Origin of the sequence: Sphingomonas zeicaulis, assembly GCF_050433225.1 — a bacterium.
Lineage (GTDB): Bacteria > Pseudomonadota > Alphaproteobacteria > Sphingomonadales > Sphingomonadaceae > Sphingomonas_D > Sphingomonas_D zeicaulis.
This window is the reverse complement of record NZ_JBNPXQ010000001.1, coordinates 1427938-1539849: the sequence shown is the minus strand read 5'-3', so window position 1 is coordinate 1539849 and position 111912 is coordinate 1427938. Positions and strand designations below refer to the sequence as shown.

110 protein-coding genes, 2 tRNA genes and 1 pseudogene (2 of these 113 cut by a window edge) are annotated in these 111912 nt (G+C 66.8%); 60 read left to right on the top strand and 53 right to left on the bottom strand.

Annotation, left to right across the window (positions count from 1 at the left end):
- Positions 1–231, top strand: partial view of a molybdopterin converting factor subunit 1 gene (gene moaD / locus FHS96_RS07275; RefSeq protein WP_429588804.1) — the 3' portion only. The gene continues 27 nt to the left of window position 1, outside the view; only the last 231 of its 258 coding nucleotides appear in the window; its start codon lies beyond the left edge, outside the window; the stop codon is at positions 229–231.
- Positions 228–677, top strand: a complete 450-nt coding sequence (locus FHS96_RS07270; protein ID WP_429588803.1) for a molybdenum cofactor biosynthesis protein MoaE — start codon at positions 228–230, stop codon at positions 675–677. Before moaD ends, FHS96_RS07270 begins: the two co-directional genes overlap by 4 nt.
- A gap of 36 nt (positions 678–713) precedes the next feature.
- On the opposite strand, the gene FHS96_RS07265 is transcribed toward FHS96_RS07270, so the two are convergent.
- The 4 genes from FHS96_RS07265 to FHS96_RS07250 form a co-directional block, all read right to left on the bottom strand.
- Positions 714–1367: a fasciclin domain-containing protein gene (locus FHS96_RS07265; RefSeq protein ID WP_429588802.1), complete on the bottom strand. Its 654-nt coding sequence runs from the start codon at positions 1365–1367 to the stop codon at positions 714–716.
- A gap of 95 nt (positions 1368–1462) precedes the next feature.
- The gene (locus FHS96_RS07260; RefSeq protein ID WP_429588801.1) at positions 1463–2365 is read right to left on the bottom strand and encodes a hydrogen peroxide-inducible genes activator; all 903 of its coding nucleotides are present in this window, start codon (positions 2363–2365) and stop codon (positions 1463–1465) included.
- A 75-nt stretch (positions 2366–2440) separates the two neighbouring features.
- A complete protein-coding gene (locus FHS96_RS07255) occupies positions 2441–2980 on the bottom strand; it encodes a phytanoyl-CoA dioxygenase family protein (protein ID WP_429588800.1) in 540 nt (179 codons plus the stop codon).
- Positions 2981–3114: 134 nt separating this feature from the next.
- Positions 3115–3903, bottom strand: a complete 789-nt coding sequence (locus FHS96_RS07250; RefSeq protein WP_429588799.1) for a sulfite exporter TauE/SafE family protein — start codon at positions 3901–3903, stop codon at positions 3115–3117.
- A gap of 172 nt (positions 3904–4075) precedes the next feature.
- Between FHS96_RS07250 and epsC the strand changes: the two genes are divergently transcribed.
- Positions 4076–4774 (top strand): serine O-acetyltransferase EpsC, encoded by a 699-nt coding sequence (gene epsC / locus FHS96_RS07245; protein WP_429588798.1) that lies wholly within the window; start codon positions 4076–4078, stop codon positions 4772–4774.
- Positions 4774–5121: a DUF2794 domain-containing protein gene (locus tag FHS96_RS07240; protein ID WP_429588797.1), complete on the top strand. Its 348-nt coding sequence runs from the start codon at positions 4774–4776 to the stop codon at positions 5119–5121. Before epsC ends, FHS96_RS07240 begins: the two co-directional genes overlap by 1 nt.
- Before the next feature lie 3 nt (positions 5122–5124).
- On the opposite strand, the gene FHS96_RS07235 is transcribed toward FHS96_RS07240, so the two are convergent.
- From FHS96_RS07235 to FHS96_RS07190, 10 genes are all read right to left on the bottom strand, one after another.
- The gene (locus FHS96_RS07235) at positions 5125–6033 is read right to left on the bottom strand and encodes an SDR family NAD(P)-dependent oxidoreductase (protein ID WP_429588796.1); all 909 of its coding nucleotides are present in this window, start codon (positions 6031–6033) and stop codon (positions 5125–5127) included.
- A 108-nt stretch (positions 6034–6141) separates the two neighbouring features.
- On the bottom strand, positions 6142–6840 hold the full coding sequence (phoB, locus tag FHS96_RS07230; RefSeq protein ID WP_429588795.1) for a phosphate regulon transcriptional regulator PhoB: 699 nt from the start codon (positions 6838–6840) through the stop codon (positions 6142–6144).
- 3 nt (positions 6841–6843) lie between these two features.
- Positions 6844–7551, bottom strand: coding sequence for a phosphate signaling complex protein PhoU (gene phoU, locus FHS96_RS07225; RefSeq protein WP_429588794.1), 708 nt, complete (start codon positions 7549–7551; stop codon positions 6844–6846).
- 13 nt (positions 7552–7564) lie between these two features.
- Positions 7565–8362: a phosphate ABC transporter ATP-binding protein PstB gene (pstB, locus tag FHS96_RS07220; RefSeq protein WP_429588793.1), complete on the bottom strand. Its 798-nt coding sequence runs from the start codon at positions 8360–8362 to the stop codon at positions 7565–7567.
- A 26-nt stretch (positions 8363–8388) separates the two neighbouring features.
- Positions 8389–9606: a phosphate ABC transporter permease PstA gene (gene pstA, locus FHS96_RS07215; RefSeq protein ID WP_429588792.1), complete on the bottom strand. Its 1218-nt coding sequence runs from the start codon at positions 9604–9606 to the stop codon at positions 8389–8391.
- Positions 9599–10975 carry a phosphate ABC transporter permease subunit PstC gene (pstC, locus tag FHS96_RS07210; protein ID WP_429588791.1) on the bottom strand — a complete coding sequence of 459 codons (1377 nt, stop codon included), beginning with the start codon at positions 10973–10975 and terminating at the stop codon, positions 9599–9601. Before pstC ends, pstA begins: the two co-directional genes overlap by 8 nt.
- Positions 10972–12000, bottom strand: coding sequence for a PstS family phosphate ABC transporter substrate-binding protein (locus FHS96_RS07205; RefSeq protein WP_429588790.1), 1029 nt, complete (start codon positions 11998–12000; stop codon positions 10972–10974). Before FHS96_RS07205 ends, pstC begins: the two co-directional genes overlap by 4 nt.
- Before the next feature lie 93 nt (positions 12001–12093).
- On the bottom strand, positions 12094–13362 hold the full coding sequence (locus tag FHS96_RS07200; protein WP_429588789.1) for an ATP-binding protein: 1269 nt from the start codon (positions 13360–13362) through the stop codon (positions 12094–12096).
- A gap of 73 nt (positions 13363–13435) precedes the next feature.
- Positions 13436–14215: an SDR family oxidoreductase gene (locus FHS96_RS07195; protein WP_429588788.1), complete on the bottom strand. Its 780-nt coding sequence runs from the start codon at positions 14213–14215 to the stop codon at positions 13436–13438.
- Between the two features lie 16 nt (positions 14216–14231).
- Positions 14232–14909, bottom strand: coding sequence for an HAD-IA family hydrolase (locus FHS96_RS07190; RefSeq protein ID WP_429588787.1), 678 nt, complete (start codon positions 14907–14909; stop codon positions 14232–14234).
- Positions 14910–14970: 61 nt separating this feature from the next.
- Here FHS96_RS07190 and glmU point away from each other — a divergent pair, with 61 nt between their 5' ends.
- The 3 genes from glmU (at position 14971) to FHS96_RS07175 (ending at position 18810) form a co-directional block, all read left to right on the top strand.
- A complete protein-coding gene (glmU, locus tag FHS96_RS07185) occupies positions 14971–16326 on the top strand; it encodes a bifunctional UDP-N-acetylglucosamine diphosphorylase/glucosamine-1-phosphate N-acetyltransferase GlmU (protein ID WP_429588786.1) in 1356 nt (451 codons plus the stop codon).
- Between the two features lie 50 nt (positions 16327–16376).
- Positions 16377–18200 (top strand): glutamine--fructose-6-phosphate transaminase (isomerizing), encoded by a 1824-nt coding sequence (glmS, locus tag FHS96_RS07180; protein ID WP_429588785.1) that lies wholly within the window; start codon positions 16377–16379, stop codon positions 18198–18200.
- A 184-nt stretch (positions 18201–18384) separates the two neighbouring features.
- Positions 18385–18810: a VOC family protein gene (locus FHS96_RS07175; RefSeq protein WP_429588784.1), complete on the top strand. Its 426-nt coding sequence runs from the start codon at positions 18385–18387 to the stop codon at positions 18808–18810.
- On the opposite strand, the gene truA is transcribed toward FHS96_RS07175, so the two are convergent.
- Genes truA through FHS96_RS07145 form a run of 6 tightly spaced genes read right to left on the bottom strand, consistent with a single transcriptional unit; the run spans position 18798 to position 24657 of the window.
- The gene (gene truA, locus FHS96_RS07170) at positions 18798–19559 is read right to left on the bottom strand and encodes a tRNA pseudouridine(38-40) synthase TruA (RefSeq protein WP_429588783.1); all 762 of its coding nucleotides are present in this window, start codon (positions 19557–19559) and stop codon (positions 18798–18800) included. The genes FHS96_RS07175 and truA overlap by 13 nt on opposite strands.
- Positions 19556–20476 carry a methionyl-tRNA formyltransferase gene (gene fmt, locus FHS96_RS07165; protein ID WP_429588782.1) on the bottom strand — a complete coding sequence of 307 codons (921 nt, stop codon included), beginning with the start codon at positions 20474–20476 and terminating at the stop codon, positions 19556–19558. The genes truA and fmt overlap by 4 nt, the downstream gene beginning before the upstream one ends.
- A 10-nt stretch (positions 20477–20486) precedes the next feature.
- Positions 20487–21893 (bottom strand): sensor histidine kinase, encoded by a 1407-nt coding sequence (locus tag FHS96_RS07160; RefSeq protein WP_429588781.1) that lies wholly within the window; start codon positions 21891–21893, stop codon positions 20487–20489.
- Positions 21890–22570, bottom strand: a complete 681-nt coding sequence (locus FHS96_RS07155; RefSeq protein ID WP_429588780.1) for a winged helix-turn-helix domain-containing protein — start codon at positions 22568–22570, stop codon at positions 21890–21892. The genes FHS96_RS07160 and FHS96_RS07155 overlap by 4 nt, the downstream gene beginning before the upstream one ends.
- Before the next feature lie 12 nt (positions 22571–22582).
- Positions 22583–23092: a PepSY domain-containing protein gene (locus FHS96_RS07150; RefSeq protein WP_429588779.1), complete on the bottom strand. Its 510-nt coding sequence runs from the start codon at positions 23090–23092 to the stop codon at positions 22583–22585.
- A gap of 38 nt (positions 23093–23130) precedes the next feature.
- Positions 23131–24657 (bottom strand): glycosyltransferase family 39 protein, encoded by a 1527-nt coding sequence (locus FHS96_RS07145; RefSeq protein ID WP_429588778.1) that lies wholly within the window; start codon positions 24655–24657, stop codon positions 23131–23133.
- A gap of 137 nt (positions 24658–24794) precedes the next feature.
- Between FHS96_RS07145 and FHS96_RS07140 the strand changes: the two genes are divergently transcribed.
- The 5 genes and pseudogenes from FHS96_RS07140 (at position 24795) to FHS96_RS07120 (ending at position 28691) form a co-directional block, all read left to right on the top strand.
- Positions 24795–26018, top strand: coding sequence for a glycosyltransferase (locus FHS96_RS07140; RefSeq protein WP_429588777.1), 1224 nt, complete (start codon positions 24795–24797; stop codon positions 26016–26018).
- A 48-nt stretch (positions 26019–26066) separates the two neighbouring features.
- Positions 26067–26663: a recombination mediator RecR gene (gene recR, locus FHS96_RS07135; RefSeq protein ID WP_429589675.1), complete on the top strand. Its 597-nt coding sequence runs from the start codon at positions 26067–26069 to the stop codon at positions 26661–26663.
- Positions 26664–26694: 31 nt separating this feature from the next.
- Complete coding sequence (gene def / locus FHS96_RS07130; protein WP_429588776.1) at positions 26695–27219, top strand: peptide deformylase; 525 nt, start codon at positions 26695–26697, stop codon at positions 27217–27219.
- Positions 27220–27314: 95 nt separating this feature from the next.
- A pseudogene (locus FHS96_RS07125) lies at positions 27315–27725 on the top strand (deoxyribodipyrimidine photo-lyase); the annotation flags it as partial.
- A gap of 6 nt (positions 27726–27731) precedes the next feature.
- The gene (locus FHS96_RS07120) at positions 27732–28691 is read left to right on the top strand and encodes a cryptochrome/photolyase family protein (RefSeq protein WP_429589672.1); all 960 of its coding nucleotides are present in this window, start codon (positions 27732–27734) and stop codon (positions 28689–28691) included.
- Here the strand turns inward: FHS96_RS07120 and FHS96_RS07115 are convergent.
- Positions 28688–29368 (bottom strand): hypothetical protein, encoded by a 681-nt coding sequence (locus FHS96_RS07115; RefSeq protein ID WP_429588775.1) that lies wholly within the window; start codon positions 29366–29368, stop codon positions 28688–28690. The genes FHS96_RS07120 and FHS96_RS07115 overlap by 4 nt on opposite strands.
- Before the next feature lie 47 nt (positions 29369–29415).
- Between FHS96_RS07115 and FHS96_RS07110 the strand changes: the two genes are divergently transcribed.
- The 3 genes from FHS96_RS07110 (at position 29416) to FHS96_RS07100 (ending at position 32324) form a co-directional block, all read left to right on the top strand.
- Entirely contained in the window at positions 29416–30087 is a 672-nt protein-coding gene (locus FHS96_RS07110; RefSeq protein WP_429588774.1) for a hypothetical protein, read from the top strand.
- Between the two features lie 120 nt (positions 30088–30207).
- Complete coding sequence (locus FHS96_RS07105; RefSeq protein WP_429588773.1) at positions 30208–31482, top strand: class I SAM-dependent methyltransferase; 1275 nt, start codon at positions 30208–30210, stop codon at positions 31480–31482.
- Positions 31479–32324, top strand: a complete 846-nt coding sequence (locus FHS96_RS07100; protein ID WP_429588772.1) for an NUDIX hydrolase — start codon at positions 31479–31481, stop codon at positions 32322–32324. The genes FHS96_RS07105 and FHS96_RS07100 overlap by 4 nt, the downstream gene beginning before the upstream one ends.
- Here the strand turns inward: FHS96_RS07100 and FHS96_RS07095 are convergent, their stop codons facing one another.
- Both FHS96_RS07095 and purF read right to left on the bottom strand, forming a co-directional pair.
- Complete coding sequence (locus tag FHS96_RS07095) at positions 32325–33035, bottom strand: SDR family NAD(P)-dependent oxidoreductase (protein ID WP_429588771.1); 711 nt, start codon at positions 33033–33035, stop codon at positions 32325–32327. It abuts the gene before it with no gap.
- A gap of 22 nt (positions 33036–33057) precedes the next feature.
- Positions 33058–34515: an amidophosphoribosyltransferase gene (purF, locus tag FHS96_RS07090; RefSeq protein ID WP_429588770.1), complete on the bottom strand. Its 1458-nt coding sequence runs from the start codon at positions 34513–34515 to the stop codon at positions 33058–33060.
- A 139-nt stretch (positions 34516–34654) separates the two neighbouring features.
- On the opposite strand from purF, the gene hisI reads away from it, so the two are divergent.
- The 4 genes from hisI (at position 34655) to FHS96_RS07070 (ending at position 37483) form a co-directional block, all read left to right on the top strand.
- Positions 34655–35014, top strand: coding sequence for a phosphoribosyl-AMP cyclohydrolase (gene hisI / locus FHS96_RS07085; RefSeq protein WP_429588769.1), 360 nt, complete (start codon positions 34655–34657; stop codon positions 35012–35014).
- Positions 35015–35055: 41 nt separating this feature from the next.
- Entirely contained in the window at positions 35056–35484 is a 429-nt protein-coding gene (locus FHS96_RS07080; RefSeq protein WP_429588768.1) for a MerR family transcriptional regulator, read from the top strand.
- 71 nt (positions 35485–35555) lie between these two features.
- Positions 35556–36017 (top strand): PH domain-containing protein, encoded by a 462-nt coding sequence (locus tag FHS96_RS07075; RefSeq protein ID WP_429588767.1) that lies wholly within the window; start codon positions 35556–35558, stop codon positions 36015–36017.
- Positions 36014–37483 (top strand): PH domain-containing protein, encoded by a 1470-nt coding sequence (locus FHS96_RS07070; protein ID WP_429588766.1) that lies wholly within the window; start codon positions 36014–36016, stop codon positions 37481–37483. The genes FHS96_RS07075 and FHS96_RS07070 overlap by 4 nt, the downstream gene beginning before the upstream one ends.
- Here the strand turns inward: FHS96_RS07070 and FHS96_RS07065 are convergent, their stop codons facing one another.
- The 6 genes from FHS96_RS07065 to FHS96_RS07040 all read right to left on the bottom strand — a co-directional run bounded on the left by FHS96_RS07065 (position 37484) and on the right by FHS96_RS07040 (position 45789).
- Positions 37484–38758, bottom strand: coding sequence for a cell wall hydrolase (locus FHS96_RS07065; RefSeq protein ID WP_429588765.1), 1275 nt, complete (start codon positions 38756–38758; stop codon positions 37484–37486).
- Positions 38759–38781: 23 nt separating this feature from the next.
- Complete coding sequence (gene cysK, locus FHS96_RS07060) at positions 38782–39702, bottom strand: cysteine synthase A (protein ID WP_429588764.1); 921 nt, start codon at positions 39700–39702, stop codon at positions 38782–38784.
- A complete protein-coding gene (locus FHS96_RS07055) occupies positions 39699–40982 on the bottom strand; it encodes an MFS transporter (protein WP_429589669.1) in 1284 nt (427 codons plus the stop codon). The genes cysK and FHS96_RS07055 overlap by 4 nt, the downstream gene beginning before the upstream one ends.
- 103 nt (positions 40983–41085) lie before the next feature.
- Positions 41086–41916, bottom strand: a complete 831-nt coding sequence (locus FHS96_RS07050) for an alpha/beta fold hydrolase (RefSeq protein ID WP_429588763.1) — start codon at positions 41914–41916, stop codon at positions 41086–41088.
- Between the two features lie 376 nt (positions 41917–42292).
- Positions 42293–44248: an acetate--CoA ligase gene (gene acs, locus FHS96_RS07045; RefSeq protein ID WP_429588762.1), complete on the bottom strand. Its 1956-nt coding sequence runs from the start codon at positions 44246–44248 to the stop codon at positions 42293–42295.
- 179 nt (positions 44249–44427) lie between these two features.
- Positions 44428–45789, bottom strand: coding sequence for a helix-turn-helix domain-containing protein (locus FHS96_RS07040; protein WP_429588761.1), 1362 nt, complete (start codon positions 45787–45789; stop codon positions 44428–44430).
- A 168-nt stretch (positions 45790–45957) separates the two neighbouring features.
- Here FHS96_RS07040 and FHS96_RS07035 point away from each other — a divergent pair, with 168 nt between their 5' ends.
- The 10 genes from FHS96_RS07035 to FHS96_RS06990 all read left to right on the top strand — a co-directional run bounded on the left by FHS96_RS07035 (position 45958) and on the right by FHS96_RS06990 (position 59279).
- Positions 45958–47490 (top strand): acyl-CoA carboxylase subunit beta, encoded by a 1533-nt coding sequence (locus FHS96_RS07035; protein WP_429588760.1) that lies wholly within the window; start codon positions 45958–45960, stop codon positions 47488–47490.
- 349 nt (positions 47491–47839) lie between these two features.
- Positions 47840–48280 (top strand): methylmalonyl-CoA epimerase, encoded by a 441-nt coding sequence (mce, locus tag FHS96_RS07030; RefSeq protein WP_429588759.1) that lies wholly within the window; start codon positions 47840–47842, stop codon positions 48278–48280.
- Positions 48277–49053 carry an enoyl-CoA hydratase-related protein gene (locus tag FHS96_RS07025; RefSeq protein ID WP_429588758.1) on the top strand — a complete coding sequence of 259 codons (777 nt, stop codon included), beginning with the start codon at positions 48277–48279 and terminating at the stop codon, positions 49051–49053. The genes mce and FHS96_RS07025 overlap by 4 nt, the downstream gene beginning before the upstream one ends.
- Before the next feature lie 23 nt (positions 49054–49076).
- On the top strand, positions 49077–51233 hold the full coding sequence (gene scpA, locus FHS96_RS07020; protein WP_429588757.1) for a methylmalonyl-CoA mutase: 2157 nt from the start codon (positions 49077–49079) through the stop codon (positions 51231–51233).
- The gene (gene bioB, locus FHS96_RS07015) at positions 51230–52279 is read left to right on the top strand and encodes a biotin synthase BioB (protein WP_429588756.1); all 1050 of its coding nucleotides are present in this window, start codon (positions 51230–51232) and stop codon (positions 52277–52279) included. Before scpA ends, bioB begins: the two co-directional genes overlap by 4 nt.
- Before the next feature lie 11 nt (positions 52280–52290).
- Positions 52291–54288, top strand: a complete 1998-nt coding sequence (locus tag FHS96_RS07010) for an acetyl-CoA carboxylase biotin carboxylase subunit (protein WP_429588755.1) — start codon at positions 52291–52293, stop codon at positions 54286–54288.
- Between the two features lie 246 nt (positions 54289–54534).
- Entirely contained in the window at positions 54535–55950 is a 1416-nt protein-coding gene (locus FHS96_RS07005; RefSeq protein WP_429588754.1) for an efflux transporter outer membrane subunit, read from the top strand.
- Positions 55947–57362, top strand: coding sequence for an efflux RND transporter periplasmic adaptor subunit (locus FHS96_RS07000; protein WP_429588753.1), 1416 nt, complete (start codon positions 55947–55949; stop codon positions 57360–57362). Before FHS96_RS07005 ends, FHS96_RS07000 begins: the two co-directional genes overlap by 4 nt.
- 4 nt (positions 57363–57366) lie before the next feature.
- On the top strand, positions 57367–58071 hold the full coding sequence (locus tag FHS96_RS06995; RefSeq protein WP_429588752.1) for an ABC transporter ATP-binding protein: 705 nt from the start codon (positions 57367–57369) through the stop codon (positions 58069–58071).
- A complete protein-coding gene (locus FHS96_RS06990; RefSeq protein WP_429588751.1) occupies positions 58071–59279 on the top strand; it encodes an ABC transporter permease in 1209 nt (402 codons plus the stop codon). The genes FHS96_RS06995 and FHS96_RS06990 overlap by 1 nt, the downstream gene beginning before the upstream one ends.
- Before the next feature lie 67 nt (positions 59280–59346).
- Here the strand turns inward: FHS96_RS06990 and FHS96_RS06985 are convergent, their stop codons facing one another.
- Genes FHS96_RS06985 through FHS96_RS06975 form a run of 3 tightly spaced genes read right to left on the bottom strand, consistent with a single transcriptional unit; the run spans position 59347 to position 63282 of the window.
- Complete coding sequence (locus FHS96_RS06985; protein WP_429588750.1) at positions 59347–59718, bottom strand: hypothetical protein; 372 nt, start codon at positions 59716–59718, stop codon at positions 59347–59349.
- A 10-nt stretch (positions 59719–59728) separates the two neighbouring features.
- A complete protein-coding gene (locus FHS96_RS06980) occupies positions 59729–61000 on the bottom strand; it encodes an NAD(P)/FAD-dependent oxidoreductase (RefSeq protein WP_429588749.1) in 1272 nt (423 codons plus the stop codon).
- Between the two features lie 41 nt (positions 61001–61041).
- The gene (locus tag FHS96_RS06975) at positions 61042–63282 is read right to left on the bottom strand and encodes a TonB-dependent receptor (RefSeq protein WP_429588748.1); all 2241 of its coding nucleotides are present in this window, start codon (positions 63280–63282) and stop codon (positions 61042–61044) included.
- A 185-nt stretch (positions 63283–63467) separates the two neighbouring features.
- Between FHS96_RS06975 and FHS96_RS06970 the strand changes: the two genes are divergently transcribed.
- The 5 genes from FHS96_RS06970 to FHS96_RS06950 are packed head-to-tail and all read left to right on the top strand — an operon-like array spanning position 63468 to position 70301.
- On the top strand, positions 63468–65522 hold the full coding sequence (locus tag FHS96_RS06970; RefSeq protein ID WP_429588747.1) for a hydantoinase/oxoprolinase family protein: 2055 nt from the start codon (positions 63468–63470) through the stop codon (positions 65520–65522).
- Positions 65519–67162, top strand: coding sequence for a hydantoinase B/oxoprolinase family protein (locus tag FHS96_RS06965; protein WP_429588746.1), 1644 nt, complete (start codon positions 65519–65521; stop codon positions 67160–67162). Before FHS96_RS06970 ends, FHS96_RS06965 begins: the two co-directional genes overlap by 4 nt.
- Before the next feature lie 3 nt (positions 67163–67165).
- Entirely contained in the window at positions 67166–68356 is a 1191-nt protein-coding gene (locus FHS96_RS06960; protein WP_429588745.1) for an MFS transporter, read from the top strand.
- 25 nt (positions 68357–68381) lie between these two features.
- Positions 68382–69608, top strand: a complete 1227-nt coding sequence (locus FHS96_RS06955) for a metal-dependent hydrolase family protein (protein ID WP_429588744.1) — start codon at positions 68382–68384, stop codon at positions 69606–69608.
- Between the two features lie 33 nt (positions 69609–69641).
- Positions 69642–70301 carry a GntR family transcriptional regulator gene (locus tag FHS96_RS06950; protein ID WP_429588743.1) on the top strand — a complete coding sequence of 220 codons (660 nt, stop codon included), beginning with the start codon at positions 69642–69644 and terminating at the stop codon, positions 70299–70301.
- Positions 70302–70350: 49 nt separating this feature from the next.
- Here the strand turns inward: FHS96_RS06950 and pyrF are convergent, their stop codons facing one another.
- From pyrF to FHS96_RS06930, 4 genes are all read right to left on the bottom strand, one after another.
- Positions 70351–71025, bottom strand: a complete 675-nt coding sequence (pyrF, locus tag FHS96_RS06945; protein WP_429588742.1) for an orotidine-5'-phosphate decarboxylase — start codon at positions 71023–71025, stop codon at positions 70351–70353.
- Positions 71022–71357, bottom strand: coding sequence for a lipopolysaccharide assembly protein LapA domain-containing protein (locus tag FHS96_RS06940; RefSeq protein ID WP_429588741.1), 336 nt, complete (start codon positions 71355–71357; stop codon positions 71022–71024). Before FHS96_RS06940 ends, pyrF begins: the two co-directional genes overlap by 4 nt.
- Before the next feature lie 75 nt (positions 71358–71432).
- Positions 71433–73760 (bottom strand): patatin-like protein, encoded by a 2328-nt coding sequence (locus FHS96_RS06935; RefSeq protein ID WP_429588740.1) that lies wholly within the window; start codon positions 73758–73760, stop codon positions 71433–71435.
- Positions 73761–73813: 53 nt separating this feature from the next.
- Positions 73814–74509 carry an endonuclease/exonuclease/phosphatase family protein gene (locus tag FHS96_RS06930; RefSeq protein ID WP_429588739.1) on the bottom strand — a complete coding sequence of 232 codons (696 nt, stop codon included), beginning with the start codon at positions 74507–74509 and terminating at the stop codon, positions 73814–73816.
- Positions 74510–74603: 94 nt separating this feature from the next.
- Here FHS96_RS06930 and radA point away from each other — a divergent pair, with 94 nt between their 5' ends.
- Genes radA through FHS96_RS06905 form a run of 5 tightly spaced genes read left to right on the top strand, consistent with a single transcriptional unit; the run spans position 74604 to position 79113 of the window.
- Positions 74604–75977: a DNA repair protein RadA gene (gene radA, locus FHS96_RS06925; RefSeq protein ID WP_429588738.1), complete on the top strand. Its 1374-nt coding sequence runs from the start codon at positions 74604–74606 to the stop codon at positions 75975–75977.
- A 52-nt stretch (positions 75978–76029) separates the two neighbouring features.
- Positions 76030–76563, top strand: a complete 534-nt coding sequence (locus FHS96_RS06920) for a CvpA family protein (RefSeq protein WP_429589666.1) — start codon at positions 76030–76032, stop codon at positions 76561–76563.
- The gene (locus tag FHS96_RS06915; RefSeq protein WP_429588737.1) at positions 76560–77000 is read left to right on the top strand and encodes an iron-sulfur cluster assembly scaffold protein; all 441 of its coding nucleotides are present in this window, start codon (positions 76560–76562) and stop codon (positions 76998–77000) included. The genes FHS96_RS06920 and FHS96_RS06915 overlap by 4 nt, the downstream gene beginning before the upstream one ends.
- Positions 77000–78769, top strand: coding sequence for a cation:proton antiporter domain-containing protein (locus FHS96_RS06910; protein ID WP_429588736.1), 1770 nt, complete (start codon positions 77000–77002; stop codon positions 78767–78769). The genes FHS96_RS06915 and FHS96_RS06910 overlap by 1 nt, the downstream gene beginning before the upstream one ends.
- Positions 78766–79113: a DUF423 domain-containing protein gene (locus FHS96_RS06905; protein WP_429588735.1), complete on the top strand. Its 348-nt coding sequence runs from the start codon at positions 78766–78768 to the stop codon at positions 79111–79113. The genes FHS96_RS06910 and FHS96_RS06905 overlap by 4 nt, the downstream gene beginning before the upstream one ends.
- Before the next feature lie 15 nt (positions 79114–79128).
- Here the strand turns inward: FHS96_RS06905 and aroB are convergent, their stop codons facing one another.
- Both aroB and FHS96_RS06895 read right to left on the bottom strand, forming a co-directional pair.
- On the bottom strand, positions 79129–80232 hold the full coding sequence (gene aroB / locus FHS96_RS06900; protein WP_429588734.1) for a 3-dehydroquinate synthase: 1104 nt from the start codon (positions 80230–80232) through the stop codon (positions 79129–79131).
- A complete protein-coding gene (locus FHS96_RS06895; protein WP_429588733.1) occupies positions 80229–80780 on the bottom strand; it encodes a shikimate kinase in 552 nt (183 codons plus the stop codon). Before FHS96_RS06895 ends, aroB begins: the two co-directional genes overlap by 4 nt.
- A gap of 92 nt (positions 80781–80872) precedes the next feature.
- Here FHS96_RS06895 and FHS96_RS06890 point away from each other — a divergent pair, with 92 nt between their 5' ends.
- The 6 genes from FHS96_RS06890 (at position 80873) to FHS96_RS06865 (ending at position 86673) form a co-directional block, all read left to right on the top strand.
- Entirely contained in the window at positions 80873–81010 is a 138-nt protein-coding gene (locus FHS96_RS06890; protein WP_429588732.1) for a hypothetical protein, read from the top strand.
- Positions 81000–82820 (top strand): hypothetical protein, encoded by a 1821-nt coding sequence (locus FHS96_RS06885; protein ID WP_429588731.1) that lies wholly within the window; start codon positions 81000–81002, stop codon positions 82818–82820. Before FHS96_RS06890 ends, FHS96_RS06885 begins: the two co-directional genes overlap by 11 nt.
- A complete protein-coding gene (locus FHS96_RS06880; RefSeq protein ID WP_429588730.1) occupies positions 82817–83758 on the top strand; it encodes a tyrosine recombinase in 942 nt (313 codons plus the stop codon). Before FHS96_RS06885 ends, FHS96_RS06880 begins: the two co-directional genes overlap by 4 nt.
- A gap of 11 nt (positions 83759–83769) precedes the next feature.
- The gene (locus FHS96_RS06875) at positions 83770–84717 is read left to right on the top strand and encodes an acetyl-CoA carboxylase carboxyltransferase subunit alpha (protein ID WP_429588729.1); all 948 of its coding nucleotides are present in this window, start codon (positions 83770–83772) and stop codon (positions 84715–84717) included.
- 79 nt (positions 84718–84796) lie between these two features.
- Positions 84797–86266, top strand: a complete 1470-nt coding sequence (locus FHS96_RS06870) for a M48 family metalloprotease (RefSeq protein WP_429588728.1) — start codon at positions 84797–84799, stop codon at positions 86264–86266.
- Positions 86263–86673 (top strand): (deoxy)nucleoside triphosphate pyrophosphohydrolase, encoded by a 411-nt coding sequence (locus FHS96_RS06865; RefSeq protein WP_429588727.1) that lies wholly within the window; start codon positions 86263–86265, stop codon positions 86671–86673. The genes FHS96_RS06870 and FHS96_RS06865 overlap by 4 nt, the downstream gene beginning before the upstream one ends.
- Here FHS96_RS06865 and FHS96_RS06860 read toward each other — a convergent pair.
- Complete coding sequence (locus FHS96_RS06860) at positions 86665–87570, bottom strand: class I SAM-dependent methyltransferase (protein WP_429589664.1); 906 nt, start codon at positions 87568–87570, stop codon at positions 86665–86667. The two genes, FHS96_RS06865 and FHS96_RS06860, sit on opposite strands and share 9 nt — an antisense overlap.
- On the opposite strand from FHS96_RS06860, the gene FHS96_RS06855 reads away from it, so the two are divergent.
- The 4 genes from FHS96_RS06855 to FHS96_RS06840 are packed head-to-tail and all read left to right on the top strand — an operon-like array spanning position 87566 to position 89939.
- Positions 87566–88318 carry a double zinc ribbon domain-containing protein gene (locus FHS96_RS06855; RefSeq protein WP_429588726.1) on the top strand — a complete coding sequence of 251 codons (753 nt, stop codon included), beginning with the start codon at positions 87566–87568 and terminating at the stop codon, positions 88316–88318. The genes FHS96_RS06860 and FHS96_RS06855 overlap by 5 nt on opposite strands.
- A 51-nt stretch (positions 88319–88369) precedes the next feature.
- Positions 88370–88627 (top strand): glutaredoxin 3, encoded by a 258-nt coding sequence (gene grxC / locus FHS96_RS06850; protein ID WP_429588725.1) that lies wholly within the window; start codon positions 88370–88372, stop codon positions 88625–88627.
- Between the two features lie 8 nt (positions 88628–88635).
- Positions 88636–89466 carry a carbon-nitrogen hydrolase family protein gene (locus tag FHS96_RS06845; protein ID WP_429588724.1) on the top strand — a complete coding sequence of 277 codons (831 nt, stop codon included), beginning with the start codon at positions 88636–88638 and terminating at the stop codon, positions 89464–89466.
- Positions 89463–89939, top strand: coding sequence for a DUF1178 family protein (locus tag FHS96_RS06840; protein WP_429588723.1), 477 nt, complete (start codon positions 89463–89465; stop codon positions 89937–89939). Before FHS96_RS06845 ends, FHS96_RS06840 begins: the two co-directional genes overlap by 4 nt.
- A gap of 58 nt (positions 89940–89997) precedes the next feature.
- Here the strand turns inward: FHS96_RS06840 and FHS96_RS06835 are convergent, their stop codons facing one another.
- Positions 89998–90303, bottom strand: a complete 306-nt coding sequence (locus FHS96_RS06835; protein WP_429588722.1) for a DUF1330 domain-containing protein — start codon at positions 90301–90303, stop codon at positions 89998–90000.
- A gap of 54 nt (positions 90304–90357) precedes the next feature.
- Positions 90358–90684 (bottom strand): hypothetical protein, encoded by a 327-nt coding sequence (locus FHS96_RS06830; protein WP_429588721.1) that lies wholly within the window; start codon positions 90682–90684, stop codon positions 90358–90360.
- A gap of 117 nt (positions 90685–90801) precedes the next feature.
- On the opposite strand from FHS96_RS06830, the gene FHS96_RS06825 reads away from it, so the two are divergent.
- Positions 90802–90993, top strand: a complete 192-nt coding sequence (locus tag FHS96_RS06825; protein ID WP_429588720.1) for a sigma factor-like helix-turn-helix DNA-binding protein — start codon at positions 90802–90804, stop codon at positions 90991–90993.
- A gap of 460 nt (positions 90994–91453) precedes the next feature.
- On the top strand, positions 91454–92149 hold the full coding sequence (locus FHS96_RS06820) for a Crp/Fnr family transcriptional regulator (protein ID WP_429588719.1): 696 nt from the start codon (positions 91454–91456) through the stop codon (positions 92147–92149).
- On the opposite strand, the gene FHS96_RS06815 is transcribed toward FHS96_RS06820, so the two are convergent.
- Positions 92100–92366 carry a DUF6894 family protein gene (locus FHS96_RS06815; protein ID WP_429588718.1) on the bottom strand — a complete coding sequence of 89 codons (267 nt, stop codon included), beginning with the start codon at positions 92364–92366 and terminating at the stop codon, positions 92100–92102. The genes FHS96_RS06820 and FHS96_RS06815 overlap by 50 nt on opposite strands.
- A 164-nt stretch (positions 92367–92530) precedes the next feature.
- Here FHS96_RS06815 and FHS96_RS06810 point away from each other — a divergent pair, with 164 nt between their 5' ends.
- From FHS96_RS06810 to FHS96_RS06800, 3 genes are all read left to right on the top strand, one after another.
- On the top strand, positions 92531–92665 hold the full coding sequence (locus FHS96_RS06810) for a terminase gpP N-terminus-related DNA-binding protein (protein WP_429588717.1): 135 nt from the start codon (positions 92531–92533) through the stop codon (positions 92663–92665).
- A 72-nt stretch (positions 92666–92737) separates the two neighbouring features.
- Positions 92738–93094, top strand: a complete 357-nt coding sequence (locus tag FHS96_RS06805) for a hypothetical protein (RefSeq protein WP_429588716.1) — start codon at positions 92738–92740, stop codon at positions 93092–93094.
- A 230-nt stretch (positions 93095–93324) separates the two neighbouring features.
- A complete protein-coding gene (locus tag FHS96_RS06800) occupies positions 93325–93507 on the top strand; it encodes a hypothetical protein (RefSeq protein WP_429588715.1) in 183 nt (60 codons plus the stop codon).
- Between the two features lie 167 nt (positions 93508–93674).
- On the opposite strand, the gene FHS96_RS06795 is transcribed toward FHS96_RS06800, so the two are convergent.
- From FHS96_RS06795 to FHS96_RS06765, 7 genes are all read right to left on the bottom strand, one after another.
- Positions 93675–93751 (bottom strand) — tRNA-Arg (locus FHS96_RS06795).
- A gap of 79 nt (positions 93752–93830) precedes the next feature.
- Positions 93831–94694 carry an RDD family protein gene (locus tag FHS96_RS06790; RefSeq protein WP_429588714.1) on the bottom strand — a complete coding sequence of 288 codons (864 nt, stop codon included), beginning with the start codon at positions 94692–94694 and terminating at the stop codon, positions 93831–93833.
- On the bottom strand, positions 94687–95700 hold the full coding sequence (locus FHS96_RS06785; RefSeq protein WP_429588713.1) for a stage II sporulation protein M: 1014 nt from the start codon (positions 95698–95700) through the stop codon (positions 94687–94689). The genes FHS96_RS06790 and FHS96_RS06785 overlap by 8 nt, the downstream gene beginning before the upstream one ends.
- A complete protein-coding gene (locus tag FHS96_RS06780) occupies positions 95697–97010 on the bottom strand; it encodes a DUF58 domain-containing protein (RefSeq protein ID WP_429588712.1) in 1314 nt (437 codons plus the stop codon). The genes FHS96_RS06785 and FHS96_RS06780 overlap by 4 nt, the downstream gene beginning before the upstream one ends.
- Positions 97007–97963 (bottom strand): AAA family ATPase, encoded by a 957-nt coding sequence (locus tag FHS96_RS06775; protein ID WP_429588711.1) that lies wholly within the window; start codon positions 97961–97963, stop codon positions 97007–97009. The genes FHS96_RS06780 and FHS96_RS06775 overlap by 4 nt, the downstream gene beginning before the upstream one ends.
- Complete coding sequence (locus FHS96_RS06770) at positions 97950–99179, bottom strand: hypothetical protein (protein WP_429588710.1); 1230 nt, start codon at positions 99177–99179, stop codon at positions 97950–97952. The genes FHS96_RS06775 and FHS96_RS06770 overlap by 14 nt, the downstream gene beginning before the upstream one ends.
- On the bottom strand, positions 99176–99847 hold the full coding sequence (locus tag FHS96_RS06765) for a DUF4129 domain-containing protein (protein WP_429588709.1): 672 nt from the start codon (positions 99845–99847) through the stop codon (positions 99176–99178). Before FHS96_RS06765 ends, FHS96_RS06770 begins: the two co-directional genes overlap by 4 nt.
- A 154-nt stretch (positions 99848–100001) precedes the next feature.
- On the opposite strand from FHS96_RS06765, the gene FHS96_RS06760 reads away from it, so the two are divergent.
- The 6 genes from FHS96_RS06760 to FHS96_RS06735 all read left to right on the top strand — a co-directional run bounded on the left by FHS96_RS06760 (position 100002) and on the right by FHS96_RS06735 (position 108943).
- Positions 100002–102458: a protein kinase domain-containing protein gene (locus FHS96_RS06760; protein ID WP_429588708.1), complete on the top strand. Its 2457-nt coding sequence runs from the start codon at positions 100002–100004 to the stop codon at positions 102456–102458.
- A 26-nt stretch (positions 102459–102484) separates the two neighbouring features.
- Entirely contained in the window at positions 102485–103813 is a 1329-nt protein-coding gene (gene deoA / locus FHS96_RS06755) for a thymidine phosphorylase (protein ID WP_429588707.1), read from the top strand.
- Positions 103814–103818: 5 nt separating this feature from the next.
- On the top strand, positions 103819–105054 hold the full coding sequence (locus tag FHS96_RS06750; RefSeq protein WP_429589661.1) for a NupC/NupG family nucleoside CNT transporter: 1236 nt from the start codon (positions 103819–103821) through the stop codon (positions 105052–105054).
- Positions 105051–105896, top strand: a complete 846-nt coding sequence (deoC, locus tag FHS96_RS06745; RefSeq protein WP_429588706.1) for a deoxyribose-phosphate aldolase — start codon at positions 105051–105053, stop codon at positions 105894–105896. The genes FHS96_RS06750 and deoC overlap by 4 nt, the downstream gene beginning before the upstream one ends.
- A gap of 261 nt (positions 105897–106157) precedes the next feature.
- Positions 106158–107309: an N-acetylmuramoyl-L-alanine amidase gene (locus FHS96_RS06740; RefSeq protein ID WP_429588705.1), complete on the top strand. Its 1152-nt coding sequence runs from the start codon at positions 106158–106160 to the stop codon at positions 107307–107309.
- 170 nt (positions 107310–107479) lie between these two features.
- Positions 107480–108943 (top strand): catalase, encoded by a 1464-nt coding sequence (locus FHS96_RS06735; protein WP_429588704.1) that lies wholly within the window; start codon positions 107480–107482, stop codon positions 108941–108943.
- Between the two features lie 105 nt (positions 108944–109048).
- Here FHS96_RS06735 and FHS96_RS06730 read toward each other — a convergent pair.
- The 4 genes from FHS96_RS06730 to wecB form a co-directional block, all read right to left on the bottom strand.
- Positions 109049–109124: transfer RNA gene (locus FHS96_RS06730), tRNA-Glu, on the bottom strand.
- Between the two features lie 108 nt (positions 109125–109232).
- On the bottom strand, positions 109233–109598 hold the full coding sequence (locus FHS96_RS06725) for a PRC-barrel domain-containing protein (RefSeq protein ID WP_429588703.1): 366 nt from the start codon (positions 109596–109598) through the stop codon (positions 109233–109235).
- A gap of 108 nt (positions 109599–109706) precedes the next feature.
- Complete coding sequence (locus tag FHS96_RS06720) at positions 109707–111080, bottom strand: class II 3-deoxy-7-phosphoheptulonate synthase (RefSeq protein WP_429588702.1); 1374 nt, start codon at positions 111078–111080, stop codon at positions 109707–109709.
- Positions 111081–111151: 71 nt separating this feature from the next.
- A protein-coding gene (gene wecB / locus FHS96_RS06715) for a non-hydrolyzing UDP-N-acetylglucosamine 2-epimerase (RefSeq protein WP_429588701.1) crosses the window boundary here: on the bottom strand, positions 111152–111912 show its 3' portion. 403 nt of this gene lie beyond the right edge of the window; 761 of the gene's 1164 nt are visible here — the last part of the coding sequence; its start codon lies off the right edge, out of view; the stop codon is at positions 111152–111154.

The window sequence follows — 111912 nt, the reverse complement described above, 5'->3', positions numbered from 1 at the left end:
TGGGTGCGCGAGGCCATCGGGATCGGCGAGGAACGCGCGCACCTGCCCGACGCGGTGGAGAGCGTCGGCGACCTCTTGGGATGGCTCGCCGCTCGCGGCGGCGGCTATGCAACTGCGCTGGCGGAACCTGAGAAATTGCGCGCGGCGGTCGACCAACGCTTCGTGGGGCTCGACGGCAGCGTGGTCGGCGCGAGTGAGATCGCGCTGTTTCCGCCGGTAACCGGCGGATGATCCGCGTTCGGATCAGCTCCGATGTAATCGATCCGGCGCTTGAGGCGGCGCAAATCGAGGGCGAAGGGGTCGGGGCGATCTCGACGTTCACCGGGCTGGTGCGCGGTGATGGCGAACTCGTGGAGCTGCTGCTCGAACATTATCCGGTGATGACCGATGCAGCGCTGACCCAGTTGGCCGAGGAGGCGGCTGCGCGCTGGTCGTTGAGCGGCGTGGTGCTGGTGCATCGCGTAGGGCCGATGCGGCCCGGCGAGCGCATCGTCTTCGTCGGCACTGCGGCACCGCATCGCGGGGCTGCGCTTGAGGCCTGCGCCTATCTGATCGATCGCCTCAAGACCGATGCGCCGTTCTGGAAGCGTGAGACCTACGTAGATGGCAGGCAGGTTTGGGTAGAACAGCGCGGCGCCGATCTCGACGCCGCGTCGCGTTGGAACGCGGCGCGCTGAACCCGGGGACAGGCCAGACGCGCCGCGTCGCCAGGATCAGTTGCCGGCCGAGCTTGCCGGAGCGTCGAGCTTCGGCAGCATCACGCCGTTGGTGACGTGGATGATGCCGTTGGACTGCGCGACGTCCGGCTGCGAGACATAGGCCTTGTTGCCATTCTCATCGGTCAGTTCGATCATGTCGGCCGTCGCCTTCACCTGAAGCACGCCGCCTTCGACGGTGGTCAGCTTGGCGGTGCCGCCCTGTTCGGTGCTGAGCTTGCCGAGATCGGCGAAATTATATTTGCCGGGGACGACCTGGTAGGTGAGCACCTTGACGAGCGTCGGCTTGTTTTCCGGCTTCATCAGCGTGTCGACGGTGCCGGGCGCCAGGCGGGTGAAAGCCTCGTTGGTCGGTGCGAAGACGGTGAACGGGCCCGGGCCCGACAGCGTCGGCACCAGCTCGGCGGCCTTCACGGCGGCGACGAGCGTGGTGTGATCACGCGACTTCGAGGCATTGTCGACGATCGATGCAGCCGGCGACATCGGCGCACCGCCGACGACGGGGCCATCTGCGGCCGGCGCGGGCGCCGGGGCAGGGGTGCCGGCAGGGGCCTGCGCGGCGGGATCAGCCGTCTGCGCCTGGGCGACTCCGGCGACCAGCGCAAGCGCCGACGCGAGGCCGACTAAGCTGACGTGGCTGATGCGGTTCATTACGAACTCCTTGGCAATTGACAGACGCGGCCTGTTGAAAAGGCCAGCAGCGACTCGAACAATGCCAAAAGGGACGGATCGGTTCCTCAGCGGGATCAGCCGTTTGCGGTACGCAGCACATTTGCGAGCAGGCGGAATTCCTTCTCGCGCGGGCTGCCGCGGCGCCATGCGAGCGCTATCTTTCGCGACGGGTGATCCGATTCGAGCGGCTTGGCGGCGATCGACGTATGATCGAGGATGCCGGCGGCGATCGCCATTTCGGGCAGCATCGTCAGCCCAAGCCCATTGTCGACCATCTGCACCAGCGTGTGCAGCGAAGTGCCGAGCATCGTGGCGCCGGCGCGCAGTTCGGGGCGGTTGCACGCGGCGAGCGCATGATCTTTGAGGCAATGGCCGTCCTCGAGCAGCAGCAGCCGGTCCTCGTCGATCGCCTGCGGGCTGACGGTGTCGCCCATCGCGGCCGCCTCCGCGCCGGGGAAGGCAACGAGCAGCCGGTCCTCGAACAGCACGTCGCTCTCGACGTCGCCGCAGGCATAGGGCAGCGCCAGCAGCACGCAATCGGCGTGGCCGTGCGCCAGCGAGTCGCAGGCGGCGGCGCTCGGCTCCTCGCGCAGATAGAGCTTGAGGTCGGGCCAATCGTTGCGGAGGCGGGGAAGCACGCGGGGAAGCAGGAAGGGGGCGATCGTAGGGATTACGCTCATCCGCAATTCGCCGGCGAGCGGTTTCCCCGCGGCACGCGCGAGGTCGCTAAGCTCCTCCGCCTCGCGCAGTACCCGCCGCGCCTTGGCGACGATGCGATCGCCGAGTGCCGTGAAGCGCACGACGCGGCGCGTCCGTTCGACCAAGGTGACGCCGATCAACGATTCAAGCTCACGCAACCCTGCCGAAAGCGTTGACTGGGTGACGAAACAGGCATCCGCCGCGCGACCGAAATGGCCATGCTCCTTCAGCGCCACCAGATATTGCAACTGCTTGAGCGTGGGGAGGTATGTGCTCATTCATCGGGCCTATCAATCAATATCGGTGATCTAAAAGGTTTTCTGAATATTTGCCAGTGCGATCGCCGCGCGGGATCAGATGCCGAGCCATTCGAGGCCGCCGGGTAGGTCGATCGCGGCATAGTCGACCTGCAGCACGCGGCGGCGGCCCGGTTGCGCCGCTGCGGACGAGGCGTGGAGGATCGGCGTTGCATAGGCCCAGACGTCCCCCGCGGCGGCGAGGCAGGCGAACTGGCCGTGGGCCTGCACGACGCGGTCGATCTCAGGCTCGGCAACGATGCCGGCACGGTGCGATCCCGGCGCGATCAGCAGCGGTGCGTTGGTTTCGGGCACATCGTCGAGGTGGATGCGCAAGGTCGCCATGCCGGCGAGGATCGCGAAGGGCGGCGCGACATGGCGCAATCCCTGCTTGATCGACCAGGGACCGAACCCCTCGACCTCGCGACGCTCGGCGACGCAGATCGTGCGATCCTGGTGCCAGCCGAGCGACCAGTTGGTCGCCTGCGTCTTGTCGAACAGGATCAGCCGCACCGGCCGCGCCGCAGCGCCGAGCAGGTCGCTCGCGATGGCGCCGATCGCACCGTTGCCGTCGAGAAGCGGCCGTAGTGGCGTCACCCCGTGCAGCCTCAGCCCCGCGCGGTCGCCCGGCAGCGTTGCGACCGCCGTCAGCAGTTCGGGCAGGCAAGGCGCGGCGGCGCACGCGAACAGCGCTGCGCCATCCGCTGCGAACGTCAGGGGCGCGGCGGCGCTCAGAACCAGCCGAAGCTGCGGCCGAGGCTGTAGATGCTGGTGGCGGTGAGGACGACGCCGACCATCACCAGCAACGTCTTCGCCGCAACGCGCTTCGCGATCATCGCGCCGAGCGGTGCGGCGAGCACGCCGCCGATGAGCAGCCCGACGACCGGCCTCAGGAAGGCGTTGTCGAAGCCCTGGGTGCCGATGTTGAACAGGAAGGTGGCGGAGATGGTGATGGTGAGGAAGAATTCGACGCTGTTGACGGTGCCGATCGTCGTGCGCGGCAGCGCGCCCTGGACGAGCAGGTTAGAGGTGACGACAGGCCCCCAGCCGCCGCCGCCCGCCGCGTCGAGAAAGCCGCCGGCGAGGCCGAGCGGCTCGATGATCTTCGCTTCACGATGCTTCTTGGGCGGATAGCGCAGCCCGCGGACGAGCAGGTAGACACCGATGATCGCGAGATAGCCCATCACGAAGGGACGGGTGATCGACGCGTCGAGCGCGGTCAGCAGATAGGCGCCGATGATGCCGCCAATCATGCCGGGGATCAGCAGGCGGAAGAAGAGCTTCCAGTTCACATTGCGGTGCAGCGCGTGGCTCACCCCGGAAACCGCCGTGGTGCAGCACTCGACGAGGTGGACGCCGGTCGACGCAGTCGCAGGCGGCACGCCGAGCACGCTGACCAGCAAGGTCGACGAAATCACGCCGAACGCCATACCGAGCGCGCCGTCGACGATCTGTGCGGCGAACCCGGCGGCGATGAACGGCAAAATCGACTGCCAGTTCGCGATGATCCAATCGAGCAACGGCGACCTCCCTATGAGCGCGCGGTGCTGCCCGAGCTTGCCGGGCGGCGCAAGACAGTTTGACTATCTCCTGACTAGGGTTCTGCTTTGTGACAGCGCGGTTGCAGCGGGCTGGAAAATCCGACGCCGCCGTCATAAATGGGGCCTCGACCGCTAGGGAGGGTCGCAAACGATGCTCGGTTCGATCGCCGCCTATCTGGATTCGATCAAGGCGCGCGATCCTGCGCCGCGTTCGCGCTGGGAAATCCTCACCTATCCGGGGGTGTGGGCGCTGGCGCTCCACCGCGTCGCGCACTGGCTGTTCAGGGGCGAACTCTATCTGCTGGCGCGGGTGGTGAACCATCTCTCGCGGTTCCTGACCGCCATCGACATCCATCCGGGTGCAGTGATCGGCGCCAATTTCTTCATCGATCACGGCTTCGTGGTGATCGGCGAGACTGCCGAAATCGGCGACAATGTGACGATCTACCAGTGCGTCACCTTGGGCGGGACCAGCCCTGACAATGGCGTAGGGGGCAAGCGTCACCCGACGATCAGCGACGGTGCGATCATCGGTTCGGGCGCGCAGGTGCTTGGTCCAATCATCGTCGGACCCCGCGCGCGCGTCGGCGCCAATGCGGTGGTGACCAAGGATGTGCCCGAAGGCGCTGTGATGGTGGGCATTCCCGCGCGCCAGACACTGCTTGATGCCAAGGACTATCAGAAGAGTTTCGTGCCCTATGGCACGCCCTGCAGCGAGCGCTTCGATCCTGCGACGCAGCAGCTGGAAATTTTGCGCTGCGAGGTGGAGGTGCTTCGCACCAAGCTCACCGCGTTAATCGAAAAACAGGATGGCGAGAAAGACGCCGCCGGGAAGCGCGACTGCGCCTGATGGGTGTCGTCACCCCGTTTCCAGGTCCGTCCGGCAGGCCGCCGTCGCAGATCGGCTTCGATCGCGCCGAACTGATGCGGATACTCGACCTCTATGGGCGCATGGTCGCGGCCGGCCATTGGCGCGACTATGCGATCGACCTGGGAAGGGAGGCCGCGGTGTTCTCCGCCTTCCGCCGCACCACTGAGCGGCCGGAGTATCGGATCGAAAAGCGTCCGGCGCTGCGCCAGCGCCAGGGCATGTGGGCGCTGGTGGGCGAGGGTGGGGCGATCCTGCGTCGCGGCCATGAACTGGGTCCGGTGCTGGCGCCCGTCGAACGAAAGCTGGTGAAACTGGTCGCCGACTGAGCCTCAGTTCTTGCCGTCGCTTTCGAGCGCGGCGAGTATCTGGCGGATCTGGTCATCGGCGGAGCGCGGTACGCGCTCGCCTTCGCGCGCGACGATCCGGCTCCATGCCGCAGCGACGGCTTCCGGCGTGCGCTGCTGGGGCGGGAGCACCGCGCCTTCGGTCATGGTGATGTGCGCTGCGTGGTAGTGCCCGCCGCCCGCCGCGATCACCGCATTCGTCGGGGCGTCGTCGGAGACCAGGTAGAGCGCGGCGGGCACGACATCATCGACGCAGAACGCGGCGGCTGCCTGTTCGGGAAAGATATCCTCGGTCATCCGCGTTGCCGCGATCGGCGAGATGCAGTTGACGCGGATGCCGAACTTCGCGCCCTCGAGGCTCAATGTCTTGGCCAAGCCGACCAGCGCGAGCTTTGCCGCGCCATAATTGGTCTGCCCGAAATTGCCGTAGAGCGCGCTGGCGGATGTCGTCATCAGGATGCGGCCGCGGCGCTGCGCCTGCATCGCGGGCCAGACCGCGCGGGTGACGTTGGCCGAGCCGGTCAGATGCACACGTACGACCGCGTTGAAATCCTCCGCCTCGAGGTTGGCGAAGCTGCGATCCCGCAGGATGCCGGCATTGTTGATCAGGATATCGACGCGGTTCCAGCGATCGATCGCGCGGGCAACCATCGCCATCACCTGATCGGCGTCGGTCACGTCGCTGACGTCGGCGCGTGCGTCGCCACCGGCGGCGCGGATCTCGTCTGCGACCGCTTCGGCAGCGGTGCCCGCACCCGTGCCGTCACGCGCGCCGCCGCTGTCGTTGACCAGCACGCAAGCGCCGCGCGCGGCCAGCGCGAGCGCATAGGCGCGGCCGAGCCCGCCGCCGGCGCCCGTCACCAACGCAATCTTGCCTTTGAAGCCGATCGTCATGCGCCAATCTTTAGGCGTTGCTTGCCCCGCAGGCACGGCGAAAAACGAAGACCGCCCCGAAGCCGGGCTCCGGGGCGGTGTTGATCCGGTTTGGACGGGGCTGGCGGATCAGCCCTGCGCCTCGGCATCCAGCGCATAGCCCGCCGACCGCACCGTGCGGATGATGTCGGGCTTGTTGCCGCGGTTGATCGCCTTGCGCAGCCGCCGGATGTGCACGTCCACGGTGCGCGGCTCGATGTCACTGTCATGGCCCCAGACCGAGTCGAGCAGCCGCTCGCGCGAGAACACCCATCCGGGATGCTCGAGGAAATGCTTCAGCAGACGGAATTCGGTGGGCCCGAGCGCGACGGTCTCACCCGAGCGGCGGACCTTGTGGCCGACCGTGTCCATCTCGATATCGGCATAGCTGAGCTGCTCGCCGGCAAGCGCCGGGCGCACGCGGCGCAGCACCGCGCCGACGCGCGCAACCAGTTCGCGGGGGCTGAAAGGCTTTGTGACATAGTCGTCGGCGCCGGTTTCGAGCCCGCGCACGCGATCCTCTTCCTCGCCGCGCGCGGTGAGCATGATGATCGGCACGTTCTGCGTTTCGGACTTGCGACGGAGGCGCCGGCAGACCTCGATGCCGGACAGTCCTTCGACCATCCAGTCGAGCAGCACGATGTCCGGCGTCTTCTCCTGCGCCAGCAGCAAGGCTTCCTCACCGTCCGGCGTATGGGTTACGTCGAAATCCTCACGCTTGAAATGCCAGGTGAGGAGCTCGGCCAGCGCGGCGTCGTCCTCGACAAGCAGCATATGGGCACGCGCCATGGCTCAGTCCTCGTCTTGATCGAGAAAATCATCGCCGCGCTCACGCTCGGCCATGTAGGTGCCGGTGGCCGCGTAGTAGACCATCTCGGCGACATTGGTGGCGTGGTCGCCGACGCGCTCCAGATTCTTGGCGATGAACAGCAGGTGCGTCGCCGGGGTGATGCTCTTCGGATTCTCCATCATGTAGGTGACGAGGGTCCGGAAGATGCTGTTGTAGAAATCGTCGACCTGCTTGTCGCGTTGGCAGACTTCATAGGCCAGTTCGGCGTCGCGCGCGGCGAAGGCATCAAGCGCGTCGCGCACCATTTCGCCGGCGATCCGCGCCATTGAGGGCAGCAGCGACAGCGGCTCCACCTCGCCGCTATCCTCGATCACTGAGACGCGCTTGGCGATATTCTTGGCATAATCACCGATGCGTTCGACGACGCCGGCGATCTTGAGCGCGGCAACCACCTCGCGCAGATCGTCCGCCATCGGCGCGCGCAGCGCGATCAGCCGCACCGCCGCGCGCTCGACCTCGGTCTCCAGCAGGTCGATCCGCTCATCCTCGGCGATAATGCGAGCCGCGTCGCGCAGGTCGCGACGGATCAGCGCACGCATGGAATCCTGGATCGCGTTTTCGGCCCGTCCGCCCATCTCCGCGATCAGCCCGCGCAGCGCGCCGATATCCTCGTCGAAAGCCTTGACCGTATGTTCGCCACTCGTCGCCATCGATACAGATCCTTCAGCCGTAGCGGCCGGTGATATAATCCTTCGTCCGCTCCTGACGGGGATTGGTGAAGATCTCGGACGTCTCGCCATACTCGACGAGTTGGCCCAGGTGGAAGAAAGCAGTGCGCTGCGACACGCGCGCTGCCTGTTGCATGTTATGCGTAACGATCACGATCGCATAACGGCCACGCAGTTCGTGGATCAGTTCCTCGATCTTGGCGGTGGCGATCGGATCGAGCGCCGAGCAGGGTTCGTCCATCAGGATGACTTCGGGATCGACCGCGATCGCGCGTGCGATGCACAGGCGCTGCTGCTGGCCACCCGACATGGCGGTGCCGCTGTCCGTCAGCCGGTCCTTCACCTCATCCCACAGGCCGGCGCGGCGCAGCGAGCTTTCGACGATCTGGTCCATCTCGTCCTTGCCGCTGGCGAGGCCATGGATGCGCGGACCGTAGGCGATGTTCTCGTAGATCGATTTGGGGAAGGGGTTCGGCTTCTGAAACACCATGCCGACCCGCGCGCGGAGCTGCACCACGTCCATCGAGGCGGCGTAGATATCCTCGCCGTCGAGCGTGATGTCACCCTCGACCCGCGCCGAGGCGACGGTGTCGTTCATGCGGTTGAGCGTGCGCAGGAAGGTCGATTTGCCGCAGCCCGACGGGCCGATAAACGCGGTGACCTCATCGGTCGGCACGTCGATCGAGACCTTGTCGATCGCCTTCTTGGGCCCGTAGTGCACGGTCACGTCGCGTGCCGTCATCTTCGGACCGGTGGCGGTGGTGGCGGCGAGGCCGCCCGTAGTCGCGTCCATGGCGCTTCTCTCAAAAGGGTCTGGCATCACCAGCGCTGTTCGAACTTGTTGCGGAGATAGATGGCGAGCGCGTTCATCGCGAGCAACACCACCAGCAGGACGATGATCGCCGCCGAGGTCTTCTCGACGAAACCACGGCTCACCTCGTCCGACCAAAGGAAGATCTGCACGGGGAGCAGGGTCGCCGGATCATCCAGCCCCTGCGGTGGCGCGGCGATGAAGGCGCGCATGCCGATCATCAGCGCCGGCGCGGTCTCACCCAGCGCGCGCGACATGCCGATGATCGTGCCGGTCAGGATGCCCGGCAGCGCCAGCGGCAGCACATGGTGGAACACCACTTGCACATTGCTGGCGCCAATCCCGAGTGCTGCGTCGCGGATTGACGGCGGCACCGCCTTGATCGCGTTGCGGCCGGCGATGACGATGACCGGCATCGTCATCAGGGCGAGCGTGAGGCCGCCGACGATCGGTGCCGAGCGTGGCAGCCCGAAGAAGTTGAGGAATACGGCAAGGCCGAGCAGGCCGAAAATGATCGAGGGCACCGCCGCGAGATTGTTGATCGATACCTCGATGATGTCGGTCCAGCGGTTCTTCGTCGCATATTCTTCGAGATAGATCGCCGCACAGACGCCGATCGGGAAGGCGAGGACGAGCGTGACGAGCATCGTCAGCAGCGAGCCCTTCACCGCCCCCCAGATGCCGACCAACGACGGATCGGTCGCATCCGCGCCAGTGAGGAAGGTCCAGTTGAACGTCGTGCGGATCGCGCCGGCCTGTTCCAGCTTCGCATAGTCCGCCTCGGCTTCCGGTGATGCGGTGCTCTTGGCGGCAAGATCGATTTCGACCGAGGCGGGCACCCAGAGCGGGCCGGCTTCACGGTTTGCCGCAGCCTTTCGCACCGAAAGCCAGGCACCTTCTGAAATCAGCTTCTCGCCATCCTCACCGAAGGTCGCGATCGCGGCATCATTGGTGAGCTTCTGCATCGCCGAGGGAGTGGCCCCGGTGGCCGCCGCGACGTTGACCGGCACGCGCACCTCGGTCTGCGTGAAGCCGCGCACGCCGTTGCCGACCATCGTGCCGAGCAGGAACAGCAGCACCGCGACCGAGGCGAGCACCGCGAGCAGCCCGAGCAGCTTGAAACGACGTTCCGCCGCGTAGCGCCGGCGGATGCGGCGCTGCATCGCGGTCGACTTCCAGTTGGTCGGCCGGCGCGTCGTGGCAGACGTGGCGATGGCGCTATTCATAGGCTTCCCGATATTTCTTCACGACGCGCAGCGCGACGATGTTGAGCAGCAGCGTAACCACGAACAGCACCAGTCCGAGCGCGAATGCCGCGAGCGTCTTGGGGCTGTCGAATTCCTGGTCGCCGGTCAGCAACTGGACGATCTGCGTCGTCACCGTCGTCACACTCTCGAACGGGTTGGCGGTGAGGTTGGCGGCGAGGCCGGCGGCCATCACTACGATCATCGTCTCACCGATCGCGCGGCTGACCGCGAGCAGCACGCCGCCGACGACGCCGGGAAGGGCGGCCGGCAGCAGCACGCGGCGGATCGTCTCGGACTGGGTGGCGCCCATCGCCAGGCTGCCGTCGCGCATCGAACTGGGCACCGCTGCGATCGAATCATCGGCCATCGACGACACGAAGGGGATGATCATCACGCCCATGACCACGCCGGCGGCCAGCGCGCTTTCCGACGAGGCGTTGCTGATGCCGATCGCCACCGCCGCGTCGCGGATTGCCGGGGCGATCGTCAGCGCGGCGAAATAGCCATAGACCACGGTCGGCACGCCGGCGAGGATCTCGAGGATTGGCTTCATCCAGCGGCGCACGGTCGCGCTGGCATATTGGGTGAGGTAGATCGCGCTCATCAGGCCCATCGGGATCGCCACGATCATCGCGATGATCGCACCGATGAAGATGGTCCCCCAGAACAGCGGGATCATGCCATAGCCATTGTCCTGCCCGTCGACCAGCACGTCCTGGGGGCTCCAGCGCAGCCCGAACAGGAACTCGCCGGGCGAGACCATCGAGAAGAAGCGCAGTGATTCGAACAGCAGCGAGGCAACGATGCCGATGGTGGTCACGATCGCGATCAGCGAGGCGACCAGCAGGCCGATCATCGTCACCCGCTCCACCTTGGTGCGCGCGCGGAAATCCGGGCGCAGCCGGGTGAAGCCATAGGCGCCGCCGGCAAAGGCGAGCAACAGCGCCAGCACGAGGCCGGCAATATCGTAGCGCGTCTGCGCGGCCCGGTAGAGCGGCGCGAGCTCGGCGGCGAGCGGGTTGAAGGCGACGTCGAGCGTACCTTCGGCCAGCGCCCGCGCTTCGGAGAGCATCGCAGCGCGCTCCAGCGGCGCGGTCGGTAAGGCGCTCGCGACCGGGCTGGCAACCACCGCCTGGGTGACGAGACCCGGCAGCACGAAGCTCCACACCAGCAGGAAGAGCAGCGCCGGGATCACCGTCCACATCGCGACGAAGCTGCCATGATAGCCGGGCAGCGAGTGCGGGCGGGGGCCGCCGTCAATCGCGAAGCGGCCGGCCTTGGCACGCGCGGAAACCCACGCGACGAGTCCGAGGCCGACGACGAGGATGAAGATCGCGAAGCCGTTCATTTCAGGCCCTTGGGGTCGAGCGGGGTAAGGCCGGCCGCGATCTTCGCGCTCTGCATGCGGATCGGATCGGGCGACAGGATCATGCCGCGCCGCATCAGATAGCCGCCGGGATTCCAGCCATTGGCATATTCGCCGACGAATTCGCGCAGTCCCGGGATCGCGCGCAGATGCGCCGACTTCACATAGATGTAGAGCGGCCGCGCACCGGGATAGCGGAAGCTGGAGATCGACTCGTAGCTCGGCTCGATCCCGTCGAGCGGAATACCGTTGAGGCGATCCATATTCTCTTCGAGGAAGCTGTAGCCGAAGATGCCGAGCGCGTTGGGATTGGCGCCCAGCTTCTGAACGATCAGATTGTCGTTCTCACCGGTGTTGATGTAGGCACCGTCTTCCCGAACCTTGGTGCAAATCGCCTTGTGGCGGTCCTCGTCACGTGCCTTCAGCGCCTTGATCGCCGGGTCCGCATCGCACGCCTTGGCCATGATCAGTTCGGTCAGCGCGTCACGCGTACCCGAGGTCGAGGGCGGGCCATAGACCTGGATGGGAATGTCGGGCAGCGCCGGATTGACCTGGTTCCAGCGCGTTGCGGTGTTGGGCTTGCCATAGGGCGTGGCGGCGACGGCCTTGTAAATGTCGGTCAGCGTCAGTTCGAATTTCGGGCCGCGCACCGATTCGGCGAAGGCGATGCCGTCGATCCCCACCTGGATCTCGACGATGTCCTTCACGCCGTTCTTTGCGCATTCCTCATATTCGCTCTTCTTGATCCGGCGCGAGGCGTTCTCGACGTCGGGGTGCTGCGCGCCGATGCCACGGCAGAACAGGCTCATGCCCGCGCCCGTACCGGTCTGTTCGACCACCGGCGACTTGAAGCGCGGGTTGGTGCGCACGAACCATTCGGCGACCGCGGTGGTGAAAGGATAGACAGTCGAGGAACCGACGATGCGGATCTGGTCGCGCGCGCCGGTCTGCCCGCATCCTGCGATCATCACAAGGGCCGCCGCCGCGATCACGCGCTTGGCAAACATTCGAAACGGCGCTCCTTGGTGGTCGGTCGATGCAGGTGATGCGGCGCCGCTATCAGCGCTCCGCGAGCCTCCTGTTACATCTCCGTGAACTTTTCATGACAACGGCCCGGTTTGTTCGGGAATGGAGGCTTTTTCCTTCGCCGGGGCGGGCGCCGCGGGCAGCGCGATGGTCACAGTGGTGCCCTTGCCGACGGTGCTGGCAATGTCGAGCCGGCCACGATGCCGCTCGACGATATGCTTGACGATGGCGAGCCCGAGCCCGGTGCCGCCCATGGCGCGGCTGCGGCCCGAATCGACGCGGTAGAAGCGCTCGGTGAGGCGTGGGAGATGCTCGGCGGGGATGCCTTCACCCTCATCCGCGACCGACAGTTTGACCATCGTCCCCTGGCCGCGCTTGAGCTTGATCGTGATCGGCGTGCCGGGCCGGCCATATTTCATCGCATTGCCGACGATGTTGTGCATGAGCTGCGAGAGCTGGATACGATCGCCTGCAACGAAAGGCACCTCATCCTCCAGCGCGACGACGATGTCGTGGCCGCGCTTGTTCGGCCCATCGTGCAGCACGCCATGGACTTCGTCGATCAGCATGGCGAGATCGACGGCGGCGTCGGGCACGCGATATTTCTCGGCTTCGATGCGGGAGAGCGACATCAGGTCTTCCACCAGCCGCTGCATCCGCCGCGCCTCGCCATCCATCACCTTCAGGAAGCGATCGCGCACCTCCTTGTCGCCACCGGCCTTGTCGTCACCCAGCGTCTCGATGAAGCCGAGGATCGCGGCGAGGGGGGTGCGCAGTTCGTGGCTGGCATTGGCGACGAAATCGACGCGCATCTTCTCTGCCGCATGGCTGCTCGTGCGGTCGATCAGGTGGACGATGCGGCGGCCGCCGGCGAGCGGACTGACGCGCATTTCCCAGCGCTGCTCGCGCCCGCCGACGCCGACCAGTTCGATGGAATTGGCATCAACCGAGGCGGCGGCGCCAGCGAGCCTTTCGGCTGCGGCGGGATGGCGGATCGCGAGGCGGACATCCTCACCCACGATATGGGCGCCGAGCAATTTCCGCGCGGCCTGATTGGCGCGCATTACCCGACCATCGCTGACGACCAGCACCGGTTCGCCGATCGCCTCGACGAAATTGTCGATATCCGCGCCGTTGCTTGCGATCGGCAACGGCGGCGGAGGACGGCGGATCGGCGCTGGCGCGGTGATCTTGTTGACCCCGAACAGGACGATGACGATCAGCCCGCCGATGAAGAAGGCGATCGCCGAGAGCACCGGCGCGCCCGCGACCAGCGCTGCGAAGATCGCGATCAGCAGAACGCCGGTCGCGAGGACGATTCGCAGGGGATGATCGAGCGACATGACTGAATCCTACCGTTCCAGCTTCGGCCCGCCAACGCGGGAAACCGTCGCGAATGCCCGGAACTGGTTTCAGTTACATGACGCCCGGGAAAGCACCACCATCGATTAGCAGGCTTTGCCCGGTGATGTAGCCGGCATGGGCCGAACACAGGAAGGCACAGGCCGCGCCGAACTCGTCAGGCGTGCCGACGCGCCGGGCGGGGATGGCGGCGACCCGCTCGGCGCGAATCTCCTCGAGGCTGCGCCCGGTCATGCTCGCGCGGCGGTTGTCGATCGCTTCGAGCCGGTCGGTGTCGAAGGATCCGGGCAGCAGGCCGTTGATCGTGACATTGGCATGCGCCACCTGCCGCGCGACCCCGGCGAGGAAGCCGGTGAGGCCGATGCGCGCGCCGCTCGACAGATCGAGCCCTGCGAGCGGCATCTTCACCGACCCCGAGGTGATGTTGACGATGCGGCCGAACCGCCGCTCGACCATCCCATCGATCACCGCCTGAATCAGCGCGATCGGGGTGATCATGTTGGCATCGACGCCGGCGATCAGCGCGTCGCGATCGAGCGTGCGGAAATCGGCGGGCGGCGGCCCGGCATTGTTGTTGACGAGGATATCGACGTCGCCGGCGGCGGCGAGCAGCGCTTCGCGGCCGGCCGCGGTGCCGACGTCGGCGACCACGGGCAGCACCGTTGCCCCGGTGGCCTCGGCGATGCGCGCTGCGGCTTCGTCGAGGCGCGCTGCGTCGCGGCCGTTGATGACGACGCACGCGCCAGCACCCGCCAGCGCGGTCGCGCAACCCAGGCCGAGCCCGCGGCTCGATGCGCAAACCAGCGCAGTCCGTCCGTTGATGCCGAGATCCATAACTCTTCCCCCGAGATCAGGCGCTGCCGAGTCGCTCCAGCGTAGGGATCAGCGCGTCATAATGGTCGATAATGGCGTCGGCCTGCAGCTCCTCGATCGGCTGCATCAGGAAGCCGAAGCTGACCGCGATGCTGGGAATGCCGGCGTTGCGCGCCGCCATCGTGTCGTAGATCGAATCGCCGACGAACGCGGCGCTGCCGCCACCGCAGCGGCGGATCATCTCGAGGATCGGCGCGGCGTCGGGCTTGGCCCTGCCGGGCCCCATCGTGTCACCGCCGATGACCGTCGCGAAGCGGTGGGCGATGCCCAGTTCGTCGATCAGCTTGACCGCCAGCCGCTCGAACTTGTTGGTCACCACCGCAATCTTCACGCCCATCGCATCGAGCGTGTCGAGTGCTTCGTAGAGGCCGGGGAAGGGGACGGTGCCCGCCGAGATGTTGGCGGCGTAGAAATCGAGGAGTTCGGGATAGAGCTTCGTCATCAGCTCGGGGCCATAGCCGCCCGACGCCTGCAGCCCCTTTTCGAGCATCAGCCGCGCGCCGCCGCCGATCATCGGCTTGACCTCGTCGATCGTAAGCGGCGGCCTATCATCGAGCGCGAGCGCATGGTTGACCGCCGCGGCAAGGTCCGCGCTGGTATCGAGCAAGGTGCCGTCGAGGTCGAAGCCGACGATCGCGAAGGGGAATGTGGCCATGCCGGCGCTCTTGCCCGCGCGGCTATGGCGTTGGCAAGGATTCCGTGGCAATCGCCGCGCCATGAGCATCCCTCCGATAGCCGTCGTCATCCTCGCCGCGGGCCAGGGCACGCGGATGAAGTCGAAGCGCCACAAGGTGCTCCACCCGGTCGCGGGGCGGCCGATGCTGCTCCACCTGCTCGCCGGCGTCGAAGCGCTGGCGCCCGAGCGCCGCATCGTCGTGGTTGGGGCAGGGCGCGATCAGGTCGAGGCGGCGGTCGATGGCCTTGGCGTGGACATCGCCGTCCAGTCCGAACAGCTCGGCACCGGCCATGCAGTGCGGATGGCCGAGCCGAAGCTCGACGGCTTCGAGGGTGACGTGCTGATCCTCTATGGCGACGTACCCCTGGTCTCCGTCGCGACGATGCAGCGCATGCTCGATCGGCTTCATGCCGACGATGCACCGACCACGGTGGTGCTCGGCTTCCGCCCTGCCGATGCCGCGGCCTATGGCCGGATCCTCGCCGATGACGGTGGCACGATCCGCAAGATGGTCGAGTATAAGGACGCGAGCGCCGAGGAGCGCACTGTCGACCTGTGCAATTCAGGGCTGATGGCGGCGCGCGGCGCGGATCTGTTCGCGCTGCTCGCCCGTGTCGGCAACGACAATGCTGCGGGCGAATATTATCTGCCCGACATCGTCATGCTTGCCGCCGCCGAGGGCCGGCCGAGCGCAGTGATAGAGACCGCGGCCTGGGAAGTCGCCGGCGTCAATTCGCGCGCAGAACTGGCGGCGGTCGAGGCAGCATGGCAGCACCGCCGCCGCGCGCAGGCTATGGCCGATGGTGTGACCCTGGTGGCGCCGGAAACCGTGTGGTTCTCGCACGACACCGTTCTCGCCGCCGATGTGACGGTCGAGCAGAATGTCGTGTTCGGCCCCGGTGTCAGCGTCGCCGAGGATGCGGTGATCCATGCCTTCAGTCATCTGGAGGGCGCCACGATCGAGCGCGGCGCTTCGGTCGGTCCCTATGCGCGGCTGCGGCCGGGCGCCGAGGTGGGCGAAGAGGCCAAGGTCGGCAACTTCGTCGAGATGAAGAAGGCGGTGCTTGGCGCGGGCGCCAAGGCCAGCCACCTGACCTATCTCGGCGATGCGGTGGTGGGTGCCGGCGCCAATATCGGCGCGGGTACGATCACCTGCAATTATGATGGCTTCCTGAAATATCGCACGGTCATCGGGGAGGACGCGTTCATCGGCTCGAACAGCGCGCTGGTGGCGCCGGTCCGGATTGGCGACGGCGCGATCGTTGCCGCCGGCTCGGTGATCACCGCCGACGTGGCGGACGATGCGCTGGGTGTCGCGCGCGGCTATCAGGAACAGAAGCCGGGCTGGGCCGCGCGCTTCCGCGCGGCGATGACCGAGCGCAAGAAGGCGGGTTGAGCAGTCGGTTACGCGGCCGTCGGGTCGCGCGTGGAAGGGCGTAGCGTCACATGTGCGGAATCATCGGAATCCTCGGCACCGATCCGGTTGCCGACCGGCTGTTGAATGGTCTGAGGCGGCTCGAATATCGCGGCTATGATTCCGCCGGCATCTGCACTGTCAGCGGCGACGCGCTGGTGCGGCGGCGGGCGGAGGGCAAGCTCGACAATCTGGCGCGCGAACTTGCCGGCGATCCGCTGCCGGGTACGATCGGCATCGCCCACACCCGCTGGGCGACGCACGGCGCGCCGACCACCAGCAACGCGCACCCGCACGCCACGGGTGAAGTCGCGCTGGTCCACAACGGCATCATCGAGAATTTCAAGCCGCTGCGCGACGGGTTGCAGGGGCGCGGGCGGATGTTCGAGAGCCAGACCGATACCGAGGTCGTCGCGCATCTGGTGAGCGAACTGGTCGAGGGCGGCACCGATCCGGTCGAGGCGGTGCGCACCGTGCTCCCGCGGCTGCACGGCGCCTTCGCGCTCGCCATCCTCTTCCGCCAGCACCCCGACCTGCTGATCGGCGCGCGGCTCGGTTCGCCGCTCGTCGTCGGCTATGGCGAGGGTGAGACCTATCTGGGGTCGGACGCGCTCGCTTTGGCGCCGCTCACCCAGCGCATCTCCTACTTGGAGGAAGGCGACTGGGTCGTGCTCACGCGCGACGCGGTGCAGGTCTATGACCGCGACAACAATCCGGTCAGCCGGCCGATCGTCGTTTCGGGCGCGAGCAGCCTGACGATCGACAAGGGCAATCACCGCCACTTCATGCAGAAGGAGATCTACGAGCAGCCTGTCGTCGTGGCGCAGACGCTCAAATCCTATCTGCGGCGGCTGGAGAACCAGGTCGCGATGCCCGACATGGATTTCGACCTGACCGCGATCCATCGTGTGACGATCGTTGCCTGCGGCACCAGCTTCTATGCTGCCATGGTCGCCAAATACTGGTTCGAGCGGTTCGCGCGGATCCCGGTCGACCTCGATGTCGCCTCCGAATTCCGTTATCGCGATCCGGTGCTGGAGCCCGGCGGGCTGGCGCTGTTCATCAGCCAGTCGGGCGAAACCGCGGATACGCTCGCGGCGCTGCGCCACTGCAAGGCCCATGGCCAGACCATCGCCGTCGTCGTCAACGTCCCGACCAGTTCGATGGCGCGCGAGGCGGATCTGCTGCTGCCGACGCATGCCGGCCCCGAGATCGGCGTCGCCTCGACCAAGGCATTCACCTGCCAACTCGCGGTGCTCGCCGCGCTCGCCGCCCGTTTCGCGCGCGTGCGCGGACTGATGACCGCCGAGGATGAGGCGGGCATCGTCGAGCATCTGGCCGAAGCACCGGCGGGGATGAATGCGGCGCTTGGGCATGACGAGGATATCGAGGCGATGGCGCACCTCGTCGCCCCCGCGCGCGACGTGCTCTATATCGGCCGCGGCCCCGACTATCCGATGGCGCTGGAAGGCGCGCTGAAGCTCAAGGAAATCAGCTATATCCACGCCGAAGGCTATGCCGCCGGCGAGATGAAGCATGGCCCGATCGCACTGATCGACGACAAGGTGCCGGTGATCGTGCTCGCGCCCTCAGGCCCGCTGTTCGAGAAGACGATCTCCAACATGCAGGAGGTGCAGGCGCGCGGTGGCAAGGTTATCCTGATCTCCGACGCTGCCGGCATCGCCGCCGCGGGCGAAGGCTGTATGGCGACGATCGAGATGCCGGCGGTGCATCCGCTGATCCAGCCGTTGGTTTACGCGGTGCCGGTGCAGTTGCTGGCCTATCATGTCGCGGTGCTGAAGGGCACCGATGTCGATCAGCCGCGCAACCTCGCAAAGTCGGTGACGGTGGAGTGAGCACCACGCAAATCACGCGCCCTGAACCGTTCGTCCTGAGTAGGGACTGAGCTTGGCGAAGGCCCGTATCGAAGGGCATGCTCTGAGCCCGGCCCTTCGATACGCGTCTTCGACTTCGCTCAGCCGCTACTCAGGGCAAACGGATTGGGGGGCGCCAGCCACGACGAAAGGCAACCGGGCCGACATGAACCCTCGACAATCCCTCGCCCACATCGCGCTTGTCGTGCGTGACTATGACGAGGCGATTGCCTTCTATGTCGGCACGCTCGGCTTCACGCTCGTCGCCGACGAATATCAGCCCGAGCAGGACAAGCGCTGGGTTCTGGTCGCTCCCCCCGGCGCGGATGTCGCCGCCGGTGCCACGACCATTTTGCTGGCACGCGCATCGACGCAGGAACAGGCGCGCTTCATCGGCGATCAGGCGGGTGGCCGGGTTTTCCTGTTCCTGCGCACCGACGATTTCTGGCGCGATTATGAGGCGATGGTCGCCAAGGGTGTCGAGTTCGTCCGTCCGCCCAAGGATGCCGGCTATGGCACGGTCGCGGTGTTCCTCGATCTCTATGGCAATCGCTGGGATCTGATCCAGTTCGCCGAGGCTCAGTCCGGGTAGACCGCGCGGACGAAATAGAGCCCGTCCGACGGCGCGTTGAGCCCCAGTTCGTTGCGGTCGCGCGCCTCAAGCGCGGCCTTCACATCCGAACCGGCCCACCGCCCCTGGCCGACCAGCGCGAGGCAGCCGACCATCGAGCGCACCTGATGATGGAGGAAGGAACGCGCCGCCGCGACCACGATCACGCGGTCGTCTTCGCGGCTGACGTCGAGCCGGTCGAGCGACTTCAGCGGACTCTGCGCCTGGCAATGCACCGAACGGAAGGTGGTGAAGTCATGCAGGCCGACGAGGTGCTGCGCCGCCTCATGCATCGCCTCATGGTCGAGCGGCTGGGCGATGCGCCAGGCGAGGCCGGTCTCGAAGGTCAAAGGCGCGCGGCGATTGGCGATCACATAGCGATAGCGCCGGCCGATGCAGGAAAAGCGCGCATGCCAGTCTCCAGGCACGACCTCGCAGCCGAGGATCGCGACGGGGGCAGGGCGCAGCTTGGCGTTGAGCGCTTCCATCAGCCGGAACGGCGCGATCTCGCGGGCGATGTCGAGATGCGCCGCCATTGCGAGGCCGTGGACGCCGGCATCGGTGCGGCCGGCAGCGTGCAGCACAACCTGCTCGCCGGTCACCGCGAACGCGGCCTCCTCGATCGCCTGCTGCACGCTGGGGCCGTGCGCCTGCCGCTGCCAGCCCATGAACGGGCGGCCATCGAACTCGACGGTGAGGCGGAAGCGTGTCGTTGCCGCCGCTTCGCTCACGCCGCGCTCCGGCCGTTGAGCCGGGTGCCCGGCGGCAGGGCGAAGCCGCGCAACAATTCCTCGGGCGTCATCGCGCCGCGTCCGGCGCGCTGCACCTTCGCCGGCCGGATCGCGCTGTTGCCGCAGGCGATGGTCAGCGCATCATCGAGCACGGTGCCCGGCGCGCCGTTGCCTGCCACCGCTTCGGCACGGAACAGCCGCAACCGCTCGCCTTCATGCTCGCAAAAGGCGCCCGGTACGGGATCATAGGCCTGGATCTGGCGGACGACGGCAGCCGCATCGGCGGTGAAGTCGATCAGCGCCTCCGCCTTCTCGATCTTCTTCGCATAGGTCACGCCGTCGTTGGGCTGCGGGACCGGCACGTGCGCGCCGAGATCGGCCAGCACCGCGACCATCGCGGCGGCGCCGGATTGCGCGAGTTCATCGGTCAGTTCGCCGCCGGTCTTGGTGCCGATCGGTGTCGCCACGCGGGCGAAGACCGGTCCGGTGTCGAGGCCGGCCTCCATACCCATGATGCAGACGCCGGTCTCTTCATCGCCCGCCTCGATCGCGCGCACGATCGGGGCGGCACCGCGCCAGCGAGGCAGCAGCGAGGCATGAACGTTGAGGCAGCCGTGGCGCGGCGCGTCGAGCACCGCGCGCGGCAGGATCAGCCCATAGGCGGTGACGACCGCGACATCGAGGTCGAGCGCGGCGAAAGCGGCCTGCGCCTCGGCGTCGCGCAAGGTGAGCGGCGTCCGCACCTCGATGCCGAGCGCTTCGGCGCGGCGGTGGACCGGGGTGGGCGACAGCGCCTTGCCGCGTCCCGCACGGCGTGGCGGCTGGCTGTAGACGGCGATGACATCGTGTCCGGCCGCGAGCAGCGCGTCCAGCGTCGGTACGGCGAAGTCGGGAGTTCCCATGAAGGCGATACGCATGGCGGCGCTCTTATGCCTTTGGACGATCGCCGCCAACCGTCGCGTCGACGAGCGACCAGATCACGCGGAAGCCCGCGGCAGAGGTCTCGAAGGCCAGATCCGAGCCGTGCACGCGCGCCACCGCTGCGACCAGTGCCAGGCCCAGCCCCGTGCCGGACTGGCCGCTGTTTGGCGCGCGGAAGAAGCGTTCGGTGAGCCGCGGCAGATATTGCGGATCGACGCCCGGCCCATTGTCTTCGATCACCAGCCGCAAGGTCGCGCCGTAGCGTGCGGCACGGATCTGCACGGTACCGCCCGCTGGCGTATATTTGATCGCATTGTCGAGCAGGTTGGAGACCGCCTGGAAGATCAGGTCGCGATCGGCGACGGTGCCCAGACTGGCGTCGATCGCCGTCGAGAGCGCGATGTCGCGATCCTGCGCCTCGGGGCCATAGAACTCGACCGCATCGGCGAGCAGTTCGGCAAGGTCGAACGCCACATCATCACGCTGGTGCCGCCCCACCTCGATCCGTGCGATCCGCAGCAGCGCGTCGAACACCGATTGCAGCCGCGCCGCTTCCTGCGATGCTTCCTCCAGCAAGGCCTCGGCGGCCGGCGTGCCGGCGGGATGCGTGACTGCCAGATCCTCAAGATTGGCGCGCAGGCGGGCGAGGGGGGTACGCAGCTCATGCGCGATGCTGTCCGACACGCGATGCACCGATTCGACAAGCAGTTCGATCCGCGCGAGCATCAGGTTGAGCGTCGCGGCAAGCTGGTCGAAATCGTCGCCGGTGCCGCGGAGGGGTATTCGTTCGGACAGGTCGCCGCCGATCACGCGACGCGCTGTTGCGCTGACCGACTCCAATCGCCTGCCGATCGCGCGGCTCATCAGTACCCCGCCGATTAGCGCAAGGATCACCGTCATGCCAAGCATCGACACGGCGACGCGGGCGAGGCCGCGGCGGAGATCGTCGATCTTCTCGATGTCGCGCCCGACCGCGAGCACGGCGCCGTCCGGCAGGCGCCGGCCGAACATCAGCGCCATATGATCATCTTCCTCGCCGCCGCTGAAGATGTCCGCCTCGACCCGACGCCACCCCTTCAGATGGTGAGGGACGCTGGGAAGGTTGGTGGTGAGCACTTCGCCCGAGGCGGCGACCAGCACGTGATAGGCCTTGCGCTCGGCGATTTCGGTGGCGCGGGCGTGGAGCATGCGGATCACCGCCGCCTGTCCGTCGAGCGCGTAGAGCCCGGCGGCGCCGGAGGATTCGGCGAGGATATCCTGCTCGATCAGGCCCATCGGCCGGCGGATCGCCGCCCAGTGGGTCAGGGCCAGCAGCACCGCCACGGAGATGCAGAAGATCAGGGCATAGAGCAGCGCGAGCCGGGCGGAGAGGCTGCGAAGCCCGCTCGGCCAGCGCAGCATTTTCCGCTTCATTCGGGCTCGCGCAGCGAATAGCCGACGCCGCGGACGGTGTGGATCAGCGGCCTTTCGAAATCGCGGTCCACCTTCTGGCGCAACCGGCTGACATGCTGGTCTATGATGTTGGTCTGCGGATCGAAATGATATTCCCAAACGGTTTCGAGGAGCATCGATCGGGTGACGACACGACCAGCGTTGCGCGCTAGCTGCTCGAGGATACGGAACTCGCGCGCCGTGAGGTCGATGCGGGTGCCGCCACGGCGCACGACACGGCCCACGAGGTCGAGGCTGAGATCGCCGACGGACAATACGGCTTGCTCGACCGGCGCCGCGGTCGCACGGCGTCCCAGCGCTTCCACGCGCGCGATCAGTTCGGAAAGCGCAAAAGGCTTGGCGAGATAGTCGTCGCCGCCGGCGCGCAGCCCGCGCACCCGCTCGTCGACCTCGCTGAGTGCGCTGAGGATCAGCACGGGGGTCTGGTCCTCCGTGGCGCGAATCGTGCGCAATATGGTGAGGCCGTCCATGTCGGGCAGCATGCGATCGAGGATGATCACGTCGAAGCGTTCGGCCGCGGCGCGATAGAGCCCATCGCGGCCTTTGGCCTGATGATCGACGATATGGCCCAACTCGCGCAGTCCCTTGGCCACGTGTGAAGCAACACGTTCGTCATCCTCGATCAGAAGTATCTGCATCACCGGCACGACCTAATCGTCATCGTCATCAAGCGCCACCGTCAGCCGCTGCCCTGTCAGCGCGTCGAAGGTGACCTCGACGACGCCGGTGGGCGTTTCCACCTCCACTTCATAGATCGGCCGCCCATCATCCACCCTGAGCGTCGCATCATGGACGATGCGGCCCGGCTGGCGCTCGATCTGCTGCAGTATCGGCCCGAGCGCGCGCACCCGCCCGGCCTGCTTCATCCGGCTGCCGTCCAGCCACCGGCGATAAATACCGAGCAGCCTTGGCTTGGAAACGGCGATGATCTGGCCGGTGCGGGCATCGATCAGCACCTGGTGCAGCGTGTCGGTGCGGACGAGCTCGATCTCATAGACGAGCTTGCCGGACCGGGTTTCAAGTTCGCCGTCGATCGCGCGGCCAGCCATCTGACGTTCGGCTGTACCGATTGCGGCGGTCAGGCCCACCAGCCGGTCGGCGGCGTGGGCGGCGGCGGGGATCAGCAGCGCGCAGGCAAGCGCAAGAAGGCATCGGAGCACGGCATCTCCTTCACGCGGGATGGCGGGGGGCATCGAAATCAGCATCGGACCGGCGGCAGTTGGGTGCGCACGTACAGGGCCCCCTCACCATCGGGCACCGCAAGGGGGTGATAGCCACGCGAAAGGGCATAGCGGACAACGATTTCGTCGGGAGCGATGCGGAAGCGGCGGCTGCCGCGTTCATAACCGGTCAGGATTGCCGCTGGCGGGCAACGGTCCAACAGCAAAGGCAATGTTTCGGGAGTCGGCACGGCAAACACCAGCGCCCGCGCGCGATCGATAGTGGTGCCGCTGCGCAAGACGAAAGGGCCGGTGGCGGATAGTGGGTCGATAGGACGACCGCTGGCGATGGCATGTTCGGGCGAGAGCGTGAAGATCGCGCCATCGGCCCCGGCCAGCATTTTGCCCATCCAGCGCGCGTTGCGATCGATGTCGATGGGGCTCGGCCTGCCGCGCGCGAGGATGATCCCGTCCGCAACCAGCCCGCTGGCGAAGGACAGGCCGAGCAAGGCGACCACGGTTTGCCGGCCCTTTGTGCGGGACTGCCGTCGCATTTCAATCGCAAGGCCGAGCAGGACGAACAGCGGCGGCAGCATGGGCAGCAGATATTGCCGCTGCATCGGCGTTGGCAGCGCGGCGGCGATCAGGCCGGCAGCGAGCATCCAGTAGAGCCAGGATCGACGCAGATCGGTCGCTTCGGCGCGATGTCCGTCGAACGCGAAGAGTATGAGCGCGAGAAAAGCCACCAGCATCGGGCCGAGCGCGGCATAGCGAATCATGTCCAGCAATTTTCCGGCCAGCCCCAGCCGATGGTTGAGGCCATTCGCGCGATACCAGTCGAACGGCGCTTCGGCCCCGAACTCGAGCGTGCCGTAGACAAAGACCTGTGGCTGCGCGAGGAAACCGGCAAGCAGCGGCAACAGCCCGACCACACCGCCGATCGCGAAGGCGAGGATGATCGCAAAGGCGATCCGTCCCCGCACCGCCTGCCAGCAAAGAAACAGCCCTGCGATGGCCAATGGCGGCCCATAGGACAGCTTGGTGCTGCCGGCGAGCCCGAGCAGCAGCCCCGCAAGGGTCCACCAGCGCCAATCCGGACGGCGGCAACCAACCAGCCCGGCGGCGAGCGCCCCGGCCAGCAGCGCCATCGGCAGAATGTCGTTGCGAACGACCGACGCGGCAAACTGGAAAGGCTGGCAGGCGGCGGCAAGGAACAGCATCGCGATGGCGAAGCGCCGCGAGACGCCGGCCGCGGTGAGGCCCGCGTGCAGCAGCGCCAGCGCGCCCACGCCGAGCGCGGCATCGGCCAGCCGCAGCGCGACCAGCGTCGTACCCCCCGGTATAGCCACGGGCGCCATCAGCCAGGCGTGCAGCGGCGGTTGCAGCGACAGAAAGTCGCGGAAGATCAGATGCTCGGACGCAAGGACAGCGGCGGCGACATATTGGCTCTCGTCATGATTAACCGGTGCGACGAGCGCGCGCAGGCCGATCCACACGATCAATATGGCGTAGGCGATCGCTAGAACCGGCCATTTGCCGGCAGCCGACGCCTGCTTCATTTCCATCTAACGCGCACCCCTGACGAGCTTCAGACGTCACGCTCTGCCGCTTTCCGTCATCGAATCCAGTCGCAATACCGAACATTTGCAAATTCAAACGTTCGTCACATCGAAGCGTAAGATTAGCCGGCTAGCAGGCCAGCATGTTCGCCGCCCGCTTCGACAATCCGCAGCGTCTGCACGATGCCCGTCCGGCCAGCCGGAGGATTGCCCTGTTCATGTTCGATTTCGGGCTGACCGGCGTCGTTATCAATGCGGTCCGGATCGCCAATGCGCTGGTCACGCGCGGAAATGACGTGACGATGCTGGTCTGCCGAAACGTCGGGGAAGGGCGGCACGCGCTCGATCCGCGCGTTCACATCGCCCTGGTTCCTGGCCCGCTGCTGCGGGCGAAGCGCGGTGTCGCGCTGGCGGCGGCGGTGCCCGATCTGCGCCGCGCGCTCAAGGCGCTGCAGCCGTCGGTGCTGCTCTCGGTCGGCAACCATGGTCATCTCGCAGCGCTGATCGCGTCGCAGGGGCTGCCGGGCACGCGCCGCGTGCTGCGGATCAGCAACGAGCCGGACCATCCGGGTGACGGCCGCATCAAGCGCGCGATGCGCCGCGCTTGCCAGAAGGCGATGATCGATCGCGCCGACCAACTTCTCCTCGTTTCACCGCATCTGGCGCGCACCGCCGTTCTCCAGCGCGCGCGAACGGAGGGCAGGGCGGCGATCACGCCGAACGGGGTCGACACGCAGGCCGTTCAGGCTCGCGCGCAGGCGCCCTGCGAGCATCGCTGGATTGCGAGCAACCGACCCTACGTGGTCACTGTCGGCCGCCTTGCGCGGCAGAAGAATCATCGCCGGCTGCTCGAAGCGCTGGCGATCGCCAATCGTACACGTGACATCGGCCTGATGATCGTCGGCGGCGGCAGCGTGGACGCCTTCGCGGCGCTGCACGCGCAGGCGAACGAACTCGGCATCGCCGATCGCGTCGAACTGGTGGGTGAGGTTGCCAATCCGCTGCCTTATGTGCGGGCTGCGCGTGCCTTCGTGCTCCCTTCGCTGTGGGAGGGATTCTCCAACGCGCTGCTTGAGGCGCTCGCCTGCGGCACGCCGATCGTCGCCTCGACCACCGCCGGTTCCGCACCGGACGTGCTGGCGAACGGGCGCTATGGTCTGCTCGTCGAACCGCACGACGTTAACGCAATGGCCGCCGCGATCCTGCGGCAATCAAGCGCGAACGCGATCCGACCCGGCGAGCGTGCGCTCGACTTCGAGGCGGGCAAGGCTATCGTCCGCGTCTGTCTGGCAATGGAACAGGGCCCGCGCACCGAGGCGCAGCCCTTCCCCTTTCCGGGACACGAGGCGGACGTCGTCACTGTCTGAACGCTGCGCCGCTTGGCAGGACGCCCCGCAAGCCCCTATCTGGGCGCGATGGCTTCGAAGGAAATCGAAACGCTGGTGCAGGCGCTGTCGCGTTTGCCCGGGCTCGGCCCGCGCTCGGCGCGGCGCGCGGTGCTGCACCTGCTGAAGAAGCGGGAAGGGGCGATGGCGCCGTTGCTCAGCGCGCTGCGGGCGGTGGACGAGAATCTCGCGACCTGTGGGCTGTGCGGTAATGTCGACACCACCGATCCGTGCGCAATCTGCGCGGACCCTCGGCGCGACGCGCGCATGCTGTGCGTGGTCGAGGACGTGCCCGACCTCTGGGCGCTCGATCGATCGCGGCTGTTTCCTGGGCGCTTCCACGTTCTCGGCGGGCGGCTCTCCGCGCTCGACGGGGTGCGGCCCGAGGATCTGACGATCGACCGGTTGGTCTCGCGGATTGCCGCAGGTGGAATCGACGAAGTCGTGCTGGCAATGAATGCGACACTGGAGGGTCAGACCACCGCGCATTATGTCGCCGAGCGGATCGAGCGCTTTCCGGTGCGGCTGACCCAACTCGCCCATGGCCTACCGGTGGGCGGTGAACTCGATTATCTCGACGAGGGCACCTTGGCACAGGCTTTGCGCGCGCGACGCCCGGTCAGTTGACTTTCGGCGGGAAAATCATACCTCGCACGCCATGGCCATTCTTCCGATCATCGAGACGCCCGATCCGCGTCTGCGCACCAAGTCGATTCCAGTGGAGACGTTCGACGACGATCTGCAGCGCCTGATCGATGACATGTTCGAGACGATGTACGACGCGCCCGGCATCGGCCTCGCAGCGATCCAGGTGGGGGTGCCCCACCGCCTGCTGGTGATCGACCTGCAGGAGCCCGAGGAAGAGGGCGGCGAAAGCGTGCGCAAGCCCCTGGTCTTCATCAATCCCGAGATCCTCGAGACTTCGGTCGATACCAAGCCCTACAACGAAGGCTGTCTCTCCGTGCCGGAACAGTTCGCGGAGGTTCAGCGCCCTTCGATGGTGCGCGCGAAGTGGCTCGACCGTGAGGGCAAACCGCATGAGGAAACAATCGAGGGGCTGCTCGCAGTGTGCCTGCAGCATGAGATGGATCATCTCGAAGGCGTGCTGTTCATCGACCACCTCTCGCGCCTGAAGCGGGACATGGTGCTCAAGAAGCTCGCGAAGATGCGCAAGGCGGCCTGATCGCACTCGATCGGTCGGCGTCCATTGACCGAGCAGGAACCCATCCGCACGGCAAGCATTTGTCTGCTTCACGCCATGACGGAGGGCAAAAGCCAATGACCAGCCTTCTGTGGCTTCGGCAGGATCTGCGGCTGGCCGATCAGCCCGCTTATGTGGCTGCGGCGCACGACGGCCCTGTCGTTCCCGTCTATGTTCTTGACGATGATCGGCCCGGGGACTGGGCGATCGGCGGTGCGCAGCGCTGGTGGCTGCATCACAGCCTCGAAGCGCTTGGCGCTGCTTTCGAGGCAAAGGGGATCTCGCTGATCCTGCGGCGCGGCGATGCGGTCGCTGAGGTGCTGAAAGTCGCGCACGCGGTCGGTGCGGAACGGGTCCACGCCATTCGCCATTTTGAGCCCTGGTGGCAGCGCGCCGAAAGCGAGCTCGAAGGTGAAATCGATCTCTGTCTTCATGACGGCAACCACCTCGCGCCGCCCGCTTGTGTATTGACGGGCGCGGGCGGGCGCTTCCGGATGTTCACGCCGTTCTGGCGCGCGCTTCACCGCCAGATGCCGCCAGCAACGCCGGTGCACGCGCCGACGCAGGTGAAGGGACATAGTGGCAAGGTAGCCAGCGACGCCTTGGCCGACTGGAATTTGCTACCGTCCGAGCCCGATTGGGCGGGCGCATTCGGCAAGGATTGGTCACCGGGCGAGGCGGGTGCGCGTGCGACTCTCGATCATTTCCTGCCCGAGGTTGGCGATTATGACGAGGCGCGCAACCTGCCCTCTGTCGAAGGTAGCTCTCGGCTATCGCCGCATCTTCATTTCGGCGAGATCTCGCCTGCCACGGTATGGCATCGGATCGGCAAAGCCGGCGGTTCCGGCGAGGCCTTCCTCCGCGAACTCGGTTGGCGGGATTTTGCCGCCAACCTGATCGACCAGTTTCCGGACTATGGCCGCCGCAACGGCCGCGACGGCTTCGATGCGTTCGCATGGCGGAAGGGCAAGGCCGCAGACCGCGATTTCGCCGCCTGGACAAAGGGGCGCACCGGTTACCCGATCGTCGATGCCGGAATGCGCCAGCTGTGGACGACCGGCTGGATGCACAATCGGGTGCGGATGATCGCCGCCTCCTTCCTCATCAAGCATCTGCTGATCGACTGGCGGCGCGGCGAGCGCTGGTTCTGGGATACGCTGGTCGACGCCGATTATGGCAACAACAGCGTCAACTGGCAGTGGGTGGCGGGTACCGGCGTCGATTCCAACATGTTCGTGCGAATCATGGCGCCGCTGACCCAGTCCGCGAAGTTCGATGCGGCCGATTATATCCGGGAGTGGGTGCCTGAACTGGCCGGGCTTTCCGACGCCGACATTCATGATCCGTGGATGAATGGCTGCGCGCCGAAGGATTATGCCGAGCCGCTGATCGGCCATCGCCAGGCCAGGGAACGCGCGCTTGCTGCCTATCGGCAGATGAAGATCGACGGCTAGCGCTCGACCAGGCCGTCCCCGCCAAGCTTGTGCGCACGCATGTCGTTGCCGCTGATCCGCTTCATGTCGCGCTGTACCGCATCGGAAAGCTGCTGCATCCGCTGCGCATCGTTCCGCCGCAGCCGTTCCTCCTCCAGCCACAGTGCCGCGGTCTGGAGGCGGATTTCGGCCTGCTCCTGTCGTTCCGCATCGCCCTTGCGCTTCATCGGGCCCTCATTCAGCTGCTTGTTGACCTGTGCGAGCAGACCTTTCTGGCCTTCGATCGTCAGCGCCTCGCCATTGGCCAGTTCCCACGCCAGTCCAAACAGCAGCACGTTGGCGCCGGCGAGGCTGTTGGTCGGCAGGCCGAGTGCTTCCAGCTTGCGATCGGCGATGTCAGCGGCCGCGCCCGAACGAAAGAAGTCCTCGGCATCAGTTAGCGCGAAATCCAGCGAGAAGAGGCGACGGTGATTGTCCGCGAGTTGCCGCGCCACTCGCCTGCGAATGCCGGCATTGGGCGCGTAGCCCAGTTGGCCGTCGTCCGGTGCGGCTTCAGATGCAGGTTCGATCTTCTCCGCCACCTTGAACCCGTTAGCAAAGAGCGCGCCGAACGCTTGCACCTCGGGCTGTTCGGCATCGGCCGAGGCATCGTTGTTGGTTGGATTGCCGGAACAAGCTGCGAGCAGAAGGGCGGTCATTAGGCCCGGGCCACTTCGTCGGATCAAAAAGGCTCGCATCTCCAACGATGATGCATCTGCTGGAGATGGGCGAAAGCGGGAAAGGCGTTGTTTTACGGCGACTTGAGCCGTTGGCGGGACTGATAGAGCCCCGTTGTGATTTCTGCCATCGCATCTTCAGCGCGGACGAGGTGAAGTCGCCTGACCTGCAAGGAGGACGAACCATGCCCCGGATTACGATGGCACTGGCCTTGGCGATCACGGTGATCGCGGCCCCTGCGACGGCGCAGATGGTCGACGTTCCGATCTGGAGCAACGGCATTCTCGGGCAGCAGGCGCTGCGCAACACCTATGATAACTATAATCGCGAAAACGGCATCGACGACGACGGCAAGGCGAAATCCGCGCCGAAATGTTCGGCGGAGGCACTGCCGGCCGCGGATCGGAAGCGGATGGAAGCCGAATATATGCGGCGCCTGCGCACGGATGGGAAGGAAAGCGCAGACGCCTGGGTTCGCGAACAGGGCAAGCGCTTTCACATGAAGCTCGTCGCCGATGGCGTCTGCCCGCCGCCGAAGGGTGGCAAGCAGGTTGCCGAGGCCAAACCGCGCACGGGCAAGAAGCAGGTGCTCGGCAAGGATGGCAAGCCCTGCAAAAGAACACGCGTCGAGAACCGGGTGAGCCCCGGTTTCGGCGGTGAGGCGATGTCGATGGGTTTGGTCGTGGTCTGCGCCGATTGAACATCGCGCCTGTCATCTATCGGTGAAGCAACGCGTTTTTCGCCACATCGCGCTTTTCACGGCCGGTCGAATTGCTCTACCTGTTGCGCCACGCAAAGGGCTGAGCAACAATCAGTAACGATGGATACGGGGAAGGCAGCACGCGGGGATCATCTGCTGTCCGCCGATCGCGGCTATGCGATCGGTTCAGGCATCGTGTCGCGCCTGCTGGCACCGGGTTTTCGGCGGCTGCTCGACGCGATTGATCGCGGCTTGAGCGAAGGGCGGATCGAGGCAAGCTTCCCGGATGGCTCGCAGCGCATATTGGGTGGCCGCGGGCCGGGGCCAGTGGCGGTGGTCAGGATCGTGCGCTGGCGCGCGCTCGTTCGCTTGGCGACGTCCGGATCGGTCGGCTGGTATCGAGGCTGGGCGGATGGCGATTGGGAGAGCCCCGACCCGGTGCCGCTGTTCGATCTGTTCATGCGCAACCGCCGCAGCCTGGGCGAGACCGGCCGGTCGCGCGGGATCGCGCGGCTGCTCAACCGGCTGAACCACGCCCGGCGACGCAACGACACGGCCGGCGCGCGGCGCAACATCGAATTCCATTATGATCTGGGCAACGATTTCTATTCGCCGTGGCTAGATCGCACGATGACCTATTCGAGCGCCCTGTTCCAGGCGCCCTATGATGATGACGAACCGCTTGAGGTGGCGCAGCGCCGCAAGGTGCGGGCCTTGCTTGACCGGCTGGGAACGAAGCCGGGCGACCGGCTGCTTGAGATCGGCTGCGGCTGGGGAACCCTCGCCGCGATCGCGGCGGAGGATTATGGCCTGCGCGTCACCGGCATCACCTTGTCTGCCGAGCAGAAGACGCATGCCGAGGCGATGCTCGCGGCGCGGGGGCTTTCGGACCGGGTGACCATCGAACTGCGCGACTATCGCGACGTGCCGGGCAGCTATGATGCGGTCGCCAGCGTCGAGATGGTCGAGGCTGTCGGCATGGAATATTGGCCGGACTATGCACGCGCCATCGCCCGCGCACTGCGCCCCGGGGGCAAGGCGGGAATCCAGATGATCTCGATCGCCGAGGAGTCGTTCGAGAGCTATGCCGCCAACACCGATTTCATCCAGACCTATATCTTCCCCGGCGGCATGCTGATGTCCGAAGCCCGCTTCGCCGCGCTCGCCGCGGCCGAAGGGCTGCGCTTGGAGGATCGCACCGGTTTTGGCATCGACTATGCCGAGACGCTCAAGCGCTGGCGCGCCAGCTTCGATGCGGCGGCGGCTGCCGGCGAACTGCCGCGCGGCTTCGATCCGCGCTTCCTCGAGCTGTGGCGCTATTATCTGATGTATTGCGAAGGCGGCTTCCGCGGCGGCGGAATCGATGTCGCGCAGGTGACGTTGACTAAGGCATGACCGATATTTTCGCGCGGGTGCGCGCGGTTCCCGGTAGCCGCCTGTTGGACGCTGGCGTGCAGGTTCCGACAGTGGTTCCCGAACTGGTAGGAAGCAGCGTGGCGGAACGCGACGCGCGATTGTTCGCGCTCAACGGCCTCGCCGATCGCCTCGATCTGGCGGCGCTGCTCGCGGCGGCGCGTGCAGACGGCGCTGTGCTGGATCCCGTCATTCTTCTCTCAGAAACGCCGACATCACTCGATGCGGTGGCAAGCGGCATCATCAGCGACATCCATGCGCTGCGGCTGATCCGCGCGAGCGCCGAGCGCCCTCCAGCATTGCTCGCGGCGATGCTGTTCGCCGTCGATCCCGCGTGTCGTCGCGTTACGATCCACCGTCGGTCCGATGATGACCGGATCGCGCCGGGCCGCCTCCACGCCATCGGCGGTGCGCATGATCCGGACGGCGACCAACTCTTACTCCATCGCACTGCGGCTCGGGAGGCATTGGAAGAATCAGGCAACGCCTTGGCGGTCGATCCCCGCGGCTGCCTTACGCTGCTGATGAACGAGACCGCCTACAACACCAATGTCTGGATCACCTGCTTCGTCGGCGTGCTGGCAGACAGCGCGATCCCGATCCCGGTGACACCCGAGGGGCAGATCAGCTGGTATGGATTCGACGAGTTGCCCGCGCTGTTCGCGCGCCCGATCGACGACTGGGTTCCGTCCGGCCGCCAGGCGCTGCTGGCGTGGCTGATCGCGGGGATGCCGGCGGGGCCGCTAAACGCGGGAGCCACGGCGCTTTCAGGCCGGGATTGGGAAGATCTGCGCGACCGCTGCCTGGCTGCCGCGCAGCTCTGATCACCCGACGCGGATGCGGTGCCCCGTCTCGAAATCCTGCGCAACAAGCGCGGCGATCGCGTCGGCCACGACCTCGGGGCTCTTCAAGGTCGACTGGTCTTCGCCTGGGAATGCGCGCGCACGCATCTTGGTGGCGGTGGCGCCCGGATCGACGATCGCGACGCGGACGTTGCCCACCTGCTTGCGCTCTGCCGCATAGGTCAGCAGCAGATTGTCGAGCGCCGCCTTCGACGCGCCATAGGCGCCCCAGAATGCGGTCGGCACGGCACCGACTCGCGAGGTGAGGGCGATCACGCGGGGGGTGTCGCTCTTGCGCAGTAGCGGATCGAACGCCGCGAGCAGCGCCTGTTGCGCGCCGACGTTGAGCGTCAGCACCTTGGCGAGTTCCTTGGGATCGATATCGACCACCGGCGTCAAGGTACCGAGCATCGCCGCGTTGAGCACGAGCGTGTCGAGCTTGCCCCAGCGTTCGGTGACCGCCTGCGCGAGCCGGCCGATGCTGTCGCCGTCGATCAGGTCGAGCGGCGCGATCGTCGCCGAGCCGCCGGCCTGATGGATCCGCTCCTCGACTTCCTCCAGCCCTGCCGCGGTGCGCGCCGTGATCACGACATGCGCGCCGGCGGCGGCAAGCGCTTCCGCGGTCGCGGCGCCGATGCCGCGGCTCGCGCCGGTGACGAGGGCGATCCGCCCGTCGAGCGTCTTTTCGGTCATGTCTCGTCCGCTGGGGAAAGGATCAGATCACGCGCTCGGCGAGCAGCGAGAATTGGTCGACCGGGCCGAGATCGTCCTGGTCGGTCAAGCGCGTTGGATAATCGCCGGTGAAGCAGGCATCGCAATATTGCGGCCGCACATCGGCGCGCTGCGCCTCGCCAAGGGCCTTGTAGAGCCCGCCGATCGAGATGAAGGCGAGGCTGTCGGCGCTGATGAAGTCGGTCATGCCGGCCACATCATATTGCGCGGCGAGCAGCTTGGCGCGCTCGGGCGTGTCGACGCCATAGAAGCAGCTATGGCGGGTCGGCGGGCTCGCGATGCGCATATGCACCTCGGCGGCGCCCGCATCGCGCATCATCTGCACGATCTTTAGGCTGGTGGTGCCACGCACGATCGAATCGTCGATCAGCACCACGCGCTTGCCGCCGATCAGTTCACGGTTGGCATTATGCTTCAGCTTCACCCCGAGATGGCGAACCTGGTCGCCCGGCTGGATGAAGGTGCGGCCGACATAGTGCGAGCGGATGATGCCCAGCTCGAACGGAATGCCCGAGGCCTGCGCGAAGCCGAGCGCGGCGGGCACGCCCGAATCGGGCACCGGCACGACGAGATCGGCATCGACCGGGCTTTCGAGCGCGAGCTGCGCGCCGATCGCCTTGCGGACCGAATAGACGCTCTTGTTGTCGACGATCGAATCGGGCCGCGAGAAATAGACATGCTCGAAGATGCAGGGACGCGGGTGGATCGAGCCGAACGGGCGGATAGAGCGAACCTCGCCCTCGGTCACGATCACGATCTCGCCGGGATCGACCTGCCGCTCATATTCTGCGCCGACCACGTCGAGCGCGACGGTTTCGGACGCGAAGATCACCGATTTGCCGAGGCGGCCCATCACCAGCGGGCGGATGCCCAGCGGGTCGCGGCACGCCATCATGCCCTCGTTGGTCATGCAGATCAGCGAGTAGGCGCCTTCCACCTGGCGCAGCGCATCGATGAACTTGTCGAGCAGCGTCCGGTAAGTGGAGGTGGCGACGAGGTGGATAATCGTTTCCGTGTCCGACGTGGACTGGAAGATCGAGCCGTTGCGCACGAGATCGCGGCGCAGCTTCATCGCGTTGGAGATATTGCCGTTGTGCGCGATGGCGAAGCCGCCGGTCGCGAGATCGGCGAACAGCGGCTGGACGTTGCGCAGCGCGGTCTCACCGGTGGTGGAATAGCGCACATGGCCGCAGGCGATCTCGCCTGGCAGCTTGCGGATCGCTTCATCCTTGTCGAAATTTCCGGCGACATGGCCCATCGCGCGCAGCGTGTGAAACTCACGGCCGTCGAAGCTGGTTATGCCCGCGGCTTCCTGACCGCGGTGCTGCAGCGCGTGCAGCCCCAACGCGACCATCGCCGCTGCCTTCTCGGCGCCCCATACGCCGAAAATGCCGCACTCCTCGCGCAGCTTGTCATCATCAAATGGGTGTGTCGTCAGCATGGCGGGGCGGCCCGTTCCCTCATCGCAGTTGGCGCGCATATAGGGAGGGGGAGCGGGTTTGTCGCCTGTTTGTCACATGGTTTACCGCAAATGGCGGGTCGGGGCTTGGCGAGCGGCCTTTTTGTGCGCTTATGGGACCATGACCGTTCCGCGCGACGCGAGCAGCACGCTCGATCCGAAATTTGATTCCAACGGCCTGCTGACAGCGGTGCTCACGCATCATCAGACTGGCGCGCTGCTGATGGTCGCGCACATGAATGAAGAGGCATTGGCCGCGACTCTGGAAAGGGGGGAGGCGACCTTCTTTTCGCGCAGCCGGGGGCGGCTGTGGAAGAAGGGCGAGACTTCCGGTCACGTCATGCGCGTGGTCGAGGCGCGGATCGACTGCGATCAGGATTGCGTATGGCTGAAGGTCGATCCGGCAGGTCCGGCCTGCCATACCGGCGCGGAAACCTGCTTCTTCCGGCGGATCGAGGGCGACGCGCTGGTCCGCGACTGAGCGCTGTTGACGTTCACGTTAACGTTAATATGATGCCGGGCATGCCGACTGCCCTGCAACATGCCCAGGTGGACACGCCCGATCCGCAGGATCGCGCCGAGTACACGATCTCGGACTTGTCCGAGGAGTTCGAAGTCACCGCGCGCGCGCTGCGCTTCTATGAGGATGAGGGGCTGATCGCGCCGACGCGGCGCGGCCTCAGCCGCATCTACACCAAGCGCGATCGGGCGCGGCTGGCGTGGATCCTGCGCGCAAAGCGCGTCGGGTTCAGCCTCGGCGAGATCCGCGAGATGATCGATCTGTACGACATCGGCGACGGTCGGCATGTCCAGCGCCGCGTGACGATCGAGAAGTGCGAGGCGCGGATCGACCTGCTCAAGCGCCAGCGCGAGGATATCGACGCCGCCATCGACGAACTGATCCGCTTCGTCGCGATGGTGAAGAAGGCGGAGTCCGACGCGAGCCGCTGATCTTCCGGCTCCAATCCGATCCGTTTCCGTGCGACATGGCGAGCCTGTTCGCCACCTCGACCGGAGCCATGATGACGCGACTCGAACCGGGCCAGCTTTGGGTGATGCGGATCAGGGCCGCGATCCTAGGATGCGTTCTGCTTGTGCCCGCCATCGTCGGAGGACTCGTCGTTCAGTCCGAGTTCGACTGGCCCGCGTGGTCGCCGCCGCTCATCGTCGCCTTGCTGCTGGTCTGGCCAGTGCTGATCGCGCCGGGCCGGCGCTTTGCGGCGTGGGGCTATGAGGAAGACGCGGATGCGTTGCTGATCGCGCATGGCGTGTGGACCGAGGAGCGGACCTTGGTGCCGTTCAAGCGTGTCCAGCATATCGATGTCGCGCAGGGGCCGATCGAGCGCGGGTTCGGCGTCGCGCAACTGGTGCTCCACACCGCTGGTACCGCGCACAGTCTCGTCGTGCTGCCGGGGCTGAGGCGCGACGCGGCAGAGGCGATGCGCGATCGGATCCGCAGCCACATCCGGCAGGAACCCGAATGAGCATGGATGAGGTCGCCGACCGGCGGCTCCATCCCGGCACGGCGCTGATCGGCTTCATCAAGGGATTGCCACAGATGGTGGTGGTCCTGCCGCTGATCGCGACACGCGCGAGCGGCATGGGCTGGCACATGCTGCTGCCGATCGCAGCGGGGGCGGCGGGACTGCTCGGTCTGCTGGCATGGCTGCGCTGGCGGCAGTTTCGCTACGGCATCGGCACCGATGGGCTGGTGATCGAACATGGCCTGATCGGCCGCACGCGGCGCACCATTCCCTTCGATCGCATCCAGGACGTCGATATCGAGCGCCGACCGCTGCACCGGCTGTTCGGCCTCGCGCGGGTGCGCGTCGAGACGGGGGCGGCCGGGCGGGACGAGGGCGTGCTCGACAGCGTCAGCCTGGCCGAGGCGGACAGGCTGCGCACGGCGATCCGGGCCGCCCGTGAGGTCGCGCCCGATCCGGTGACCCCAGCCATCCCGCAGCCGGTCGAGCGCAGGCGCGACGCCGTCTTCGCGATGACGCTGCCGCGCGTGCTGTTGCTGGGCCTTTTCAACTTCTCGCTGGTCTATCTCGCGGCGATCTTCGCGGTGCTGAACAGCGTCGATGATTTCCTGCCCTTTGATCTCTACGATCCCGGCTTCTATCTCGACTTCGCCCGCGACCGGGTACGAACCGACGCACCGACGCCGCTGCTGGTGCTGGCGGGAGTAAGCGTGGCGGTGCTGCTGGGCGTGTTGGCCGGCGTGGCACGCAGCGTATCGCGCGAGTTCGGCTTCCGGCTCGCCGCCGAAGCCGGCGGCTTCCGGCGGGAACGCGGCCTGTTCACGCGCAGCGAGGTGGTGATCGCCGCACGACGGATCCAGCTCGGGCTTGTCGAGAGCGGCCCGATCCGCGGCGGGTTCGGCTGGTCGGCGTTGCTGATGCAGACGCTGGGCGAGGGCAGCAAGGGCGAAGGTGGGCGGCAGGCCGCGGCACCTTTGGCGAACGATGCGGAGGTCGCGGATATTCTGGCGGCAGCGCGCATTTTGCGCCTGCCCGGGTCGGACGGGCTGCAGCCGGTATCCCGTGGGCACATCTGGCGTGCGCTGCTGCCGCGCGTCGGCCCCTTGTCGCTGGCGATCCTCTTCGGCGGCCTGTTTCTGCCGTGGGTGTGGGGCGGGTTCGTCATGGTGCTGCTGATCGCGGCATCGACGATCCTCGAACGGCGGCGGCATCGCTATCGCATGGATGGCGACATGCTGTTCATCCAGCGCGGCTGGTGGCGGCGACGGTTGTGGCTGGTGCCGGTGCAGCGGATCCAGGTGGTCGGGCTGCAGCGCGGTTGGCTGCAGCGGCGGTTGGGGCTCGCCTCGGTGGTAACCGACGTGGCGGGTGGATCGATCCTGTCCAACCCGATCGTCGAGGATCTGCGGGAGAGCGATGCGCGCGCGTTGTTCGATACTTTGCGCGCGGCGGCGTTGCGCCGCTGATCAGTTCGGCTGCGCGACCGGCGGCACGATCCGCGCAGCATCCTCGGCGGTGAAGCCGGCATTGTCACGCCAGCCCGGCACACGGCGCAGCGGCTGTTCGCCGAGCGGCGCGCTGCCGGGCGTCTTCATGCACTGGCGCGGATCGCGGCGCTTGAACTGGACACAATTCCACAACGGCTTCTCAAAGCCCGCCTCGCGGTTGCGGAGGAAGCTGAACGACATCGAGGCCCGGGCCTTCTCGGCATCCGCTGGCGAGCGGGGCGTGGCAGCGGCGTCAGTCCAGCCCATCACCTTGCAATAGCTGCGTTCGCCGCAGGTCTTGATCGCGAGGCTGGCATAGCTGTCGGCGGAGGCGCCGCGGTCGAGCGTGATGACGAAGGTGTCTCCGTCCTGCTGGCTGAGCTCGCGCGGGGCGCTGGCGGGGATCGCGGCATAGTCGGTCACCGTCTCGCCATCGACCATGCGGGTGGGGGCGGCCCCGGCATGGACGGTCGAGAAGGCGGCAAGCTTTGCGACGGCGATTTCTGACCCGCCGACCGGCCCGCGGAACGCATTGGCGCCACCCCACCAGCCACTCCACCGGAAGAAGAGGTGGGTGCCGACCTGCGCGATCTTGTCGAGGCTGGAGCTCCAATAGGGCACCACCCAGTTGGTGTGATAATGGGTGGCGTAGCCGACCGGGGCATAGACGCGCCCCTCGAGCGCAGCGGCGGCCCGCAGCCGGGCATCGCGCCATGCGGTTTCGGGCAGCACGCGGGCCAGCGCGCCGTCGCACGTGAAGGTAAACTGGCAGCCGGTCGTCCGCTCTGAGCCCTGGAAGACCACGCGGCACACCGTCTTGGGATAGGCCGGATGGCGGACGCGGTTGAGCACCACCTGCGCCACCGCGCGCTGCCCTTCGTCGTCACCGGTGCCGGCCTCATACATCATCGCCGCCGCCAGGCAGTCGATCGAGCGGGCGCGATCTTCGTCCGAACCGGCAAAGCGGAAGGGGGCGGCGGCCGGGTTGGGCAGGGTCGAGAAGGGCACGGCGGCGTTGATGGCCACCGCATCCATCGCATCGACGGCCTTGAGTTCGAGAGGCTCGACCGGAGGCGGGGGTGTCGGCGGACGCACGGCTGCAGCGGTAGCGAACGCCTTTTCGCGCTTTGGAGGCGTCTGCGAGAAGCGTGGACCGGCAACGACGAGCCATGCCGCCGCCAGCAGCCCGACCGCGAAGATGATCGGCAGCAACAGGGCGAGCCGGTCGGGCGGGCTGGTGGTGGCGTCGGTCATGGCGGATGTGAACTGCGGGCGGCTTACGCCTCCGGCAGGAAGTCCGGAACGGAGAGGTAGCGCTCGCCCGTGTCGTAGTTGAAGCCGAGCACGCGGCTGCCCGCCGGCAGTTCGGCGAGCTTCTGCGCGATCGCGGCGAGCGTCGCGCCCGAGCTGATGCCAACCAGCATGCCCTCTTCGCGCGCCGCACGGCGGGCCATTTCCTTGGCGTCGGCCGGATCGACCTGGATCACGCCGTCCAGCAGCTGGGTGTGGAGGTTGGCGGGGACGAAGCCGGCGCCGATGCCCTGGATCGGATGCGGCGCGGGCTGGCCGCCCGAGATGACGGGCGATAGGGTCGGCTCGACCGCGAACACCTTGAGGTTCGGCCACTGCGCCTTCAGCACCTGCGCGGTGCCGGTGATGTGGCCGCCGGTGCCGACGCCGGTGACAAGCGCATCGAGCGGAGTCTCGGCGAAATCGTTGAGGATCTCACGCGCGGTCGTCTCGACATGGACCGAGATGTTCGCGGGGTTCTCGAACTGCTGCGGCATCCAAGCGCCGGGGGTCTGCTCGACCAGTTCGAGCGCGCGCTCGATCGCGCCCTTCATGCCCTTTTCACGCGGAGTGAGGTCGAAGCTGGCGCCATAGGCGAGCATCAGCCGCCGGCGCTCGATCGACATGCTTTCCGGCATCACGAGGATGAGCTTGTAGCCCTTGACCGCCGCGACCATCGCGAGGCCGATGCCGGTGTTGCCGCTGGTCGGCTCGACGATCGTGCCGCCGGGCTGCAACGCGCCGGACTTCTCAGCATCCTCGATCATCGACAGCGCGATGCGGTCCTTGATCGACCCGCCGGGGTTCGAGCGTTCGGACTTGATCCACACCTCGGCATCGGGGAACAACCGGCTCACGCGGATGTGCGGGGTGTTGCCGATCGTCTCCAGGATGTTCGCGGCCTTCATATGCGCTTCTCCTCCAGCGGGGTATCCTCGAGCGTCTCGGGCGGTGCGAAATTGCGTGCCCGGCGAATCTCCGGAAACCAGATAGACCATAGAGCGGCGACGATGATCGCGCCTATCCCCCCGACGACGACGCCTGCAACGGGTCCGATCGCTGATGCGAGGAACCCCGATTCCGCCTCGCCCAGTTCGTTCGAGCCCGAGACGAACAGGGTCGAAACCGCGCCGACGCGGCCGCGCATGTCATCCGGCGTATAGAGCTGGATCAGCGACTGGCGGACATAGACGGACATCATGTCGGCGGCACCCAGCACGGCGAGTGCCGCGAGCGACAGGGGCATCGAGCGCGAAAGGCCGAAGACGATGGTGGCGACGCCGAAGGCGCCGACGCCGAGCAGCAGCTTGACGCCGACCCCATTCTTCAGCGGGCGCCAGGCGAACCAGGCGCCCATCGCGACCGCGCCGAGCGCGGGGGCAGCGCGGAGATGGCCCAAGCCCTCGGCGCCGACCTGCAGGATGTCGCGCGCGTAGATCGGCAGCATCGCGGTCGCGCCGCCGAGCAGCACCGCGAACAGGTCGAGCGAGATCGCGCCCAGCACCAGCCGGTTGCGACGGACATAGTGGAGCCCGTCGATCATCTGTGCCCATGGATTGGCAGGGCCGGTGATCGTGCTGCGCGGGACCGGGCGGATGAGCGAGAGCATCAGGAAGCTTGTCGCGAACAGGCCAGTGCAGATCGTGTAGGGCAGCCAATGCTTGGCGGCGTAGAGATAGCCGCCCATCGCTGGGCCGAACACAGCGCCGCACTGCCACGCCACCGAACTGAGCGCGATCGCGGAAGGCAGCACCGCCTTGGGCACGAGATTGGGAGCAAGCGCCTGCAGCGCCGGGCCGGCGAAGGCGCGCGCAACGCCGAGCAGCGCCGCGACTCCGAACAGTGCCGGCAATGTGATGGTGTTCGTGTAGGTGAGGATCGCCAGCGTCGCCGCGCAGCCCGCTTCCAGCGCCACCGCGCCGCGCGCGACCCAGCGCCGGTCGACGCGATCCGCGACCCAGCCGACGATCAAGGTCAGGACGAGCAGGGGCACGAACTGGAAGATGCCGACGAGGCCGAGCTGGAGCGCGGCCTCCCGCGGGCTCATCCCCAGGCTGGTGCGCGAGAAGTCATAGACCTGCCAGCCGATGACGATCACCATCGCGTTCTGCGACAGCGTGGTCGAAAGCCGTGCCGCCCAATAGCAACGAAAGTCGCGGAAGGAGAGGGGGGAAGGGAGCTTGTCCAGAGTCTTGTCCACGCGGGCGCTGTAGAAGGGAGCGCGCGGCAAAGGCAATGAGCGCTGTGATTACATCGACCATAGTCTGGCTTCGCCGCGCGCTCGCCTTGGATCAGGCGCGCAGGAAGCGGATCAGCGCCGCCGAGACCTCATCCTTGTGCGTGGCAAGCAGGCCGTGCGGGCCACCGTCGATCTCCAGCAGTTCGCTGTTGGCGATCATCGCTGCGGCCTTGCGGCCGGCCAGCGCGATCGGCACGGTGGCATCGGCGGTGCCGTGCATGACGAGCGTAGGCACCTCGAACGCGCTCATCTCCTGCCGGAAATCGGTGCGAGACCAGGAATCGACACAGGCCAGCGTGGGCAGCAGGCCGCCCTGCATCGCGAGCTGAACGGACCATTCGACGAGCCCTTCATGGCTGCCGACCGCCGCGCCGAGCGCGCCGACGCCATAGAAATCGCGCATGAAGCCCTTGAAGAAGCCGGGGCGGTCGGCCCTGATGCCGGCCTTGATCTCCTCGAACACGCTCGCCGGAGCGCCATCGGGATTGTCTTCGGTCTGCAGCAGGAAGGGGGTGACTGCGGCGATCAGCGCGGCCTGCTCGACGCCCGCGCCCTCATGGCGGGTCATGTAGCGCGCGACCTCACCGCCGCCCATCGAGAAGCCGACGAGGGCGGCACCGTCCTCGGCATCCATCGCTTCCATCACGTCGGCGAGATCGTCGGCCAGCGTGTCATAATCATAGCCATGCGCCGGCTGCTCGGAACGGCCGAAGCCGCGGCGGTCATAGGCGATCGCGCGAAAACCGGCCTCGGCCAGCGCCAGCGACTGATCGTCCCAGCTGTCCGCCGACAGCGGCCAGCCGTGGATCAGGATGATCGGCCGGCCTTCGCCCCATTCCTTGACATAGAGCTCGGTGCCGTCGCGGGTTTCGACATAGGCCATGGGATCATCTCCTTGGGGAAAAGGGTCGTCAGCGCAACGCCGCGCTGCGGCCCCCGTTCCTCCGCCGCCCAAGCGACGGCGCGATGACCATTTGGCGTCGACGCAGCGACAGTGATGGTTCGGCGCGGGCTGGTTGGACGGAAAAAATGTGGATCGAGCCCGATCGCAAAGGCGCGGAGGGCGCGAAGGTGACAAAGGTTACAGTGAAATTCGACCTGCCATATTGCTCCCCTGCCTCCGAGCGGAGTCGGAGCCCCATCGGCTGACGCCAATCGAGCTCCTGCGCGGCCCGCGCCTACACGGGACCAGCGCCACCGTGAATCGCGGGATAGGGGAGAATAGTACGCGACCGCCGCCCGGGAGCGGCGGTTCAACGTCAAGCCGCCTTCATGACCCGGTTCGCGACGAGATCGTCCACCACCGACGGATCGGCCAATGTCGACGTGTCACCCAGGGCCTGGGCCGAAACCTCGCCCTCGGCGATCTTGCGCAGGATGCGGCGCATGATCTTGCCCGAGCGGGTCTTGGGGAGGGCGGGGGCGAACTGGATCGCATCGGGCGTGGCGATCGGGCCGATCTCCATGCGCACCCACTTCACCAGATCCTGCCGCAGCGCGTCCGACGCTTCCTCGCCGGCGTTCAGGGTCACATAGGCATAGATGCCCTGGCCCTTGAGATCGTGCGGCATGCCGACGACGGCGGCCTCGGCGACCTTGGCGTGGAGGACGAGTGCGCTCTCCACCTCGGCGGTGCCCATGCGGTGACCCGAGACGTTGATGACGTCGTCGACGCGGCCGGTGATCCAGTAATAGCCGTCGGCATCGCGGCGGGCGCCGTCGCCGGTGGTGTATTTGCCGCGATAGGTGGTGAAATAGGTCTGGAAGAAGCGCGCATGATCGCCCCACACGGTGCGCATCTGGCCGGGCCAGGATCCGGCGATGACGAGATTGCCCTCGGCGGCGCCCTCCAGCACCTTGCCTTCGGCATCGACGATCTGGGGATCGACCGCGGGCATCGGCTTGGTCGCCGAGCCCGGCTTGAGGTCGGTCGCGCCCGGCATCGGCGCGATCATCGCGCCGCCGGTCTCGGTCTGCCACCATGTGTCGATGATCGGGCAGCGGCCTTCGCCGACAACCTCATGATACCAGCGCCATGCCTCGGGGTTGATCGGTTCACCGACCGTCCCGAGCAGTTTCAATGACGTGCGGCTGGTTCTTGTGACGAATTCGTCACCTTCCTTCATCAGCGCACGCAGCGCGGTGGGGGCGGTGAAGACGGTGTGGACCTGATGCCGGTCGCAGACCTCCCAAATCCGCGACGGGGTCGGCCAGTTGGGCACACCTTCATACATCAAAGTCGTCGCGCCATTCGCGAGCGGGCCATAGACGATATAGGTGTGGCCGGTGACCCAGCCGATATCGGCGGCGCACCACCAGATGTCGCCGGCGCGATAGTCGAAGCAGAGTTCGTGGGTGTAGCTCGCCCACAGCAGATAGCCGCCGGTGGTGTGGAGCACGCCCTTGGGCTTGCCGGTGGAGCCGGAGGTGTAGAGGATGAACAGCGGATCCTCCGCCTTCATCGGCTCGGGCGCGCACTCGGCGGGGACGGTTTCCGCCGCCTCATGATACCAGATGTCGCGGCCTTCGGTCATCGGCACCTCGGCGCCGGTGGCCTTGATCACCACCACCGATTGCACGCTGGTGCAGTGATGAAGCGCGGCGTCGACATTGGCCTTGAGCGGCACCTGCTTGCCGCCGCGGCGACCGCAGTCGCTCGTCACCACGATGTTGCTGTCGCAGTCGGTGATGCGGCCGGCCAGCGCCTCCGGCGAGAAGCCGCCGAACACCACCGAATGGACGGCGCCGATCCGCGCGCAGGCGAGCAGTGCGAACGCCGCCTCGGGGATCATCGGCAGATAGACGGTGATGCGATCGCCCCTCTTCGCGCCCGCCGCCTTCAGCACATTGGCGAAGCGGCAGACCTCGGCATGAAGCTGGGCATAGGTATAGCGGCGCGGCTCGGCCGAAGGATCATCCGGCTCCCAGAGGATCGCAGTCTGCTCGGCGCGGGTCGCGAGATGTCGGTCGACGCAATTGACCGAGACGTTGAGGACGCCATCGGCGAACCAACGGATGTGGAAATCATCCTCCGCGAAAGACCAGTCGCCTGCCACCGTCGGCGCCGTGATCCAGTCCAGCCGCCCCGCCTTCTCCAGCCAGAACCCCTCCGGGTCCGCCAGCGAGCGGGCGTGGAGATCGGCATAGGCTGCCGCATCCACGCGGGCGCCCTCGGCCCATTCGGTGGGGACGGGAAACAGGTCGGGATCGGCCATCGTTGCGGCATCCTCTCTCTTGGCTGGCATAAGCCGGGGCCGCCGATGTGCCAAAAGGTGCCGCGCGGGGGAAGGGGCAAGCGGGCGCTATTCTCATTCTTGCGGCGGGCAGCCCCCGGGCCAACCGCCAACACACCCCCAACACCCCCTAAGTCCCCCTAACGCCCCTTTAAGTCCCCTCAAGTCACGCGATAGGGGACAATTTCGCGCACATCCGGATCCACCAGGATGCTGCGATCGGCGGGCGGAAAGGCGCGCTGGTCGCAATCCTCGCGCGGGCACAGCCGGCAGGAAATGCCGATCGGCGTCGCCGCCGTCGTGGAGGCGATATCGAGCCCGTCGGCGTAGATGAACTCGGCCGCATGTTCCGCCTCGCACCCCAGCGCGACCGCGTAGCGCCGCGGCGCGCGGGCATAGCTGCCGCTGGGCTTCACCAGCCCCTTCGCCATCGACACGTAGCGCACGCCGTCGGGGGTCTCGGCGAGCTGTACGAGGATGCGATCGGGGATCGCCACCGCCTCATGCACGATCCACAGCGGGCAGGCGCCCCCGAAACGCGCGAATTGCAGGCGGGTGGCGGAGTGGCGCTTGGTGATGTTGCCGGCCATGTCGACGCGACAGAAGAAGAAGGGAATGCCGCGCGCGCCGGGGCGCTGGAGCGTCGACAGGCGGTGGCAGGCCTGCTCGAAGCTGACGCCGAAGCCCTGCCGCAGCCGGTCGATATCGTGCCGCATTGCGCGGGCGGTGCTGCGGAATGCCTCGTAGGGCATCAGCAGTGCGCCCGCCGCATAATTGGCGAGCCCCGAAGCGAGGATGTTCTCGGCGACCGCCGACCGCAACCGCGCCGATCCCGCGACCGCACCGATCGGTTCGACCAGTTCGATCGCGGCGAGTTGCAGCGCGAGCATGAAGCGGCGGCTTTCGGGCGGCAGCGCGCGATCGATGGCGAGCGTGCCGGCGGCGCGGTCGAGCCGGCGCAAGGGTGCGTCGTCGGACGGCGGCACCAGCCTGATCCCGTGGCGCTCGGCGAGCCGTGCGACGATCGCGGCTTCGGAGGCGTTCCCGCCCAGTTCGGCGGCGAGCGCCTCGGCGGCACGGTCGATCGGATCGATATAGTTGCCGGCCTCATGAAACCAGTCGCGAACCTCTTCCCACGGCAGGCGTTCGCTGCCCTGGACACCTGAGGAGATCGCGTCGTCGATGATCTGCAAGCGTTCCTCGGCGCGCCGATAGGCAGCGTGCAAGGTCATGAACCGATCGGTCAGCACGGGTTGCTGCGTGGCGGCGCGGTGGAGCGCGTCCGCGGGCGGCGGGGCGCCATCGAACAGCGGATCGGCGATCGCCTCGCGGAGCGCGGCGGCGCGGCGATCGGCATCATCGGCGTCGAAGATGCGCCAGTCGAGCGGGAAGGCGGCGGCCAGCCGGGCGACCACCGCCGGGGTCAGCGGGCGATCGTCATTCTCCAATTGCGAGAGATAGCTGACCGAAAGGTCGAGCCGCGCCGCCATCACGGCCTGCCCCAGCCCCTCGCGAATCCGCAAGGCACGCAGCCGTGCCCCTACGAAATGGCGCCGTCTCGCGGATAACCGTGCTTCCTCGTTCACAGACTTTGCAAACCTTCGCTTCGCAATTTTGCAAATTCACATTTGCCCGATGGTGCGAAAAGATGAAAGGGCAGCCTTCTGTTGCCGCAATTCCAAGGGGAAGCGATGCTGGAGATCATCGAGAAGCTCGAAGCGAAGCGTGCCGCGGCGCGCATGGGCGGCGGGCAGCGGCGGATCGACGCGCAACACGCCAAGGGCAAGCTCACCGCGCGCGAGCGCGTCGAGGTGCTGCTCGACGAGGATTCGTTCGAGGAACTCGACATGTATGTCGAGCACAACTGCGTCGATTTCGGCATGCAGGACAACAAAATCCCCGGCGACGGCGTCGTCACCGGATCCGGCACGATCAACGGCCGGCTGGTCTATGTGTTCAGCCAGGATTTCACCGTGTTCGGCGGTGCGCTTTCGGAGCGGCACGCGACCAAGATCTGCAAGATCATGGACATGGCGATGAAGGTCGGCGCGCCGGTGATCGGCCTCAACGACAGCGGCGGCGCGCGCATCCAGGAAGGCGTCGCCAGCCTTGCCGGCTATGCCGAGGTGTTCCAGCGCAACGTGCTCGCCTCCGGCGTGGTGCCGCAGCTTTCGCTGATCATGGGTCCGTGCGCGGGCGGCGCGGTCTATTCGCCGGCGATGACCGACTTCATCTTCATGGTGAAGGACAGTTCCTACATGTTCGTGACGGGGCCGGACGTGGTGAAGACCGTCACCAACGAGATCGTCACCCAGGAGGAACTGGGCGGCGCGATCACCCACACCACCAAATCGTCGGTGGCGGACGTGGCGTTCGAGAACGACATCGATGCGCTGCTGGCGGCGCGCGACTTCATCGATTTCCTGCCGGCCTCCAATCGCGAGGCGGTGCCCGCGCGGCCGACCGACGATCCCTGGGACCGGATGGAGCACAGCTTGGACACGTTGATCCCGGTGAGCGCCAACCAGCCCTACGACATGCACGAGCTGATCCGGAAGGTGCTGGACGAAGGCGATTTCTTCGAACTGCAGCCGGCGCATGCAGGCAACATCATCATCGGCTTCGGCCGCGTCGAGGGCCGCACCGTCGGCGTCGTCGCCAACCAGCCGATGGTGCTGGCGGGCTGCCTCGACATCAACTCGTCCAAGAAGGCGGCGCGCTTCGTGCGCTTCTGCGACGCATTCGAGATCCCGATCATCACTTTCGTCGACGTGCCGGGCTTCCTGCCGGGCGTGGGCCAGGAACATTCGGGCATCATCAAGCATGGCGCCAAGCTGCTGTTCGCCTATGCCGAGGCGACGGTGCCCAAGATCACGGTGATCACCCGCAAGGCCTATGGCGGCGCCTATGACGTGATGTCGTCCAAGCATCTGCGCGGCGACCTCAACTATGCGTGGCCGACCGCCGAGATCGCGGTGATGGGCGCCAAGGGCGCGGTGGAGATCATCTTCCGGCAGGACATCAAGGATCCGGAGAAGATCGCGGCGCGTACCAAGGAATATGAGGATCGCTTCGCCAACCCGTTCGTGGCGGCATCGAAGGGCTTCATCGACGAGGTGATCATGCCGCATTCGACGCGCAAGCGCATCGCGCTGGGGCTTCGCAAGCTGCGCAACAAGCAGCTCGAAAACCCGTGGAAGAAGCACGACAATATTCCGCTGTGATAATGGCGATGCCTCAGCCTGACAGCCTCTTGCCTATGGGCACGAATCTATCAACGATCGCTGCCTTTAAGCCCTCTCCCGCACTTCGCGGGAGAGGGTTGGGTGAGGGGCCGAGCGAAGCGAGGCATCTTGTTCTTCGGGCTCTGCGTTTGCGGATGCTTCGGTGCAGAAGAATGCTCGCTTCGCTCGCGCCCTCACCCAACCCTCTCCCGCGAAGTGCGGGAGAGGGCTTTTCGCGGCGCCGGCGCAGATGTGAATACCTTAGCCCGCGAAGGCGGGAGAGAGCCAAGGTGAGCGCCTATGGTCGCAATGACGGAACAGGATGCCGGACATTGATGGGAGCGATTGCATGAAACTCGGCCGTCTCAACCATGTCGGCGTCGCGACGCCGTCGATCGAGAACAGCATCGCCTTCTATCGCGACGTGATGGGGGCGACGAAGATCCACGATCCGTTCGACCTGCCGGCGCAGGGCGTGAAGGTGTGCTTCGTCGATACGCCGGGGGAGGGCGGCACCGCGGGCACGCAGATCGAGTTGATCGAACCGCTGGGCGAGAAATCGGCGGTCAGTGGCTTCCTCGCGAAGAACCCCGCCGGCGGCCAGCACCATATCTGCTATGAGGTGCCCGACATTCACGAGGCCAAGGCCTGGTTCGAGGCGAAGGGCGCCAAGGTGCTGGGCGAGCCGCGCATCGGCGCGCATGGCACGCCGATCTTTTTCGTCCACCCCAAGGATATGGGGGGAATCCTGACCGAGATCATGGAAAGCCCGAAGGGAGAGGGGCATTGAGCGACGCGCTCATCCTCTATGCGGTGGCCGACGACATCGCCACGATCCGGCTCAACCGGCCGGACCGGCTGAACGCGATCACGCCGGACCTGCTCGACGACCTGCGCCGCGGCTTCCAGCGCGCGGTGAGCGACGGCGCGCGCGCGGTGCTGATCACCGGGGAGGGCCGCGCGTTCTGTTCGGGCGCCGAGCTTGGCGACATCACCACCGGCATCCCCGATCTCGGCCAGTTGCTCGAAACCCATTATCACCCGCTGGTCGAGCTAATGGCCTCGCTGCCGATCCCGATCGTCAGCGCGATCAACGGGCCGGCAGCAGGCGCGGGTGCCTCGCTGGCGCTGTCGGGCGACATCATCGTGATGGCGCGCTCCGCCTATCTGCTGCTCGCCTTCGCCAATATCGGGCTGGTGCCCGATGCCGGCGCGACCTGGCTGATCGCCAAGGGCGCGGGCCGCGCCAAGGTGCTGGAAATGGCGCTGCTGGGCGAACGGATGAGCGCCGAGGATGCCCGCGACGCCGGGCTGGTGACGCGCGTTGTCGATGATGAGGCGTTGCTGGAAACCGCGCAGGCGCTGGCGGCCAAGCTAGCCGCGATGCCGACATTGGCGCTGGGCATGATCCGCAAGCAGGTGGGCGTGGCGCTCGACGGCACGCTGACGGAAACGCTCGCGGTCGAAGCCGCCAACCAGCACGTTGCTGGCCGCAGCGCCGACTTCCTTGAGGGTGTGCTGGCCTTCACCGAGAAGCGCAAGCCGGAGTTCAAGGGGCGCTGAGCACCCCGAGGGAAAGAAGCGACATGACCGACAAGCCGACCATGGCAGGCTGGGAAGCCGCCGCCGCCAAGGAGGTGAAGGGCAAAGACCTGACCTGGCAAACGCCGGAAGGTATTGCTGTTAAACCTCTGTATACACAGGATGATGTTTCGGTCGATCCGGGGCTGCCGGGCTTCGCGCCCTTCACCCGCGGCGTGCGCGCGAGCATGTATGCGGGGCGGCCCTGGACGATCCGCCAGTATGCCGGCTTCTCGACCGCGGAGGAATCCAACGACTTCTATCGCCGCAATCTGGCGGCGGGGCAGAAGGGCTTGTCGGTCGCGTTCGATCTGGCGACGCACCGCGGCTATGACAGCGACCATCCGCGCGTGGTTGGCGATGTCGGCAAGGCCGGGGTCGCGATCGACAGCGTCGAGGACATGAAGATCCTGTTCGAAGGCATTCCGCTCGACCAGATGTCCGTCTCGATGACGATGAACGGCGCGGTGATCCCGATCCTCGCCTTCTTCATCGTCGCCGGCGAGGAACAGGGCGTGCCGACCGCGCAGCTCGACGGGACCATCCAGAACGACATCCTCAAGGAGTTCATGGTCCGCAACACCTATATCTACCCGCCCGAGCCGAGCATGCGAATCATCTCCGATATTTTCGGATATACTTCGCGTAACATGCCGAAATTCAACAGCATTTCGATCTCCGGCTACCATATGCAGGAAGCCGGGGCGACGCAGGTGCAGGAACTGGCGTTCACGATCGCGGACGGTGCCGAATATGTTCGCTACGGCGTTGCCTCGGGACTCGACATCGACAAGTTCGCCGGGCGGCTGAGCTTCTTTTTCGCGATCGGCATGAACTTCTTCATGGAGATCGCCAAGCTGCGCGCGGCGCGGGTGCTGTGGCACCGGGTGATGACCAATCTCGGCGCGAAGGACGAGCGCTCGAAGATGCTGCGCACGCACTGCCAGACCTCGGGCGTGTCGCTGACCGAGCAGGATCCGTACAACAATGTGATCCGCACCACGATCGAGGCGATGGCGGCGATGCTGGGGGGCACTCAGTCGCTCCACACCAACGCGCTCGACGAGGCGATCGCGCTGCCCACCGACTTTTCAGCCCGGATCGCGCGCAACACCCAGATCGTGATCCAGGAAGAGACGGGGATGACCAAGGTCGTCGATCCGCTCGGTGGCTCGTATTACATCGAGGCGCTGACGCAGGAACTGGTCGACAAGGCCTGGGCGATCATCGAGAAGGTCGAGGCCGATGGCGGCATGGCCAAGGCGGTCGCCGCGGGCTGGCCCAAGGCGATGATCGAGGAAGCCGCCGCCGCGCGCCAGGCGCGGGTCGATCGCGGCGAGGATGTGATCGTCGGCGTCAACAAATATCGCCTCGCCAACGAGGATCTGCTCGAGACGCTGGAGGTGGACAACACCAAGGTGCGCGAGGCGCAGATCGCGCGGATCAACCGGGTGAAGGCGAGCCGCGACGATGCCGCGTGCCGCGCTGCGCTGGATGCGCTGCGCCGGGGCGCGGCCGAGCCTTCGAGCGTCGAGAACAATCTGCTGGCACTCGCGGTCGATGCTGCGCGGGCGCGCGCGACGTTGGGCGAGATCTCGGCGGCGATGGAGGTGAGCTTCGATCGCTATGGCACCGTGCCGACGCCGGTGAAGGGCGTCTATGCCGCGCCCTACAAGGATGACAGCCGCTGGAAGCAGGTGGTCGATGGCGTCGCTGCGGTCGAGCGGCGGATGGGCCGCAAGCCCAAGGTGATGATCGCCAAGATGGGGCAGGACGGGCATGACCGCGGCGCCAATGTGATCGCCTCGGCGTTCGGCGACATGGGGTTCGAGATCGTCTCCGGCCCGCTGTTCCAGACGCCGGAGGAAACGGTGGTGCTGGCGCTCGACAGCGGCGTCGACGTGATCGGCGCCTCGTCGCTGGCGGCGGGGCACAAGACATTGATTCCCGAGCTCATCAACCTGCTGCGCGCGCGCGGGCGGCAGGATGTGAAGGTGATCGCGGGCGGGGTCATTCCGCCGCAGGATTATGATTTTCTGCGTGAGGCCGGCGTTCAGGGCATCTATGGGCCGGGATCCAATGTGGTCGAGTGCGCGGCAGACGTGCTGCGCCTGCTTGGCCACAACATGCCCCCTGCCGATTATGAAGAGGCCGCAGAATGACCTGTTCCGTTGAGACCCATGCCGTGCAGCCCTTCCCGCAAGCGGGAGCGGAGTTGCGGAACGACTGGTCTCGTGACGAAATCGCGGCGCTGTTCGATCTGCCGTTTCACGAACTGATGTTCCAGGCGCAGACCGTCCACCGCGCCAACCACCGGCCCGGCGAGGTCCAGCTTTCGACATTGCTGTCGATCAAGACCGGCGGCTGCCCGGAGGATTGCGGCTATTGCAACCAGTCCGCAGGGGCCGACACCGATCTTAAGGCGTCGAAGCTGATGGACGTCCGCGCGGTGCTGCAGTCGGCGGCGCAGGCGAAGGACAATGGCTCGTCGCGCTTCTGCATGGGTGCGGCGTGGCGCAACCCCAAGGATCGCGACATGCCCGCCATCGTCGAGATGGTGAAGGGCGTTCGTGCGATGGGCATGGAAACCTGCATGACGCTGGGCATGCTGACGCCAAGCCAGGCCGCGCAGCTCAGCGAGGCCGGGCTCGACTATTACAACCACAATATCGATACGAGCCCCGAGAATTACGCAAACGTCATCACGACGCGGACCTTCGACGACCGGCTCGAAACGCTGGAGAATGTGCGCAGCGCGGGCATCAACGTGTGTTCGGGCGGCATCGTCGGCATGGGCGAGACCCGCGCCGATCGCGTCGGCTTCGTCCATGCGCTGGCGACCTTGCCGCGCCATCCCGAGAGCGTGCCGGTCAACGCGCTGGTGCCGGTGAAGGGCACCGTGCTGGGCGACATGCTGGCCGATACGCCGCTGGCGAAGATCGACGAGATCGAGTTCGTCCGCACCGTTGCGGTCGCGCGCATCACCATGCCGCGGTCGATGGTCCGGCTTTCGGCCGGGCGGGAGAGCATGTCGGATTCGACGCAGGCGCTGTGCTTCATGGCCGGCGCCAATTCCATCTTCACCGGTGACAGGCTGCTGACCACCGCCAATGCCGGCGACAATGCGGATGCCGCCTTGTTCGCCAGGCTGGGCGTAAAGCCCATGGCGGCGGCCGAGCCGATGTGCGTCGCCGAGGCAGCCGAATAGGGGAGAGACGCTTGATCAAGAAGATCCTGATCGCCAATCGCGGCGAGATCGCCTGCCGTGTGATCCGCACCGCGCGCAAGATGGGCATCGCCACCGTCGCGGTCTATTCGGATGCGGACGCGCGCGCGCCGCATGTCGAGATGGCGGACGAGGCGGTGCATATCGGCCCGTCCCCGGCGAGCGAATCCTATCTGATCGCCGACAAGATCATCGCGGCCTGCAAGGCAACCGGCGCGGATGCGGTGCATCCGGGCTATGGCTTCCTTTCCGAGCGGACGAGCTTTGCCGAGGCGCTGGCGAGGGAAGGGATCATCTTCGTCGGCCCGCCGGTGGGCGCGATCACCGCGATGGGCGACAAGATCGAGTCAAAGAAGCTGGCGAAGGAAGCCGGGGTCAACGTCGTCCCCGGCTATCTCGGCGAGATTGCCGATACCGACGAGGCGGTGAAGATCGCCAATGATATCGGCTATCCGGTGATGATGAAGGCCTCGGCCGGCGGCGGCGGCAAGGGCATGCGGCTCGCCTATTCCGAGAAGGATGTGCGCGAGGGCTTCGAGGCGACCAAGCGCGAGGGGCTCAACAGCTTCGGCGACGATCGCGTGTTCATCGAGAAGTTCATCGAGAGCCCGCGCCACATCGAAATCCAGGTGCTGGGCGACCAGCATGGCAATATCGTCTATCTCGGCGAGCGCGAATGCTCGATCCAGCGCCGGCACCAGAAGGTCGTGGAAGAGGCGCCGTCGCCCTTCGTCACGCCCGAGATGCGCAAGGCGATGGGCGAGCAGGCGGTCGCGCTGGCGCGGGCGGTGGGCTATTATTCGGCGGGCACGGTCGAACTGATCGTCAGCGGCGCCGACGCGACGGGGCAGGGCTTCTACTTCCTCGAGATGAACACCCGGCTGCAGGTGGAGCATCCGGTGACCGAATGCGTCACCGGGCTCGACCTGGTCGAGCAGATGATCCGCGTCGCCAATGGCGAGAAACTGGGCTTCGGCCAGGATGATGTGACGTTGACCGGCTGGGCGATCGAGAACCGCGTCTATGCCGAGGATCCGTATCGCGGCTTCCTGCCCTCGACCGGCCGGCTCGTCCGCTATCGCCCGCCAGCCGAGGGCGATGGCGTGCGGGTGGACGATGGCGTTGCCGAGGGCGGCGAGGTCAGCATCTTCTACGATCCGATGATCGCCAAGCTGGTGACCTATGGGAAGACCCGCGACGAGGCGGCGGACAAGCAGGTGGCGGCGCTCGACCGCTTCGTGCTCGAAGGGCCGGGGCACAATATCGATTTCCTCTCCGCGCTAATGCAGCACCCGCGCTTCCGATCGGGCGCGCTGACGACGGGCTTCATCGCCGAGGAATATCCCGAAGGCTTCACCGGCGCCCCCGCGACGCCGGCGCTGGTCGCGGACCTCGCCGCGGTGGCGGCGCTGGCGCAGCACCATCAGGCGCTGCGCGCGGTGCAGATCGACGGGCAGCTCAACGGCGACGTGCCGGTGCCCGGCGACTGGGTGGTGCGGATCGGCAGCGCCGAGCATCGCGTCCATCTGAGCCACGCCACCGGCAATTGGGTGGTCGAGGTGGATGGCGGCCCGCGCGAGGCGATTTCCGAGCAGTGGGTCAACGGCCAGCAGCTGTTCGACGGCGCGATCGGCCCGCGCTCGCTGGTCGTCAAGGTGGCGGTCGACAGGCGCGGCTGGCGGCTCAACAGCCATGGCGCCTCGCACCGTGCGACGGTGCTCAAGCCGCATGTCGCCGAACTCTCGCGGCACATGATCGAGAAGGTGCCGCCTGATCTGTCCAAGTTCCTGCTGTGCCCCATGCCGGGGCTGCTGGTGCAGCTTCATGTGAGTGCGGGCGACAAGGTGGAAGCCGGTCAGCCGCTCGCGGTGGTCGAGGCGATGAAGATGGAAAACATCCTGCGTGCCGAGAAGGCCGGGGTGGTAAAGAGCGTGTCGGCCGCCAAGGGCGAGAGCCTGGCGGTGGATGCGGTGATTCTCGAGATGGAGTGAGGGCAGCTCGTCTGCTGCTCATTTTCGTCCCAATATGTCGCGACTTGTGTCCGCCCGCGCTGCCGCCCGGCAGCGCGGGCGTCGCTGTTATTCGCCTGTTTTCAGTAGGTTGATCGCGATATCTCGCCAGCCACACTCTGAAACATCTCTTACAAATTGCGACAATTTTCCTGTTTCTGCCTGCCACCGCCTTCGCCATTCAGACGTTGGGCGCTCACTCGTTGCGGCAGGATAACGGACACAAGGATGGGTTTGGGTACGACATCACGGGCAATCGGCGGCGCGCTGGCGCTGGCTGCGCTGGCCGGCTGCCAGGTGGGGCCGGATTATCGCCCCACCACGAGCGCCGATCTGGGCGTGCCCGAGCGGTACAGCACGCCGGAGGCGGATGCCGCCGCGTCCCAGGATCTGTCGACCTGGTGGACGGGGTTCGACGATCCGGTAATGACAGGGCTGGTCGACCAGGCGCTGTCGGGCAATCTCGACATCGCAGTCGCGGCGACCCGGCTGCGGCAGGCGCGTGAAGCGCTGATCCAGGCCCGCAGCCAATATGCACCGACGGTCAGCGGTTCGGCGGGGGCCGGGCGCAACTTCGATTCCGGCCGTGCCGACACCAGCAGTTTTTCGGTCGGTGCGGACGCTTCATGGCAGCTCGACCTGTTCGGCGGCATCGGCCGTTCGGTCGAGGCGTCGCGCGCCGATCTGGCCGCGAGCGGCTACGACATGGAGGACGTGCGGACGGCGATCGCCGCCGAGGTCGCGCTCAACTATGTGACCGCGCGTGCTGCGCAGGCGCGGCTGGCGATCGCGCGGGACACGCTGGCGACGCAGGACGATAATCTCGAAATCGCCGGCTTCCGGGTGCAGGCCGGGCTGGTCTCGGCGATCGACCAGGAGCAGGCGCGCGCCCAACGTGCGCAGACCGCCGCGACCATCCCGACGCTTGAGCAGAGCTTCGCCAGCGCCGCCAATCGCCTCTCCGTGCTGACGGGGCAGGCGCCCGGTGCCGTCAACGCGCTGCTGACGCAGGCGCGGGGCATCCCGCAGGGGCCGGAGAGCATCGCGGTCGGCATCCCTGCCGATACGCTGCGCAACCGGCCCGACGTCCGCCGGGCGGAGCGCAACCTTGCGGCGGCGACTGCCCGGATCGGCGTGGCGCAGGCGCAGCTTTACCCACGGCTCGGCATCAGCGGCAATGTCGGCACCTCCGCACTGTCGCTCGGCAGCCTTGCCGACGTCATCACCGGCGGCCTGTTCGCCTCGCTGTCGCAGCTCATCTTCGATGGCGGCAATGCCAGGGCGCAGGTGCGCAGCCAGCGTGCCGCGGCCGATGGCGCCTTCGCGACCTACAAGCAGACGGTGCTGACCGGCCTAGAGGATGTCGAGAATGGCCTCGTCGCGCTGCGCACCGCCAAGGCCCGGCAGGAGGCGTTGCGCGTCCAACTCGATGCATCGCAGGCGGCGGCGATCTATGCGCGCAGCCAGTATCGCGCCGGCCTGACCGATTTCCAGACCCTGCTCGAAGCCGAGCGCTCCCTGCTGTCCGCGCGTGATGGGTTGACCCAGGCGCAGTCGGCGCAGGCGCAGGCGCTCGTCCAACTTTATCTCGCCCTCGGCGGCGGCTGGCAGCCGCTCGACTCGTCAATCGGAACAGCATCATGAATGACGCCAACGCGCAATCCTCCACCGGCCAGTCGGTCGACGCGTTTCTGGGTGTGAAGCCGCAGCCGAAATGGCGCAAATGGGCAGTGCGCGGCGGCCTCGCTGTCGTCCTGATCATCGCCTTGCTGCTGCTCGCGCGCTGCTTCGGTGGCGACGATGCGCCGCGCTATGCGTCGCAGAAGGTGGCGAACGGCGATCTTACCGTGACCGTTTCGGCGACGGGCAACCTCCAGCCGACGGTGCAGGTGGAGGTCGGCTCCGAACTGTCGGGCCTGATCACCGATGTCTATGTCGACAACAATGATCGGGTGAAGAAGGGGCAGGTGCTCGCCAAGCTCGATCTCGCGCGGCTGGACGATGCAATCACTCAGAGCCGAGCGCAGGTCCAGTCCGGCCAGGCGCAGATCGCGCAGGCGCAGGCCTCCGCGCAGCTCGCGCGCGCCAATCTCGCGCGGCTTGAGGAAGTCTCGCGGCTCTCCGGCGGCCGCGTGCCGGCGAAGACCGAGCTCGACAATGCGCGCGCGCAGGTTGCACAGGCGAATGCGAGCGTTCGAACGGCGCAGGCGGCGGTGGCGCAGGCCAATGCGCAGCTTTCGTCCAACCAGACGCAGCGGTCACGCGCCTTCATCGTGTCCCCGGTCAACGGCGTCGTGCTGTCGCGGCAGATCGAGCCCGGCCAGACTGTCGCCGCATCGTTCAACGCGCCGGTGCTGTTCCAGATCGCCGAGGATCTCTCGCAGATGGAGCTCGAGGTGAAGGTGGACGAGGCCGATGTCGGCCAGGTCAAGGAAGGCCAGGACGCCAATTTCGCGGTCGATGCCTTCCCGGGCCGCAGCTTCCCGGCGAAGGTGACGCGGGTCGATGTCGGGGCCAATGCCAGCGATACGACAAGTTCCTCGTCGTCCTCGACAGCCTCCACCTCCGCGGTGGTCGCCTATACGGCGGCGTTGTCGGTCTCCAACCCCGAGCTGCTGCTGCGTCCCGGCATGACGGCGACTGCGGACATCGTCACGGTGACCAAGAAGAATGTGCTGCTCGTCCCCAACGCGGCGCTGCGGTTCCGTCCGGCCGCCGGCGATGGGGCCGCTGCAGGCGGCGGTGGTGGCATCACGAGCGCGATCGTGCCGCGCCGGCCGCGTGGCGGGCGCAGCAGTGGTGCGGAACGCTCCGTAACCGTCGGCCGCGGTGCGCAACAGACGATCTATGTGAAGGGCGAGGACGGCCAGCCGCGTGCGATCAAGGTGACCACCGGCGATACCAACGGTGCCGTGACCGAAGTGACCGGCGGCGAATTGAAGCCGGGCATGGAAGTGATCACCGGGCAACTCGCCGCGGGAACCGAGGCACCGGCTGCGGCTGGGCAGGGCGGCGCTGGCGGCGGCCGGCGGGGCGGCGGCGGTGGCGGGCGCTGAGCCGATGGCTGAACCGCTGATCCGCCTTCGCGGCGTCACCAAAACCTATGGCGAGGGGCCGACCGCGTTCCAGGCGCTGAAGGGCGTCGACCTCGACATTGCCGCCGGCGATTTCGTCGCGGTGATGGGCCCTTCGGGGTCGGGCAAATCGACGACGATGAACATGCTGGGCTGCCTCGACGTGCCTAGCGGCGGCGAGTTCCTGTTCCGTGGCGTCCATGTCGAGACGCTCGATCGCGATCAGCGTGCGCTGCTGCGCCGGAAATATCTCGGCTTCGTGTTCCAGGGCTTCAATTTGCTGGCGCGCACCACCGCGCTGGAGAATGTCGAACTGCCATTGCTGTATCGCGGCGATGCCAAGCAGGCGCGGCACGACCTGGCGATGGCAGCGCTCGACAAGGTGGGGTTGAAGGACTGGTGGGATCACACCCCCGCCGAGCTTTCCGGCGGCCAGCAGCAGCGCGTGGCGATCGCCCGCGCAATCGTGACGCATCCCGACGTGCTGCTTGCCGACGAGCCGACCGGCAATCTCGATTCCGAGCGATCGGTAGAGATCATGCAACTGCTGACCGACCTCAACCAGAACAGCGGCATCACCGTGCTGATGGTGACGCATGAGCCCGATATGGCGGCGTATGCGCATACCATCGTGCATTTCAAGGATGGCCTGGTAGAGCGGATCGAGACGAACGCGCGAGGGGGGGACTGATGTTCGGCACCACGCTCATCCTCGCGCTGCGGTCGATCCGGCGGCATCTGCTGCGGTCTTTCCTCACCGTGCTCGGCATCGTCATCGGTGTCGGTGCCGTGGTGACGATGGTGACGCTCGGCAATGCCACGACCTCGGCAGTGCAGGAGCAGATCTCCGCACTCGGCACCAACATCCTGCAGATCCGCCCGGGCCAGGGTTTCGGCCGCGGGGGTGGCGGGCCGCGACCGCCCGATTTCGATCCGTCCGATATCGACGCGATTGCCAATCAGGTTGCGGGCGTGACCGCGGTCGCGCCGCAGGCGCAGACGACGGGGACGGCGATCTACGAAGGCGCGAACTGGTCGACGACGGTCAACGGCACGACTTCGGCCTATTTCGAGGTGCAGCCCTGGCCGCTGACCGAGGGACGGCTGTTCACGCCGGCGGAAGAGCAGGCCGGCAAGGCGGTGTGCGTCATCGGCGCCACGGTCAGCAAGAACCTGTTCCGCGGCGGCAGTGCCGTCGGCCAGCGCTTCCGCATCGGCGGGATTTCCTGCGACGTCATCGGCGTGCTGTCGACGCGCGGGCAGGCCGGGTTCGGCGGCGACCAGGACGATATCGTGCTGATGCCGATCAAGGCGGTGCAGCGGCGCTTCACCGGCAATCAGGACATTCGCCTGATCCTCGTCGGCGTCGACCAGGCCTATTCGACCGCGACCGTGCAGGACAGCCTGACCGATCTGCTGCGAGAGCGCCGGCGGATCAGCGGCGGCAAGCAGGACGATTTCAACATCTTCGACACCAAGCAGATCAGCGACACGCTGACTGGCACGACGACCCTGCTGACCCGCATCGTCGCTGCGGTGGCCGCAATCAGCCTGTTGGTCGGCGGCATCGGCATCATGAACATCATGCTTGTCTCGGTGACCGAGCGGACGCGCGAGATCGGCATCCGCCTCGCGATCGGCGCGGTCGCGCGCGAAGTGCTGATGCAGTTCCTGGTGGAGGCGGTGGTGCTGTCATGCCTGGGCGGCATCGCCGGCCTGCTGATCGCACAGGTCGCGGTCGCGGTGCTGGCCCCGCTGATGCAGGTGAAATGGATGTTCGATGCGCAGATCAACCTGATCGCCTTTGCGATCTCGGCGGTGATCGGCGTGGTATTCGGCTATTTCCCGGCGCGCCGTGCGGCGGGGCTCAACCCGATCGACGCCCTGCGGCACGAATGAGGGCAGCCGGAATAGGGGCAGGGACGGCCACGCTCGCCGCTATCGTACCGTGGCCGTGGCGAAGCGATCAGACCGAGAGCGAGACCACACGCAGCAGGCGCATCTTGCCGCCGTCGATCACGGCGTAGGCCATGGCTTCCTCGGCGCTCTCGGTTTCGCCGGCACGCGCGCGGGTGCGGCAATGCACGAAGGCGCGGCTCTCGGTGGCGAAGCTTTCCTCGACCGGCAGCACCATTTCGACCAGGTCCAACCGATCGGCGATCGCCTGATAGTGGACGGCCATCTGTTCCGGGCTGCTGGCGCGCAAATTGCCGTTGACGATGAGTTGACCGTCATCGTGGAAGAAGCGCGCGAATCCTTCCGCCTGCAGCGGAGCTGGGCCGGCCATGGCGCCGTTCCACCACGCAAAAAAGGTCAGGATGGGATTGTCGTTCTGCATGGAAAACCCTTCAGGCTGGAGCGCGTCGAGCATCGATCCAGTCGAGGATCGGCGCCATCAATGGATAGAAACTGCGCAGCCGGCGCTGCAGACCGGCGTTGCGCGAGGCTCCTGCCTGGAGCAGCGGGATCGGCGGCGCAGTGCCGTCTACGATCATCCGTGCCAGGCTGTCGCCGATCACGGTGGAGAGCGCGATGCCCCGCGCGTTGCAGGCGGTGGCGCTGATGACGCCGCCGTCCACCACCAGCGTCGCGGGGTAACGTGGCGCCGAGACCGAGCTGGTGCCCATCCAAAGATGGGTGATCTCGGGGCGCCACGGCAGCCGCAGAATCGCCTGCAGGCGGCTCGCCATCAGTGCCGCCTGGCGCCGGGGCGAAACGCCGAACGCATCCAGCGCGCCGGTGATGAGCCGACCATCGGTGGTGATGCGATAGGTGAAGAGGTGCTCGCGCGTGTCCGACAATGCCTCGCCGCCCTGGAACAGGTGGCGACGGTCCGCCGCCGGGATCGGCGCGGTGGCGCATTGCCAGACGTCGAGCGTGACGATCGAGGCGGTCATCGGCGGCACAAGGTCGCCTGACAGGCCGTTCGAACACAGGATGACCTTGTCCGCGATGATCTCGCCGCCGGCAACGCGCACCGCGTGCCCGCCGGGGCGCCGCTCGATCCCCAACGCCGGTGTCCGTTCGAACAGCCGTGCCCCCGCGGCGATTGCGGCATCGACGAGGCCGCGGCAATAGCGCAGCGGATGGATGGTGCCGCCGGACGGCGCGAACCAGCTGCCGTAATAGCCCTCGACGCCGGTTCGCTCGGCGGTTTCCTGGCCGCTGAGCATTGTCACATTCATGCCGCGGTCACGCCATTGGCCGGCGACATCCTCGATGCGTGCCTTTGCCCGCGGCGAATGGGCGGGCTGATACCAGCCGTCCTGCCGGGCGTCGCAATCGAGGCCGAGCGCACGGACCTTGGTGAAGAGATGCTCGGCCGAGCGGCCCGTCGCCTCGACGAGCTGCTCGCCGACATCACCGACGCGATCGACGACCGCTTCCGGCGAGCCGACGCTGAAATGAGGGACGACGAAGCCGCCGGGGGTGGAGGAGGCACCGCTTCCCACCTCGCCGGCTTCGATCAGGATGACATCGAGGCCCGCCGCAGCCAGCGCCTGCGCCGTGGTTGCCCCCATGATGCCGGCACCCACCACTGCGACATCGCAGCGATGGACGCCGGCAGCGGAGGGCGCGACGGGGCGCTGGCCGGCGGACGCCCACCAGAGATTACTCAAACGATTGATCATGGTTCACCGGTGGGCGTGCGCCGCCATCCTCAGTAGCGCACGGTCAGCGACACGCCGTAGGTGGCCGGGTCGCCCAGGAAGTTCTGCGACGGGAAGATACCGCCCCAGTTGTCGTAGGAGGAGGAGACATAGAGCTTGTTGAGGATGTTGCGGCCGAACACCGCGGCTTCCCAGCGATCATCCTTGTCGTGCAGCGCAAGCCGGCCGTTCACGAGGAAATAGCCATCCTGCGCGGCGAGATCGCGATTCGCGAGCGAATAGAAGGTCTTGCTGCGATAGGAGGCATCGCCGAGCACCGACACGCCCCAGCTATCGCCTTCGAGCGGCGTTTCCCAACGAGCCAGCGCGGTGGCGCTGAACGCCGGGGCGTTCGACAGGCGGTTGCCGGTGAAATCGTCAGCGCCGGGTGCGTTGTTGAAATCAGTAATCTTGCTGCTCTGCCAGTTGATCGAGCCGCGCAGGTTCAGGCGGTCGGTCGCGCGATACTGCGCTTCGGCTTCGAGGCCATAGACGCGCGCATCGCCGGCGTTGGAGAGCACGATGACGTTGATGCCGCTGCGGATCTCGGTGACCATTGCCTGGAAGTTGCGCCAGTCGTTGTAGTAGCCCGCGAGGTTGAAGGTCAGCGCGCCATCGAGCAACGAGGTCTTGGCACCGACTTCATAGGAATAGACGGTCTCGCCCTTGAACGGCACCAGCTCTTCCGGATTGAAGGCGATCGCCGCCTTGAAGCCGCCGCTCTTGAAGCCGCGGCTGGCGCTTGCATAGATCATCGCATCGGGCGAGATCTTGTAGTCGAGACCGATCTTACCGGACAGATTATCCTGCTTCACGCCATCGACGATGCCCGCCACCGGCGTCGGTAAAGTGGAGTCGCCATAGGGGTTGAGATCGAAGCTGTCGTAGGTGAAGCTCTTGTCGTCGCGCGTGAAGCGGGCACCCGCGGTCAGGGTCAGCGCATCGGTGAGATCGTAGCTGGCCTGGCCGAACGCGGCATAGGCCTCGGTCTTCTGGACGAAGCCGGTGTCGACGCGGGTATGGAAGAAATGATCGTCCAGCGCCTGCAGCGCGTTGCCGGCGATGCGATCCCACGAATAATAGACGCCGGCGACCCAGTTGAGCGGTGAACTGTTGTCGGAGGTCAGCCGCAGTTCCTGGGTGAACGACTTGATCTTGTCGGTGAACTGGGTGTCCAGTTCGATCAGCGCGCTCCCGTCGCTGTCGTCACCCGACACGCGATCGAAATGGTTGTAGCCGGTGATCGAGGTGAGCTTCACGCCGCCGAGATCATAGCCGACGTTGAGCGACACGCCCTCGGCGCGGGTGTCGTTCTGATAACCATAGACCGCGCTGTTCTCGACCGTGCGGCGTGCGGGCGTCGGATCCGAATAGCCGAGCACGTCGACGCAGGTCGACGGATCGAGCCGGCCAGCGAGCGCTGCGGCGCAAAAGCCGGTGCCGCCCTTGGCATAATAGCCGACATGCTCGCGAAGCTGCTGGTCGCTCTTGTTGTAGACATAGGTGCCTTCAAGCTGGACGCTCAGTTCCGGCGTCGGCGTCCACAGCGCGATGCCGCGCAGCGCGACGCTGTTGACGTCACCGATGGTCTCGCCGGTCAGCGCGTTGGTCTGCCAGCCGCCATTCTGCTGCACCGTCTTGCCCGCGAAGCGCACTGCCAGCGTGTCGCTGACCGCACCGCCCACGGCGCCTTCCAGCTCGAACCGGTCGAACCGCGCGTAGCTGGCGGTCATATAGGCGTCGAGTTGCTGGGTCGGCTTCTTCGAGATGAAGTTGATCGCGCCGCCGGTGGTGTTGCGGCCATAGAGCGTGCCCTGCGGCCCCTTAAGGACTTCGACACGCTCGATGTCGAACATCTGGAACGCCATCATCGGCGTGTAGGGCAGGTTCACATCGTCAAAATAGATGCCGACGGTGGGGTTGTTGTTGGAGAAGGTGTCGTTGAGGCTGAGCCCGCGGATCGAGAAAGTGGGGTTCTGGTCACCCCGCGTCGCGTTGACGAAAACGCCCGGAGACAGCGCCGCGATGTCCGATGGCGTGTTCACCCGCAGTTCCTGGAGCTGCTGGCCGGAAAAGGCGGTGATCGAAATCGGCACATCCTGCACGGATTCGGACCGGCGCTGCGCGGTCACCACGATGTCGGCGCCGAAGCCCTGGTCGGCAGCTTCGGGTGCCGTTTGCGCCTGCGCCGCACCCGCGGTGACGGCGATGAAGGAAGTGCCCGCGATCAGGAGGGCATTAAGCGTCCGCATTCAATCTGCTCCCCGCAGTAGAAGATTATGGGGTCAGGCCCGGCCTTTCTGGCGGTGCTCTTTCCCTCCTGCCGTGATCGGTCTAACCCAAAACAATCTTGGATCCAATATTCAATATCCCTCTTGCCGCAATTTCTTTTAGGGTTAAACCGACCGTGAGCCGAAGCCATGTGAACAGGACTGAAATGCGCACTTCCAAGGCATATGTCGGCATCGATGTGGGCGGGACGTTCACCGATCTCGCCATGTTCGATGCGGCCAGCCGCCAGTTTTCCACCGTCAAGGTACCGTCTTCTCCGCCCCTGTTCTGGCCGTCGGTGATCGACGCGCTCGACCAGGCGGGGATCGATTCGCAGAGGGATGCGACCATCCTGCACGGCACCACCGTTCACCTGAATGCCTTTCTCGAGCGCAAAGGCGCGCGTATGGCATTGGTGACGACGGAAGGTTTCCGGGATGTGTATGAAATGCGCCGCGGCAACCGCCCGCAGCCCTACGACATGCACTTCCGCTATCCGACGCCGCTGGTAGCGCGGCGTGATATCTTCGCGGTTGCCGAGCGCGTCGCCGCCGACGGTACGGTGCTGACCGCGCCGGACGCGGAAGCGGTGAGGGCGCTGGCCGCGACGCTGCGCGACGGCGCTTATGAGGCGGTCGCGATCTGCTTCCTCCACAGCTATCGCAACCCGGCGAACGAGGCCGCGGTCTCCGAATTGCTGCGCGTGGCGTTGCCGGGCGTGCTTGTGGCGCCCTCGCACGAGGTGTGCCGCGAATGGCGCGAATATGAGCGGACCAGCACGGCGGTGATCAACGCCTATGCCTCGCCGGTGCTCAAGCGTTATCTGACCGATCTGCTCGGCGCGCTGGAGCAGAAGGCCGAATCGAAGCTGTTCCTGCTGCAGTCCAATGGCGGGCTGATGCGCGCCGAAGAGGCTGGCGATCGCGGCATCCTGTCGCTGCTGTCCGGCCCCGTCGGCGGCAATGTCGCTGGCCGCGCGCTCTCGCAGGTCGCGGGCATGCCGAATCTCATCTGCATCGACATGGGTGGCACCAGCTTTGAGGCGAGCCTGGTGATCGATGGTGAATCGGTTGTCCGCAACGAGCGCGAGGTGGGCGGTTTCCCGATCCTTGCCCCGATGGTGGACATCCACACCATCGGGGCGGGCGGCGGTTCGCTTGCCTGGAACGATGCCGGTGCGCTGCGCGTCGGCCCGCAAAGCGCCGGCGCGCGGCCGGGCCCGGCCTGCTACGGCCATGGCGGCACGCAGCCGACCGTGACCGACGCCAATATCGCGCTGGGCCGGCTTGAGGATGGCTGCGCTTTCGGCGACCTCAAGCTGGACGCCAGCCTCGCGCGCAAGGCGATCGAGGGGTTCGCGGCCGATTTCGGCCTCAGCGGCGAGGCGATGGCGCAGGGCATTCTCGACGTGATCAACGAGCAGATGGCCAACGCCATCCGCACGATCACCGTTCGCCGCGGCATCGACCCGCGCACCTTCGCGCTGGTCGCCTACGGCGGCGCCGGCCCGATGCACGCCGCCGATATCGCCCGGCTGCTGGGCATCGGCACGATCGTGGTGCCGCGTGCGGCGGGGGCCTTCTCGGCCTGGGGCATGCTCCAGTCCGACCTGGTGCATGACCGCGCCGAGACCATCCTCGTGCCCGCCGCCGACCTTGACTGGTCCGCGCTCGACACCCGTTTCGCCGCGATGGAGGCCGAACTCGGTGCCACGCTGGTTGAAGAGGGCGTGCCGGAAGACCAGATCGTCTTCACCCGCAGCTTCGACGTCCGCTATCTCGGCCAGGAACAGGGCATCGCGGTGCGCATCGATCCGGCGAGCTTCGCCGACGAGGCCGGGCGCGATGCCAAGCTCCGGGCCGATTTCGAACATGCCTATGCCGACATCTTCGGCCACATCAACGATGACGAGGCGCTGGAGATCGCCACGGTGCGCTTGCGCGCCAGCGGCCAGACCGGGCTGGATGCGCAGACGCTGATCATGGCGGAAAGCGCGCCGGAGGCCGAGACGGGCAGCCGCCGCACCGTGACCGTGCGCTTCGATGGCGAGGATCGCGACACCCTGTTCCTGCCGCGCGCGACGATGGTGCCCGGCGAACGCGTGCCCGGCCCCTGCGTGGTCGAGGAATCGACCTGCACCACCATCGTGCCGCCGGATTTCTCCGCCACGATCGATTCGATCGGCAATCTCATCCTGAGCTTCGAGGGAGCGGCCGCATGACCATCACTCCGGATCCCATCACCAGCGAAGTCGTCCGCAACGCTTATAACGCGATCGCCGACGATATGAGCGCGATGATCGCGCGCTCGGCCTATTCGCCGATCATCTATGAAGCGCATGACTATGGCATCGCGCTGTTCGATCGCCACGCACGGCTGCTCGGCCAATATGCGGGCCTGCCGCTGTTCACCGGAGGCCTCGACGCCGGGCTGCGCGCCACGATCGAGCGCTATGGTATCGAGACCATGAAGGCGGGCGACGTCTTCACCGTCAACGACACCTATATCACCGGCGGCCATCTCAACGATGTCGACGTGATCGGGGTGATCGCCGACGAGGATGGCCTGCTCGGCTTCATCGCGATCCGCGCGCACTGGGCGGATATCGGCACCGCGGAGCCGGGCTTCCCGGTCAACAGCCGCAACATCTTCCAGGAAGGCGTTCGATGGGGGCCGACGCAGATCATGCGCGAAGGCGCGTGGGTGCGTGACGTGATCGACCTGCTTTGCCTCAACAGCCGCGTGCCGAAGACGTTGATGGGCGACCTGAAGGCGCAGATCGCCGCGATCCGCCTGGGCAGCGAGCGCATGACCTGGCTGAAGCGCCGCTTCGGGCAGGAGATGCTCGAGGCCTGTGCGACGACGATCTTCGACGCCACCGACCGCAAGTTCCGTGACTTCATCCGCTCGATTCCGGATGGCGTCTATGTCGCCGAGGGCGTTTCCGACGATGACGGCGTGACCGAGGATCCTGTGCTGTCGAAGGTGACCGTGACCATCGCGGGTGACCGGATGACCGTGGACACCACCGGCTCCTCGCCGCAGCGCGCCGGCAATCTCAACACCGGCTATGCCAACACGGTTTCCGCGGTACGGCTGGCGTTGGCGCTGCTGTTCCCGGCGAGCGAGCCCGACATCAATGATGGCAGCTTCCGCGCGATCGAGGTGCTGGCCGAATCCGGATCGATCTACGCCGCCGAGGCGCCGGCGCCGTGCATGCGCCCGCACCCGGTGATGCTGCTGATCGACCTGATCATAAAGGCGCTGAGCGACGTGTTGCCCGAGCATGTCGCGGCGGGCCTGCCCGGCGATAGCTGGAACATCTTCCTGATGGGCGTGAACCCGGCGACCGGCAAGCGCTTCACCAGTGGCGAGGCGCTGGACGGCGGCTGGGGTGCCAGCGCGCGCGGCGACGGGCCGAGCGCGATCATCCACAGCGCCGCGGGCGATTTCCGCAACATGCCGGTCGAGACGCTGGAGCATCGCACCCCGGTGCGGGTCAACCGGCTGGAGCTTGGCACCGACAGCGGCGGGGCAGGGCGTTTCCGCGGCGGCCAGAATGTCGTCAAGGAATATGAGGCGCTGGTCGACATGACCGTGACCCTGCATTTCGACCGATCGAAGACGCCCGAATGGGGGCTGTTCGGCGGCGAGGATGGCGCGCCTTCCAAGGTGACCGTGTTCAATGCGGCGGCGCCCGATGGCTTCATCGTCCGCAAGGTCGAGCAGCTTCCGTTGCGCGTCGGCGACCGGCTCGTCGCCGAGACCGGCGGGGGCGGGGGCTATGGCCCGGTTTCCGAGCGCAGCCCCCAAGCGCTGGCGGCGGACCTCGCCGATGGCGTGATCAGCAAGGCCGCTTGACCCATGCCCGCCGCTCCCCCCGCTACCGCCGCCCATAACCCGGGCGCGAAGGACTTTTCTCCGCTGCAGTGGATCGCATTGCTCGTCGTCGTCTGCAGCGCCTTCTCCTCACAGATGGTGATGCCGCTGTGGGTGGGCGCCGTGATCGACGACCTTCACCTCAGCGAGGCAGCGGCGGGGCGGATCGGCTCGTTCGAATTCATGGCGGTGGCGGTGGTCTCGCTGCTGGTGGCGTTCAGGATCCAGTCCTTTCCCACCCGCACCACCGCGGCCATCGGCATCGTGCTGCTGGTGCTGGGCAATTTCGGTTCCGCCTATGCGTCCGGCGAGGCGAGTCTGATCGCGGCGCGAATGCTGTGCGGGCTCGGCAAGGGGCTGGTGGTGGCGATCGCGTTCAGCCTCGCGGCGGGATCGTCGCGGCCGACGCGGGCATTCGCATTGCTCAACATCGTCTATGCCCTGTTCTCGACCGCCTTCTACCTGACGGTGCCCTATGCGATCCGCTGGGATGGGGCGTCAGGCGCCTTCCTGTGCATGGGTGCGGTCGCGATCATTGGTGCGCTGTTCATGGTGCGCTTCCCGGCGGAGCGGCTGACCTCCAGCGAGCTGACAGGTCTCAGCCTCAAATCCTTGCCGATGTTCGGTTATCTGGCCTTTGCGGCTTTGATCATCTTGTGGTCCGGGCACAATGTCGTCTGGACCTTCATCGAGCGCATCGGCGTGCGTGACGGCATGGACATTACCCGGATCGGCGCGGTTCTGTCTCTCTCCGCCTTCCTCACCATCGCCGGCCCGGGGCTGGTGCGGCTCTTCGATACGCGGCTGGGCTATGGCGTGCCGATGCTGGTCGCGATCACCCTCAAGGTCGTAGCGGTCTTCGTTATCGGCTTTGTGGTGAGCGACCGCGCGTTCATGATCGCGGTGCCGGCGTTCATGCTGCTGTCTCTCTTCATCACCCCCTATGTCATGGGCATCCTCTCGCTGGCGGACCCCGCCGGGCGGCTCGCCGCCGCCTCCTCGGCAGCGATGACCGCGGGCAGTTCGCTGGGAGCATGGCTGGGTGGCGCGAGCCTGGAAGCGTTCAGCTATCCTGGTCTCACCTGGACCGCCTTCATCCATTTCCTCGTCTTCACCCTGATTGTCCTGGGCGTGGCGCCGCGCGCCAATCGCTACGGCCAACTGGCCGCCGGATGATCTTCTGCCTCCTCGGAGTAGTTCAATGATCGTTTTCGCCAATTGCCGTCTGATCGACGGAACCTCGGACACCGTGTGGGAGGACCGTCACGTCCTCGTCGAGGGCAACCGCATCAAGGAAGTGTCGGATACGCCGATCAAAGCGGAGGGTGCGCGGGTGATCGACCTCGCCGGCCGCACCTTGATGCCGGGCCTGATCGATGCGCATGTCCATGTCTATTCGACGCACCTCAATTCGGACAAGGAGCGCGGCATGCCGCACACCTTGATGATGGCGCACGCCATCCATCGCGTCCGCGCGATGCTGCTGCGCGGCTTCACCACCGTGCGCGACGTCGCCGGCGGTGACTGGGGCATGAAGATGGCGGTGGAGCTCGGCCTGATCGAAGGGCCGCGCATGTTCGTGTCGGGCCGCGCGCTCGGCCAGACCGGGGGCCATGGCGACCATCGCCACCGCACCGACGACAGCGTGCCGTGCGCCTGCACCTCCGCGCTCGACATCATGACGCGCATCGCCGACGGCCCCGACCAGGTGCGCCACGCGGTGCGCGAGGAATTGCGCAAGGGAGCGGACCATATCAAGGTAATGGTCTCGGGCGGCGTCGGCAGCCCGCACGACGCACTGGAGCACACCCAATATTCGATGGACGAGGTCCGCGTCGCGGTGGAGGAGGCGACGGCGCGCGGCACCTATGTCGCCGCCCATTCCTACACCGCGAAGAGCACGCGCCGCGCGATCGAATGCGGCGTGCGCACGATCGAGCATGGCAATTTTATCGACCTCGAAACCGCGCAGTTCATGGCCGAGAAGAACGCGTTCATGGTGCCGACACTGATCTGCTACCGCGAATCCGCCGACAATGCCGACGCCTATGGCCTGCGCGCCGAGGTGAAGCGCAAGCTGGCGGAGGTCAATGCCGCCGGTCTGCAGATGCTCGAAGTCTGCCGTGACGCCGGCGTGACGATGGGCTTCGGCACCGATTTGATGGGCGAGATGATCGCCGCCCAGACCAAGGAGTTCGAGCTGCGCGCGAACGTGCTGCCGTCGATGGACATCATCCGGTCCGCCACCAGCGTCAACGCCGAGATCCTCGGCCAAACCGGCCAGCTCGGCTGCATCGCGACGGGCGCGCTGGCCGATCTGCTGGTAGTGGACGGCGATCCGGTCGCCGACATTTCACTCCTCAATGAAAGCCGGCGGGCCATTGTTGCAATCATGAAGGATGGCCGCTTCTGCACCGAGACGCTATGACCGACGACCAATCAACAGGGGTGATTTGATCAGATGGGGGCTACCGGGAAACTCGCCCGCAGTACGACTGCAATCGAAGTCGCCCGGATCCTGAAGGAACGGATCCTCGGCGGGCAATATGCCGAGGATCAGTTCATCCGCCAGGAATTGATCGCGCAGGAACTGGGCGTCAGCCGCATCCCGGTGCGCGAGGCGCTGGCGCTGCTCGAAGCCGAAGGGCTCGTCATCCGGGAGAAATATCGCGGCGCTGTGGTGCCCAAGCTGTCGCGCGAGGAGATCGAGGAGATCTATGCCTTGCGCGGGTTGCTGGAGCCCTATCTGCTCGCCGAAGCGATCGACAAGATCAATCAGGAGACGATCGACCGGCTGGTCGACATCGTCGCGCGATCCCACCAGACTGCAGACAAGACCGAATGGGCCGGCCTCAACGTGGAGTTTCACCGCGCGCTTTATGAGGCGGCGGAGCGGCCGCTCGCGCTGCAGATGCTTGATCGCCTGCTGGTGCGCGCAGATCGCTACCTGAAGATGCAGCGCTTCCTTTCGACCCAGACGCAGGAGGAAAGCGACGCCGAGCATCTGCGCATCCTCGACTGCATCAAGGCCGGCGACAAGGATGGCGCGCTGGACAGCCTGCGCCAGCACATCCAGTGGAACTCGGTCGACGTGATCCACACCGTCGGCTTCGAGGCCTGACGGGGTCTCAAGAGCGCAAGGGAAGGGCGGCCGGAGCCGCCCTTTTCGTTTACAGCGTCGCTTCGATCGCCCGTGCGGCGAGATCGGGATCCTCGGCCTGCGTGATCGGCCGGCCGATCACGAGTATCGAGGCGCCATGATCGAGCGCCTTGCGCGGCGTCACGACGCGCTTCTGGTCACCGACGACGCCGTCGGTCGGGCGCACACCAGGCACCACGAAGAAACCGTCGCGCCACAGCGCCTTGGCCGCCTTAACCTCCTCGCCCGAGCAGACGACGCCGTCGAGCCCGGCCTCGCGGGCCAGTTCGGTCAGGCGCAGCACCTGATCGTGCGGATCGCCCTTGATGCCGATCGCAGAGAGATCGTCGCCATCGAGGCTCGTCAGCACCGTCACGCCGACGACCTTGGTGCCGACAGGCGCGGCGGCCTTGGCATCCTCCATCATCGCCCGGCCGCCGGCGGCGTGGACGGTAAGGATGGCGGGTTCGAGCGGACGCAGCGCCTGCACCGCCTTGGCGACGGTGTTGGGGATGTCGTGCAGCTTCAGGTCGAGGAAGATCGGCAGGCCGGTCGCTGCGATCTCACGCACGCCGGCATGGCCGTTGGCGCAGAAGAATTCGAGGCCCAGCTTGATGCCGCCGACATGGTTGCGCACCTTGGCCGCGATCGCCTTCGCCTTTTCGATATCGGGGGTATCGAGTGCGACATAGACCGGCCCCTTCATGCGGCACCCGGCGGCACGGGGAGCGGGGAGGGCAGCAGCCGGGGCTCGGCTTCGGCTGCGGTCGCGGTTGGTTCGGTGGGCGGTGACATCGCGACCTGTTGCAACGCGCGCTCGGCGGTGTCCAGCCGTCGCCGCAATTGCCATTGCCCGGTGCGGGATATCACCAGCATCGGCACGAAGCCGATCAGGAAGACCAGCAGCAGCAGCAGCGGCAGCTTGATCTCCACGGTGATGCCCGAAAGGCTGATATCGACCTGCTTCCAGTTCTGGATCGCGAAGACGACCACCACCGCCGTGACGAGAACCCAGAACAAGGTACGCAGAAATTGCATGAAGCGAGCCCCTCGGCTTTTTGTGCCGTATCGGCATGGTGTAGGCAAAAAGCGCCGGTTTGAGAAGGCCAGGGTTCAGCCGATCTCGTCGCGGAGCGTTTCGATCAGTTCGGGGATGGCGGTCAATCGGGCCTCCTCGGCATCGACGATGGCGGTGAAGGCGGCGCGCTTGATCGCCGCCACCTCGTCGCGCCCCGGCCCCTGCCCGGCGGGCAAGGTGGAAAGCAGGATGTCGATCAGCCGGTCGGCGCCGTGGAGGCGGCCCCACAGATAGTCATTCTCGCGATAGGCGCGGCTGAAGAAGGCGCCGAAGCTGTTGAACTGGATGCCTTTCAAGGTGGCTTCGGCACCGCCGCCGCGGATCGTCACCGCGTCTTCCGGAGAAATCCGGTCGACCTTCACCGGATCGAACTCATCCATGCCCTCGCCCTGCAGCAGCGGCAAAGTGGCAAGGTCGTAGAAGGGGAAACCAAGATAGGCGAGCAGCAATGTGCGGCGCTCGGCCTTGGGCAAGGCAGCGAGCGCTTCGGCAATGCGATCGTCGGCGACGTCGTCGACGCGCGCAAGATCGCGTGCGGCGGCCAGCCGGTCGAGCAGCAGAGTCACGTCCGGATCGGGCAGGTTGGCGTCGGTGCGCAACTCGGCGCCGTAGAAATCATGGATCTGGCGATCGAGATAGAGCGCCAGCGCCTCATAGATCGCGTCGCGCATCGCGCCGAGCGAGGGCGCGAGTTCAGCATCGGCCTGTTCCTCGATCGCGGTCAATTGCCGCGCCAAGGTGCGCAGGCGGCGGATGCGGAAGCCGAGGTCATGCGCACGGAAGAACTGGATCACCGCCGGATTGGCGCCGCCGCCCGGTTCGCTCACCCGGTCGAGCCCCGCCGCCGACACCGCGACCCAGAGCAGGGGGCGCAATCGGTCGGCCGCTTCCTGCCCTTGCGTGCCGAAGCGCGAGAAGAGCAATGCGATCTCGTCGACGACGCCGGCAAGCTTGAGATGGCCATAAGCGGCATAGGCATGGCCGGCCTGCCGCGCGGCTTTCTCCTGCGCCCGCGCACGCCAATTGGCGAGGCGCACGGCGGTCGGCCGGTCGAGAAAGAAGGTCGATCCGAACATCGCTTCGATCGCGGCTTCCACTTCGGGGCGCAGCGCCTCCACGATGCGGCGGGTGCGGGCGATGCGCTGCGAGCGCGCCTCGATCGTCTCCAGATTGTCGCGGATCGGCTGTTCGCGCGGAATGTCCGACAGTGCCCCCAGGATGGTCGAGAAGAAGCCCGGCGGCTTGGCGTCGCCCTTCTCGTCGACGCCGCCGTCGAAGCTGATGCTGCGCAGCCTCGGCTTGGGGTCGATATAGACGAAGCGGCGATCGACCTCGCGCCGCGCCGGGCGGCTCTTGAGCGCGTCGATCGCGGGGCGGAACGGCGCGTTGGCGAGCACCGAGCCATCGATCAGCACCGCATCTGCCGCCTTGCCGAGCGCCGCGTGGCGCGGCAGCGCGCGGGCCAGGAAGGCATCGCGTTCGGGCCAGCTCTTCGCGCGATCCTTCAGTACCGCATCCAGTTCGCCGACGACGAAGGGCGGGAAGGCGCCGGGGAAGCTGGCGGTGGCGCGCGCGGCGAAGGCGAGTTCGGCGGGATGCGCCAGGCGCCCCGCGCCAGTCTGGCCCCCGGTCGAAAAGCCGATGGTCAGCCGATGCTCGGTCTCGATCACCTCCGCCGGGCTGTGCAGCCGCAGCTTCTGCGGATGGCCGTGGAAGTCGGTAACGGTGACGAACAGGTCGAGCGGCTGGCCGGGCGGCAGCAGGCTGGGGCCATTGCCGCTCGCCGCCATCGCGTCGAGGGCGTCGAGCAGCAGCCCGTCGAACACCTTTCCGCCGAACGGGGGCGCGAACCAGCGCGCGCGCACGAAGCGGGAGAGCTTGGCGCGCACCTCGTCCCGCGTGTCGGCATCGACGGTTTCGTCGATCGTGCCGCTGCGGTTGGCGGCGAGCCAGACGATCGGCTGCGCCCAGATCTTGGTGAAGCGCGAGAAGGGCTGGGCATCGGGATCGAGCAGCACCTCGACATCGGCGCGCTCGAGCCAGAGGTCGGTCAGCGGATCGAGCGACTGGCCGGTCACGATCGCCTGCGACAGAAAGACGCCGTTGATCCCGCCGGCGCTGGCACCCGCGACGATATCGTTGAGCACGCGCAACCGAACGCCCGCCGATTGCTCGATCCGTTCGAGCAGCCGGCGATAGACCGCCTCGGTCTCCGGCGCGTCCGAGGGTGTCGCCTCGTCCGCATGATGATCGCGGCTCGCGCGCACGAGGTGCCAGACTTCCTTGGTCACCCCATGCATGTAGACCGCGAGGCTGATCCCGCCGTAGCAGACGAGAGCCAGCCGCAACTCCTTCTCCCGCATCGCTTAACCGTGGCAGTTGCGGTTGCGGATGTCGAGCCGGTAGCCGGCAGGGCTCATGCGAAGTCGAGCTTCGCCCAGATCGGCAGGTGGTCGGATGCGGTGCGCGAGATCGAGCTGGCGTGCACGCCGCATTCCCTGACCGAAAATTTGTCGTTCACCATGATGCGGTCGAGCCGGGCTATCGGGCGGCGCGCGTGAAAACTGGGGCCGGTATCGGCGAAACGGAAATGGCTGCCGAAATCGCGCAGGCAGCCGCGGGCCGCGGTCCATTCGTTAAGATCGCCCGCCATCACTGTCGGCAGCTTTTCCGCCTCATGGTCGATCGCGGCGATGATCGCGTGCGCCTGCCGCCGGCGCCACAGCCCGGAAAGATCGAGATGCATGCCGACAATCCGCACGGCGTGCCGGCCGATCCGGACATCCGCCATCACCGCGCCGCGCGGTTCGAGCGCGGGCAGATGGAGGACGCGCTGCGCGAGGACTTCGGTGCCGCTGCGGACAAGAATGGCGTTGCCATGCCAGCCGAGCCCGCCGGCGCGCACCGCGAAGTCGATCGGATCATAGCCGCTATGTTCGGCGATGAGGTGAGGGGGCAATGCCGCCTGGCGCGCGCCGAAGCGACGATCGGCCTCCTGCAGCAGGATGATGTCGGCATCGATCTCCGCCAGCACTTCCAGGATGCGTTCCGGGCGGCGGCGGCGATCGGTGCCGATCGCCTTGCGGATGTTATAGCTGGCGACGGTGATCATGGCTCTGGCTGTGACGGTTGCAATCGAACGGCGCAACCGCCGCATGGTTCCGCACCGGCTTGTCGGGCGCGATGGGAACGAATAAGGAACGCTTATGGCCAAACCCCAGAAGCGCTACGTCTGCCAGAGCTGCGGCTCGGTCACTTCAAAATGGCAGGGGCAATGTGTCGATTGCGGCGAATGGAACACGCTGGTCGAGGAAGCCGGCGCGGTGGTCACGCCCTTCCAGGCCAAGCATAATCTGCAGGGCGGCGGCCGGATGGTACAGATGGTGGCGCTCGATACGGACATCCCGTTACCGGCGCGGCGCCCCACCGGGATTGGCGAGCTCGATCGTGCGCTGGGCGGCGGCTTCGTCGAGGGCTCGGCGACCCTGATCGGCGGCGATCCCGGCATTGGCAAGTCGACATTGCTGCTGCAGGCCGCAGCGCTGCTTGCGACGAAGGGGGCGGTGGTCGCCTATGTCTCCGGCGAGGAAGCGGCCGATCAGGTGCGGTTGCGCGCGCGCCGGCTGGGGCTGGGCGATGCGCCGGTCCAGCTGGCGGCAGCGACGTCGGTGCGGGACATCCTGACAACACTGGGCGCCGACCGCGCGCCCGACCTGCTGGTGATCGATTCGATCCAGACGATGCACAGCGATCTGATCGAGGGCGCGCCCGGCACCGTCAGCCAGGTGCGCGCCTCCGCGCAGGAACTGATCCGCTTCGCCAAGGAGCGCGGCACCGCGCTGGTGCTGGTGGGCCATGTCACCAAGGACGGCACCATCGCGGGCCCGCGCGTGCTGGAGCATATGGTCGATACCGTGCTCGCCTTCGAAGGGGAGCGCAGCCATCAGTATCGCATCCTGCGCGCGATCAAGAACCGCTTCGGCGGCACCGACGAGATCGGCGTCTTCTCGATGGCGGAGCAGGGCCTGGCCGAGGTTTCCAACCCCTCCGCGCTGTTCCTCACCAGCCGCGACGAGACGGTCAGCGGCACCACTGTGTTTCCCGCGCTGGAGGGCACGCGACCGGTGCTGATCGAGATCCAGGCGCTGACCGTGCGGCTGGCGAGCGGGGCGACGCCGCGCCGTGCGGTGGTGGGCTGGGACAGCGGGCGCCTCGCGATGATCCTCGCGGTGCTGGAGGCGCGGTGCGGGCTCAGCTTCTCGACCTGCGAGGTCTATCTGAACGTCGCCGGCGGCTATCGCCTGTCGGACCCCGCCGCCGACCTTGCGGTTGCGGTCGCGCTGATTTCCGCACTGTCCGAACAGCCGGTGCCGACCGATACCGTCGTGTTCGGGGAGGTGGCGCTGTCGGGCGAGGTCCGGCCGGTCGCGCATGGCGCGCTGCGGCTGAAGGAAGCCGCCAAGCTGGGGTTCGAGCGCGCGATGCTGCCGCAGGCGCTGTCGAAGGATGCGGCGCCGCTGCGCACGATGGGCTTCCCGACGCTCGGCGCGCTCGTTGACCATATGCTCTCGCGCGGATAGCGAGGGGCCGGACGCGGGCATCCAGCCCGCGATCGACGATTTTTTGGACGCAATGGACGCCACCGCCCTCGACATTCTCGTGCTGCTGATCGTCGGCGGCGCAGCGGCGTTCGGCGGCTGGCGCGGCTTCGTGACCGAGGCGCTGGCGCTTGCGGCCTGGGTGGTTGCGATCTTCGCGCTGAAGATGATGCATTCGCCGGTCGCGGCCTTCCTGCTCGACCCGGTCGGCAGCGCCCCGGGGGCGGCGATCCTCGCCTTCATTCTCGTGTTCGGCGTGAGCTTCATCGCGGCGCGGATCGTTGCACGGGCGATCGGCAATCGGGTGAAGCAATCGGTGCTCGGGCCGTTCGATCGGCTACTGGGCATCGGTTTCGGTGCGCTCAAGGGGTTGATCGGCGCCACTCTGCTCTATCTTCTGGTGGTGCTGGTGCTTGAAACGATCGACGCGCGTGCGCCCAAGTCTGCCTGGATCGTCGATGCGCGCAGCTATCCCCTGCTCAACGCCAGCGGTCGCGCGCTGGTCGATTTCGTCCAGTCGCGCCGGCGCGCGATCGCCGATGACGAGACCGGAAGCGCCTCCAGATGACCGCACCGCTGTACAATGCCCGCATCCTTCGCCTCGCGGCATCGATCCCGCATCTCGGCCGCCTGCCCGAACCGGGCGGCAGCGCCGAGCGGCGTTCGCCGATCTGCGGCAGCCGCGTGACGGTGGACGTGACGGCGGATGGCGAGGGCCGCATCGCGACGATCGGGCTCGATGTGCGCGCCTGCGCGCTGGGGCAGGCAAGTTCGGCGCTGATGGCGGAGCATGCGATCGGGCGGTCGCTTGCGGAAATCGCGGCAGCGCGCGCCGCGCTCACCGAATTCCTGGCCGGCACCCGTGACGATCCCGGCGACTGGCCGGGTCTGGAAATCTTCGGGCCGGCGCGCCCGCACAGCGCGCGGCACCCCTCGATCCGCCTCTCGTTCGAGGCGGTCGAGGCGGCGCTTGCCGAGGCCAGCCGCAGCAGCGGGCAGAACTGATGGACGGCGGCGCGCATGGCGGCGCGCTGATGCTGATGGATGGCGTCATCCTGCTCGGGACGGCGCTGGTCTTCGTGCTGATCTTCCGCCGATTGGGGCTGGGTGCGACGCTGGGCTATCTCGTCGCCGGTGCCGTGATCGGCCCGCAGATGCTCAACCTCGTCGGCGATGCGCAGAGCAAGCTCGGCGTTGCCGAACTGGGCATCACCTTGCTGCTGTTCCTTGTCGGGCTGGAATTGACGCCCGCGCGGCTGTGGCGGCTGAAGCACGACATTTTCGGTTTCGGCGCGGCGCAGGTGGTGCTGTGCGGCGTTGCAATCACGCTGGTGGTCTGGTGGTTCACGCCCTTTTCCTTTGCGGCATCGATCGCGCTGGGCCTGCCGCTGGCGCTGTCTTCCACCGCACAGGTGCTGCCGATGCTGCAGTCGGCCGGCCGCCTGCGGACGCCCTTCGGTGAGCGCGCCTTTTCGATCCTGCTGTTCCAGGATCTCTCGATCGTGCCGCTGATCACGATCATCGCCGCCCTCTCGCGCGCGCCGGCCGATCCCAGCGCGCCGCCGGGTTGGCTGCTCGCGGTCTACACCATCCTCGCGATCGTCGGGCTGGTGCTGGCGGGGCGTTTCATCCTCAATCCGATGTTCAAGCTGATCGGCGGGCTCGGCGAACGCGAGATGTTCATCGCCGCCGGGCTGTTCACGGTGGTCGCGAGCGCCGCAGTGATGCAGTCGCTGCATCTCTCGGCCGCGCTCGGCGCGTTCGTCGCGGGCGTGATGCTCGCCGATTCGCCCTATCGGCACGAACTTGAAGCCGATGTCGAACCCTTCCGTTCGCTGCTGCTCGGCCTGTTCTTCGTCGCGGTCGGCATGTTGCTCGATCTGCGCGCGATCGCGGAGCGGCCCTTCTTCGTGCTGGGCATGGCGGCGGCGCTGATCGTGACCAAGGCGGTCATCATGATCGGCATCGGCCGCATCGCCGGCATGGCGTGGCGGCCCGCGCTCGGCCTCGGCCTGCTGCTCAGCCAGGGGGGCGAGTTCGGGTTCGTGCTGTTCGCGCAGGCGCAGTCCGCGCTGCTGATCGCGCCCGAGGCGGCGAGCCTGTTCAGCGCGGTCGTCACGCTGTCGATGGCGACCACGCCTTTCCTGATGATGATCTCGCGCCGGTTCCGCGAAGAACCGATCGCGGCGCGCGACGATCTGCAGGGGCCGGAAAACGTCGCCGGCGCCAGCGCGATCATCGTCGGCTATGGCCGGTTCGGGCAGACCGTGGCGCAGATGCTCACGGCCCAGCGGATTCCGCTGACATTGATCGATTCGAACCCGCTGCAGATCGACATCAGCACCGCGTTCGGCGCCAAGGTCTATTATGGCGACGGCACGCGCATCGACCTGTTGCGGGGCGCGGGCGCCGAGGAGGCGGGGCTGATCCTGTTCTGCCTCGATGGTCAGTCGGTGGATGCCAACATGCTCCACCCGATCTCGCTGGCCTTCCCGCAGGCGAAGATCTTCGTGCGCGCGTTCGACCGGCGGCAGTTGATGCGGCTTGCCGGGGCCGAGGTGACGGCGGTGCGCGAAGTCTATGAATCGGCGATCGAGATGGCGCGCCAGGCGATGGTGATGCTGGAGATCGAGGAAGACGAGATCGACCGTACCGAAGCGGACTATCGACGCATCGATGCCGACCGGCTGGATCGCCAGATCGCGGCCGGAGACCTGCGCGCCGGCAAGGACATGATGCTGCGGCCCGGCGTACTGCCAGAGGAGCATATATGATTGCCAGGCGTGATCCGATGTTGGCCTTCGCGGCGTTCAGCGCTGCGGTGGCGATCGCGGCGGGCGCGTTCGGCGCGCATGGCGTGACCGGGCAGCCGGCGGAATGGCTGAAGACCGGCGGGCTCTATCAACTCGTCCACGCCGTTGCGGTGGCGGCGATGACGGGACGGATCGTGGCGCGGGGCCCCTCGGCGTTGCTGATGGCGGGATCGCTGATCTTCGCCGGCACGCTCTATGCGATGGCGTTCGCCGGGCCGCGCTGGCTGGGGATGGTCACGCCGATCGGCGGCGTACTGATGATCGCCGGCTGGATCTGGCTGGGGCTGCGGCCGTTCAGGCGCTGAGCGGCAGGGCGCCGGTCAGCGCGGCTCCGCGTCGAGGAAGTCGGCCACGTCGGTGAGTTCGACCTGCTTGTCGACGAACGCGGCACCGATGCCGCGTGCGAGGATGAAGGGCACGCGGCCGCCGCTCTTCTTCTTGTCGTGCGCCATATGGCCAGCCAGGACCGCGCCCGACGCCGACACGCCGGCGTCCGCCAGGCCCTGCGGCAGCCCGGCGGCGCGCAGGTGGGCTGCGACCCGGCCGGCATCCTGCGCCTCGCACAGCCCGCGACGCGCGGAATAGCGGAACGCCAGCGCCATGCCGGCGGCAACCGCCTCGCCATGCAGCAGCCGGTCCGAATAGCCGGTCTCGGCTTCGAGTGCGTGGCCGAAGGTGTGGCCGAGGTTGAGCAGCGCGCGGTGATCCGCGGTCTCGCGCTCGTCCGCAGCGACGATGCGGGCCTTTGCACGTACGCTCATTTCGATCGCATAGGCACGCGCATCGGCATCGCCGGCGAGCAACGCGGCGCTGTTCGCCTCGCACCACTGATAGAAGTCGAAATCGCCGAGCAGGCCATATTTGACGACCTCGGCATAGCCGGCGGCAACCTCGCGGCGGGGCAGCGTGTCGAGCACGGTCGGATCGATCAGCACGAAGCGCGGCTGATGGAAGGCGCCGACCAGATTCTTGCCATGCGCGCTGTTGATCGCGGTCTTGCCGCCCACCGACGAGTCGACCTGCGAGAGCAAGGTGGTCGGGATCTGGATGAAGTCGCAGCCGCGCTTCACGATCGACGCTGCGAAACCCACGAGATCGCCGATCACGCCGCCGCCCAGCGCGATGATCGATTCGGAGCGCTCGACCTCCAGCGCCAAGAGCTGTTCGGTAAGGCTGCGCAGGATGTCCCAGTTTTTGGTGCCTTCGCCCGGCGGCAGCACGATCCGCTCGATGCGGACGCCCGCGGCGGCCAGCGCTGCCTCGAGCCGGCCGAACTGGTGATGGTGCACATTCTCTTCGGTGACCACGATCCAGCGGCGGCCGCGCTGCCAGGGCGTCAGCAATTCGGCCGCGCGGTCGATCGCGCCGGCTTCGATCAGGATGTCATAGCTGCGATCGCCGAGGGCGACGGGAACGAGGGTCATCGGCGAAGGGCATCCAGTATGGCGTTGACGGCGTGATCGTGCGGCTGCGGCTTGCTATGGATGTGGATCGCCGCCTGCGCGTAGACCGGATTGCGGACGGCGGCGAGTTCGCGCAGCACGACCTGCGGATCCTTGTCCTTGAGCAGAGGCCGGTCGTCGCGGCGACCGACGCGCTCGGCGAGCACATCGATATCGGCATCGAGCCACACCGAAATCGCATGTTCGAGGATCAGGGCGCGGGTGGCATCGGCCATGAACGCGCCGCCGCCGGTTGCGATCACCTTGGGCGTGCCATCGATCAGACGGGCGATCACCCGACGTTCGCCATCGCGGAACGCGGATTCGCCGTAGCGCGCGAACATCTCGGTGATCGTCATGTCCGCGGCGCGTTCGATCTCATGATCGGCATCGACGAACGGCAGCTCGAGCCGTGCGGCGAGGCGCTTGCCGACCGTCGATTTGCCCACGCCCATCAGCCCGACGAGCACGATCGGCCTGTCGACACGAGGCAAGGGTGCGGCCGGGGGAGTGACTGTGTTTCCGAGCATTGCGGCGGGGGCTATACATAAGCCGGGGCGATCGGGCAAAAGCGCGTCGCAATGGGCACCGGCGGTCGGGATCGGGCCCCCAGGGAGTTCTCGTGACGCGTCTGATCACCATCCTCATCCTTCTCGTCCTGATCGTCGGCGGCGGTCTGTGGTTCCTTTCGACCCTGGACACCGAAAAGCCGCAGACGCGCGTCGAGAAGGTCGTGCCTGGTGACAAGCTTGGGAAGTAAGCCGGCCTGGATCATCGCCGGCCTGCTTGCCACCGCCGCAATCGCGGCGCCGGTATTGAGCCAGAGCGCGCCCGAATCGCTGCTGCCGCCCGGCTTCGGCGATCCCGTGCCCGCACCGTCTCCGACGCCCTCCGCGTCGCCGCGTGCGCGCGCGCCGCAGGATCTGTTGCCGCCTTCCGCCACATCGACGCCCTTGCCGCCGCCACCGGTCACGCTCACCGAAGCGGAAGGCGATGGCGACGACGAGATGGGCAACGTCGCCGATGCGGCGGCCGTCGTGCCGGAAGTCTATGATCTGCCGCCTGCGTTGCGCCGTTCGACCGCCGCTGTCGGTGTGATTTCGCCGACCGAGGGCGGGTTCGGCCGCAATGCCTTTGCCGGCACCGATGGCCGCGTGCTGGTGACCTTGCTCGACCGGCTCGACGCGCCACTGCCGTCGCGCTGGACCTCGATCGTGCTGCGCCGCGCCCTGCTGGGCGAATCGACCACGCCGGCGGGTGTCGACGGGGCCGATTGGGTGGCTGCGCGCGCCTGGCTGCTGCTGCGCATGGGAGAGGCGGATGCCGCGCGCATGCTCGTGCAGAGCGTCGACACCGACCGTTTCACCCCGCGCCTCTACGGTGTCGCGATGCAATCCTCGCTTGCGATCGGCGACCCGGCGGGCATGTGCCGAATCGCCGAGCCGGGTGAACGGCACAGCGGCAAGCCGGCCTGGCCGCTGGCGCGCGCAATGTGTTCTGCGATGGCAGGAGAGTCAGGCCCGGCCGCAGCGATCGTCGAGAATATACGCCGCCGCGGTCGTGCGCGCGGCGTGGATCTGACCTTGGCCGAGAAGGTCGTGGGGGCGGGGGCCAATTCAAGGCGATCGACCACGATCGAATGGGCCGGCATCGATCGGATGACGACGTGGCGCTATGGACTCGCGTCCGCCGTCGCGGTCGATATCCCGCAGAACCTGATAGCGACGATGCCGCTGCACGCGCGCGCCTGGCAGGTTCGTGCGCCGATGCTGTCACCCGCGGCGCGCGCCGCACCGGGGGATATCGCCGCGACGCTTGGCGTTCTTTCGAGCGCCGCGCTCGTCGATCTCTATGGTTCGGTCGGCGAGGCAATGGATTCAAGCGAGTTTTCGGGCAGCCTGCCCGACCTGCTGCGCCTCGCCCATAGCGACGATGTCGCCGGCCGCGTCTCCGCGCTGCGCTCGATCTGGGACGGCAGCGCCGATCCCAACACGAAGTTCGCGCGCCACATCCTCACCGCGCGGGCCGCGGCGCGGATCCCGGTTGATGCCGCCTATGCGGACGATGCCGCGGATCTGATCGGATCGATGCTGACCGCCGGGCTCGATGTGCAGGCGGCGCGCTGGGGCGCGACGGTCGATGCGATGAGCGCGGCCGATGCCGATGCCGCCTGGGCCATGCTCGCGGTCGGCACGCCACGGCCGACGGTGCGGGTCGATGCGGCGCGGGTGAATGCGTTTGCGGGCCGCGCACAAGGCTCGCCGCGCGCGCAGCTGCTGTTCGCCGGGCTGGCGGCGCTGGGGCGGCTGCCGCAGGGCGATATCGACCGGCTCTCTCGCGATCTCGGCGTGCCGCTCAACGCGACCGACCGTTGGACGCGAGCGATCGTCGATGCCGCCAATGCCGGGCGCGGCGGCACCGTCGCGGTGCTCGCCGCGGTCGGCATGCAGACCGGCCGGTGGGAACGCGTGCCTGCGCAGCATCTCTATCACATCGTCGCGGCCCTCCGACGGGTGGGGCGCGAGCCCGAGGCGCGGATGATCGCGGCCGAGGCGATGATGCGCACATGATCGCGGCGGCCGGCGAGGATATCCGTCTCATCGACCGGTTTCTGGAGATGATGGCGGCCGAAGCCGGCGCTGCGCGCAACACGCTGGATGCCTATCGCACCGATCTCAACGGCGCGTCGGCGGTGCTGGAAGGCGCGCTGGCCGGGGCGGGCAAGGACGAACTCGAAAAGCTCGGCGAGGCCTGGATGCCGCTCGCCGCATCGACGGTCGCGCGCAAGGCGGCGGCGCTACGCCGGTTCTTCGCCTTCCTGCACGACGAGGGGCTGCGCGGCGACGACCCATCGCCGGCGCTGCCGCGGCCCGTCACCCGGCGACCCTTGCCCAAGATCCTCGGCCATGGCGAGGTCGACCGGCTGTTCGCCGAGATCTCCCGGCGATTGGCGCTCGATCCGGTGTCGCCGCTGGATCTCCGCCTCGCCGCGCTGGTCGAACTGCTCTACGGATCGGGGCTGCGCGCGACCGAACTGGTCTCGCTGCCGGCGCGAACCGTGACCGGAGATCGGCCTTTCCTGATCCTGCGCGGCAAGGGCGGGCGCGAGCGGCTGGTGCCGATCTCCGATCGCGCGCGTGCCGCGGTGGCGGCATGGAAGCGGCATGTGCCGCCGGACAGCATTTGGCTATTCCCTTCCGGGCGCACGCATCTCAGCCGCGTGCGGCTCTATCAACTGATTCGCGCGCTGGCGGTGAACGCCGGCATCGATCCGACGCGGGTCAGTCCGCATGTGCTGCGCCACGCCTTCGCGACCCATCTTCTGGAAGGTGGCGCCGACCTGCGCGCGGTGCAGACATTGCTCGGCCACGCCGACATCGCGACCACCGAAATCTATACGCATGTCGACAGCCGGCGCCTCGTCGAACTCGTCAACAGCCGCCATCCGCTCGCGGATACGCCCCCGGCACGTGCGACCCGCGTTGACGCGGGCACACCGCACGCCTAACTGCCGCCGCCATGCCCAGCTTCCTCGACTTCGAAAAGCCGGTCGCCGAATTACAGGCGCGCGTCTCCGAACTCCGCGAAACCGCCGAGGCGGGATCGCTAGACATTGCCGGCGAGATTGCCAAGCTCGAGGCAAAGTCAGACCGCCTGCTGCGCGACACCTATGCGAAACTGACCCCGTGGCAGAAAACGCAGGTCGCGCGGCACCCCGAACGCCCGCATTTCCGGCATTATCTGGCGGGAATGATCGAGGATTATGTGCCGCTGGCGGGCGACCGCGCCTTCGCCGACGACCAGGCAATCCTGGGTGGCCTGGGGCGTCTGGGCGGCCGCCGCGTCGTCGTGATCGGCCATGAGAAAGGCGATGATACCGCGTCGCGGCTCAAGCATAATTTCGGGATGGGCAAGCCCGAAGGCTATCGCAAGGCGATTCGCCTCATGGAGCTTGCCGACCGTTTCCGCCTGCCGGTGGTGACCTTGGTCGACACGTCGGGCGCGTTCCCGGGCGTTCAGGCCGAAGAGCGCGGCCAGGCTGAAGCGATCGCGCGGTCGACCGAGACCTGCCTGTCGCTAGGCGTGCCGCTGGTCGCCGCGATCGTCGGCGAGGGCGGCTCGGGCGGCGCGATCGCGCTGGCCGCGGCCAACAGCGTGCTGATGTTCGAACATGCCGTCTATTCGGTAATCTCGCCCGAGGGCTGCGCCTCGATTCTGTGGCGCACCGCCGATCGCGCGGCCGATGCGGCAGAGGCGATGAAGGTGACCGCCGCTGACCTGAAGGGTCTGGGCGTGATCGACGAGATTGTGCCGGAGCCCGCGGGCGGTGCGCATCGCGATCCGGCGGCGGCGATCGCCGCGCTAGGCAACGCGATCGGCGGGGCGTTGGACTCGCTCGGCACGCTCGACGCGGCCGGCCTGCGCAAGCAGCGCCGGACGAAATATCTCGAGATCGGCGGCGTCTGATCGCAGCGCGGCGCTGACCGGCCTTGCCGCCACGCTTCCGGCCCGCCAAAAGCGGCCGACCGGAAGTAGGGAGGCGTAAGTGACCAGGGCTTTCAAGGCGGCGGCGTTCCTCGCATTGCTCGGCTCGGCGGCGGCGGTGCCCGTCGCTTCGCAGTCGGGCCGTGCGGTGTCGATTTCGCAGGCAGACAAGCAGCTTGGCTCGCAGGAGCATCCGAAGATGCTCGCCGAGTTCGGCGGTGCCTACAACGCGCCGCAGGCGGCCTATGTGACGCGCATCGGTCGTAAGATCGCGGTGCAGTCGGGCCTGTCGAACAGCCAGGGCGATTTCACCGTCACATTGCTCAATTCGCCGGTGAACAACGCGTTCGCGATTCCCGGCGGCTATGTCTACATCACCCGGCAGCTCACCGGCCTGATCAATGACGAGGCCGAGCTCGCTTCGGTAATGGGGCATGAGGTAGGCCATGTCGCGGCGCGCCACGCGGCGAAGCGCAATCAGCAGCAGAGCCTCGGCACGCTCGGCACCTTGCTCGGTACCTTGGGGGCGGGGCTGCTGACCGGATCCGACGAGATCGCGCGGATGGCGCAGCAGGTGCTGGGCACCGGCGCGCAGCTCTGGGTGCTCGGCTATTCGCGCAGCCAGGAATATGAGGCCGACGATCTCGGCGTGCGCTATCTCGTCTCCGCCGGCTATGATCCGACCGCCTCGTCGACGATGCTGGCCTCGCTCGCCGCGCAATCGGCGCTCGACCAGAAGCTCGGCCGGGTGCCTGCGCGCTCGGTGCCCACTTGGGCGAGCACGCACCCCGACCCCGCCTCACGCGTGCAGCGCGCGCTGCAGCAGGCGAAGGCGACGGGATCGCGCAGCACGGTGCGCAACCGCGACGCCTATCTGACCGCGCTCGACGGCACGCTCTATGACGATGATCCGCGGCAGGGCGTGATCGAGGGCCGCACCTTTCGCCATCCCGATCTGCGGCTGATGTTCTCGATTCCGCAGGGCTTCACCATGTCCAACGGCACGCAATCGGTGTCGATCGCGGGCAGTGGCGGGCAGGCGCAGTTCAGTTCGGGGCGCTTCTCGGGAGATATGGACGCCTATATCGGCGCCGTGTTCCAGGGTCTTGCCGGGCAGGGCGGCCGGATCAACTATGGCACGCCGCAGCGCACGACGATCAATGGAATTCCGGTGTCCTTCGCCAGCGCGCAGGCCAATACCAATTCGGGGCAGGTCGACGTCACTGTCGTCGCCTATCGTTTCGGCACGTCGAGCGCCTATCATTTCGTCACGCTGACCCCGGTAGGCAACAGCAACCCGTTCAATGCGATGTTCCAGAGCCTGCGGCGGATGAGTGAGGCGGAGGCCAAGGGCGTCCGCCCGCGCCGGATCAGCGTCGTTACGGTGAAGGCGGGTGATAGCAGCGCCAGCCTCGCGCGCCGCATGGCCTATTCGGACGGGCAGCTCGACCGCTTCCTCACGCTCAACGCGCAGCCGGCGAATCGCCCGCTGCGCGTCGGCCAGCGCGTGAAGCTGATCGTCTACGGATGACGGCGGCGCGCGAGCCGCTGATCGTGGTGGCGGTGGCGCTCGTCGACGGCGACGGGCGCGTCCTCGTGCAGAAGCGGCCGGAGGGCAAGCCGATGGCCGGCCTCTGGGAATTTCCGGGCGGCAAGCTGGCGCCGGGCGAGACGCCGGAGGCGGCGCTCGTGCGCGAACTGCACGAGGAACTCGCGATCGATGTCGAGACTGCCTGCCTGGCCCCCGCCTGCTTCGCCAGCGAGGCGCTGGGCGACCGGCACCTGCTGCTGCTGCTCTATGTCTGCCGAAAATGGTCCGGCACGCCGCAGGCGCTCGCCGCCAGCTCCCTCGCATGGGTGCGCACGCCGGAGTTGTACGGGCTGGAGATGCCGCCGGCGGACCTGCCGCTGATCGGGCTGCTCGACGCGTTACTCTGACGGTTTCGGCTTGAGCGCATCCGCGAGCGAGACCCGGCCGCTGCCGCGTCGCGCGGGCTTCGGCTGCGATTCGGCGGGTGCCCAGCCGGAGAGATGGACGATGTCGAACCGCTCGGCGATCTTGCCGTCCGCGTCCGCGGCATTGGCGGCATAGGCGAACAGCGCGGCGAGATCGGTGCGCGACAGCGACGGGGCGCGATCACGCAGCCGGTTGGTCGCCGCCATGCCGCGCAAGTCATGCATCAGCGCAAGCGGTGAGCTGTAGCGCACCGTCACCCGGTCGGTATCGGTGACGGGCATCGCGAAACCCGCGCGCGAGAGCAGGTCGCCAGCGGCACGCACGTCGATCTGCGGATGGATGCGCGCCGCTGCCGGCCCGCCGTCGCCGCTCAGCAGGCCGCTGCGCAAGGTGCCGAGCGTGCCGGCGCCGCAGAAGGCGGCGAGGAACAGGCCGTCGGGCTTGAGCGCTCGCCGTGCCAGCGTGAGTGCGCCGGGCAGGTCGTTGATGCCGTCGAGCAGCCCGACGGAGACGATTAGGTCGAAACTGCCGTCAGCGAAGGGCAGGCGGTCCGCGTCGCACTGGACGCCGCCCGCCGCCCTGGCCGCGGCGAAGCCGGGATCGCAGGCGATGGTCGGAATGCCGCGCGCGCGCAGGCGGGCGGCGAGACGGCCATCGGCTGTGCCGAGGTCGAGCGCGCGGGTGAAGCTGCGGCTGACGAAGTCCAGCCGGTCCTCGATATCTGCCGCCATCCGTTCGAACAGGAAGTCATGCTCGGCGAAACGGGGCAAGGCGCGGTCGCGGCGGCGGCGCCACAGCGCGCGATCGAAGATTTCGGGATCGGTACTCACGCCGCGGCTTGTGCCGGGCGCGGCGCGCGGGAACAAGAGGAAGGTGATCAGCACCGCCCACCTCAGCGCGCCGTTCCGCGCGGCGCTCGATTTCGCGCTGCCGCCGCGCTGCCCCGTGTGCGGCGTGATCGTCACCGATTCGCTGAGCCTGTGCGGGGATTGCTGGGCGAAGCTCGATTTCCTCGATCCGGACAGCGGCTGCGCGACCTGCGGCGCGCCGTTCGAGGATGCCCAGCCGGAGGGGAGCCTGTGTGCGCCCTGCATGGCCGAGCCGCCGCGCCACGACTGGGTCCGTGCGGTGGTCGCCTATGGCGATGTCGCGCAGACGATCGCGATCAAGCTCAAACATGGCCGGCGCGTTGGTCTGGCAGGGCTGATCGCGGGGCTCGCGCGGCGCCTGGTGCCTGCTGACGAAGATTGGCTGCTGGCGCCGGTGCCGCTGCATCGCTGGCGCATCTGGTCGCGCGGCTTCAACCAGTCTGCTCTGATCGCGACGGCGGTTGCGCGTGCGAGTGGTCACCCAGTCGCGCTCGACCTGCTCCATCGCAAGCGGGCGACGCCGATGATGAAGGGCATGGGACGGGCGGCGCGGAAGCGGGTTTTGTCCGGCGCGATCATGCTGGGGCCACGCTGGCCGCGTGCCGCGGTGGCAGGGCGCGCCGTGCTGCTGATCGACGATGTCCATACCAGCGGTGCTACGGCGAATGCGTGCGCAAGCGTCCTCAAGCGCGCCGGCGCGCGGCGGGTGGTGATGCTGTGCTGGGCGCGCGTGCCGCTCGATCCGCATGCAGGATGACCGGCAACGCCTCCATTGACTTTCTCGCTGCAGCGCACCAGTTTTTTGAGCATGGCCACCGTCGAAGTCTACACGAAAATCATGTGCCCCTATTGCACGCGGGCGAAGGCATTGCTCGATCGCAAGGGGGCGACCTTCGAGGAAATCGACATCACGATGGACCGTGACCTGCGCGCGCAGATGATCCAACGCGCCAACGGCCGGATGACGGTGCCGCAGATCTTCATCGATGGAAAGCATATCGGCGGTTCGGACGATCTCGCCGCGCTCGATGCGCGCGGTGGGCTCGACCCGCTGCTCGCCGCCTGAGCCTGGCGATGCGCGCCGCGATATTGCAGATGACGAGCGGCATAACGCCTGCCGCCAATGCCGAGACGATGGTTGCGGCCGTGCATGCCGCGAAAGCGGGCGGCGCGGACATGCTGTTCACGCCCGAAATGTCGGGCCTGCTTGATCGCGATCGCAAGCGCGCCGCGCCGCATCTGGCGGACGAGGCGCAAGACGTGGTGCTGGCGGCGGTGCGTGCCGCCGCGCGCGAGACCGGGCTGTGGGTGCATATCGGGTCGCTGGCGCTGGCGGGCGCGCGCGCCGATGGCCGGCTGGTCAATCGCGGCTTCGTGATCGACGGCGGGGGCGAGATCCGCGCCCGCTACGACAAGATGCACCTGTTCGACGTCGATCTGGCGACGGGAGAGAGCTGGCGCGAATCGGCGGTCTATGGGCCGGGCGCGGGGCCGGTGGCGGCGACGACTCCCTGGGGCGTGGTCGGCATGGCGGTCTGCTACGACCTGCGCTTCCCGGGCCTGTTCAGCGCGCTTTCGGGTGCCGGCGCGGATATCCTGACAGTGCCGGCCGCGTTCACAGTGCCGACCGGCGCGGCGCATTGGCATGTGCTGCTGCGCGCGCGGGCGATCGAGAATGCGGCATTCGTGATCGCGGCCGCGCAGACCGGCACGCATGAGGATGGCCGCGCCACTTATGGCCATTCGGTGGTGATCGATCCCTGGGGGGCGGTGCTGCTCGACATGGCCGACGCCGCCGGGCTGGGCTTCGCAGATCTCGATGTTGCCGGGCGCGCCGACATCCATGCGCGCGTACCGGTGCGCGACCATCGCCGGCCAATCGCCGCGGTCGAGGTCATGCCATGATCGTGTTCGACCTGCGCTGCGACGGCGGCCATGTGTTCGAGGCTTGGTTCGGATCGTCGGGCGATTATGAGGACCAGAAGGCGCGCAAGCTGCTCAACTGCCCGATCTGCGGCGATGCCGCGATCGAGAAGGCGGTGATGGCGCCCAATGTGGGGGCGAAGGGCAATCAGGCGGTGGTCGTGCGGCCGCAGGCGATCGAGGCGGCACTGCCCGCAGCACCCGCGGGGCCTGATGCTGCGCGGGTGAAGCGCGCGCTCGCCGAACTCGCCAAGGCGCAGGAACGGGTGCTGGCAGATTCGGAGTGGGTTGGTCGCGGCTTCGCGCGGGAGGCACGGGCGATTCATGACGGCGACAGCGATCGTCGCAGCATCCATGGCGAAGCCAGCCTGGCCGAGGTCAAGTCGCTGCTGGACGACGGCATCGGCGTGGCGCCGCTGCCCTTGCCGCTGGTTCCTGAAAACAAGCGCAACTGAGCTGCCGAGCGCCCGGCGCGTCCTGATCCGCAGGTCGCGCCCGAAGCCCGAATTCTGCTCAACCGGCGGCGGGTTCGTCAACGCCGGCGATCATGAAGAACCGATAGTCGGCGCCCTTCAGCCGATGCTCGCGCGCCGCCTGATAGTCCGGGCTCTCATACCAGGCCCGCGCCGCCGCCTCGTCGGGAAAGCTCAGGATCACCGCACCCTCGATCGGCGCACCTTCGAGCACGTCGAGCTTGCCGTAGAAGGCGAGCGGCGTGATCGGATGCCCGGCACCGGCCGCCGCTGCGGCGGGGCCATATTTTGCGAATTCTTCCGCATCCGTGGTCTTCTCGCGGGTAGCAACGACATAGACGGTCATCGAGTGCGCTCCTTGCTGGTCTGCGGATGCGGACTATAGGCCGCATTTCAAGTGCTACGCCATGCGCCCGAGGTAGCACAACCTGGTCGGCACGCACGGCGGACGACCCGACAATTGCGAAGTTCGCACCTTAACTAGGGCGATCCCGACGTCGATGAACGCGATTGCCCTGACGCGCATGTTGCTGCGTGAACGACCGGCCTTGCTGCGCCTCGCGCGCAGGACCGTGGGTGACGTGCCAGCGGCCGAGACGTGACGCAGACGCTCTGGTTGCGGATCCAGCGCATCGAGGATGATCCGCCGATCCTCGACAAGCGCGCCTTCCTCCACCGCCTCGCGGTCGACCTCGCGACGGATCGGATGCGGGCGGATCGGCGCCATGACGCCCTATTCCAGGGCCGCGAACACGTGGATGACGTGCCTATCGACGCTCCGTCCGCCGAGTGCGGCTTGCTCGATCGCGAGCAGTTGTCGTGACTGACGCGTGCGGCCGCAGGATTGAGCCCGCGTTGCCGCGAAGCCTTCCTGCTGCGCAAGATGAAGGACGTGCCGGTCCGCGAAACTTGCGAGCTCCTCGGCGTTTCCCACAATATGCCCGCCGGGTACATGGATAACGCCCTGATCGCGCGAACAGCATCAGCTTCTTTTCCTTTTTGCCGGCCAGCACCAGCCCGATTTCCTCGGCCTTGACGGTCAGGACGTCGCCCTAGGCGTTGAGCGGCGGATCCGCGCTGAAGCCGTGTATGTGCTCCATGTCCACGCGCGCGGCTATGTTGCGCGATTGGAGGTCGGTCCATGTCGGAGATCCAGCTGCGCTCGATCTTGCGGCCATCGACGGTCGCACGCGCGTTCAACGGCGACGCGGAAGAACTTGGACTGCTTTGCCATGGTCGGTGGGCTCCGGTTGCTTCTGTGGCGCGCGCGGGGCCTATCGCCGGGCAGAAGGGACCGAGAGGGGGCGAAGTCGCAACGCCGGCATGTTGTGTCGGCGGCGAATACAACGGCGATACCCCCGCCGACCAGTAGCAAGACGGCGGATCGATCGAGCTTCATCCATGTTATAGAAGGATACGAGCATGAGGTGAGAGCGATGCGGCTCGGATGTGAATTGAAGCAAGAGACAGCCCCCCTTCATGGGGCTCTGTCACGTATGCAGGATCTTTCGGACGAAGATCGTGCGGCGTTGTTATCGCTCCAATTTCGCAGGGAGCAGCATGAGCGCGGCAAACATCTTACCTGGGATAATCAAGCGGTAGCCGAGTGTCGCGTGGTTCTGGACGGCTTTGTCGTTCGGTCAAAGGTGTCGCCCGAAGGCGCTCGGCAGATTCTGGGTGTTCACATGAGCGGAGATTGGGTCGACCTCCACAACAGTCTGCTCCACGTGGCTGATCATGATCTGGTGACCCTGACACCAGCAGTCACCGCCAGCGTCGATAGGGCTTCCTTGCTATCGTTAATCAAGGAGCGGCCCGGAATCATGCAGGCGCTGTGGACAGAAACGTTAATCGATGCAGCGATCTCGAGGACGTGGCTTTACAATATGGGCTGCCAATCGGTCAGCAAACGACTGGCGCACCTGCTCTGCGAACTCAGGGTGCGCGAAGCCGACTCTGGTGTCGTGGTCGGTAACGCTTTCGTTTTGCCCTTCAACCAAGCCGAATTGGCAGAAGCCATTGGCGCGACATTCGTCCACTTGAATCGAACGCTTCACACCATGCAGCTTAAAGGTTGGATAGCGCTCGATCGGGGCAAAACGATTGTGAAGGATTGGCTTCGGCTGGAGGAGTTGGCCGACTTCAATGAAGGCTATCTGCACCGGCATCGCGCGAGGATGACGAAAAACTGATCGTCAGGCGGACGGTGCAGAGGGTGGTTTCGGACTCGTCTGCAATCTCGATGTGGCCATCGTACGAGCCAATTGTGTGATGCGCCACCACCCCGGCGATGTCTGCCAAGCTCCTGGCAGCAGCGCGTTTTGCGGCCTGAAGGTTTTCCATCCGGCTTCCTACCGGATCGCGATAAACGTCATCACGCTCGAACAAGTGAAAGAAAAACAGCGGCATAGCGCGTCTCCACCGCCTCGGCATTAGCCGAAGCCGTGCGTGCGCATCCTATCATATGTTGGTTGTCTCTGAGGTGATCGCCGCAATTAACCTTTGTTCTGTCCGAAGCGGATACAATAGGCTGGTGCCATTATGATCATTGTGGCGGACTAGCGTCCGCCCCCATGCTCCTGAGCCCTGATGATAATGTGACCTTCTTCGACGCGCGCCGTGAGGCGCGCAGTCTCTATTGGCGCAGCTGGGCGATCACCCAGATCGCGGAGGAACCGAAGCTCAAGCGGGCCACCGTCGAATCCTGAAAGCAACGCGACAAATGGGACCGGGCGCCACCGGTGTGCCGGTGCGAGGATATCGTTAAGGTTCGCTACCAGATGCTGGTGGACAAAGAGAACACGCCGCACGACTTCACGAAGATCGACCTGCTCGGCCGCCAGCTAGAGCGGCTGCATCGGTGCCGGAAATATCGCGAGACCGGCAACGAGGTCGACCTCAACCCGAACATCGAGGCGCGCAATGCAGGGCCAAAGAAGAAGCGGCGCAAGAACCACCTGACGCCGGAACAGATCGACGCGCTACGCGAAGATCTCGAGGCCGGCATGTTCGGCTATCAGCACACCTGGGGGGCGCGCGGGACGATGTGCAATTTCGTCGACGGCGCGACGTCGATGTTCCCCTTCCCGATCATGGCGCGCACGCGGTCGACTCGTTCAAGAAGTGGCGGGGTATGACGGGTTCGCGCGGTGGCCGTTCGGTGATCGCAGGTGCGGATCGGCGATGATCGGGGGAGTTGCACCGGTCCCCATGATCATTGGCAGGGCTGCCCATGGCGGATCGCAGCGCGTTTCGCCGCCAAGCCGGCAACTCTTTCAGGCTTCAAGTGTTAACATATATTAGCGAAGCTGAAGGTGGTGGGAGCCCGCACGCGACGCCCAGTCAAGCTGTGGGATGATGCTGCCATATGGGGAAAAATGACGACATGGGTTGCGTCGGCGTGCTGACGCAGGCGAGAGCGCTGATGGTGGAAGCGCTGCGGTTGCTGGATGGCATAAACGCCTTGGCGCCAGGCGCGCACCTCGATCTTGCCATACATGCGGTCGATCAAATGCTCGGCTATCCCCCGGCGAATGGTCCTGAGCATTGACCGGGGCGCGGCAGGCCACGACGCCTAACCGGAGCCTGCCAGCCTGAGCACGTTCATATGCCGCGAGATTCCGATGGAACGGCCATATTGTGCCGCCCCTTGTGCCGACACAAACCGTAGCCGTTTGCGCGTTCTGCGCGTTTAATCGGCCGAGAATGCTGGGGTTCTGGTGCCCCGGGAGAGACTCGAACTCCCGACCTGCGGTTTAGGAAACCGTTGCTCTGTCCTGCTGAGCTACCGGGGCTTGAGCAACGCGTTATGCGGCCCGGGGCGCGGGGTCAATCGGTTCGATGTTGTGTTGGCTAACAGGGCTAGCTTTCGGCTCAGCTGTCATATTTGTCGGCGCGACGCTTGCCGAACAGCAGATTGCGTTCCAGCCGGCCGCGCAACGCCGCATAATAGGCGCTCAGGAAGTCGTAATCATGGGCATAGCCGTGCCAGCCGATCTTGTGCTGAATCGTCTCGGCGACCGTGGCCATCGCCTCCGGATCGTTGCGGCGAAGCACATTTTCCAGCGTCTGCAGTTCGAATACACCATAGGCATCGAGCTGCTCGTCGGTGAAGTCGAAGCGGTTCTGGTTGCGCTCGGCCTCCGCGACGAGGTTGCGGCCCAGCTTCGCGCGGCGCGCCTCGACCACCCAGGTGCCCGCGATCATGTCGCCCGCGCGCAACCGATCGCGGTTGAACAGCGGGAAGAAGGCGAACAGCAGCGCCCAGCCGAGCCCGACCAAGGTTGCCGCTGCGGAGGAATTGTCCTCGGCCGCCTGATAGCCGAGGAAGGAGAGGGGGAGGAAAATCTCGATCTCGCGCAGCAGGTTACGCGCGATCACCGCGTCGCCGGTCAGCCGGCCGCCGTCGCGTGCAACCACGCGGATGCCGGTCATCCGCTTGCCCGGCGTCGCCGCGCGCTCGCTCAGCTCGAACGCGATGAAATAGCCGTTGCGCAGCAGAAAGAAGCCCAGCAGCCAGACTATGCCGGCATATTCGACCTTCTGGAACCCGAAGGCAGCCAGCAGCGCGCCGACCAGCGCGGAAAACAGCAGCAGCGTGACGATCATGATCACCGCGTCGATCATGAATGCGCCGGAGCGCTGGCCTCCGGTGGCGATCACCAGCTTGAGGTCGATGCCCTCGGGCGTGACGAACGGGCGCTCGAACTTCGCGCGGGGCTTGAAGCGGCTAGCCATGGTGGCGCCGCCGCGGCAGGTAGAAATAGACGCACCACAGGGTCAGCATGATGCCGGCGATGGTGAAGCGGGCAACGTCCGACACGATCGTCTGGCGGCCGATGCCTTCGAGCAACCCGGCGGCGAACAGCATGATGACGACGCCGATCATAGCATTGGCGCCGATCCGCCCCGCCTCGGTCGCCGCCGCCATGCGTGACTGCGCGCCGGGAAAGGCGATCCGTGCGCCGAGGCGAAACCCTGCGGCGCCTGCGATCAGGATCGCGAACAGCTCGGTGGTGCCATGGATCATCAGCCAGGCGGTGAAGGGAATGGCGAGGCCATGCGGCGCATAGACCGCATAGAAGGCGCCGAGGATCGCGCCATTGTAGATCAGCAGCAGCGCGCTGGGCAGGCCGAAGGCAAAGCCCAGCGCGAAGCTGAAGATCGAGACCTGCGCGTTGTGGGTGAACAGCGCGGTGGCAAAGAAGCCGAGTCCATCCTTGAAGCCACTTTGCTCATAGAGCCCCGCACGCAGCGACGCGGCGGTGGCGGCGGGATCGCGCCCTTGCGCCATGTCTGCACCGACGATGCCGTAGAACCATTGCGGCTGGCCGCGGACGAGCAGATAGGCGGCGAGGATGCCCGCGAATGTCAGCGCGAGCGCGATCAGCGTCTCCCGCCACAGAGAACGCACCGCCGCCGGCCAGTCATGCGCGAAGAACAAGGCGAGCCGCGCGCCGAGCCCCTGGCGGGCGCCATAGACGATGAAATAAGCCCGGGTGCAGAGCCCTTCGAGATAGTCGATGAGCTGGGCGTCGAGCGACGTCTCGCGCGCCACCGACAGCGACGACAATGTGGAGCGGTAGAGCACCGGCAGCGCGAGCAATTCGTCGTCGGACAAACGGGACGGCGATCGGCGTTCGATGTCATTGAGCAATCGTTCCAGCCGGCCCCAGCCTTCCTCGCGCTCCTCGCGGAAGCGCCTCGTGCTGAAGCTCAGCGTTGCGGGGTCGCGCGTCCTCATATCAGGTTCCGCCGCTTGATCATCAGATAGCCGTCGAGCAGCCGCGTGCTGATCCGGTCGTGCGGCGCCTCGACGACATGCACGCCAAGCCGGCGGAGGCGGGCGGTGACGATGCGGCGTTCGCGCAGAAGCGCCGCGGCGGTGATCGCACGCGCGACGTCGGCGGGTTCCTCGGGTACTCTACTCGCATAATCCTCAAGCTCGGCATCCTGCATGGCGACGAAGAGCACGATATGGCGTTCAAGCAGGCGACCGACCGCGCGCACCATCAGCTCGGCGCTGGTCGGGTCGGAGAAATCGGTGAAGACGATGATCAGCGAGCGCCGATCAAGCCGCGCCGCCAGCGTCGACAGCGCCAGCGTGTAATTGGTTTCCTCATGCGCATAGTCGATGCGCGCGGCATGGTGCTGGAGCGCGGCGAAGCTGTGCGCGCCGCTCATCGCAGCCGAGGCGAGCTGCGGCCGCGCGGCGAAGCCGAACAGGCTCACCCGATCGCCGACCTTGAGCGCGACATAGGCGGTGAGCAGCGCAGCGGAAACGGCGCGGTCCAGCCGCGGGACGCCGGCCAGCGGCTCGACCATGCCGCGCCCCGAATCGATTGCCAGCACGATCTGGTTGTTGCGTTCGGTGCGGAACTCCTTGGCGAGCAGTTCGCCATGGCGCGCCGACTGCTTCCAGTCGATCGCGCGCCGGTCCATGCCGGGGGCGAACTCGACCAGCGACTGGAACTCGCTGCCTTCGCCACGGTCGAGCCGCGCCATCAATCCGTGCAGGGCATCGCGCATGAACAGGCGCACGCCGTCCTCGCGCACCGGGCGCACATCGGGGGTGATCAGCACCTCCCGGTCGATCGCCTCCGCGCGCTGTTTCCAGACGAGCCCCAACATGCCCTGCCAGCGCAGCCACAGCGCAGCGATGGCTGCGGGTCCGCGCCGCGCCGCGACGAAATCCAGCCGCGCGGTCGCGCGGCCATCGGCTACCACGATCGGCGCGGTCGCCCGGCCGCCGGCATCGAACCGCTCGTCGACATCGAGGGCCACCTGTGCGTGCGGCAGGCGCACCTGCGCCATCGGAAAGCCGACCTCCACGGGAAAACTTTCCCCCACCGCGATCGCGCGCGGATGGCTGACCGCGGGCTCGACGGCGCCGGGGGCAATGCCCGCGACGGCATCGAACAGGATCAGCACCAGCGCGATACCGATCCACACTAGGCCGGCATACCAGAGGTCCGGCCGCACGACACCGATCAGCAGCGCGATCGGCGCGCCGGCGCCGACCAATGCGACCGCACGGGCGGTGGGATAAATCAACGCGGCGCCTCGATCCGTTCGATCAGGCTGGCGATGACCTGCTCGACGAGGCGGCCATCGATCTCAGCCGCGGGAGACAGCGCCACACGGTGCCGCAGCACGGCGGGGGCGAGCAGCTTAACATCGTCGGGCACGACATATTCTCGTCCGTCGAGCGCGGCGCGGGCGCGGGCGGCACCCGCCAGCATCGTCGCGGCGCGTGGCGAGGCGCCGGTTTCAAGGTCGGCGGTCTCGCGGGTCGCGCGCACGAGGGCCACGACATAGTCGATGACGCTGTCCACCAGCCGGACCTGGCCGACCGCCTCGACGGCCTCGGCGATGTGGCCCGCATCCGCCACCGGCTCGATGCCGAACTGTTCGGGCCTGGGCATGCCGGATCGCGCGCCGTGCGCGGCGACGATGCGGCGCTCCTCGGCGGCAGAGGGATAATCGACCGTCAGCTTGAACAGGAAGCGGTCGAGCTGCGCCTCGGGCAGCGGATAGACGCCCTGCTGCTCGATCGGGTTCTGCGTTGCGACGACTGTGAAGCGCGGGGAAAGCGCCAGCGTCTCGCCATCGATCGTCACCGCGCGTTCCTGCATCGCCTCCAGCAGCGCCGCCTGCGTCTTGGGCGGGGTGCGGTTGATCTCGTCCGCCAGCAGCAATTCGCAGAACACCGGGCCGCGGGTGAGCGTGAAGGCGCTGGTCTGGAAGTTGAACAGGTTGGAGCCGAGAATGTCGCCCGGCATGAGATCCGGCGTGAATTGGATGCGCCCGAAATCCAGCGCGACGCTGCGCGCAAAACATTGCGAAAGCAGGGTCTTGGCAGTTCCCGGCGGGCCTTCCAGCAGCACATGGCCGGCGGAGAACAGCGCGATCAGCATGAAATCGATCGTTTCGTGCTGGCCGACCACGGCCTTGCCGATCTCACGCTGGATGCGCTGGCCCAGCGCCCTGACCTCAACGATGTCCACGCGTCACTTCCTTTCGCCAGTCATGCAGCGCACGCGCGGCGCGCACCAGTTCGTTGCGGGTTCGCGCCGCGATCGCGCGACCCGCCAGATCGCTCCAGCGCTCGCCGTGCAGCGGGCCGAGGCGATCGAGATAATTGTCGATCTGCTCGATCGAGAGGTCGGCGGGCACCCCCACCGCATGCGCCACCGCGTCCCGCGTCAGCGCGACATAGCGCTCGCCGCCGCGATGCTCATGCCCCGCGCGGCGCAGCAGGTCGGCGCTGTTGTCGAGCAGCGCCTTCTTGCCGAATGCGATCGCACGCGCTTCCGCCAGCGCCGGCCCGAAGCGAACGAGCGCGTGCAAGCCTGCCAGCAGCGCGGCGGCGAACAGGCACAATGTGACGGCGAGGAAGGGCGGCTCGAACGCGAGCTTGAGCAGATTGGGCGAGCGGCCATAGCCGGGCACGGTGACGTCGAACGAGATCGTGCCCGGATCGTCGGGGTTGAGCGCCCACAGCATCGCCAGCGCGGCGCGGGCGCTGCGAGGATCCTTGAGCGCGAGATTGTCGGCGAGGTCGGGGTCAGCCAGCACATAGACCGAAGCGATATCGGATGGCAGCCGGGCGAGCATCGCGCCGCCGGCGGGATCGGCGACGATCGTCTCCAGCCCGCCGCCGCTGATCGCCTGGCCGCGCCGGGGCAGCACGAAATCGACGCCCGCGTCGGACCAGCGCGCCACCGGCCGGCGCGTCCGCACCGGTTGCGTGACCTTGATGTCCTTCACAACCTCCTTGAGCGTCGCCGCCACCTGATCGGGGTCGCCCACGCCCACCGCCTGCACCCAGGCGCGGTTCTTCGGATCGGGCCGGGTCAGCCATTTGGGCAGGATGATCAAGGTCGGGCCGGAATCGCCGGTGCTGCGTTCATTCACCAGCTCGGCGATCTTCGACGCGTCCTGCGGGCCTTGCGGGGTCAGCACGAGCAGGTCGAGATCCTCGACCTCTTCCTTGTCGCGGATCAGATAGGATGATCCGCCGGCTTCCTCGTTGAGCCGGAACAGGCCGCGAAACCCGGTCGCCGCGACCGACATCGCGTGCATGCCGCCGTCGCGGCCGGTGCGCATGTCGGGGCCGTAGGCGGTCAGCAGCAGATAGGCGAGGAAGCCGATGATGCCGGCGCCCAGCAGCGCGGCGAGCGCGCGGCGCGAGAAGGGCTGGATCGTGTCGCGACGGCTCACAACCTTGCCCCCCGTCCCCAATCCTGATCGAACGCGAAGGATTCATAGGCTTCGCGGCAGGTGCGCCAACCCTCCGCATCGAGCCCGCGCGCGGCGAAATGGCTGGCCTCCACGTGCCCCGCGATCAGCGCGAACGCGCGGCGCGCGGTGGGCGGCAGCGCGTCGGCACGGGCGATCTCGCGCGATGTCAGCGCGGGGCGGACGAAATCCGGTTTGCGCGTCTGGATATCCTCGATGCTCCGCCACAGCAGCAGGCGGGCGGCGTCGGCGAAATCGCCCGCGGCGGCCAGCGCTTCGGCCTCACGCAGCAATTCGCGCGCGGCCGCCTCTTCGGGCCGCCAGTCCGGCGCGATGGCCTGCTTGGCTTCGCGCGGGGCCGACCAGCGCTGCTGCACGAACCGCACCAGCAGATAGAGCAAGGCGAGTACCGCGACGACGACGACCGTCCAGAACAGGAAGCGCACGAACGGCCCGGCCGAACCGAGCGATTCGAACAGGTTCTTCAGCCATTCAGGTGGCGGGGAGGGGGGATCGATGTGCGGGAAATCGTACTGGATCGACGAATCGCCGCGAACCGCCTTGTGCGCGGCTTCGAAGGTCGCATCGTCGATCGCGGGCGGCGCCATGTTTGCCGCTCCGTCGGCGTCGACCGCCGGTCCCGTCGTCATCACACCCCCTGTTACGCCGCGACGAACCTAGCCGTCGCGGACGAGCGCGCGCAAGCCGCCTTGCATCGCCAATCATGGCCGGCGTCGCGGTTAAGGTGTTGACGCACCGTCCTTGGCGGCTAGGCTTTTGGGCCACGGTGGTGCTGAGGGGTTCATGGTACAGGATCGGCTCAACGAAGGCGCTCTGCTGTTCCCCGGCATGGCCACGCCGACGCGTGGTGGCCCGCCGGGCGGCTATCGCATCCAGCGCGCGATCGATTCGGGCGGCTTTGGCATCACTTACGAGGCGATCAAGCGCGAGGGCGGGCATCCCGATGCGGATGTCACCGCCAATCTGTGGCTGCCGCCGCATCGCGCGATCGTCATCAAGGAATTCTATCCCGAATTCGCCTCGCGACGCGGCCGCACCGTCACCGTGGAGGGCGAGGATGAGAGCCATGAGGAAACCTTCAACCACGCGTTGCGCCGGTTCCAGCGCGAGGCGGAGCGGCTGTGCTACCTCACCTGCCTGCGCGCGCTGAAGGCGGCGCGCGACGGGATCGACGCCAGCGGCAGCCTGCTGCGCGAGAAGATCGATCGCGAAATCGCCTCGGGGCGCAGCGATCCGTCACGTGCGATGCAATTGGTCGGCCGGTTGCGCGGCGAGGCGCAGGGGCGCGCGCGGCATGCGCTCGCGACGTCGACGCTGCCGATCGTCTATGATTATTTCGCGGCGGACAGCAACGCCTACTACGTCATGGAATATCTCGGCGGCGGCACGCTCAAGTCGCGGCTGAACGATGATCGCCGGAACAGCGGTTTCACCCGCGTCGAGATCGCCGGCATATCCTATCAGCTGCGCAAGCCCTGGGAATCCGAACGGCTGCGGCGTTTTATGGCCGCCGCGCTGGACGCGCTGGAGGAATTACACACGGGTATCCCGACGCAGCAGCTCATCCATTGCGATCTCAAGCCGGGCAACATCATGTTTCGTTCGGCCGAGTCGGAAAGCCCGGTACTGATCGACTTCGGTCTTGCCCGGAATGTGAATGACGGCCGCTCGCGTTCGCTCGTCGCGGGCACGCTGGGCTTCGCGCCGCTCGAGATCGACCCGCACCTGCGCTCGCATCACCAGTCGGACGACCGCTTCGGCGGCGTCAATGTCGGCCCCTGGACCGATATTTATTCGATGGCGGCGATCCTGCGCATGCTGGCGACCGGGATCGAAGGTACTCGCCTGCCGGCGGTGTTCGACCGGTTGCGTCCGCCCGACGGCGTCGATCCGATCCACAAGCTGCCGCCCTATCCGGAAGGCTTCCCCCCGGTGCTCGCACAGGCGATCGACCGCGGCATGGGGCTGCAGCGCAGCGACCGGCCGCAGAGCATCGCAGAATGGCGGCGCGATCTCGGCCTCGTGCCCGGGGCGGTGCCGACCATCGAGGATGAGACCCGGCCGGCGCGCCAGGGTGGCGGCTGGGCGCTGGACAATATGCCGGAGCCCGAATCGCAGCCTGGCATGCGCACGACGACCACGCCGCCGCGCCCGATGGGGCTGGTCGATCTCGGCAAGCCGCAGGATGAAACGCTGATCGAGCGGTCGACGCCGTCTGCGTCGCCACCGCTGACTCCGCCGCCGCAGCCATCGCACTGGGCCTCTTCGCCGGCGCTGTCGGTGGCGCCGCCTCCGCCTTCGTCGCCACCACCGCCGCCATCTTCGTTCGATCCGCGCCCGCAGCCCGCTGCGCGCGAGCCGTCCTGGTCGTCGCCGGCGCCGCCATCGTCCTTCGACCCGCAGTCGCAGCAGACCAGGCATGAGCCGCCACGGCAGCCTGCCTATCCGGATCGCTCGCAGCCCATACCGCCGCCGCCGCACGAACCCTCCTGGTCGCCACCCGGCGGCAGCGGTGGGCAGATCGAGATCGGCCGGATCCTGACCCGCACCCTCGGCACGATCGGCCAGAACCCCTTGCCGATCCTGTTGCTGGCTTTCTTGCTCGGCGGCCTGCCGTCGGCGGTGATCAACCTGGTGTCCGAAAACGGAAAGACGGCCGGTGGCACGACTACGGGCATCGCCTTGCTCGCCATCCTGTTGCTGTTGCCGATCTCGCTGGTCGCATCGACGGTGCTGCAGGGCGTGGTGGCGCGCCTCGTCGTCGGCATGGAGACGGGTCAGCCCGAGCCGGTCGGGCGAGCGATATCGACCACGTTGTCGGGACTGGGCTCGCTGCTCGGCCTTGCGCTGCTGCTCGGCCTCGCGCTCTTCATCGCTGCGCTGCTGCTGGTCGTTCCCGCCTTCGTGCTGGGGGCGATCTGGTGCGTCGCGGTGCCGGCGATGGTGATGGAGCGGCTCAGCGTCACCAACGCGCTCGAACGCAGCGCGAAGCTGACCAAGGGCTCGCGGCTGTGGATCTTCCTGCTGATGCTGGTGTTCATCGTCGCCATCGTAGTCGTCAGCTTGCCCCTGGGGCTGGTGATCAACGCGATCGGCGCCGGTCCGGTGACCTTCGTGATCAACACGATTACCAGCACCGCGATCGGAGCGGTCAGTTCCGCCGGGCTGGCGACGCTGTATGTCGACCTGCGCCGGATCCGCGGCGGCGGCCCCACCGACATGCAAGACGTTTTCGCCTAGAGGTCGGGGGCGGCGACGCCCGGAGCATGAGTTTCACCGACATCATCCGGACGAAGCGTGACGGCGGCGTGCTCGACGAGGCAGCGATCGCGACGTTTGTCGAGGGGCTTGCCGATGGCTCCTTGCCCGGCGAACAGGCGGCGGCGCTCGCGATGGCGATCCTGCTGCGCGGCATGGATGCGCGCGAGATCGCGGGGCTGACGCGCGAGATGGCGCGTTCTGGCACCGTGCTCGATTGGGCCAATGCCGATCTACCCGGGCCGCTGCTCGACAAGCATTCGACGGGTGGCGTGGGCGATAAGGTGAGCCTGATGCTTGCGCCCATCGTCGCCGCCTGCGGCGGCTATGTGCCGATGATATCGGGCCGCGGGCTTGGCCACACCGGCGGCACGCTCGACAAGCTCGCGAGCATCCCGGGCTATGATCCGTTCCCCGGGCTCGATCGCTTCCGCCAAGTCGTGCGCGATGCAGGCTGCGCGATCATCGGCCAGACCGGCGAACTCGCGCCTGCGGACCGGCGCCTCTATGCGATCCGCGACATCACCGCGACCATCGAATCTCTGCCGCTGATCACCGCCTCGATCCTGTCGAAGAAGCTGGCCGCCGGAGTCGGCGGACTGGTGATGGACATCAAGGTCGGATCCGGCGCGTTCATGGCGACGCAGGCCGATGCGCGTGCGCTGGCGAGGACGATGGGCGAGACCGCGGCAGCGCTCGGCCTCGCGATGCGGACCATGATCACCGACATGAACCAGGTGCTCGGATACAGCGCCGGCAATGCGTTGGAGGTCACCGAGACCATCGCCTATCTGCGCGGCGACGCGCGCGAACCGCGGCTGCATGCGCTGGTGCTGGCGCTGGCCGGCGAAATGCTCGCATTGGGCGGCGTCGTGCCGACCGTAGCAGCCGGGATCGATCGCGCAGGGGCTGCGCTCACCTCGGGCGCCGCCGCGGAGCATTTCCAGCGCATGGTAGCGGGGCTCGGCGGACCGTTCGACCTGATGGATCGGCCTGTGCATTATACTGCATCGGCGCCGGTGACGCTGCCAGTGCTGCCCGATCAATCCGGCTGGCTCGCCGCAATGGACGCCAGGGCAGTAGGGGAGGCGATCATCGATCTGGGCGGCGGCCGCCGCCGCATCGAAGACCGCATCGACCCCGCGGTAGGCTTTGCCGCCTGCGCTGCGATCGGCGACGCGGTGGGGCCGGGCCGACCGCTCGCCATAGTCCACGCCGCCGATGCCGGGGCGGCACGCAAGGGGGTGGCCCAATTCCGCGCGGCGTGTATCGTCGCCGCTTCGCAGGTTCCGCCGGCGCCGGTGCTCCATGGCACCGAACCGGCTCTTGGGGGATAGGAACACTGAACAGATTTCTCATCGGGGCCGCCGGCATCGCGCTGATCCTGTCGATCGCCGTCGCGCTGTCGTCCAACCGTCGTCATATCCGGCTGCGTGTCGTCGGCGCGGCCTTCGGGCTCCAGGTCACGATCGCAGTGCTCGTGCTTTACACCTCGTGGGGACGCGGTGCGATCGAGGGCATGGCGCATGGCGTGTCCAACCTGCTGGGCTATTCCAAGGCCGGCGTCGCTCTGATCTTCGGAGACCTCGCCCGGCCCGAGATCGGCGGCAACAGCTTCGCCATCTCCTCGCTGCCCGTCATCATCTTCTTCGCCGCTTTGGTTTCGATCCTCTATTATCTGGGCATCATGCAGCTCGTCGTCCGCTGGCTGGGCGGCGCGCTGCAACGAGTGATCGGCATCTCCAAGGTCGAATCGCTGTGCGCGGCGGCCAATATCTTCGTCGGCCAAAGCGAATCGCCGCTGGTGATCCGCCCTTACCTGGCGAGCCTGACGCCGGCACAGCTTTTTACGGTGATGTCCTCGGGCATGGCCGGCGTCGCCGGCACCATCCTCGCCGCCTATGCGGCGCAGGGGGTGGACATCCGCTACCTGCTTGCCGCCAGCTTCATGTCGGCGCCCGGCGGCATCCTCATGGCCAAGCTGATGATGCCGGACGACCCCAAGGATGCGGAGATCGAGCCGGTCGATTTCGTCGAGGCGATCCATGATGAGGAGAAGCCGGCCAACATCATCATGGCGGCGGCGCAGGGTGCGCAGGTCGGCGTGAAGCTCGCGGTCGCGGTCGGTGCGATGGTGCTCGCTTTCGTCGCGCTGGTCGCGCTGGCGAACGGCCTGCTCGGCGGCATCGGCGGCCTGTTCGGCTATCCCGACCTGACCTTCCAGCAGATGCTGGGCTATGTCTTCGCGCCGGTGATGTTCCTGCTCAATGTGCCTTGGAACGAGGCGGGCGTCGCCGGCGGCCTGTTCGGCGAGAAGGTGGTGCTCAACGAGTTCGTCGCGTTCATCCATCTTGGCACGATCAAGGCGACGCTTTCGCCGCAGACAGTGGCGGTGATCACTTTCGCGCTGTGCGGCTTCGCCAATTTCAGTTCGATCGCGATCCAGATGGCGGTCACCGGCAGCCTCGCGCCCAACCAGAGGCCGATGATCGCGCGGCTGGGCGTGAAGGCGCTGATCGCCGGCAGCCTTTCCAACCTGATGAGCGCGGCGCTCGCCGGCATGCTGGTGGCACCATGACCGCAAGCGTTTCGCCCTTCGACGCCGCCTGGATCGAGCGGACCGTGCTGTCGCCGGTGATCGTCGCGCGGCGCATCGCCGCCATCACTCCCGAAACGGGGGAGGGGGCGGTCGCGGACCTGCGGCTGGCACTCGCCGCGACCGACCTGACGACCTTGCAGGGCGACGACACCGAGGATCGGGTGCGCGCCCTTGCCGAGCGTGCCAGCGCGCTCGGAACAGCGGCGGTCTGCGTCTATCCGGCCATGGTGCCGGCGGCGCTGACCGTGCTGGCGGACAGCGGCGTTGCTGTCGCCACGGTTGCCGCGGGATTTCCGCACGGCCTTTCGCCGCTCTCGACCCGGATCGCCGAGGTGGCGGCCTGCGTCGAGCTTGGCGCCACCGAGATCGATGTCGTCATCCGCCGCAGCCATGCGCTGACCGGCAACTGGCAGGCGCTGTATGACGAGGTGGCCGCGTTTCGCGCGGCGTGCGGGTCGGCTCATCTCAAGACGATCCTCGGCACGGGCGAACTCGCCGACCCCACGATCATCGCGCGTGCGGCGCTGGTCTGCATCATGGCCGGCGCCGATTTCGTGAAGACTTCGACCGGCAAGGAAGCGGTCAACGCCACGCTCGAAGCCGGCGTGGCGATGATGGCGGCGATCGAGGACTGGCACGGTGCCACCGGCGCTCTCGTCGGCTTCAAGGCGGCAGGCGGCATTGCCACGGCGGACGACGCACTGCGCTGGATCGCGCTGGCCCGCAATGAAATGGGCGAGGCCTGGCTGGCTCCGACGCTGTTCCGCTTCGGGGCCTCGCGCCTCGTAGACGATATCGTCAGGCGTCTTCCCGGCGGCTGACCGATCCGGTCGCTGCCGGCGTTTTGGTGGTGATGAAGCGGCTGTGTCCCCACTGGGTAGAGAACAATGCGAGCCGCCGACATCATAGGCGTTTTTGACGACGTGTGACGACGCGCATATTCTTGCCGTCGTCGCCGCTCTATTCCCCGCGTTCAGCTGAACTTTTGCAAGACGGTCTGTCGGGCCGTGAATGATCGATGCTTGCGGCGGTCGACGTCGTCGGGCAGCCTTCCGTCTTGCTTGGGAGTCGGGAGATATCCAGTGCCTGAAGCAAAGCTGATCGCGCGTCTTGCCGCTGTTTATGGCGGCGAAGACATCCGTCATCCCCATCTCAAGGTCGTAACGCTGGCGCAATGGCTGCTCGAAAGCGGTCGCGGCACGTCCGACCTGGCGACGCTCCACTATAATTTCGGCGGGCTCAAATATCGTCCCGAGATGGCGCCTTTTGCCAGCAAGGTCCGCTACGAAGCGCATGACGGCATCGACAATTATTGCGCATTCGCCACTCTTGAAGGATTCATCGCCGGCTATTGGGCGTTCATCGCTCGCGCGCCTTACACCGGCTGGGAATCCAATGTGGACACGCCGGAGAAGTTCATCCGCTTCATCGGCCCGATCTATACGCCGAGCGCGGGCTATGCCGACAGGGTCATCCAGTTGATGCCCGAGGCTCAGGCCCTGCTGAGCGCTGCCAGCGACGCGACGGTGGTCGAAGCAGCACCTGCACGTCCGACCGAGGATCTGGGCACGCTGATACTCGACCCCGGTCATGGCGGCACCACCAAGGTGGGCGGCAGTTCGCCGAACAATGCGATCAGCGTGTCGGGCGTGAAGGAGAAGAAACTCGCGCTCGATTTCTGCCTGATCCTGCGGGATCTGCTGATCGCGCAGGCCGCCGCGGCCAAGCAGACGATCAAGGTGGTGCTGACCCGCACGACCGACGTAAATGTCGGCATCGCCGCACGCGCCGCCTTCGCGGCCACGCACCAGGCCAAGGCGCTGGTCGTCATCCATTTCAACGGCAGCACCAATGCCTCGGCGAGTGGCGCGGAGACCTTCTTCGCCGCGGCGTCCAACGGCAACACCAACCTTGCCGACGACAAGGCGTTCGCCACCGCGGTCCATGCGGGGCTGATGAAGGGGCTGCTTGCGGTCAATCCCGCAACCAAGGATCGCGGCGTCAAGCCGGACGACCAGACCGGGCCGGGCGCGCTGGGCGTGTTGCGCGATACCGCGCTCGGCAACACCAGTCGGCCCAAGAAATGCGTCGCCTGCTATATCGAGGCGGAGTTCATCACCAATCGCACGGTCGACAAGCTGCTTGTCTCAGGTCCCGATGCGATCGGCAACCGGACCAAGGTGCTGGCCGAGGTGGCGAAGGCGATCCGCGGCCATATGGCGACCTTGCCCTGAAGCGGGTGATTGACATCATACGGTCGGCGGGGCGCAGCTATACGAAAGTATAGCCGTTTCCAGCAGAAATCGACGCGCGCATCGGCGGCGTAACGGGCATGATCTTTCCCAAGAAGAATCGCCTCCAGCGGTTCCTTCGTCATGTCCAATATCAGAAAGGGCGCTCCGCCATGTCCGAACAGCCGCCACTTACCCATGCCTCCGGCGCCCCGGTCGTCGACAATCTGAACATCCAGACTGCCGGGCCGCGCGGGCCAGCGCTGCTGCAGGATATCTGGCTGATCGAGAAACTCGCGCATTTCGATCGGGAGGTGATCCCCGAGCGCCGGATGCACGCGAAGGGATGGGGTGCCTATGGCAGCTTCACCGTCACGCACGACGTCACCCGCTACACGAAGGCGAAGATCTTTTCAGAGGTCGGCAAGAAAACCGACCTCTTCATGCGCTTTTCCAGCGTGGCCGGCGAGCGCGGCGCCGCGGATGCGGAGCGCGACATCCGAGGCTTCGCCCTGAAATTCTACACGGAGGAAGGCAATTGGGATCTGGTGGGCAACAACACCCCGGTGTTCTTCTTCCGCGATCCGCTGCGCTTCCCGGACCTCAACCACGCGATCAAGCGTGACCCGCGCACCGGGCTGCGATCGGCAGACAGCAATTGGGATTTCTGGTCACTGCTGCCCGAGGCACTGCACCAGGTGACGATCGTGATGTCCGACCGCGGCATTCCGAAGAGCTTCCGGCACATGCACGGTTTCGGCAGCCACACCTATTCTCTGATCGATGCGGCGAACCAGCGCGTCTGGGTGAAGTTCCACTTCCGCACGCAGCAAGGCATCGAGAATCTGAGCGACGAGGCCGCCGCAGCTCTGGTCGCCGGCGATCGTGAAACGCATGGCCGCGACCTGCTCGAGGCGATCGATGGTGGAAATTTCCCCAAATGGACCTTGTTCATCCAGGTCATGACCGACGCGCAGGCGAACGCGCATCGCCATAACCCATTCGATCTCACCAAGGTCTGGCCCAAGGGAGAGTATCCGCTGATCGAGGTCGGCGAGATCGAACTCAACCGCTACCCCGACAATTTCTTCGCCGAGGTGGAGCAGGCGGCCTTCTCACCTTCCAACATCGTCCCCGGCGTGGGCTTCTCGCCCGACAAGATGCTGCAGGCGCGGCTCTTCTCCTATCCCGATGCCGCACGCTACCGGCTGGGCGTGAACCATGACCATATCCCGGTCAACGCAGCGCGCTGCCCGGTCCATAGCTATCACCGCGACGGCACGATGCGGGTGGACGGCAATGCCGGCGCCAAGCCATCCTACTGGCCTAACAGCAAGGGCGCGTGGATCGGCGACAATCCCGATTACAGGGAGCCGCCGCTCGGCCTCGACGGCAACCCCGCGGACCATTGGGATCATCGCGTCGACGACGATCATTATGAGCAGCCGGGCAATCTCTTCCGGCTGATGTCCCCCGTGCAGCAGCAATTGCTGTTCGACAACACCGCGCGCGCGATGGGCGATGCCCGCTTCGAGGTGAAGCTGCGCCATGTTGGCAATTGCACGAAGGCGGACCCGGCCTATGGCGCCGGCGTCGCCCGCGCACTGGGGCTGGATGTCGCCCAGGCGGCGGAGTGATCGGGCAGACCATGATGTGAAAAAGGGAGGTGCGGTGTTCCGCGCCTCCCGCCAGCCAGCTGCTCGATCATTCAGAAAATCGGGCGGATATTCCGCCTTCAGCGCTGGTGACCCCTACGGGACTCGAACCCGTGTTTTCGCCGTGAGAGGGCGACGTCCTAGACCGCTAGACGAAGGGGCCGCTGCGGGAGCGGCGTCCCTAATCGGACCGTCGGGTGGCGTCAAGCCGAAATGACGACGCACCGATCGGCAGCATGTCGATCGGTGCGTTGCATCTCTGGCGAGCGGTTCAATACGGCCAGGCGATGCCGTAATAGGTGTAGACCTCGCGCCCATAACGGTCGTCGAAGGCCGGTTCGCGCTCCTCGGCGTAGCGCGGGGCGTTTTCGAGGACCTTGGGGTCGAGATCGACCACATAGCCGCCGCGCCGGGTGTCGTAGGTCAGGACGTTCCACGGCAATGGATAATGGTCGCGGCCCAGACCGAACAGGCCGCCGAACGACAGCACGGCATAATCGACCTTGCCCGAGCGCTTGTCGACCATGAAGCGGCTGACCGTGCCCAGACGCTCACCGCCGCGGTTGAACACCGCGGTGCCCTCGACCTTGTCGGACGCGATCATGCTGCGCGTTTCATCGGTTGATATGGTGGTCATGCAAAACCTCCTCATCCCCGCACGCCCGAAAACGGGCGGCGGGGTGAGAGGTTGCAAACAGGATCGGCGAATCCGGCGGCGCGGTATCGGATCGCCGCTGGGCGCTGGTCAGGCGGCGACCTTGTTGCGCTGCTTGACTTCCTGGTTGAGCATCTCGGCCAGCAGGAAGGCGAGTTCAAGGCTCTGGCCCGCGTTGAGGCGCGGGTCGCAATGGGTGTGGTAGCGATCCGCCAGGCTCTGTTCGGTCACGTCGATCGCACCGCCGGTGCATTCGGTGACGTTCTGGCCGGTCATCTCGGCATGGATGCCGCCGGCATGCGTGCCTTCGGCGCGATGGACGGCGAAAAAGCCGCGCACCTCGCCCAGGATCCGCTCGAACGGCCGCGTCTTGTAGCCATTTGCCGCCTTGACGACGTTGCCGTGCATCGGATCGCAGCTCCACACCACCGGATGGCCTTCGCGCTTCACCGCACGCACCAGCTTGGGCAGGCCGGCCTCGATCTTGTCATGGCCATAACGGGTGATCAGCGTGATGCGGCCCGGGATGCGGCCGGGGTTCAGCGTGTCGAGCAGGCGCAAAAGCAGATCCGGCTCAAGGCTCGGGCCGCACTTCAGGCCGATCGGGTTGCCGATGCCGCGCAGGAACTCGACATGCGCCGACCCGTCGAAGCGGGTGCGGTCACCGATCCAGACCATGTGCGCGCTGGTGTCATACCAGTCGCCGGTCAGCGAATCGCGGCGCGTCATTGCCTGCTCATAAGGCAGCAGCAGCGCCTCATGGCTGGTGAAGAAGCTGGTGCCCTTCAACTGCGGCACTGTTTCCGGGTTGATTCCGCACGCCGCCATGAAGTCCAGCGCCTCGCCGATGCGATCGGCGATCTCGCTGTATTTCTTGGCCCACGGGCTGCGGCCCATGAACTCGTGCGTCCAGGCGTGGACCTGGTGGAGATTGGCATAGCCGCCCTGAGCGAAAGCGCGCAGCAGGTTCAGCGTCGCCGCCGACTGGCTGTAGGCGCGCACCATCCGCTGCGGATCGGGCACGCGGCCCTCCGGCGTGAAGGCGATGTCGTTGACATTGTCGCCGCGATAGGAGGGGAGGGAGACGCCGCCAATCTCTTCCATGTCCGCTGAGCGCGGCTTTGCGAACTGGCCCGCCATCCGGCCCACCTTCACCACCGGCATCTTGGAGGCATAGGTCAGCACCACCGCCATCTGCAGGATGACGCGGAAGGTGTCGCGGATGTTGTTCGGGTGAAACTCGGCGAAGCTCTCGGCACAATCGCCACCCTGGAGCAGAAATGCCTTACCCTCGGCGACCTGCGCCAGCTCCGCCGTCAACTCGCGTGCCTCGCCGGCAAATACGAGCGGGGGATAGCTGCTCAGCTCACGCTCGACCGAAGCCAGCGCGGCCGTATCGGGGTAAGTGGGAAGCTGACGAGCCTCGAAGGTCTTCCAGCTCTCGGGCGTCCAGTTCGCCGCCATAATCTTTCGTCTTCGCTGTTGGTTTGAAAGGATTGTGGCCCATGCGCCCGAAGTCGGCGCAACGCAAGCATTCAGGCTCCCGGCAAAGCGCCGGATTCGCCTGCCGTGCTTGGGAACGCGGCCGCTGGTGGCGGTTTGCCGAGAGCGGTCGCAAACCAGAGTTCGATGGCATCAAGAATTTTTATCGCTGCATCGCCTCTGCCGAAGGGCAGGCCGGGCCGGGCCATCGCGGCAAGCGCGATCGGATCATCAAGCAGCCGCGCGGTTGTCCGGACGATGCGATCGGGATCATTGCCGATGAGCCGGCAGTGACCTGCGTCGACCGCTTCGGGCCGCTCGGTCTCGTCGCGCAGCACCAGCAGCGGCGTGCCGAAGGCCGGGGCTTCCTCCTGTATACCGCCGCTGTCGGAAAGGATGAGATCGGCGTCCCGGATGGCGGCGAGCATCGCGCGATGGTCGAGCGGTGTGATCAGGTCGATGCGTGGATGGTCGCCGAGCCGGGCGGCGATTACCGGCCCGACGGCGGGATTGGGATGCAGCGGCAGCGTAATCAGCACATCGTTGCGATCGGCGATCCGGCGAAGCGCGTCGCAGATGCCGTGGAGATATTCTCCCTGATTCTCGCGACGGTGGCAGGTCACCAGTAACCGCCGCTGCCCCGGCACCGCCGGGGGCGGCGCCGGCAGTGTCGGTTCTGCGATCTGCATAGCATCGATGCCGGTGTTGCCGGTGACGGCGACGAACCCCTCGCTGCCAGCAAGATTGGCGGCGTTGCTCGGCGTCGGCGCAAACAGCAACGCGGCGCAGGCATCGATCTCGCGGCGGTTGCCCT

What these genes read in the sequence shown, in the direction of transcription:
- FHS96_RS07270 (WP_429588803.1), top strand. Translation starts at nt 228, where the DNA reads ATGATCCGCGTTCGGATCAGCTCCGATGTAATCGATCCGGCGCTTGAG.
- FHS96_RS07265 (WP_429588802.1), bottom strand. Translation starts at nt 1,367, where the DNA reads ATGAACCGCATCAGCCACGTCAGCTTAGTCGGCCTCGCGTCGGCGCTT.
- FHS96_RS07260 (WP_429588801.1), bottom strand. Translation starts at nt 2,365, where the DNA reads ATGAGCACATACCTCCCCACGCTCAAGCAGTTGCAATATCTGGTGGCG.
- epsC (WP_429588798.1), top strand. Translation starts at nt 4,076, where the DNA reads ATGCTCGGTTCGATCGCCGCCTATCTGGATTCGATCAAGGCGCGCGAT.
- FHS96_RS07240 (WP_429588797.1), top strand. Translation starts at nt 4,774, where the DNA reads ATGGGTGTCGTCACCCCGTTTCCAGGTCCGTCCGGCAGGCCGCCGTCG.
- FHS96_RS07235 (WP_429588796.1), bottom strand. Translation starts at nt 6,033, where the DNA reads ATGACGATCGGCTTCAAAGGCAAGATTGCGTTGGTGACGGGCGCCGGC.
- phoB (WP_429588795.1), bottom strand. Translation starts at nt 6,840, where the DNA reads ATGGCGCGTGCCCATATGCTGCTTGTCGAGGACGACGCCGCGCTGGCC.
- phoU (WP_429588794.1), bottom strand. Translation starts at nt 7,551, where the DNA reads ATGGCGACGAGTGGCGAACATACGGTCAAGGCTTTCGACGAGGATATC.
- pstB (WP_429588793.1), bottom strand. Translation starts at nt 8,362, where the DNA reads ATGGACGCGACTACGGGCGGCCTCGCCGCCACCACCGCCACCGGTCCG.
- pstA (WP_429588792.1), bottom strand. Translation starts at nt 9,606, where the DNA reads ATGAATAGCGCCATCGCCACGTCTGCCACGACGCGCCGGCCGACCAAC.
- pstC (WP_429588791.1), bottom strand. Translation starts at nt 10,975, where the DNA reads ATGAACGGCTTCGCGATCTTCATCCTCGTCGTCGGCCTCGGACTCGTC.
- FHS96_RS07205 (WP_429588790.1), bottom strand. Translation starts at nt 12,000, where the DNA reads ATGTTTGCCAAGCGCGTGATCGCGGCGGCGGCCCTTGTGATGATCGCA.
- FHS96_RS07200 (WP_429588789.1), bottom strand. Translation starts at nt 13,362, where the DNA reads ATGTCGCTCGATCATCCCCTGCGAATCGTCCTCGCGACCGGCGTTCTG.
- FHS96_RS07195 (WP_429588788.1), bottom strand. Translation starts at nt 14,215, where the DNA reads ATGGATCTCGGCATCAACGGACGGACTGCGCTGGTTTGCGCATCGAGC.
- FHS96_RS07190 (WP_429588787.1), bottom strand. Translation starts at nt 14,909, where the DNA reads ATGGCCACATTCCCCTTCGCGATCGTCGGCTTCGACCTCGACGGCACC.
- glmU (WP_429588786.1), top strand. Translation starts at nt 14,971, where the DNA reads ATGAGCATCCCTCCGATAGCCGTCGTCATCCTCGCCGCGGGCCAGGGC.
- glmS (WP_429588785.1), top strand. Translation starts at nt 16,377, where the DNA reads ATGTGCGGAATCATCGGAATCCTCGGCACCGATCCGGTTGCCGACCGG.
- FHS96_RS07175 (WP_429588784.1), top strand. Translation starts at nt 18,385, where the DNA reads ATGAACCCTCGACAATCCCTCGCCCACATCGCGCTTGTCGTGCGTGAC.
- fmt (WP_429588782.1), bottom strand. Translation starts at nt 20,476, where the DNA reads ATGCGTATCGCCTTCATGGGAACTCCCGACTTCGCCGTACCGACGCTG.
- FHS96_RS07160 (WP_429588781.1), bottom strand. Translation starts at nt 21,893, where the DNA reads ATGAAGCGGAAAATGCTGCGCTGGCCGAGCGGGCTTCGCAGCCTCTCC.
- FHS96_RS07155 (WP_429588780.1), bottom strand. Translation starts at nt 22,570, where the DNA reads ATGCAGATACTTCTGATCGAGGATGACGAACGTGTTGCTTCACACGTG.
- FHS96_RS07145 (WP_429588778.1), bottom strand. Translation starts at nt 24,657, where the DNA reads ATGGAAATGAAGCAGGCGTCGGCTGCCGGCAAATGGCCGGTTCTAGCG.
- FHS96_RS07140 (WP_429588777.1), top strand. Translation starts at nt 24,795, where the DNA reads ATGTTCGCCGCCCGCTTCGACAATCCGCAGCGTCTGCACGATGCCCGT.
- recR (WP_429589675.1), top strand. Translation starts at nt 26,067, where the DNA reads ATGGCTTCGAAGGAAATCGAAACGCTGGTGCAGGCGCTGTCGCGTTTG.
- def (WP_429588776.1), top strand. Translation starts at nt 26,695, where the DNA reads ATGGCCATTCTTCCGATCATCGAGACGCCCGATCCGCGTCTGCGCACC.
- FHS96_RS07120 (WP_429589672.1), top strand. Translation starts at nt 27,732, where the DNA reads ATGTTCACGCCGTTCTGGCGCGCGCTTCACCGCCAGATGCCGCCAGCA.
- FHS96_RS07115 (WP_429588775.1), bottom strand. Translation starts at nt 29,368, where the DNA reads ATGACCGCCCTTCTGCTCGCAGCTTGTTCCGGCAATCCAACCAACAAC.
- FHS96_RS07110 (WP_429588774.1), top strand. Translation starts at nt 29,416, where the DNA reads ATGATGCATCTGCTGGAGATGGGCGAAAGCGGGAAAGGCGTTGTTTTA.
- FHS96_RS07105 (WP_429588773.1), top strand. Translation starts at nt 30,208, where the DNA reads ATGGATACGGGGAAGGCAGCACGCGGGGATCATCTGCTGTCCGCCGAT.
- FHS96_RS07100 (WP_429588772.1), top strand. Translation starts at nt 31,479, where the DNA reads ATGACCGATATTTTCGCGCGGGTGCGCGCGGTTCCCGGTAGCCGCCTG.
- FHS96_RS07095 (WP_429588771.1), bottom strand. Translation starts at nt 33,035, where the DNA reads ATGACCGAAAAGACGCTCGACGGGCGGATCGCCCTCGTCACCGGCGCG.
- purF (WP_429588770.1), bottom strand. Translation starts at nt 34,515, where the DNA reads ATGCTGACGACACACCCATTTGATGATGACAAGCTGCGCGAGGAGTGC.
- hisI (WP_429588769.1), top strand. Translation starts at nt 34,655, where the DNA reads ATGACCGTTCCGCGCGACGCGAGCAGCACGCTCGATCCGAAATTTGAT.
- FHS96_RS07080 (WP_429588768.1), top strand. Translation starts at nt 35,056, where the DNA reads ATGCCGACTGCCCTGCAACATGCCCAGGTGGACACGCCCGATCCGCAG.
- FHS96_RS07075 (WP_429588767.1), top strand. Translation starts at nt 35,556, where the DNA reads ATGACGCGACTCGAACCGGGCCAGCTTTGGGTGATGCGGATCAGGGCC.
- FHS96_RS07070 (WP_429588766.1), top strand. Translation starts at nt 36,014, where the DNA reads ATGAGCATGGATGAGGTCGCCGACCGGCGGCTCCATCCCGGCACGGCG.
- FHS96_RS07065 (WP_429588765.1), bottom strand. Translation starts at nt 38,758, where the DNA reads ATGACCGACGCCACCACCAGCCCGCCCGACCGGCTCGCCCTGTTGCTG.
- cysK (WP_429588764.1), bottom strand. Translation starts at nt 39,702, where the DNA reads ATGAAGGCCGCGAACATCCTGGAGACGATCGGCAACACCCCGCACATC.
- FHS96_RS07050 (WP_429588763.1), bottom strand. Translation starts at nt 41,916, where the DNA reads ATGGCCTATGTCGAAACCCGCGACGGCACCGAGCTCTATGTCAAGGAA.
- acs (WP_429588762.1), bottom strand. Translation starts at nt 44,248, where the DNA reads ATGGCCGATCCCGACCTGTTTCCCGTCCCCACCGAATGGGCCGAGGGC.
- FHS96_RS07035 (WP_429588760.1), top strand. Translation starts at nt 45,958, where the DNA reads ATGCTGGAGATCATCGAGAAGCTCGAAGCGAAGCGTGCCGCGGCGCGC.
- mce (WP_429588759.1), top strand. Translation starts at nt 47,840, where the DNA reads ATGAAACTCGGCCGTCTCAACCATGTCGGCGTCGCGACGCCGTCGATC.
- scpA (WP_429588757.1), top strand. Translation starts at nt 49,077, where the DNA reads ATGACCGACAAGCCGACCATGGCAGGCTGGGAAGCCGCCGCCGCCAAG.
- bioB (WP_429588756.1), top strand. Translation starts at nt 51,230, where the DNA reads ATGACCTGTTCCGTTGAGACCCATGCCGTGCAGCCCTTCCCGCAAGCG.
- FHS96_RS07005 (WP_429588754.1), top strand. Translation starts at nt 54,535, where the DNA reads ATGGGTTTGGGTACGACATCACGGGCAATCGGCGGCGCGCTGGCGCTG.
- FHS96_RS07000 (WP_429588753.1), top strand. Translation starts at nt 55,947, where the DNA reads ATGAATGACGCCAACGCGCAATCCTCCACCGGCCAGTCGGTCGACGCG.
- FHS96_RS06995 (WP_429588752.1), top strand. Translation starts at nt 57,367, where the DNA reads ATGGCTGAACCGCTGATCCGCCTTCGCGGCGTCACCAAAACCTATGGC.
- FHS96_RS06990 (WP_429588751.1), top strand. Translation starts at nt 58,071, where the DNA reads ATGTTCGGCACCACGCTCATCCTCGCGCTGCGGTCGATCCGGCGGCAT.
- FHS96_RS06985 (WP_429588750.1), bottom strand. Translation starts at nt 59,718, where the DNA reads ATGCAGAACGACAATCCCATCCTGACCTTTTTTGCGTGGTGGAACGGC.
- FHS96_RS06975 (WP_429588748.1), bottom strand. Translation starts at nt 63,282, where the DNA reads ATGCGGACGCTTAATGCCCTCCTGATCGCGGGCACTTCCTTCATCGCC.
- FHS96_RS06970 (WP_429588747.1), top strand. Translation starts at nt 63,468, where the DNA reads ATGCGCACTTCCAAGGCATATGTCGGCATCGATGTGGGCGGGACGTTC.
- FHS96_RS06965 (WP_429588746.1), top strand. Translation starts at nt 65,519, where the DNA reads ATGACCATCACTCCGGATCCCATCACCAGCGAAGTCGTCCGCAACGCT.
- FHS96_RS06960 (WP_429588745.1), top strand. Translation starts at nt 67,166, where the DNA reads ATGCCCGCCGCTCCCCCCGCTACCGCCGCCCATAACCCGGGCGCGAAG.
- FHS96_RS06955 (WP_429588744.1), top strand. Translation starts at nt 68,382, where the DNA reads ATGATCGTTTTCGCCAATTGCCGTCTGATCGACGGAACCTCGGACACC.
- FHS96_RS06950 (WP_429588743.1), top strand. Translation starts at nt 69,642, where the DNA reads ATGGGGGCTACCGGGAAACTCGCCCGCAGTACGACTGCAATCGAAGTC.
- pyrF (WP_429588742.1), bottom strand. Translation starts at nt 71,025, where the DNA reads ATGAAGGGGCCGGTCTATGTCGCACTCGATACCCCCGATATCGAAAAG.
- FHS96_RS06940 (WP_429588741.1), bottom strand. Translation starts at nt 71,357, where the DNA reads ATGCAATTTCTGCGTACCTTGTTCTGGGTTCTCGTCACGGCGGTGGTG.
- FHS96_RS06935 (WP_429588740.1), bottom strand. Translation starts at nt 73,760, where the DNA reads ATGCGGGAGAAGGAGTTGCGGCTGGCTCTCGTCTGCTACGGCGGGATC.
- FHS96_RS06930 (WP_429588739.1), bottom strand. Translation starts at nt 74,509, where the DNA reads ATGATCACCGTCGCCAGCTATAACATCCGCAAGGCGATCGGCACCGAT.
- radA (WP_429588738.1), top strand. Translation starts at nt 74,604, where the DNA reads ATGGCCAAACCCCAGAAGCGCTACGTCTGCCAGAGCTGCGGCTCGGTC.
- FHS96_RS06920 (WP_429589666.1), top strand. Translation starts at nt 76,030, where the DNA reads ATGGACGCCACCGCCCTCGACATTCTCGTGCTGCTGATCGTCGGCGGC.
- FHS96_RS06915 (WP_429588737.1), top strand. Translation starts at nt 76,560, where the DNA reads ATGACCGCACCGCTGTACAATGCCCGCATCCTTCGCCTCGCGGCATCG.
- FHS96_RS06910 (WP_429588736.1), top strand. Translation starts at nt 77,000, where the DNA reads ATGGACGGCGGCGCGCATGGCGGCGCGCTGATGCTGATGGATGGCGTC.
- FHS96_RS06905 (WP_429588735.1), top strand. Translation starts at nt 78,766, where the DNA reads ATGATTGCCAGGCGTGATCCGATGTTGGCCTTCGCGGCGTTCAGCGCT.
- aroB (WP_429588734.1), bottom strand. Translation starts at nt 80,232, where the DNA reads ATGACCCTCGTTCCCGTCGCCCTCGGCGATCGCAGCTATGACATCCTG.
- FHS96_RS06895 (WP_429588733.1), bottom strand. Translation starts at nt 80,780, where the DNA reads ATGCTCGGAAACACAGTCACTCCCCCGGCCGCACCCTTGCCTCGTGTC.
- FHS96_RS06880 (WP_429588730.1), top strand. Translation starts at nt 82,817, where the DNA reads ATGATCGCGGCGGCCGGCGAGGATATCCGTCTCATCGACCGGTTTCTG.
- FHS96_RS06875 (WP_429588729.1), top strand. Translation starts at nt 83,770, where the DNA reads ATGCCCAGCTTCCTCGACTTCGAAAAGCCGGTCGCCGAATTACAGGCG.
- FHS96_RS06865 (WP_429588727.1), top strand. Translation starts at nt 86,263, where the DNA reads ATGACGGCGGCGCGCGAGCCGCTGATCGTGGTGGCGGTGGCGCTCGTC.
- grxC (WP_429588725.1), top strand. Translation starts at nt 88,370, where the DNA reads ATGGCCACCGTCGAAGTCTACACGAAAATCATGTGCCCCTATTGCACG.
- FHS96_RS06845 (WP_429588724.1), top strand. Translation starts at nt 88,636, where the DNA reads ATGCGCGCCGCGATATTGCAGATGACGAGCGGCATAACGCCTGCCGCC.
- FHS96_RS06840 (WP_429588723.1), top strand. Translation starts at nt 89,463, where the DNA reads ATGATCGTGTTCGACCTGCGCTGCGACGGCGGCCATGTGTTCGAGGCT.
- FHS96_RS06835 (WP_429588722.1), bottom strand. Translation starts at nt 90,303, where the DNA reads ATGACCGTCTATGTCGTTGCTACCCGCGAGAAGACCACGGATGCGGAA.
- FHS96_RS06830 (WP_429588721.1), bottom strand. Translation starts at nt 90,684, where the DNA reads ATGGCGCCGATCCGCCCGCATCCGATCCGTCGCGAGGTCGACCGCGAG.
- FHS96_RS06820 (WP_429588719.1), top strand. Translation starts at nt 91,454, where the DNA reads ATGCAGGATCTTTCGGACGAAGATCGTGCGGCGTTGTTATCGCTCCAA.
- FHS96_RS06815 (WP_429588718.1), bottom strand. Translation starts at nt 92,366, where the DNA reads ATGCCGCTGTTTTTCTTTCACTTGTTCGAGCGTGATGACGTTTATCGC.
- FHS96_RS06810 (WP_429588717.1), top strand. Translation starts at nt 92,531, where the DNA reads ATGCTCCTGAGCCCTGATGATAATGTGACCTTCTTCGACGCGCGCCGT.
- FHS96_RS06805 (WP_429588716.1), top strand. Translation starts at nt 92,738, where the DNA reads ATGCTGGTGGACAAAGAGAACACGCCGCACGACTTCACGAAGATCGAC.
- FHS96_RS06800 (WP_429588715.1), top strand. Translation starts at nt 93,325, where the DNA reads ATGGGGAAAAATGACGACATGGGTTGCGTCGGCGTGCTGACGCAGGCG.
- FHS96_RS06790 (WP_429588714.1), bottom strand. Translation starts at nt 94,694, where the DNA reads ATGGCTAGCCGCTTCAAGCCCCGCGCGAAGTTCGAGCGCCCGTTCGTC.
- FHS96_RS06785 (WP_429588713.1), bottom strand. Translation starts at nt 95,700, where the DNA reads ATGAGGACGCGCGACCCCGCAACGCTGAGCTTCAGCACGAGGCGCTTC.
- FHS96_RS06765 (WP_429588709.1), bottom strand. Translation starts at nt 99,847, where the DNA reads ATGACGACGGGACCGGCGGTCGACGCCGACGGAGCGGCAAACATGGCG.
- FHS96_RS06760 (WP_429588708.1), top strand. Translation starts at nt 100,002, where the DNA reads ATGGTACAGGATCGGCTCAACGAAGGCGCTCTGCTGTTCCCCGGCATG.
- deoA (WP_429588707.1), top strand. Translation starts at nt 102,485, where the DNA reads ATGAGTTTCACCGACATCATCCGGACGAAGCGTGACGGCGGCGTGCTC.
- deoC (WP_429588706.1), top strand. Translation starts at nt 105,051, where the DNA reads ATGACCGCAAGCGTTTCGCCCTTCGACGCCGCCTGGATCGAGCGGACC.
- FHS96_RS06735 (WP_429588704.1), top strand. Translation starts at nt 107,480, where the DNA reads ATGTCCGAACAGCCGCCACTTACCCATGCCTCCGGCGCCCCGGTCGTC.
- FHS96_RS06725 (WP_429588703.1), bottom strand. Translation starts at nt 109,598, where the DNA reads ATGACCACCATATCAACCGATGAAACGCGCAGCATGATCGCGTCCGAC.
- FHS96_RS06720 (WP_429588702.1), bottom strand. Translation starts at nt 111,080, where the DNA reads ATGGCGGCGAACTGGACGCCCGAGAGCTGGAAGACCTTCGAGGCTCGT.